The sequence below is a fragment of the Flavisolibacter nicotianae genome, from assembly GCF_003628535.1.
In the GTDB taxonomy this organism is placed as follows: domain Bacteria; phylum Bacteroidota; class Bacteroidia; order Chitinophagales; family Chitinophagaceae; genus Flavisolibacter; species Flavisolibacter nicotianae.
On record NZ_RBCI01000003.1, the window covers coordinates 460,987 to 576,329 of the forward strand.

At 50.7% G+C, this 115,343-nt stretch carries 95 protein-coding genes (2 of these 95 only partly in view); 59 read left to right on the plus strand and 36 right to left on the minus strand.

The window, feature by feature from the left end:
- Positions 1–275, plus strand: partial view of a response regulator gene (locus tag D6024_RS10395; RefSeq protein ID WP_121354523.1) — the 3' portion only. It extends 145 nt beyond the left edge of the window; 275 of the gene's 420 nt are visible here — the last part of the coding sequence; its start codon lies off the left edge, out of view; its stop codon occupies positions 273–275.
- Positions 276–320: 45 nt separating this feature from the next.
- Here D6024_RS10395 and D6024_RS10400 read toward each other — a convergent pair whose 3' ends face one another.
- Together D6024_RS10400 and D6024_RS10405 are read right to left on the minus strand one after the other, a co-directional pair.
- Entirely contained in the window at positions 321–2,198 is a 1,878-nt protein-coding gene (locus D6024_RS10400; RefSeq protein WP_121354524.1) for an Nramp family divalent metal transporter, read from the minus strand.
- Entirely contained in the window at positions 2,179–2,847 is a 669-nt protein-coding gene (locus D6024_RS10405) for a metal-dependent transcriptional regulator (protein WP_240410006.1), read from the minus strand. Before D6024_RS10405 ends, D6024_RS10400 begins: the two co-directional genes overlap by 20 nt.
- Before the next feature lie 101 nt (positions 2,848–2,948).
- Between D6024_RS10405 and D6024_RS10410 the strand changes: the two genes are divergently transcribed.
- On the plus strand, positions 2,949–3,953 hold the full coding sequence (locus tag D6024_RS10410; protein ID WP_121354526.1) for a hypothetical protein: 1,005 nt from the start codon (positions 2,949–2,951) through the stop codon (positions 3,951–3,953).
- 60 nt (positions 3,954–4,013) lie between these two features.
- On the plus strand, positions 4,014–5,723 hold the full coding sequence (gene glgP / locus D6024_RS10415; protein ID WP_121354527.1) for an alpha-glucan family phosphorylase: 1,710 nt from the start codon (positions 4,014–4,016) through the stop codon (positions 5,721–5,723).
- A 78-nt stretch (positions 5,724–5,801) separates the two neighbouring features.
- Here glgP and D6024_RS10420 read toward each other — a convergent pair whose 3' ends face one another.
- A complete protein-coding gene (locus D6024_RS10420) occupies positions 5,802–7,028 on the minus strand; it encodes a 4-hydroxy-3-methylbut-2-enyl diphosphate reductase (RefSeq protein ID WP_121354528.1) in 1,227 nt (408 codons plus the stop codon).
- A gap of 272 nt (positions 7,029–7,300) precedes the next feature.
- Here D6024_RS10420 and D6024_RS10425 point away from each other — a divergent pair, with 272 nt between their 5' ends.
- Positions 7,301–8,542, plus strand: a complete 1,242-nt coding sequence (locus D6024_RS10425; RefSeq protein WP_121354529.1) for an alpha-amylase family glycosyl hydrolase — start codon at positions 7,301–7,303, stop codon at positions 8,540–8,542.
- 40 nt (positions 8,543–8,582) lie between these two features.
- The gene (locus tag D6024_RS10430) at positions 8,583–9,017 is read left to right on the plus strand and encodes a hypothetical protein (RefSeq protein WP_121354530.1); all 435 of its coding nucleotides are present in this window, start codon (positions 8,583–8,585) and stop codon (positions 9,015–9,017) included.
- Between the two features lie 11 nt (positions 9,018–9,028).
- Here D6024_RS10430 and D6024_RS10435 read toward each other — a convergent pair whose 3' ends face one another.
- Both D6024_RS10435 and rocD read right to left on the minus strand, forming a co-directional pair.
- On the minus strand, positions 9,029–9,745 hold the full coding sequence (locus D6024_RS10435) for a VIT1/CCC1 transporter family protein (protein ID WP_121354531.1): 717 nt from the start codon (positions 9,743–9,745) through the stop codon (positions 9,029–9,031).
- Positions 9,746–9,839: 94 nt separating this feature from the next.
- Positions 9,840–11,072: an ornithine--oxo-acid transaminase gene (gene rocD, locus D6024_RS10440; protein WP_121354807.1), complete on the minus strand. Its 1,233-nt coding sequence runs from the start codon at positions 11,070–11,072 to the stop codon at positions 9,840–9,842.
- Positions 11,073–11,224: 152 nt separating this feature from the next.
- On the opposite strand from rocD, the gene D6024_RS10445 reads away from it, so the two are divergent.
- Complete coding sequence (locus tag D6024_RS10445; protein ID WP_121354532.1) at positions 11,225–11,716, plus strand: VOC family protein; 492 nt, start codon at positions 11,225–11,227, stop codon at positions 11,714–11,716.
- A gap of 120 nt (positions 11,717–11,836) precedes the next feature.
- Here D6024_RS10445 and queD read toward each other — a convergent pair whose 3' ends face one another.
- The 5 genes from queD to D6024_RS10475 all read right to left on the minus strand — a co-directional run bounded on the left by queD (position 11,837) and on the right by D6024_RS10475 (position 15,936).
- A complete protein-coding gene (queD, locus tag D6024_RS10450) occupies positions 11,837–12,223 on the minus strand; it encodes a 6-carboxytetrahydropterin synthase QueD (protein WP_240410007.1) in 387 nt (128 codons plus the stop codon).
- Positions 12,224–12,235: 12 nt separating this feature from the next.
- A complete protein-coding gene (ispE, locus tag D6024_RS10455; RefSeq protein ID WP_121354534.1) occupies positions 12,236–13,054 on the minus strand; it encodes a 4-(cytidine 5'-diphospho)-2-C-methyl-D-erythritol kinase in 819 nt (272 codons plus the stop codon).
- Positions 13,055–13,180: 126 nt separating this feature from the next.
- Positions 13,181–13,783: a bifunctional nuclease family protein gene (locus D6024_RS10460; RefSeq protein WP_121354535.1), complete on the minus strand. Its 603-nt coding sequence runs from the start codon at positions 13,781–13,783 to the stop codon at positions 13,181–13,183.
- A 237-nt stretch (positions 13,784–14,020) separates the two neighbouring features.
- Entirely contained in the window at positions 14,021–14,983 is a 963-nt protein-coding gene (locus D6024_RS10470; protein ID WP_121354537.1) for an electron transfer flavoprotein subunit alpha/FixB family protein, read from the minus strand.
- 215 nt (positions 14,984–15,198) lie between these two features.
- Positions 15,199–15,936, minus strand: coding sequence for an electron transfer flavoprotein subunit beta/FixA family protein (locus tag D6024_RS10475; RefSeq protein WP_121354538.1), 738 nt, complete (start codon positions 15,934–15,936; stop codon positions 15,199–15,201).
- 86 nt (positions 15,937–16,022) lie between these two features.
- Here D6024_RS10475 and D6024_RS10480 point away from each other — a divergent pair, with 86 nt between their 5' ends.
- Both D6024_RS10480 and tilS read left to right on the plus strand, forming a co-directional pair.
- Entirely contained in the window at positions 16,023–16,349 is a 327-nt protein-coding gene (locus tag D6024_RS10480) for a tetratricopeptide repeat protein (protein WP_240410008.1), read from the plus strand.
- 88 nt (positions 16,350–16,437) lie between these two features.
- A complete protein-coding gene (gene tilS / locus D6024_RS10485; protein WP_121354539.1) occupies positions 16,438–17,772 on the plus strand; it encodes a tRNA lysidine(34) synthetase TilS in 1,335 nt (444 codons plus the stop codon).
- Here the strand turns inward: tilS and D6024_RS10490 are convergent.
- The 4 genes from D6024_RS10490 to D6024_RS10505 all read right to left on the minus strand — a co-directional run bounded on the left by D6024_RS10490 (position 17,753) and on the right by D6024_RS10505 (position 21,205).
- Positions 17,753–18,409 (minus strand): rhomboid family intramembrane serine protease, encoded by a 657-nt coding sequence (locus D6024_RS10490; protein WP_121354540.1) that lies wholly within the window; start codon positions 18,407–18,409, stop codon positions 17,753–17,755. The genes tilS and D6024_RS10490 overlap by 20 nt on opposite strands.
- A gap of 116 nt (positions 18,410–18,525) precedes the next feature.
- Positions 18,526–18,999, minus strand: coding sequence for a 23S rRNA (pseudouridine(1915)-N(3))-methyltransferase RlmH (locus tag D6024_RS10495; protein ID WP_121354541.1), 474 nt, complete (start codon positions 18,997–18,999; stop codon positions 18,526–18,528).
- A gap of 132 nt (positions 19,000–19,131) precedes the next feature.
- Positions 19,132–19,386, minus strand: a complete 255-nt coding sequence (locus tag D6024_RS10500; protein WP_121354542.1) for a hypothetical protein — start codon at positions 19,384–19,386, stop codon at positions 19,132–19,134.
- A gap of 241 nt (positions 19,387–19,627) precedes the next feature.
- Positions 19,628–21,205 carry a hypothetical protein gene (locus D6024_RS10505; protein WP_317125269.1) on the minus strand — a complete coding sequence of 526 codons (1,578 nt, stop codon included), beginning with the start codon at positions 21,203–21,205 and terminating at the stop codon, positions 19,628–19,630.
- 175 nt (positions 21,206–21,380) lie between these two features.
- On the opposite strand from D6024_RS10505, the gene D6024_RS10510 reads away from it, so the two are divergent.
- The 8 genes from D6024_RS10510 to ilvA all read left to right on the plus strand — a co-directional run bounded on the left by D6024_RS10510 (position 21,381) and on the right by ilvA (position 31,242).
- Complete coding sequence (locus tag D6024_RS10510) at positions 21,381–22,550, plus strand: 2-isopropylmalate synthase (protein ID WP_121354544.1); 1,170 nt, start codon at positions 21,381–21,383, stop codon at positions 22,548–22,550.
- A gap of 48 nt (positions 22,551–22,598) precedes the next feature.
- Complete coding sequence (gene leuB / locus D6024_RS10515; RefSeq protein WP_121354545.1) at positions 22,599–23,792, plus strand: 3-isopropylmalate dehydrogenase; 1,194 nt, start codon at positions 22,599–22,601, stop codon at positions 23,790–23,792.
- A gap of 79 nt (positions 23,793–23,871) precedes the next feature.
- Positions 23,872–24,765, plus strand: a complete 894-nt coding sequence (locus D6024_RS10520; RefSeq protein ID WP_121354546.1) for a branched-chain amino acid transaminase — start codon at positions 23,872–23,874, stop codon at positions 24,763–24,765.
- On the plus strand, positions 24,762–26,444 hold the full coding sequence (ilvD, locus tag D6024_RS10525) for a dihydroxy-acid dehydratase (protein ID WP_121354547.1): 1,683 nt from the start codon (positions 24,762–24,764) through the stop codon (positions 26,442–26,444). Before D6024_RS10520 ends, ilvD begins: the two co-directional genes overlap by 4 nt.
- Positions 26,392–28,131, plus strand: a complete 1,740-nt coding sequence (gene ilvB, locus D6024_RS10530) for a biosynthetic-type acetolactate synthase large subunit (RefSeq protein ID WP_121354548.1) — start codon at positions 26,392–26,394, stop codon at positions 28,129–28,131. The genes ilvD and ilvB overlap by 53 nt, the downstream gene beginning before the upstream one ends.
- A gap of 6 nt (positions 28,132–28,137) precedes the next feature.
- A complete protein-coding gene (gene ilvN, locus D6024_RS10535) occupies positions 28,138–28,728 on the plus strand; it encodes an acetolactate synthase small subunit (protein ID WP_121354549.1) in 591 nt (196 codons plus the stop codon).
- 134 nt (positions 28,729–28,862) lie between these two features.
- Positions 28,863–29,993: a ketol-acid reductoisomerase gene (gene ilvC / locus D6024_RS10540; protein ID WP_240410009.1), complete on the plus strand. Its 1,131-nt coding sequence runs from the start codon at positions 28,863–28,865 to the stop codon at positions 29,991–29,993.
- 22 nt (positions 29,994–30,015) lie between these two features.
- On the plus strand, positions 30,016–31,242 hold the full coding sequence (gene ilvA, locus D6024_RS10545) for a threonine ammonia-lyase (protein WP_240410010.1): 1,227 nt from the start codon (positions 30,016–30,018) through the stop codon (positions 31,240–31,242).
- A gap of 405 nt (positions 31,243–31,647) precedes the next feature.
- Here ilvA and D6024_RS10550 read toward each other — a convergent pair whose 3' ends face one another.
- The 4 genes from D6024_RS10550 to D6024_RS26660 form a co-directional block, all read right to left on the minus strand.
- Positions 31,648–33,096 carry an ammonium transporter gene (locus D6024_RS10550; RefSeq protein ID WP_121354551.1) on the minus strand — a complete coding sequence of 483 codons (1,449 nt, stop codon included), beginning with the start codon at positions 33,094–33,096 and terminating at the stop codon, positions 31,648–31,650.
- Positions 33,097–33,127: 31 nt separating this feature from the next.
- Positions 33,128–34,189 carry an outer membrane beta-barrel protein gene (locus D6024_RS10555; protein WP_121354552.1) on the minus strand — a complete coding sequence of 354 codons (1,062 nt, stop codon included), beginning with the start codon at positions 34,187–34,189 and terminating at the stop codon, positions 33,128–33,130.
- A 367-nt stretch (positions 34,190–34,556) separates the two neighbouring features.
- Complete coding sequence (locus tag D6024_RS10560) at positions 34,557–37,121, minus strand: phosphoenolpyruvate carboxylase (RefSeq protein ID WP_121354553.1); 2,565 nt, start codon at positions 37,119–37,121, stop codon at positions 34,557–34,559.
- A 285-nt stretch (positions 37,122–37,406) separates the two neighbouring features.
- Positions 37,407–37,574: a hypothetical protein gene (locus D6024_RS26660; protein ID WP_162944685.1), complete on the minus strand. Its 168-nt coding sequence runs from the start codon at positions 37,572–37,574 to the stop codon at positions 37,407–37,409.
- A gap of 26 nt (positions 37,575–37,600) precedes the next feature.
- Between D6024_RS26660 and gltB the strand changes: the two genes are divergently transcribed.
- Entirely contained in the window at positions 37,601–42,121 is a 4,521-nt protein-coding gene (gene gltB, locus D6024_RS10565; RefSeq protein WP_121354554.1) for a glutamate synthase large subunit, read from the plus strand.
- Positions 42,122–42,242: 121 nt separating this feature from the next.
- Complete coding sequence (locus tag D6024_RS10570) at positions 42,243–43,718, plus strand: glutamate synthase subunit beta (protein ID WP_121354555.1); 1,476 nt, start codon at positions 42,243–42,245, stop codon at positions 43,716–43,718.
- 173 nt (positions 43,719–43,891) lie between these two features.
- Here D6024_RS10570 and thrC read toward each other — a convergent pair whose 3' ends face one another.
- From thrC to thrA, 3 genes are read right to left on the minus strand one after another with little or no spacing between them, the layout of a single operon-like run.
- Positions 43,892–45,208: a threonine synthase gene (gene thrC, locus D6024_RS10575; protein WP_121354556.1), complete on the minus strand. Its 1,317-nt coding sequence runs from the start codon at positions 45,206–45,208 to the stop codon at positions 43,892–43,894.
- The gene (locus tag D6024_RS10580; RefSeq protein ID WP_121354557.1) at positions 45,195–46,136 is read right to left on the minus strand and encodes a homoserine kinase; all 942 of its coding nucleotides are present in this window, start codon (positions 46,134–46,136) and stop codon (positions 45,195–45,197) included. The genes thrC and D6024_RS10580 overlap by 14 nt, the downstream gene beginning before the upstream one ends.
- A gap of 3 nt (positions 46,137–46,139) precedes the next feature.
- Positions 46,140–48,578 carry a bifunctional aspartate kinase/homoserine dehydrogenase I gene (gene thrA / locus D6024_RS10585; protein WP_121354558.1) on the minus strand — a complete coding sequence of 813 codons (2,439 nt, stop codon included), beginning with the start codon at positions 48,576–48,578 and terminating at the stop codon, positions 46,140–46,142.
- Positions 48,579–48,940: 362 nt separating this feature from the next.
- On the opposite strand from thrA, the gene D6024_RS10590 reads away from it, so the two are divergent.
- The 10 genes from D6024_RS10590 (at position 48,941) to D6024_RS10635 (ending at position 58,543) form a co-directional block, all read left to right on the plus strand.
- Positions 48,941–49,636, plus strand: coding sequence for a LytR/AlgR family response regulator transcription factor (locus D6024_RS10590; protein ID WP_121354559.1), 696 nt, complete (start codon positions 48,941–48,943; stop codon positions 49,634–49,636).
- A gap of 252 nt (positions 49,637–49,888) precedes the next feature.
- On the plus strand, positions 49,889–50,107 hold the full coding sequence (locus D6024_RS10595; protein ID WP_162944687.1) for a hypothetical protein: 219 nt from the start codon (positions 49,889–49,891) through the stop codon (positions 50,105–50,107).
- Positions 50,108–50,129: 22 nt separating this feature from the next.
- On the plus strand, positions 50,130–52,328 hold the full coding sequence (locus D6024_RS10600) for a response regulator (protein ID WP_121354561.1): 2,199 nt from the start codon (positions 50,130–50,132) through the stop codon (positions 52,326–52,328).
- Between the two features lie 154 nt (positions 52,329–52,482).
- Positions 52,483–52,815, plus strand: a complete 333-nt coding sequence (locus D6024_RS10605) for a hypothetical protein (RefSeq protein ID WP_121354562.1) — start codon at positions 52,483–52,485, stop codon at positions 52,813–52,815.
- 155 nt (positions 52,816–52,970) lie between these two features.
- Complete coding sequence (gene proB, locus D6024_RS10610; protein WP_121354563.1) at positions 52,971–54,005, plus strand: glutamate 5-kinase; 1,035 nt, start codon at positions 52,971–52,973, stop codon at positions 54,003–54,005.
- Between the two features lie 9 nt (positions 54,006–54,014).
- Positions 54,015–55,259, plus strand: coding sequence for a glutamate-5-semialdehyde dehydrogenase (locus D6024_RS10615; protein ID WP_121354564.1), 1,245 nt, complete (start codon positions 54,015–54,017; stop codon positions 55,257–55,259).
- Positions 55,260–55,391: 132 nt separating this feature from the next.
- Positions 55,392–56,234: an NIPSNAP family protein gene (locus D6024_RS10620; protein ID WP_121354565.1), complete on the plus strand. Its 843-nt coding sequence runs from the start codon at positions 55,392–55,394 to the stop codon at positions 56,232–56,234.
- A 21-nt stretch (positions 56,235–56,255) separates the two neighbouring features.
- On the plus strand, positions 56,256–57,104 hold the full coding sequence (locus tag D6024_RS10625; protein WP_121354566.1) for a glycoside hydrolase family 16 protein: 849 nt from the start codon (positions 56,256–56,258) through the stop codon (positions 57,102–57,104).
- Between the two features lie 89 nt (positions 57,105–57,193).
- On the plus strand, positions 57,194–57,937 hold the full coding sequence (locus tag D6024_RS10630) for a hypothetical protein (protein WP_121354567.1): 744 nt from the start codon (positions 57,194–57,196) through the stop codon (positions 57,935–57,937).
- Positions 57,938–58,069: 132 nt separating this feature from the next.
- Positions 58,070–58,543, plus strand: a complete 474-nt coding sequence (locus D6024_RS10635) for a hypothetical protein (RefSeq protein ID WP_121354568.1) — start codon at positions 58,070–58,072, stop codon at positions 58,541–58,543.
- Between the two features lie 148 nt (positions 58,544–58,691).
- On the opposite strand, the gene D6024_RS10640 is transcribed toward D6024_RS10635, so the two are convergent.
- Both D6024_RS10640 and D6024_RS10645 read right to left on the minus strand, forming a co-directional pair.
- Positions 58,692–59,201, minus strand: a complete 510-nt coding sequence (locus tag D6024_RS10640; RefSeq protein ID WP_121354569.1) for a metallophosphoesterase family protein — start codon at positions 59,199–59,201, stop codon at positions 58,692–58,694.
- Positions 59,202–59,319: 118 nt separating this feature from the next.
- Positions 59,320–60,351, minus strand: coding sequence for an FKBP-type peptidyl-prolyl cis-trans isomerase (locus D6024_RS10645; RefSeq protein ID WP_162944689.1), 1,032 nt, complete (start codon positions 60,349–60,351; stop codon positions 59,320–59,322).
- Between the two features lie 259 nt (positions 60,352–60,610).
- On the opposite strand from D6024_RS10645, the gene D6024_RS10650 reads away from it, so the two are divergent.
- The 13 genes from D6024_RS10650 (at position 60,611) to aroQ (ending at position 69,630) form a co-directional block, all read left to right on the plus strand.
- Positions 60,611–61,768, plus strand: a complete 1,158-nt coding sequence (locus tag D6024_RS10650; protein ID WP_121354571.1) for a homogentisate 1,2-dioxygenase — start codon at positions 60,611–60,613, stop codon at positions 61,766–61,768.
- A 233-nt stretch (positions 61,769–62,001) separates the two neighbouring features.
- Positions 62,002–62,640 (plus strand): hypothetical protein, encoded by a 639-nt coding sequence (locus D6024_RS10655; protein WP_121354572.1) that lies wholly within the window; start codon positions 62,002–62,004, stop codon positions 62,638–62,640.
- A 114-nt stretch (positions 62,641–62,754) separates the two neighbouring features.
- Complete coding sequence (locus tag D6024_RS10660; RefSeq protein ID WP_240410011.1) at positions 62,755–63,162, plus strand: hypothetical protein; 408 nt, start codon at positions 62,755–62,757, stop codon at positions 63,160–63,162.
- A 102-nt stretch (positions 63,163–63,264) separates the two neighbouring features.
- Positions 63,265–63,483 (plus strand): translation initiation factor IF-1, encoded by a 219-nt coding sequence (infA, locus tag D6024_RS10665; protein WP_121354810.1) that lies wholly within the window; start codon positions 63,265–63,267, stop codon positions 63,481–63,483.
- A 30-nt stretch (positions 63,484–63,513) separates the two neighbouring features.
- Positions 63,514–63,630, plus strand: a complete 117-nt coding sequence (gene ykgO, locus D6024_RS10670) for a type B 50S ribosomal protein L36 (RefSeq protein ID WP_121354573.1) — start codon at positions 63,514–63,516, stop codon at positions 63,628–63,630.
- 107 nt (positions 63,631–63,737) lie between these two features.
- Positions 63,738–64,118: a 30S ribosomal protein S13 gene (rpsM, locus tag D6024_RS10675; RefSeq protein ID WP_121354574.1), complete on the plus strand. Its 381-nt coding sequence runs from the start codon at positions 63,738–63,740 to the stop codon at positions 64,116–64,118.
- Between the two features lie 213 nt (positions 64,119–64,331).
- Positions 64,332–64,733, plus strand: coding sequence for a 30S ribosomal protein S11 (rpsK, locus tag D6024_RS10680; protein WP_121354575.1), 402 nt, complete (start codon positions 64,332–64,334; stop codon positions 64,731–64,733).
- Between the two features lie 182 nt (positions 64,734–64,915).
- The gene (rpsD, locus tag D6024_RS10685; RefSeq protein WP_121354576.1) at positions 64,916–65,521 is read left to right on the plus strand and encodes a 30S ribosomal protein S4; all 606 of its coding nucleotides are present in this window, start codon (positions 64,916–64,918) and stop codon (positions 65,519–65,521) included.
- A 127-nt stretch (positions 65,522–65,648) separates the two neighbouring features.
- Positions 65,649–66,650, plus strand: a complete 1,002-nt coding sequence (locus D6024_RS10690; protein WP_121354577.1) for a DNA-directed RNA polymerase subunit alpha — start codon at positions 65,649–65,651, stop codon at positions 66,648–66,650.
- A gap of 193 nt (positions 66,651–66,843) precedes the next feature.
- Entirely contained in the window at positions 66,844–67,368 is a 525-nt protein-coding gene (gene rplQ, locus D6024_RS10695; protein ID WP_121354578.1) for a 50S ribosomal protein L17, read from the plus strand.
- Positions 67,369–67,495: 127 nt separating this feature from the next.
- Positions 67,496–68,596 (plus strand): glutamine-hydrolyzing carbamoyl-phosphate synthase small subunit, encoded by a 1,101-nt coding sequence (gene carA / locus D6024_RS10700; protein WP_121354579.1) that lies wholly within the window; start codon positions 67,496–67,498, stop codon positions 68,594–68,596.
- Positions 68,597–68,629: 33 nt separating this feature from the next.
- Positions 68,630–69,154 carry a GNAT family N-acetyltransferase gene (locus D6024_RS10705; protein ID WP_121354580.1) on the plus strand — a complete coding sequence of 175 codons (525 nt, stop codon included), beginning with the start codon at positions 68,630–68,632 and terminating at the stop codon, positions 69,152–69,154.
- Between the two features lie 59 nt (positions 69,155–69,213).
- Positions 69,214–69,630 (plus strand): type II 3-dehydroquinate dehydratase, encoded by a 417-nt coding sequence (gene aroQ, locus D6024_RS10710; RefSeq protein ID WP_121354811.1) that lies wholly within the window; start codon positions 69,214–69,216, stop codon positions 69,628–69,630.
- Here aroQ and D6024_RS10715 read toward each other — a convergent pair.
- Positions 69,604–71,742, minus strand: a complete 2,139-nt coding sequence (locus D6024_RS10715; protein ID WP_121354581.1) for an FUSC family protein — start codon at positions 71,740–71,742, stop codon at positions 69,604–69,606. The two genes, aroQ and D6024_RS10715, sit on opposite strands and share 27 nt — an antisense overlap.
- Positions 71,743–72,004: 262 nt before the next feature.
- Here D6024_RS10715 and D6024_RS10720 point away from each other — a divergent pair, with 262 nt between their 5' ends.
- Positions 72,005–73,291, plus strand: a complete 1,287-nt coding sequence (locus tag D6024_RS10720; protein ID WP_121354582.1) for an acetyl-CoA hydrolase/transferase family protein — start codon at positions 72,005–72,007, stop codon at positions 73,289–73,291.
- A 112-nt stretch (positions 73,292–73,403) separates the two neighbouring features.
- Here the strand turns inward: D6024_RS10720 and D6024_RS10725 are convergent, their stop codons facing one another.
- Positions 73,404–75,998 (minus strand): WD40/YVTN/BNR-like repeat-containing protein, encoded by a 2,595-nt coding sequence (locus D6024_RS10725; RefSeq protein ID WP_121354583.1) that lies wholly within the window; start codon positions 75,996–75,998, stop codon positions 73,404–73,406.
- A gap of 49 nt (positions 75,999–76,047) precedes the next feature.
- Here D6024_RS10725 and D6024_RS10730 point away from each other — a divergent pair, with 49 nt between their 5' ends.
- Positions 76,048–76,746 carry a toxin-antitoxin system YwqK family antitoxin gene (locus D6024_RS10730; protein WP_121354584.1) on the plus strand — a complete coding sequence of 233 codons (699 nt, stop codon included), beginning with the start codon at positions 76,048–76,050 and terminating at the stop codon, positions 76,744–76,746.
- 56 nt (positions 76,747–76,802) lie between these two features.
- Here the strand turns inward: D6024_RS10730 and D6024_RS10735 are convergent, their stop codons facing one another.
- Positions 76,803–77,726, minus strand: a complete 924-nt coding sequence (locus D6024_RS10735) for an NAD-dependent epimerase/dehydratase family protein (protein WP_121354585.1) — start codon at positions 77,724–77,726, stop codon at positions 76,803–76,805.
- Between the two features lie 365 nt (positions 77,727–78,091).
- Between D6024_RS10735 and D6024_RS10740 the strand changes: the two genes are divergently transcribed.
- The 7 genes from D6024_RS10740 to hisB all read left to right on the plus strand — a co-directional run bounded on the left by D6024_RS10740 (position 78,092) and on the right by hisB (position 86,237).
- Positions 78,092–79,603 (plus strand): alpha/beta hydrolase-fold protein, encoded by a 1,512-nt coding sequence (locus tag D6024_RS10740; RefSeq protein WP_121354586.1) that lies wholly within the window; start codon positions 78,092–78,094, stop codon positions 79,601–79,603.
- A 258-nt stretch (positions 79,604–79,861) separates the two neighbouring features.
- The gene (gene hisG / locus D6024_RS10745; RefSeq protein ID WP_121354587.1) at positions 79,862–80,716 is read left to right on the plus strand and encodes an ATP phosphoribosyltransferase; all 855 of its coding nucleotides are present in this window, start codon (positions 79,862–79,864) and stop codon (positions 80,714–80,716) included.
- Between the two features lie 101 nt (positions 80,717–80,817).
- On the plus strand, positions 80,818–82,137 hold the full coding sequence (gene hisD, locus D6024_RS10750; RefSeq protein WP_121354588.1) for a histidinol dehydrogenase: 1,320 nt from the start codon (positions 80,818–80,820) through the stop codon (positions 82,135–82,137).
- Between the two features lie 103 nt (positions 82,138–82,240).
- A complete protein-coding gene (hisC, locus tag D6024_RS10755) occupies positions 82,241–83,368 on the plus strand; it encodes a histidinol-phosphate transaminase (protein ID WP_121354589.1) in 1,128 nt (375 codons plus the stop codon).
- Positions 83,369–83,406: 38 nt separating this feature from the next.
- On the plus strand, positions 83,407–84,648 hold the full coding sequence (locus D6024_RS10760) for a PQQ-dependent sugar dehydrogenase (RefSeq protein WP_121354590.1): 1,242 nt from the start codon (positions 83,407–83,409) through the stop codon (positions 84,646–84,648).
- A gap of 3 nt (positions 84,649–84,651) precedes the next feature.
- Positions 84,652–85,092: a c-type cytochrome gene (locus tag D6024_RS10765; RefSeq protein ID WP_121354591.1), complete on the plus strand. Its 441-nt coding sequence runs from the start codon at positions 84,652–84,654 to the stop codon at positions 85,090–85,092.
- A gap of 5 nt (positions 85,093–85,097) precedes the next feature.
- Complete coding sequence (gene hisB, locus D6024_RS10770) at positions 85,098–86,237, plus strand: bifunctional histidinol-phosphatase/imidazoleglycerol-phosphate dehydratase HisB (protein ID WP_121354592.1); 1,140 nt, start codon at positions 85,098–85,100, stop codon at positions 86,235–86,237.
- Between the two features lie 58 nt (positions 86,238–86,295).
- On the opposite strand, the gene D6024_RS10775 is transcribed toward hisB, so the two are convergent.
- Positions 86,296–87,561 carry a metal-dependent hydrolase family protein gene (locus D6024_RS10775; protein WP_121354593.1) on the minus strand — a complete coding sequence of 422 codons (1,266 nt, stop codon included), beginning with the start codon at positions 87,559–87,561 and terminating at the stop codon, positions 86,296–86,298.
- A gap of 250 nt (positions 87,562–87,811) precedes the next feature.
- On the opposite strand from D6024_RS10775, the gene D6024_RS10780 reads away from it, so the two are divergent.
- Positions 87,812–89,977 (plus strand): carbohydrate binding family 9 domain-containing protein, encoded by a 2,166-nt coding sequence (locus tag D6024_RS10780; protein WP_394338462.1) that lies wholly within the window; start codon positions 87,812–87,814, stop codon positions 89,975–89,977.
- Between the two features lie 441 nt (positions 89,978–90,418).
- On the opposite strand, the gene D6024_RS10785 is transcribed toward D6024_RS10780, so the two are convergent.
- The 3 genes from D6024_RS10785 to D6024_RS10795 form a co-directional block, all read right to left on the minus strand.
- The gene (locus D6024_RS10785) at positions 90,419–91,144 is read right to left on the minus strand and encodes an OB-fold protein (RefSeq protein ID WP_121354595.1); all 726 of its coding nucleotides are present in this window, start codon (positions 91,142–91,144) and stop codon (positions 90,419–90,421) included.
- A 358-nt stretch (positions 91,145–91,502) separates the two neighbouring features.
- Positions 91,503–92,762, minus strand: coding sequence for an aminotransferase class I/II-fold pyridoxal phosphate-dependent enzyme (locus tag D6024_RS10790; protein ID WP_121354596.1), 1,260 nt, complete (start codon positions 92,760–92,762; stop codon positions 91,503–91,505).
- Between the two features lie 268 nt (positions 92,763–93,030).
- Positions 93,031–93,855, minus strand: coding sequence for a nuclear transport factor 2 family protein (locus D6024_RS10795; RefSeq protein WP_121354597.1), 825 nt, complete (start codon positions 93,853–93,855; stop codon positions 93,031–93,033).
- Positions 93,856–93,943: 88 nt separating this feature from the next.
- Between D6024_RS10795 and pafA the strand changes: the two genes are divergently transcribed.
- Positions 93,944–95,557: an alkaline phosphatase PafA gene (gene pafA, locus D6024_RS10800; RefSeq protein WP_121354598.1), complete on the plus strand. Its 1,614-nt coding sequence runs from the start codon at positions 93,944–93,946 to the stop codon at positions 95,555–95,557.
- Positions 95,558–95,715: 158 nt separating this feature from the next.
- Entirely contained in the window at positions 95,716–96,606 is an 891-nt protein-coding gene (locus tag D6024_RS10805; RefSeq protein ID WP_121354599.1) for an SDR family oxidoreductase, read from the plus strand.
- Here D6024_RS10805 and D6024_RS10810 read toward each other — a convergent pair whose 3' ends face one another.
- Together D6024_RS10810 and D6024_RS10815 are read right to left on the minus strand one after the other, a co-directional pair.
- Positions 96,607–97,197, minus strand: coding sequence for a DUF1684 domain-containing protein (locus tag D6024_RS10810; RefSeq protein WP_121354600.1), 591 nt, complete (start codon positions 97,195–97,197; stop codon positions 96,607–96,609).
- A 113-nt stretch (positions 97,198–97,310) separates the two neighbouring features.
- A complete protein-coding gene (locus D6024_RS10815) occupies positions 97,311–98,258 on the minus strand; it encodes an arginase (RefSeq protein WP_121354601.1) in 948 nt (315 codons plus the stop codon).
- A 112-nt stretch (positions 98,259–98,370) separates the two neighbouring features.
- On the opposite strand from D6024_RS10815, the gene D6024_RS26665 reads away from it, so the two are divergent.
- Positions 98,371–98,703 carry a hypothetical protein gene (locus D6024_RS26665; protein ID WP_162944691.1) on the plus strand — a complete coding sequence of 111 codons (333 nt, stop codon included), beginning with the start codon at positions 98,371–98,373 and terminating at the stop codon, positions 98,701–98,703.
- A gap of 274 nt (positions 98,704–98,977) precedes the next feature.
- Here the strand turns inward: D6024_RS26665 and D6024_RS10825 are convergent, their stop codons facing one another.
- Complete coding sequence (locus D6024_RS10825; RefSeq protein WP_162944693.1) at positions 98,978–99,751, minus strand: universal stress protein; 774 nt, start codon at positions 99,749–99,751, stop codon at positions 98,978–98,980.
- Positions 99,752–99,944: 193 nt separating this feature from the next.
- Between D6024_RS10825 and smc the strand changes: the two genes are divergently transcribed.
- The gene (gene smc, locus D6024_RS10830) at positions 99,945–103,463 is read left to right on the plus strand and encodes a chromosome segregation protein SMC (RefSeq protein ID WP_121354604.1); all 3,519 of its coding nucleotides are present in this window, start codon (positions 99,945–99,947) and stop codon (positions 103,461–103,463) included.
- Positions 103,464–103,585: 122 nt separating this feature from the next.
- Here smc and D6024_RS10835 read toward each other — a convergent pair whose 3' ends face one another.
- Positions 103,586–104,596, minus strand: coding sequence for an aldose epimerase family protein (locus D6024_RS10835; protein ID WP_121354605.1), 1,011 nt, complete (start codon positions 104,594–104,596; stop codon positions 103,586–103,588).
- A 126-nt stretch (positions 104,597–104,722) separates the two neighbouring features.
- Between D6024_RS10835 and D6024_RS10840 the strand changes: the two genes are divergently transcribed.
- Positions 104,723–106,549, plus strand: coding sequence for an ABC transporter ATP-binding protein (locus tag D6024_RS10840; protein ID WP_121354606.1), 1,827 nt, complete (start codon positions 104,723–104,725; stop codon positions 106,547–106,549).
- Positions 106,550–106,642: 93 nt separating this feature from the next.
- The gene (locus D6024_RS10845) at positions 106,643–107,062 is read left to right on the plus strand and encodes a DUF3276 family protein (RefSeq protein ID WP_121354607.1); all 420 of its coding nucleotides are present in this window, start codon (positions 106,643–106,645) and stop codon (positions 107,060–107,062) included.
- Between the two features lie 65 nt (positions 107,063–107,127).
- Here D6024_RS10845 and pgi read toward each other — a convergent pair whose 3' ends face one another.
- Both pgi and ltaE read right to left on the minus strand, forming a co-directional pair.
- A complete protein-coding gene (gene pgi, locus D6024_RS10850; protein ID WP_121354608.1) occupies positions 107,128–108,780 on the minus strand; it encodes a glucose-6-phosphate isomerase in 1,653 nt (550 codons plus the stop codon).
- An 82-nt stretch (positions 108,781–108,862) separates the two neighbouring features.
- On the minus strand, positions 108,863–109,879 hold the full coding sequence (ltaE, locus tag D6024_RS10855) for a low-specificity L-threonine aldolase (protein WP_121354609.1): 1,017 nt from the start codon (positions 109,877–109,879) through the stop codon (positions 108,863–108,865).
- Positions 109,880–110,493: 614 nt separating this feature from the next.
- On the opposite strand from ltaE, the gene D6024_RS10860 reads away from it, so the two are divergent.
- Entirely contained in the window at positions 110,494–112,971 is a 2,478-nt protein-coding gene (locus tag D6024_RS10860; RefSeq protein ID WP_121354610.1) for an outer membrane beta-barrel protein, read from the plus strand.
- Between the two features lie 190 nt (positions 112,972–113,161).
- A protein-coding gene (locus D6024_RS10865; protein WP_121354611.1) for a TonB-dependent receptor domain-containing protein crosses the window boundary here: on the plus strand, positions 113,162–115,343 show its 5' portion. Its footprint extends 275 nt past the window's final position; 2,182 of the gene's 2,457 nt are visible here — the first part of the coding sequence; the start codon lies at positions 113,162–113,164; its stop codon lies beyond the right edge, outside the window.

Consider the following 115,343-nt stretch of genomic DNA (forward strand, 5'->3'; position numbering starts at 1 on the left):
TGCCCAATTCTTCACTTTATCCTTCCCTGATCGTACTGGATTACAACATGCCCGGCATGAATGGCGGCGAGGTGCTGATGCGATTAAAAATGGATGACTCCCTTCGTGATATTCCGGTTGCCATGTGTTCATCCGGTATGGCTGCACTGGAGAGCAAAATGAAAGGACTGGGTGCAGCTTTCTGCTTTGAAAAAACTGGCCAGCTCACGGATGTGTACACGCTTGCCCTGCGCCTGAAACAGATCGTCGAAGACGGCCAGGTCGTGGAGGAATAGCGAAGCCCGCGGCCATTCCTGTTTACGACGGGCTCGCCGTGATTTTCACACAATCAAAACCGGGATCTTCAGCCGGTGTCGCACCGCGTCGATGGTTTCGCCATACAGCCAGTCTTTCATCCCACGGTGGCCGTGTGCGCCGATAATGAGCATTTCGGCTCCCGACTCCTGAACAATGCGTGCAATCTCCTGTGTGCGGTTGCGAAAACCCAGGCAGGTCTTCGTGCGGAGGTGGTGGTGCTCGAGGTGCGCTGCGTACGCCTCCAGTGTTTGCTGGTCATCGCGTGTCTCGAAATCATCGCTTTGCTCACCCAGGATTTTTGCCGGTGCGCTTTCCACTACATGCACCAGGATAATCGTGGCGCCGGGGGCAGCCTGCGATACGGCATGCGTCAATACCTTTTGATCCCTTTCGCTGAAGTCAAGAGCAACTGCCACCCGCTGGTAGCGGGGAAGCGATACTGCTTCGATGGGGGCTTCTTTTTTATGCACCTGGATTGAAGTGGTAACGGGCTTGTGTTTGACCAGCGGGTAAACAATGGCAGTCAGCAAAAGCCCTACAAACAGGAGTGCGGAAAGCAAGATGACAGCTTTCCAAATCAGGCTGTCGTTTGTCGTGAAAAAGTCGCTTGCCTGTTCAAATACCATCCGCATATTCAGGTAAACCAGGACGGCTGTGATCAGCCATGCAAGAATCTGGATGGACGGCTTGATACTGAAGATGCCCATCGTTTTTTTGTCGCTGACGAAATGAATGAGCGGAATAATGGCAAAGCCCAATTGGAGGCTTAATATCACCTGGCTTAGAACCAGCAAGTCGTCAATGTTTTTCTCCCCGTTAACCAGGATAACAATCACCGCAGGCGTAATTGCAATGAGGCGGGTCAGCAGTCTTCGCATCCAGGGGTTGATGCGGATGCGCAGGTAGCCTTCCATTACGATTTGCCCGGCCAGTGTGCCGGTCACCGTGCTGCTTTGCCCGGCGGCAATCAGGGCAATGGCGAAAAGTGTGGGAGCCAGTTTTGTACCCAGGAAGCCGCTGAGTAATTCGTGCGCTGTTTTGATCTCCGCCACATCGGAACGGCCGGCTTTGAAAAAGACGGCGGCTGCCAGGATGAGAATGGCGGCATTCACAAAAAAAGCGGCATTCAGCGCGATGGTGCTGTCAATGAAATTTAGTTTGAGCGCTCTTCGGATGCCCGGTTCGTCGCGTTTGATCTTTCTTGTTTGCACCAGTGCCGAATGCAGGTAAAGATTGTGCGGCATTACCGTGGCGCCGATGATCCCGATGGCAATGAACAGGGCATCTTTGTTTGGAATGGAAGGCACAAAGCCGGTGGCCACTTCGCCAAAATCCGGCCTGGCCAGGATGATCTGCACAAGGAAAGAAATCCCGATGATCGCCACCAGCACAATGATAAAGGCTTCCATCTTGCGCATGCCAAGCCGCTGCAAAAGCAGGAGCAAAAAGGTGTCGAACACCGTGATAAGAACGCCCCAGATCAACGGCAGGCCGGTAAGCAGTTGAATCCCGATCGCCATTCCCAGCACTTCGGCAAGGTCGGTTGCCGCAATGGCCACTTCGGCCAGCACGTACAGGATGAAGTTGATTGTTTTGGGATAGGTTTCGCGGTTGGCTTGCGCCAGATCGCGGCCGCGAACGATACCCAGCCTTGCAGAAAGGCTTTGGAGCAGGAGTGCCATCAGGTTGCTCATCAGCAGGACCCAGATCAGCGCATAACCAAAGCGGCTGCCGCCCTGCAGGTCCGTGGCCCAGTTGCCGGGATCCATGTAGCCAACACTTACCAGGTAAGCGGGCCCAAAAAAGGAAAGGATCCGCCGCCATTTTGGCTTGGTTAGATTGGTCGTATCCACGCTTTGGTGCACTTCGCTCAGCGAAGCGTCAGTTTGCATTCTCATCATACGTTACAAAAATGTTTTTGGCTAATTGTTCACTGATGGTAACAATTTGCTTTTTGATTTTCAGTTCCAGCGACTGGTCGAAGGGGAAATGTTTTCTCACTTCTAGCTTTGTTCCGATGCCGATGCTTTTGTGCTTCAGCAACTCCAGCATTTCTGCCGACTGGTTGGTCACCTGGCACACGATGCCCGGCTTGTTTTTGGGCAACAGACTTAGCGGCAGGTTGTTGCGGCTCGCAATCCGGCCCTTGCTGTCGGGGATAGGGTCGCCGTGCGGGTCAAAGGGAGGAAAACCAAGAAATTCATCAAGGCGGTCGATCAGCACCTTATTGCTTACATGTTCCAACTCTTCGGCCAGTTGGTGAACTTCTTCCCAGTCAAAACCCAGTTTTTGCGAAAGGAAAAACTCCCAAAGACGGTGACGGCGGATGATGAACAGGGCAACTTTTTTTCCTTCCGTACTTAAGGTAAAACCGTAGTAGGGCTTATAGTTCAGGAGTTTTTTTGCACTGAGCTTTTTCATCATGTCGGTAACCGACGCAGCTTTGGTCGACAGTTTTTCGGCAAGGGCATTCGTGGTCACCGTGCCGCTTTCCCCCTGCAGGTGATAAATGGCCTTGATGTAGTTTTCTTCACTGATCGAATAATTCAAGTTTATCTAATTTAAAATTTAGACAAATCTAAAAAATGACAACAACTGCGCCAACCCCTCGTCTGCTTTTTTTTTCCTTTATTTACACAAAACTTAGACGTATGGACAGGATTGGCCTGGCGTTGCTGGTGTGCCTGCTTTGGGCGTGTAACGCAAAAGACCGGAAGACAGACACGAAGCCGGAACAAACAACACCGGGAAAAACAACGGATGCCGCTCCTGTTGCCTTGAACGGCCGGTTTGCGGCAAGCCAACTTCCTTATCAGCTAACCGATACGGCCTTGCTGAACAACAAAGACACCGCTTCCCTGCCCGCTGTGGAAGTGAAGCCGCTGGTACCCGACACCACGCTTCAAAAAATATTCGGGAAGACGTCCGGCATCCGGTATACACCGCTGGTGAAAATGGGAGAGAAGAATAAAGAAACATACTACCTGCTGAAGGCTGGCTCCGGAAACAAAAAAGCGGCCCTGCTGGTTGTTTTTGATAAAACCGGCAACTACGGTGCAACACTGCCTTTTTTGGTACCCGACGAAAATGCATCCACTTCACAAGTGAGCCTGATCGATAAGTCGTACGCCATCACCAAATCAATCACGCAGCGCAGCGCAAGCGAAGTGACCGGCGAAGGAAAGGAAGTGCTTTCGTACGATGCCAGGGAAAAGCGCTTCAGCCTAATCATGACCGACCTGCTGAATGACAACCCGGCTGTTTTAGTAAATCCGCTCGATACGTTTCCAAAATCAAACAGATTAGCCGGTGATTACTACCTGAATAAAAAAAACCTGGTGGCCGTACGCGACGGCCGTCATCCGAACCAAATCCTGGTTTACATTCATACAGAAAACAGCGAGGGCGACTGCAAAGGAGAACTCAAAGGCGAGTTTCTGCTGACCAGCACCACGACCGCGGTTTACCGGCAGGGCGGCGATCCTTGTATACTTAGCCTTACCTTTGCCGGCAATTCAGTATCCATTCATGAAGAAAGCGGATGTGGCAACTACCGTGGGCTCGACTGCCCGTTAGGTGGAAAGTTTACCCGCAAAAAGGAGGAAAAACCGAAAGAACCGACAAAATCCACCAAGCGGCCGAAACAGGCTCAATAGTGTAATTCCTACACATTACTTTTAAAATCCTTTATTTTGTGCACTTGAAAAAGAGAAAACATGAATTTTACATCGTATAAGGTTCCATACCCGATTGATAAACGCTTTACCAAAAAAGTCGCTTATTTCTCGATGGAATTTGCCATCCATCAACCTTTGAAAATCTATAGCGGTGGCCTCGGCTTTTTGGCCGGCTCTCACCTGCGCAGTGCGTACGAATTACGCCAGAATTTAGTCGGCATCGGTATTTTGTGGAAGTATGGTTATTACGACCAGGCCCGCAACCAGGATCAATCTCTCCAGGTGACCTGGATGGAAAAAATCTACAGCTTTTTGGAAGATACCGGGATTAAATTTTCGATCACCATTCACGACCACCCGGTTTGGGTAAAGGTGATGTACCTGCCCCCGACAACATTCTGTTCGGCTCCGCTCTTCCTGATGACGACCGATATTCCCGAGAACGATTATGTTTCGCAAACCATCACGCACCGGTTGTATGATGCGAACGTGTCTACAAAAGTGGCACAGTTCATTTTACTGGGTGTCGGCGGCGCCAAACTGCTGGAACAGATCGGTTTCAATCCCGAAGTGTACCACTTGAACGAAGCACACGGCGTTTCGGCAGCTTTTTACCTTTACCAGAAGTTCGGAAAGAACGTCGAAGAAGTGAAAAAGCGCCTGGTGTTCACAACACACACACCCGAGGAAGCCGGTAACGAAAAGCACGATATGTATCTCTGTGCTAAAATGAGTTATTTCTGCGGCCTCTCGGTGGATGAAGTACGGCAACTGACCGGCATTACTGACGACCAGTTCAACCACTCGCTGGCAGCGCTGCGGTTTGCCCGCATTGCCAACGGTGTGTCGCAACTGCACGGCGAGGTTTCCCGCCAGATGTGGGCGAAGTACGAAGGCATCTGTCCGATTCTTTCCATTACCAATGCGCAGAACTGGCGTTATTGGGCCGACAAGCAATTGTACCGGGCCAAAGAAGAAAATGACGATGTGGTGTTTGACGACCGCAAGAAATGGATGAAGAAAAGAGCGTTCGAGATCGTTGCCGATCAAACCGGAAAGATCATGGACCCGAATGTCTTCACCATCGTATGGGCACGCCGCTTTGCCGGTTACAAACGGGCAGGCCTGATCGCGTCGGACAAAGAGCGCTTTGAAGCCTTGCTGAACAACAAGAAATATCCCGTCCAGATCATCTGGGGCGGTAAGCCATACCCTGTTGATTATCCTGCCATTTCCGAATTCAATCACCTGGTTCATTTGAGCAAGGCCTACAAGAATGTGGCAGTGGTGGTGGGATACGAGCTTGCCCTCTCCAAGCGTCTGAAACAAGCTGCGGACTGCTGGTTGAACAATCCCCGCGTACCCCGCGAGGCATCGGGCACCAGTGGCATGACAGCGGCGATGAACGGTGCGGTGAATTTCAGTACCAACGATGGCTGGATCCCGGAGTTTGTGCATCATGGCAACAATGGCTTTGTGGTGCCACCGGTTGATTACAGCAACATCACCGTGCAGGAGCAGGATCAGTACGACCTCGATCAATTGTATAAAATCCTGAACGAAGAAATTCTGCCGCTTTACTACGACGACCATGCAACCTGGCGCCAGATTGTAAAGAACGGGATGCGTGACGTGCAGTTCCGCTTCGACAGCAACCGCATGGCCGAACAGTACTACGACCTTTTGTACAACAAGGAGTTTGTGCCGAAAGGAAAGCAGGTCCTCGTTAAAGACGACATGGCTCACTAAACAAAGCCATCAACCTTCTTTCAATAAAAAAAGACGTTACACCATGTAACGTCTTTTTTTTATTCAGGTGAAACCGTATCAGGCAAAGGATTCAATCAGTTGATCTACGTCGTTGCCTTCCGGGAAAAAGCCAACCACTTTGCGGATCACATTTTCCACGATGGCGTCCGGGCAGGAGGCACCGCTTGTAATGAGGATGCTGACCGGTTCTTTTTGGGGAATGTAATTTTCGCTGATCAACTCTTCATGCGTATGAAAATTATAGTGGAGAATTGTTTGCGCCGACAGGATTTTTTCTTCGCTGCTGATAAAATAGGTGGGGAGTTTTTCTTCGCACAATTCGACCAGGTGCGACGTGTTGGATGAATTGTAACCGCCGACAACGATGGCCAGGTCCGCCGGTATTTCCAGCATGCCGCTGACGGCTGTCTGGTTGTCGTTGGTGGCATAGCAAAGCGTGTCGCGGGTATCAGCAAAATGTTCCCGTACATTCTCGTCTGTGAGGCTGAATTTGCGGATCATTGTCTCCCGCAGAAAATCAGCGATCGCCTGCGTATCCGATGCAAGCATGGTAGTTTGATTCACCACGCCGATGCGCTGCAGGTCTTTTGTGACATCAAAGCCTGCGGAGTACTGGTGGCGGAATTCCGTATAAAAATCTTCCGCCGGTTTTTCGCCGAGAATGTATTTCGCCAGCTCGATGGTCTGCTGCATGTCTTTCACCACAACCGATGGCGCATTGGCCGCCGCATGCGAAAAGGTAGCCCTTGTTTCTTCATGTGTGGGCTTGCCGTGAATGATGATGGTATAGGCTTTTTTTGCAATCGCTTCGCTGCGGTTCCAAACCTTTTCCACAAAAGGACAGGTTGTGTTGTATTTCTCTACCTGGATGCCGATCTGTCGCAGCTTTTGCTCAATGACCAGCGTCGTTCCAAACGCCGGGATCAGCACAATGTCTTCTGCCGTCAGGCTTTCGAACGGGATGATCTGCTTGCCGTAATTATCCTGCAAAAATGCCACGCCGCTGCGCTTCAGGTCCGCATTGACCTGCGGGTTATGGATCATTTCACTGAGAAGGAAAATGCGTTTGCCGGGATTTTCCTCAACGGTGCGAAATGCAATGTCGATGGCGTTTTCCACGCCATAGCAAAAACCGAAGTGCCGGGCCAGGTAAATCCGTACCGGGCCGAAATCGAGGAGCGAGGGAGAGAAATCCTTTTTCATGCGGTCTTCTTCCTTGCGCTTTTTCTTGATGGCGGAGATCAGTGGGCTGCGGTAAACTACAGGAACATCGAAGCTTTTCATGTGGCTACAAAAGTAAGCCAAGAGGGAAAAGGTTAAAAAGAGGGAACGAGAAAGTATTCTTAAGAGTCGGTGGCAAACCCCTGTTGCTGCGTCATCGTTTCTTCTTCGGGTGGACAGACCTCACAGGTTTTCAAAGCCCTTGAAGTCTGTCCAGGTTTACCAGAAAAGAAAATCCTGAACGAACACGGGTATGGGAAGCCAGGGTGATAAAATTGACGACTGTCTCTTTTTCTTCCTCCAACCTTTGTCTCTTCGCTCTATCTTTAGCCCTTATGCAAAACTGGATCAGGCATACGAATATATATGAAGTGAACCTGCGGCAATACACTGCGGAGGGGACGATCAGGGCCTTTGCGGCACACCTGCCGCGGCTGCGGGATATGGGGGTGGAAACACTTTGGTTTATGCCCATCACACCCATTGCACAGAAAAATAAAAAGGGCAGCATGGGCAGCTACTACGCCTGCTCCGATTATACATCTGTCGCCGAAGAATTTGGCACCGTCGATGATTTTAAAAACCTGGTGCAACAGGCGCACGACATGGGTTTCAAGGTCATCCTCGACTGGGTGGCCAATCATACCGGTTGGGATCACTGGTGGACGGTGGAGCACCCGGACTGGTACGAGAAAGACGAGCACACCGGCGACTTTAAAAAGGCGTCGGGGATGGACGATATTATTGAACTGGATTTTAAAAATCCCGTAATGCGGAAAGCCATGATTGAGGCCATGGCCTTCTGGATCAGGGAAACCGGCATCGACGGTTTCCGCGCCGATCTTGCGTTTTGGGTGGAACTGGATTTTTGGCAGGAAGCCAGGCCCGAACTGGAAAAAATAAAACCGATGTTTTGGCTGGGGGAGCTGGACCCGCTGGATAACCCCGAATACATGCAGGTGTACGATGCGGCCTATACCTGGCGATGGATGCACAAGGCCGAACATTTTTACAAAAGCAGTGCGTCGTTTGGCGACCTACTGCATGTTTTGGACCAGTACCGGCAGGCACCGGGAGTGAAAGCCTGGTTTACGGCCAACCACGACGAGAATACCTGGAACGGCACAGAGTATGAAAAATATGGCGCGATGGCTGCTTGCCTGGCCGTTTTCAGTTGTACCTGGCCCGGCGTGCCCCTGTTGTACAGCGGGCAGGAATTGCCCAATCACAAGCGGCTGCAGTTTTTTGAAAAAGATGTAATCGAATGGCGGCCACAGTGCGACCTGCATTCATTTTATAAAACCTTGTTTGCTCTCAAAAAAGAACACCCGGCTTTGGCTACCGATTCCGAACTCGAAATCATTGCCGCTGATGAACAGCAACGGGTGCTGGCCTTCCGGCGCAAAAGCGGAGAAAGTGAAGTCGTAGTGCTGTTGAATTTTTCCGCTGAGGAACGGCTTATTCAGCCGAAGGGGCAGGGTGTTTATGTCAATGTGTTTACGCAGGAAAAAACCGGACTTGCAGACGGGAACGGCGTTATGCTGCAGCCCTGGGGCTTTTCTGTTTTTGCAAAATAACCGCAGCTTACTTTTGTGGCTTCACAATTGAACTATTTGCATGCGCTTTCTTTTACCCCTTCTTGTCGTCGCGGTTTTAATTGCCAGTTGCTTTTTACCCTGGATGACAATTGAATCGAAGGGCATTACCATTACGGGTTTGAACACGGCCGGCACCACGTACGGCAAACCCGCTTATTTCCATTTTTTGTGGGTAGGCTTCTTCCTCCTGTTTTTGTTCATTAACAAGGTTTGGTCCACTCGTGCAGCGATGGTGTTTGCAGCGTTGAATGCCGCCTGGGCCTTTCGTAATTTTTTGGTGCTTCCAATGTGCCAGATGGGCGAATGCCCGGTGCGAAGAACGGGTATTTACCTGCTGTTTTTTTCGTCACTTGCTTTGTTTTTTGCCGGCCTCGTTGGGCCTGCCAAAGAAAACGAAGAAACCGCAGCACAAATGACTGAGAACCGGGAAGAACCCCAAACGCCAAACACCTAACTCCCAACTTATTATCCTCCCAGCAGTTTCGCGAGTCCAAATGCGGCCGCGGCGGCAAAGGCGCCGATCAGCATGACCCGGAAGGCGCCATTGAGCGGTTGGATTCCCGTCATTTTGCTTTTGAACCAGCCAAAAATGAACAGGCAAACCAGCGTAACTCCTGCCGACACTTCCAGAGCCGCCAGGGGCGAATGAACAAAGAAATAGGGAGAAAGAGGAACCAGGCCGCCGGCCACATAAGAAGCGCCAATGTTGAAGGCTGATTTGCGTGCACGCTTTGGATCGGGTCTTTCCAAACCCAATTCATACTTCATCATAAAGTCAACCCATTTGTCTTTGTCCTGCGCCAGTTCTGCCGTTGCTCTTTCCTGCAGGTCCTCGCTTAACCCAATGCTGGCAAAAAACTCTTTGGTTTCTTCGATTTCGCGGTGACGCAAATTGTCGACTTCGTAATATTCCCGTTTCAGTTCGCTGTTGTAATGGTCCTGCTCCGTTTTACCGGCCAGGTAACCACCCAATCCCATGGCTATGGAACCGGCGGCAATTTCGGCCAGGCCGGCAATCACGATGATCGACGTGGTGTCAACAGCACCACTCAAGCCTGCTGCCAATGCAAACGGAACGGTAAGTCCATCGCTCATGCCAATGACAACGTCACGTAAAAAGTCCGAACTCTCCAGGTGTTCTTCATGGTGAACATGTGTATCGTGGTGCAGGTGTGTATCCATGAGACGTTTGCGGTTGGTTGATCAAACGTTGAAGTTATGGTCCGATGGAAAGAAATTCAACTGTTTTTTCGTCTTCGGTGTTCTTGAAAGATGCTCAGGCCAAAGCCGCAAGGCTTTTTTCAAGGATGGCGATGCAGTCGTCAACCTGCTCGCGGGTGATCACCAGCGGCGGTGCCAGGCGAATCTTGTCGCCGTGGGTTGGTTTTGCCAGAAGGCCATTTTCCTTGAGCGCAAGACAAAGATCCCACGCGGCTTCCTTGTTGGCATGTGCAATGACAATCGCATTGAGCAGTCCCTTGCCCCTGACCGCCTGGATGAAAGGGGAGCGGAGTGCGGTTAGCTTTTCGCGGAAATAGCTGCCCAGTTCCGCGGCGTTCCTGGCGAGGTCTTCGTCCTGGATAACCTGAAGAGAAGCAATGGCCACCTTGCAGGCAAGCGGGTTACCGCCATAGGTCGATCCGTGTTCTCCCGGTCGGATGGTTAGCATCACGGCATCATCGGCAAGTACCGCGCTGACCGGTAAAAAGCCTCCGCTCAGTGCTTTTCCGAGAATCAGCAGGTCGGGACGAACGTCCTCGTGATCGCAAGCCAGCATTTTCCCTGTACGGCCCAATCCAGTTTGAATTTCATCCGCGATGAAGAGCACATTGGCCTGCCGGCAAAGCGTAAATGCCGTGTGCAAATAGCCATCGTCCGGAACCACCACGCCGGCTTCGCCCTGGATCGGTTCTACCAAAAAACCGGCAACGGTCGGGTCTTTCAGTGCTGCTTTCAATGCATCAAGATCATTGTACGGTATGGTGATAAAGCCAGGCGTATAAGGGCCAAAATGATTCTTTGCACTGGGATCGGTGCTAAACGAAATAATGGTGGATGTGCGGCCATGAAAATTGCCTTCGCACACGATGATCTTCGCTTCATTCTCCGCGATATTCTTCACTTCGTATGCCCATTTGCGGGCCAGCTTAATGGCCGTTTCCACGGCTTCGGCACCCGCGTTCATGGGCAAGAGTTTATCGTAGCCAAACAGGCTGGTCATGTATTGGGCATATTCGCCCAAAAGGTCGCTGTGAAAGGCGCGGCTTGTCAGGGTCAGGGTGCTCGCCTGGGCGACCAGGGCTTCCGCGATTTTGGGGTGACAGTGCCCCTGGTTGACAGCGGAATAGCCGCTCAGAAAATCGTAGTAGCGGTTCCCTTCCACATCCCATAAATACACGCCTTCGCCGCGGTGGAGAACAACAGGGAGTGGATGATAATTATGGGCGCCGTATCTTTCTTCAAGGTCGAGATAGTATTTCGTGTCGCGGGCAACGTGTGTCGTTTGCATAAACGGGAAGTTTAAAAAAATGAACAGGAAAGGATGAACCGGTTTCGAAACAGGCAAGCGGGCACCGGCCTTTAGTGGTTGAGCAGGTCTAAGTTTTGCGAAAGAAATATGGTTACCACGGTATTCATTTTCGAGAAACAAATCTAAGCAATATGTCGTATACAATTCCACCCGCAACGCGGATCGGTCATGTGCATTTAAAAGTTGCAGACATTGAAAGGGCACTTGGATTTTACCGGGACCTGCTTGGTTTTGAAGTGACGCAGTGGTATGGAAAATCTGCGGTCTTTTTGTCGGCCGGTGGTTATCATCATCACATCGGGCTGAACACCTGGTACAGCAAGGGAGCCCCTCCGGCGCCGGTGCAGTCGGCTGGGTTGTTTCACACCGCCATTTTGTATCCTGCGCGGAAAGACCTTGCAGACGTGCTGGGGCGATTGCTTGATGCTTCTTACCCACTCACCGGCGCCTCCGATCATGGTGTGTCGCAGGCGCTTTACCTGAACGATCCGGATAACAACGGTGTTGAACTTTACTGGGACCGGCCAAAGGAGCAGTGGCCCTTCGACGAAGCGGGAAACCTGCAGATGGTAACAGAAGTCCTGGACCTGAACGATTTGCTGGCTGAACGGGAGCAGCCATAGGTTCGGCAGGAGGCCTGGGGCTTAATGAAAAGTCCGTAAGGACGAGGGACGTTCAACACTTTTCAATAGGCTAAGACCTTCGAGGTTTTCAAAACCCCGGAGGTCTTAGCCTCTCGCCGATTATTCTCCAGAATAAATCACACCGGTTGTTGGCGTTTCGTACAACTCCACTTTGCTAAGGTTGGTAAGTAGCGGTTTGATCTTGTTCCAGATCCAGACCGTAATGTTTTCGGCTGTCGGGTTTTGCAGGCCGTCAATCTCGTTGATCAGTTTGTGGTCCAGTTGATCGATAATGGGATTGACAATGTCTTTGAGTTCTTTAAAATCCATGACCCAGCCCAGGTGCGGGTGCGGCTGGCCTTTCACAAATACACGCAGTTTGTACGTATGACCGTGCATGTTCTTGCACTTGTGCCCGTCGGGAACATGCGGGAGAAAATGCGCTGAATCAAACGAAAAGTCTTTGTAGATCTCCATCAGGCGGCAAAAGTACAGCCTTGGCTCCAATCGGTTTTGCAGCTATATAATTTTCACAAAATAATGAGCCGGGAAGGGCAGGTGGAGAGTGACTGTTCGGGGAAAAATACCGTACACCGTGGAGCCGCTGCCTGTCATCGCTGCATAGCTGGCACCTTGTTCATAGAGCATTTTTTTGATCGCCGGTATTTCAGGGTGTTGCCTGCCGACCGGTGCTTCAAAATCGTTCACCAGCCTGTCTTTCCATTCTTCCACCGGGCGCCGGATCATGTCCCGAAGAGAGGGGCGGTTGGCGGAAGGACTGACCTGCGAGAAGGCCCAACCCGTGTTGACATGGATCCCCGGATTGACAACGGCGAACTGGTAACCGGATAAATCCAGTTCGATGGGTTTCATCACTTCGCCCCGGCCGGTTGCAAAGCAGGGTGTGTTGTTGATGAAGAAAGGGCAATCGCTTCCCAGTTGCAGGGCGTACTGAATGAGCTGCTCCTTTGCAAGCCCCAGGTTGAACTTCTTGTTGAGCAGGACGAGGGCAAAGGCACCATCGGCGCTGCCACCACCCAGGCCGGCACCCATCGGGATGGTTTTGTGCAGGTGCATGGCGATAGGTGTCAACTGCGGAAAATCGTTCTTCAGCAAGTGATAAGCTTTGATGCAAATGTTGTCGGAAATGGTTCCCTCCACCTTCAGTCCGGAGGCAGTAAATGCGAGGTCTGATACGGGGGACGGGGGGAGAATGATTTCCAGCGCATCCATCAGTGGAAGGGGATAAAAAACAGTTTCCAGGTCATGAAACCCGTCTTCCCGCTTGCGAAGAATGTGAAGGCCGAGATTGATTTTGCAGTTGGGAAAAAGAATCAAGTTGGGAGTCTGGGGTTTGGTGTTTGGGGTTGATGTGATAAGGTACTATTCGCTCCCGAAGGAATATTGCTGGTGTTTTGAGACCTGCGCCTGAAGAACTCCAAACTCCGGACTTCAACCCCAAACTCACTTTCCTTTCTTCCGGGCATTGATTTCATCCCTGATGGCAATGGCGCGGATATAATCTTCCTGTTCCAGTACTTCGTTGAGAAGCGTATTCAGTTCCTCGAGTGAAAGGCTTTTCAGGTCGTCTTTTCCACCGTGTTCTTCGGTTGTTGTGACCGAGGAGGTTTTCTTCTTTTTGCCGCTGGCGCCTGTGTCTTCCATCAGGATGCCGGCGCTTTCCAGGATGTGCTCGTAGGTATAAACTGGGCAGCCAAAGCGAACGGCCAATGCCAGGGCATCAGAGGTGCGGCTGTCGATCTCAATCGTATCGTTGTCAGAAGAGCAAATCAGCTTGGAATAAAAAATTCCTTCCTGCAGGTCGGAGATGATCACTTCGTGAAGCTCGATGTTGAAAGCGTTCATGAAATTCTTCATCAGGTCGTGCGTCAGGGGACGGCTGGGTTGCATTTTTTCGAGGGCTACGGCAATTGCTTGCGCTTCAAAACCGCCGATTACAATGGGTAATCTCCTTAATCCGTTGACTTCGCCCAGCACTACCGCATAAGAATGTGTTTGCGTGATGCTATGCGACAGCGCCACAATTTCCAGTTCGATTTTTTTCATACAAGCTTTACTACGTGTCCAATTTGGTCAAAATTAAGCAGGAAATGCTAAACAGATGCAATTTGAGTTCCAATTACTCTCAATCCTGTGGCGATTTGCAGGAAATGGAAAAGATGAAAAGCGACACTTGTGGAAAACCAGACTCTTTTGATCTGAAGGATGAGAAAAAGCTGGTTTCGTCTAAACAAAAAAAGCCGGATGAACTTGTTCATCCGGCTTTTTGAAAAAGATATGCGTTTATTTTCCTTTCAGTTTTTGCACAGCGGCTGTCAGTTTGGGCACAACGTCGAACGCATCACCCACAATGCCGTAATCGGCTGCCTTGAAAAATGGTGCTTCGGCGTCTTTGTTGATCACCACGATGGTTTTACTGCGGTTCACGCCTGCCAGGTGCTGAATGGCTCCGCTGATGCCGATAGCAATGTAAAGATTCGGCGCAACGGCAATACCGGTTTGCCCGACGTGCTCGTTGTGCGGACGCCAGTGCGCATCGGCAACCGGGCGGCTGCAGGCAAGAGCTGCGCCTAGCGTGTCGGCGAGTTCTTCCACCATGCCCCAGTTTTCCGGACCTTTCAGGCCACGGCCGGCACTGACCACAATGTCGGCTTCGGTGAGGGCAACTTTGCCGCTGGTTTTGGACGTGCCTGTCACGTTTGTTTTGGCCGTATCCACAGTGGCATTGAAAGGAACCACTTCAGCCGTGCCTTCGCCCTGCGAAATGGTAAAGGCATTTACGTTAAGGGAAATGACTTTGATCTCGCTTTTGATAGCAACGTTGGCAATGGCCTTGCCGGAGAAAACGTTTTTACGAACCACAAAGCCGTTACTGGTATCGGGCAAGGCCGTAGCACCAGCCACCAGGCCAGCCTTCAGCCGAACAGCTACACGGGGAGCCAGGGCTTTACCGCTGGAATTATTAGAAAAGATGATCACTTTGGCCCCTGTTTGCTCTGCGACCTGCACCAGCACTTTTGTGTACACCTGGCTGTCGAACTGGTTGAGACCTTCCGCCTGCACATGATGGACTTTTTTTACGCCGTGCTGACCCAGGCTGGCCAGGTCTTCGTTGGTGTTGCCAAGAACCACGGCTTCGGCAGTTTCACCAATTTGTTCGGCGATTTTGGCGCCGTATGTAAGCGCTTCATGGGAAGCTTTTTTTATGTGTCCGTCGAGCTGGTCGACAAAGATTAAAACGCTCATTTAGTTTGGGGTTTGGGGTTTGGAGTTTGGGGTTGGAGCCCGCAAGCTCAAAATCTTTCCTGTTCAATAATGTTCTGAACGTACAAGTGTGCGACGCAACGAAAGTTCAATCGGTATCCTTCTGCTGGTCTCACAAAAATCTATGTTATTGAAAAGAGCTGGTTGAAGTAAGGAAGGTCACTTTGGCCTAAGTCTCCCCTTCAGGGGGACAGGGGTTAAATGGCTCTTGCTTCTTCGTGCAGCAGGCGCACCAACTCGTCCACGTTATCGGGAGAAACGAGTTTTACGCCGGCCTTGGCGGGCGGTAACTGGAATTTCCGGTATTCGGTGAGAGGTTCTGTTGCTGCCGGTTCCACTACTTTCAGCGGTTTGGTGCGGGCCGCCATGATTCCACGCATGTTGGGAATGCGGGCTTCGGCCACACCTTTCTGGCAACTCACCACCACCGGCAGGGGGCATTCGATGGTTTCTTCGCCGCCTTCGATTTCACGTTTGATGGTAGCCGTGGTGCCGGCAAGTTGAAAGTTGGTGGCATTGGCAACAAAGGGAAGGTCGAGCAGCTCAGCCAGCATACCGCCAACGGCGCCGCCGTTGTAGTCGATGGTTTCCTTGCCCACGAGAATGAGGTCGTAGTCTTTGGCCACTGCGGCAATTTCGGCAGCTACCTGGTAACTTTCGAGGGGTTGCGTGTTGATGCGGATGGCCTCATCGCCGCCAAGGGCCAATGCCTTGCGGATGATAGGCTCTGCATCGGTGCCGCCAACCGTCACCAGGTGAATAACTGTGGAGGGGTCGGCTTCTTTCAGTTCAATGGCACGTACCAGCGCATACCATTCGTCGTAGGGATTGATGATCCATTGTACACCTGCTTCAGCGAATTTCGTGTTGTTATCGGTGAAGGCTATTTTTGCCGTGGTATCAGGTGTTTTGCTTATACACACCAAAATTTTCATACAGCTAATTTAATTTGGGAAATGATTAGTTGCATAAGCAACTACCAAAATCTTGTTTGCAAATATAACCGCAAACCAATCCCGAAATGCAGCCGTCAACAATGGAACGAATAGAAAAATTAAAAGCCTTCCTGTCGCAGAACCCGGCCGACAGTTTTGTGCAGCACGCATTGGCGCTGGAATATGTCAAGTTGAACGACGACAAATCCGCAAAAGCGCAGTGGGAGGCATTGCTGGCCCGGGAGCCGGACTACGTGGGAAGTTATTATCATTTGGCAAAGCTCCTGGAGCGGCAGGGCGACAAGGAAAGCGCTATTGCCGTTTATGAAAATGGGCTGCAGGTGGCCAAAAAACTTGGCGACAGGCATGCCTATAGTGAACTGCAGGCCGCCTATGAAGATTTGATTTACTAGCAGCCTCCTCAAATCCCCCGGTGGAGGACTTGCCATCGCGAAGCCCTTGCCATTGCATGAGGCAAAACTTACAAAAGCATTCTTTTACATGGATTGTTTACACGTGTTTCAGGACAGCCTTCGCAAATTCCATCTTCTTCCGGATAAGAAGAACGTGCTGCTGGCTGTCAGTGGTGGTATCGACAGCGTGGTTTTGTGCGAGTTGGCCATGGAAACGGGGTTGCCCTTTGCCCTTGCGCATTGCAATTTTGGTTTGCGTGGCGAGGAAAGCGAACGTGACGAAGCCTTTGTGCGGAGCCTGGCCGGCCGCTATGGTGTGGATGTTTACGTGGCAAAGTTCGAAACGGCGGCCGTTGCCGCAGCGCAGAAAGTATCGGTCCAGGAAGCGGCGAGAGCGCTGCGCTACGACTGGTTTGACGAACTGCGCAGGGAGCACGGTTTTGCAGCGACGCTCCTGGCCCATCATGCCGATGACAAGATAGAAACACTGCTGATGAATTTTTTCCGGGGCACGGGACTGGAAGGCCTGACCGGGATGCCGGAGGAAAAAAAAGAAGCCCGTTGCCTGCGACCGATGCTGCACCTGCGGCGAAGCGAAATTGAAACCTTTGCGAAAGAACACCGCCTGCAATGGGTGGAAGACAGTTCCAATGCTTCCAGCAAATACACCCGGAATTTTTTCCGCAATGAATTGCTGCCGCAGGTGAGAAAGGTGTTTCCGCAGGCGGAGGAGAACCTGTTGCGCAACATGGAACGGTTGCAGCAGGTCAATATCCTGTACAAAGAACGGGTGGCAGAATTGAAAAAAAAGGTTTGCGAACTGAAAGGAGAGGAGGTGCATATTCCTGTACTGAAGCTGATGAAGTACCGGAACACATCGCTTGTTTACGAAATCATTAAAGACTTCGGTTTTGGTGAAAAATTCGTCGGTGAGGTGATCAAACTGGCGGAGGCACCGTCGGGCAAATACATCGCCAATGAAGCGTACCGGATCATCCGCCACCGGGCCTGGTTCATCATTGCACCAAAGAAAACAACAGCGACAACATTCGTCATAGACAAAAAAGACGAAGCGGTGCGGTTTGACAGCTATGAACTGCTGCTCAAATTTGTTCGCATCGAAGCATTTTCAATGAATACGTCATCCCTTGTTGCGCAAGTGGATGTAGGGCAAATCCGCTTTCCCCTTGTTCTCCGCAAATGGAGAAAAGGCGACTATTTCTATCCCCTGGGCATGCGCAAAAAGAAAAAGCTTGCCCGCTTTTTTATCGATCTAAAACTTTCGCAAACCGAAAAAGAAAAGGTGTGGGTGCTTGAATCGCACAGGCGGATTGTTTGGGTGGTCGGCCGCCGTATTGACGATCGTTTTAAAGTAACAGACAAAACCGGCGAGGTGTTGCAGCTTAGTGTGTCCAGCCTTTAGCCTGCATGTACCAGCGAATGCGCATGTAGCCAGCTTCAATGGCATTATAATCGACCAGTTTGCCGGCAATGATGATGAACAATAGGCCGTAAATGGCACCCCAGATATGCGCCGAGTGGTTGATGTTGGTGCCGCCTTTCCGGTCCATCCAGGCCGAGATCAGCAAGTAAAGCGGTGCAAAAATGAATCCGGGGATGGGGATAGGGATAAAGAAAATATAGACTTCCGTTTCCGGGGCCAGCATCAGGCCGGCGAAGATCACCGCGCTTACCGCTCCCGAAGCGCCGAGGCTGCGGTAATGGTAATTGTTGCGGTTGCGGGAATACGTCGGCAGCAGCGAAATGAGCAATGCCGTTATGTACATCAACAGGTAAATATACCGGCCGGACGTTCCGAAAAGACTCACAAAACCAGCCTCCACTTCCTTGCCAAACAGGTAAAGTGCCAGCATGTTAAAAATCAGGTGACCATAATCGGCATGAATCAACCCGCAGGTGAAAAAGCGGTAGTACTGGTTGTTACGGGAAACCGCCGGCGGGTAAAAGATCAGGTCGTCCATGATCTTTTGGTTAGTGAAGCCGCCCAGTGAAACCAGAACAGTAATGATGACAATGATAATGGTAATGGAAAGTGTCATGCTGAAGGACCGGTTTAAAATTTTTGAATGACTATTTTTTCCTGCGTGAATCTTTCGTTACGTGCCCGACACGGAAAGTGAATTACGGCAGGCGTGAAAAACAATCCATGATTCGTTTAACGATGGTGATATTTTTCGTTGCGCAAAATAGTGCAGGCCCGGTAAACTTGTTCGGCTAATATCAGGCGCACCAATTGGTGGGGAAAAGTAAGCGGCGACAACGACCATTTCAATTTTGCCGCCTTCAGCACCGATTCGTCCAGTCCAAAGGCACCGCCAATCAAAAACACGAGGTGGCGGGAGCTTTCATTGGCCCGTTGCTGGATAAATTGTGCCAGTCCCTCTGAGGTTAGCTCTTTGCCCCTTTCATCGAGTGCAATCAGGTAGTCGTCATCTTTTAAAAAACCAAGGATCATTTCACCTTCCCGTTTTTTTAGATCCGCTTCCGACAACATGCCGGCATTTTTGGGAACAGGAATGATCGTCCACTGCACGGGAAAATAATTGCTAAGCCGCTTGGTGAATTCGTCAACACCGGTTTTCACATAGGCTTCGTGTGCTTTACCGATCGACCAGAAGGAAATCTTCATAAACTGAATTTGGGATCAGGGGCGAAAGGTAGGAAGAATGGATAATTGGATATTTGATAGTGGATATTGTGAAATTGAAGGTTTGCTCTCAAAGAGCGAATATCCACTATCTATTACCCAATATCAAAATCATTAGAGAGCCGCACTTTGAAACGTCGTGGGAAGCTGCATGGACAGATCTTCCAGCACCTGGTCGATCAGGTCGCGGTCGTAGGTACCTTCCACCCGCCAGAGGCCACCTTCGTTTTGGGCATGAATGACAGGGGGTATGACTTCGCGGTTTGGGTTTTCAGCCGGGTTTAGCGACAGACGGTTTCGCTCTTCTTCCATCACTTTGTAGCCCACCGGGTTCCCCTCCACAAACAAAACTGTTGAAAACAATACCATAAGGTCGAATTTCCCTTATTTGATCAAAGAATCGTACCGCCACAAGGGAGGTCTTGCTAAAAAACGTTAAGAATTGCCGCGACTAAGGATTTGCTCCTAGTGCAAAGGGAAGGCATATACGTAAACGGGATTGCCTTGTATTTGCCTTCTCTCCATTTTGCCAACGCCGAAAAATTTGTGGTCTGTTTATAGGTTACAGCAATGAGGAAGAAAGTTCTCTCCTTGCGGAGCGGCCCGTGGGTTACAGGATTTCCGTTGCCTTGCTTTGTTTTATTTTTCGTCTTTCCAGGTATTTGGCCCGGATCACATCCTGCACTTTTTGCCCGCTGATCTTGCTTTCGAGCCAGGAAATAATATCCAGGTAGGCAAAGGCCCGGCTTTCGAATTTGTTGTTCTCGATCTGTTTCAGCTTGGCGAGGAGTTTTTCAAACTCCGGTTTCAGTTCCCTTGGGGAGAGATTGAAGGCCTTGCGCAAAAACTGGAAAATCTCTTCTTCCACCAGGCTCAAGTTCTCCATTTTGGCCATAAAGCGGTACACTGATTTGGTGAGGTATTCCAGCAGGTCGTAATTGCCCAGTTCGTAGTGCGCAATCAGGTGCAGAAGACGGGCATAGCATTGCAGGTCGTTGCGGAGATTGAGTTTCCAGTTGATGATCTTCGTAAGAAAGGTCACGGTATTGTCGTAATCGCCGCTGCCGAAGTAGAGAGATGCAATCTTGTAATAGAACACCAGCACCCGGTGCGTGTCGAGGTAAAGCGAGTATTCTTTGAGTTTTTCGGTAATGTGCGGAACGATCTTCAGCCCTTCGTCGAAAGTGCCCTGCATGAAATGCCGGTTGATTTCCGCCGTATACAGGTACACAAAGACCTGGATCGAATTGTTCTCGCTGTTTTTGACAAAATCGTTTTGCGCAAACTTTTCAAAGGTTTGCAGTGTTTTTTCGAATTTTTCGTAATTGCGCAAATCAAAATGGGCGCTGATCAGGTTGTGCATGCCCCGGATGTAGTGCCCGGTTTCCACCTGGATCATGGATGGCTCTTCGTGAAAAACATCCACCCACTTCTGGGTGTAACGGTAGTACATCAGGTAGTCGAGACGAATAAAGGCATACCAGCAATAACTCTGGTAGAGGTAAAGCTTCTGGTAAAAGCCCTTGAGGCTGGAGGGTTCGTGCGGCACGCTGTGCTGGAAAAAAAGATTGAGAGCGTCTTCGTCGGCCGGGTTGCGCACATGGCCGTGATTGATGTACCAGCCATAGAGTTCAAGCGCCAGGTTGGAAAGATGATTGGTCAGCGCCAGTTCATCCATTAGCCCGCTTGACTCTTCGGCCAGTTGCCTGGCCCTGTCCTTGAGGCTGCGGGTGATATGGAGGGCTTCGATTTTCTTTTCCAGGAAAATTGCCTGGAGCAGGAAGCTGTCCTGGTGGCGGGCCCGTGCATTCTCCTTTGTCTTTTCCAGGGCCTTCAGGCTTTGCAGGTAAAGGCCTTTGTTGTAAAGGATCCGGGCATAATCAAGCTGTTCGTGAAGCTGGATGTCGATGTTGTTGTTGCTTTCCAGCAGGCGAAGGCTGGCGAGGATCTGTTTGTACAGGTGTGCTTTCCGGTTGGCCAGTTGCTCTTTTTTGGTGAACTGTAATTTCTTCAACAAAGCGCCTTCATCGTACTCCTGCATCTTGTCGATGGCATCGAACAACTGGATGATCTTTAGGTCTTCGTTGGAGGAGTTTCGCTTTACATAGAGCTTGAAATTGCGTTTTTCGCCTTTTTGAAGCGAGTGAATGAGCTGGAAAAGTGTATCGGCCGACCGGCTAGGCATCATATAATGTTTTAGGTCAAATGCTGGATGGGTAAGGGTTTCAGCGAACGGTTTCCTATTTCATGGATGCAAAATAGGTACTATTTTGTTTTCCCGCCCCATCTGCGCTAAGGTACTTTTAAAGACGGTTTGCCTTTGTCGCAAACAGAAATTACCACAATTTATTCCGAGATAACGTATGGCCGACAATAAGATATTCATTTTCGATACGACGCTACGGGACGGGGAGCAGGTGCCGGGTTGTAAGCTGAATACAACAGAAAAGGTTGCCCTTGCCCTTGAACTGGAGCGCCTCGGCGTCGACATCATCGAGGCGGGTTTTCCCATCTCCAGTCCCGGCGACTACGAAAGTGTGAACCAGATCTCTCAAAACGTTCGGGAAGCCACTATCTGTGCGCTCAGCCGCGCCGTGAAGAAAGACATTGAAGTGGCGGCGCAGGCACTGAAATACGCCAAGCGTCCCCGCATTCATACCGGTATCGGGACCTCCGATTTTCACATCAAAAGCAAGTTCAATTCGACCCGCGAAGAGATTTTGGAAAGAGCGGTTCAGTGCGTGGCCTGGGCCCGCAATTTTACCGACGACGTGGAGTTTTATGCCGAAGATGCCGGCCGCACCGACAATGAATACCTGGCAAAGGTGGTGGAAGCGGTGATTGCTGCGGGGGCCACCACTGTGAACATCCCGGATACGACCGGATACTGCCTGCCTGGCCAATACGGCGAAAAGATCGCTTTTTTAAAAAACAACGTTTCCAACATCGATAAAGCGGTGATCTCCTGCCATTGTCACAATGACCTGGGCCTGGCCACCGCCAACTCCATTGCCGGCGTCATCGCGGGTGCCCGCCAGATCGAGTGCACCATTAACGGCCTGGGCGAAAGAGCAGGCAACACCTCGCTTGAAGAAGTGGTGATGATCCTGAAGCAGCACAAGCACCTGGATTTGCATACGAACGTCAATGCGCAATTGCTGAACCCGATCAGCCGCCTGGTTGCCGATACCATGCGTATGCCGGTGCAGCCCAACAAAGCCATTGTCGGCGCCAATGCCTTCTCGCATTCCTCGGGCATCCACCAGGATGGTTTTTTGAAAGATGCACTGACGTACGAAATCATCAATCCCGAAGAAGTGGGGGCGGAGCAAAGCAAGATCGTGCTGACGGCAAGAAGCGGCCGCAGCGCATTGGCCTACCGCCTGCAAAAACTGGGCTTCCAGTTTAACCGCAATGACGTGGATGCGTTGTACCAGTCATTTTTACAGGTGGCTGATGTGAAAAAAGAAGTAAAGGACGAAGATCTTTTACAGATGGCAAACGAATATCAACCACAAACAGAAGTAGCGTAAGCCACTGCACCTCTAACGAAGGGAGTAGCTAACGCATAAACCCAATAAATGCAGGACGCTAATCACCATAGCACTTCATCACAAAGCGGGGCTTCGCAGCCCGGCCACTCTCCCCGTGGGGATGCGGGGGGGCTGAAGATCGCAGTGATCAATGGTGATGGGATTGGACCAGAAGTCACGGCCCAGGCTATCAAAGTGCTCGACGCCGTTGGTGAGCGGTTTGGCCACAAGTTCCACTACAGCCATGGCCTGATGGGTGCCGACGCCATTGACAAAACCGGCAACCCGTTGCCTGATGCCACCCTGGAGCTCTGCGGGCAAAGCGATGCCATTCTTTTCGGCGCCATCGGTCATCCCAAATACGACAATGATCCCACGGCGAAGGTTCGTCCCGAACAGGGCCTGTTGAAATTGCGCAAGTCACTTCAGCTCTTTGCCAATATTCGCCCGGTCAATACCTATCCCAGTCTTCACCACCTTTCGCCACTGAAGCAGGATCGCCTTGAGGACGTGGACTTCGTCATCTACCGCGAATTAACGGGTGGTATCTATTTCGGTAAAAAAGAATTGAGTGCGGATGGTTCGGAAGCTTCAGACCTGTGTGCTTACAACCGTTCCGAAATCGAACGCATTGCACACCTGGCCTTCCAGGCAGCGCAGCAAAGGAGAAAAAAATTAACACTGGTCGATAAAGCCAACGTCCTGGAAACCTCCAGGCTGTGGCGCAAAGTGGTGCAGGACGTAGCGCCATCGTATGCGGATGTTGCGGTTGATTTCCTGTTCGTGGACAACGCGGCCATGCAAATCATCGTGAACCCGAAACAGTTTGACGTGATGCTCACCGAAAATATGTTTGGTGACATTATCTCTGATGAAGCCAGTGTGATCAGCGGTTCGCTCGGCATGTTACCATCGGCCTCAGTGGGCACGCATACCGCCATGTTTGAACCCATTCACGGTTCTTACCCGCAGGCCGCCGGCAAGGATATCGCCAACCCAGTTGGCTCGATCCTGTCCGCTGCGATGCTGCTCGATTATTTCAATCTCTATGAAGAAGCAACGTCGGTGCGCAATGCTGTGAAGTGGGCACTCGACTCCAAATTCGTTACCAAAGACATTGACCCGATCAATTATTACTTCACGTCCACGGTGGGGGATTTGATCAGCGATTATGTTGCCGGACGGGTTCCGAATGATATCAATCAGTTGAACGTTGAACTGCGAAAATCAACGCTGATTTAAGGGACGCTGACATTGCTGCTTTTCTTGCTAACGGTTGCTTGCTTTGAACATATTCGTTCCACGAATTAAAAAGAAACCTATGTACTACAACGAAGACACGATTGTTTATTACAATGGCGAGTTTGTAAAAGCCACCGAAGCAAAAGGCAACGTTTACGATCAGTCGTTGCATTACGGCTACGCCGTATTTGAAGGAATCCGGTCCTATACCACCCACAACGGAACAAAAATTTTTAAGGCGAAGGAACACTTCAACCGGATGCAATTCTCCTGTGAAAGTATTGGGATCCCTTACACCTTCAACAACCAGGAACTGATCGATATTTCGTACGAAGTACTGCGGCGCAACAATCTCAGCGACGCGTATATCCGTCCGCTGGTGACCTGCACGCCCAACATGCAGCTCACAAAAGGTAGAGAAGCGCAGCTTTTGATCTGTGCGTGGGAGTGGGGTGCTTACCTGGGAGAGAAGTTGCTGCGATTGACGACCTCTTCTTACCGCCGCATTACACCGGCCTGCTTTAAGGTAGAAGCAAAAGTTTCCGGCCACTACATTAATTCCATCATGGCCACGCAGGAAGCTAAAGACAAAGGGTTTGATGAAGCGCTTTTGCTTGATGTAAATGGCTTTGTCGCCGAAGGCCCCGGTGCCAATATTTTCTTTGAGGTTGACGGCGTGTTGCACACACCGCAACTGGGCAGCATTCTTCCCGGCATTACCCGCGCCACTGTTTTGGACATCTGCAACGACCTGGGTATCGAGGTTGTTCAGCGGCAAATCAAACCCGAAGAAGTGAAGGGAGCCGACGGTTCGTTCATGTGCGGTACGGCAGCCGAAGTAATCGGTATTCAATCCCTCGATGACGTTGCCTTTACAAAACCCTGGAGCGAAACCCTGGGCGCACGGATCCAGAAAGCCTACAAAAATCTTGTACTGGAAAAAGAATACAACACTGTTTTGAAAGTCGCATGAGTGAACTGAATAAATATAGCAAGACCCTTACGCAGGATGAAACACAGCCTGCGGCCCAGGCCATGCTTTACGGCATTGGCCTGACGGATGAAGACCTGGAAAAAGCGCAGGTTGGCATCGCCAGCATGGGCTACGATGGCAACACCTGCAACATGCACCTGAACGATTTGGCAAAGCTTGTCAAACAAGGCGTGTGGGACAGCGACCTGGTAGGCCTGATCTTTAACACCATTGGTGTAAGCGATGGCATGAGCAACGGAACGGATGGCATGCGCTACTCTCTCGTGAGCCGCGACATCATTGCCGACTCGATCGAAGCCGTTTGCGGTGCCCAATACTACGATGGCCTGATTGCGCTGCCGGGTTGCGATAAAAATATGCCGGGCTCGCTCATCGCCATGGGACGTCTTAACCGGCCTTCCATTATGGTGTACGGCGGAACGATTGCACCGGGCCATTACAACGGCCAGGACCTGAATATCGTGTCTGCCTTTGAAGCACTCGGGCAAAAGATTGCCGGCAAGATCACGGAAGAAGATTTCCGTTGCGTGGTAAAAGCGTCCTGTCCCGGTGCCGGCGCCTGTGGCGGCATGTACACTGCCAACACGATGGCCGCTGCGATTGAAGCCTTGGGCATGAGCCTTCCGTATTCGTCTTCCAACCCGGCCATCAGCCCGGAGAAAAAAGAGGAATGCCTGGCCGCCGGAAAAGCGATCCGCAACCTGTTGGAAAAAGACATCAAGCCAAAAGATATCATGACCCGCAAGGCATTTGAAAATGCCATCACGGTCATCATGGTTTTGGGCGGGTCTACCAACGCGGTGCTGCACCTGATCGCCATGGCGAAAAGCGTGGATGTTGACCTGACACAGGATGACTTCCAGGCCATCAGCAACCGTGTTCCTGTGTTGGCCGATTTTAAACCGAGCGGCAAATATTTAATGCAGGACCTGCACCAGTACGGCGGTGTTCCTATAGTGATGAAATACCTGTTGGAGCAAGGCTTTTTGCACGGCGATTGTTTGACTGTAACCGGTAAAACGGTTGCCGAAAACCTGGCCGATGTGCCTTCGCTGGATTTTGAAAAACAGCCGATTGTTCAGCCGGTTTCGTCCCCGGTTAAGAAAACAGGTCATCTGCAGATCCTTTATGGCAACCTGGCTGAAGGCGGAAGCGTGGCCAAGATCAGCGGCAAAGAAGGCGAACGCTTCGAAGGCCCCGCACGGGTTTTCGATGGCGAGCATGAACTGATCGCCGGCATCAACTCCGGGAAGATCAAGCCGGGTGACGTGGTGGTGATACGATACGTCGGTCCGAAAGGCGGCCCGGGCATGCCCGAAATGCTGAAGCCAACGTCTGCCATCATTGGCGCCGGTTTAGGCAAATCCGTTGCGCTGATCACCGACGGTCGTTTCAGTGGCGGTACGCATGGTTTTGTGGTGGGACACATCACACCCGAAGCCTACGATGGCGGCACCATTGCCCTGGTGAAAGACAATGACATCATCGAGCTGGATGCCACCAATAACACCATCACCCTGAACGTTCCGGACGAAGAGATTGCACAGCGCCGGAAGGCCTGGAGACAACCCGAATTAAAAGCAACTAAAGGAATTCTATTTAAATATGCAAGACACGTTAAAACAGCCGCAGAAGGATGCGTTACTGACGAAGACTGAAAGCATTAGCGGTTCCGAAGCCGTAATGCGTGCCTTTGTTGAAGAAGGAGTGGAGACCATTTTTGGTTACCCCGGTGGCGCCATCATGCCGATTTACGATGCGTTGTACGACTACCAGCAAAACCTGGAACACATTCTCGTCCGCCACGAGCAGGGAGCGATCCATGCAGCACAAGGGTATGCGAGAACGTCGGGTCGTACGGGTGTCGTGTTTGCTACCAGTGGTCCCGGCGCCACGAACCTGGTCACCGGTCTCGCCGATGCGTTGATCGACAGTACGCCTTTGGTCTGCATCACCGGCCAGGTGTTTGCGCATTTGCTGGGGACTGATGCCTTCCAGGAAACGGATATCATCAACATCACTACTCCTTGCACTAAATGGAATTACCAGGTAACGGATGCCAACGAAATTCCGGCTGTTCTAGCAAAAGCGTTTTTCATTGCCAACAGCGGCCGTCCCGGCCCCGTGTTGATCGATATTACGAAGAATGCGCAGGTGCAAAAATTTGATTATAGCGGCTACGAGAAGTGCAACTTCATTCGCAGCTACCGGCCAAAGCCAATCGTTCGCAAAGAATATATTGAGCAGGCGGCGCAACTGATCAACGAAGCCAAAAAGCCATTTGTCATCTTTGGACAAGGCGTGATTTTGGGCAAGGCCGAAAAAGAATTCAAGGCCTTCATTGAAAAAGCCGGCATACCGACTGCGTGGACCATTATGGGTTTAAGCGCCCTGCCTTCGAATCACCCGCTGAACGTGGGGATGCTGGGCATGCACGGCAACTATGCGCCCAATGTGCTTACCAACGACTGCGATGTATTGATCGCCGTGGGCATGCGTTTCGATGACCGCGTAACCGGCCGTTTGGATAAATACGCACGGCAGGCGAAGGTGATCCACCTTGACATTGACCCGGCTGAAATTGATAAGAATGTAAAAACAACGGTTCCGGTTTGGGGCGATTGCAAGGAAACGCTTCCCCTGTTAACAGAACTGGTGCAATTCCGCAATCACGCCGCGTGGATTCAACGATTCAAAGAATTGGAGCAGGAAGAAATTGATGCTTGTATTTACAAGGAACTGAATCCGACGGGCGATGAACTGACGATGGGCGAAGTCATCAAAGTTCTGAATGAACTGACCAACGGTGAGGCGGTGCTGGTAACCGATGTGGGGCAGCACCAGATGGTGACCTGTCGCTATGCAAAGTTTATCCAATCAAAAAGCAATATTACATCGGGTGGCCTGGGAACAATGGGCTTTGCATTACCCGCCGCTATCGGTGCCAAGTTTGGTGCACCGGATAGAACTGTGGTGGCTATTATCGGTGACGGTGGTTTCCAGATGACAATCCAGGAACTGGGCACCATTATGCAAACCGGCATCAATGTAAAGCTGCTCATCCTGAACAACTCCTTCCTTGGCATGGTACGCCAGTGGCAGGAACTGTTCCATAGCAAGCGCTATTCCTTTGTTGATATTACCAGCCCCGATTTTGTGCTGGTCGCAAAAGGCTACCGCATCGAAGGACAGCGTGTTGCCGACAGAGCCGGCTTGCGGGATGCCCTGAAAGCCATGCTGGAGCACGACGGCTCTTACCTGCTCGAAGTGATGGTAGGCAAAGAAAACAACGTGTTCCCGATGGTGGAAGCGGGCACCAGTGTTAGTGAAATACGTCTTAAATAAACGGCCATGAACAAACAGGAATTTACCATTACGGTATATACGGAAAATCAGATCGGTTTGTTGAATCGTATCGCGATCATTTTTTCCCGCCGCAAGATCAACATCGAAAGCATGAACAGTTCTCCTTCCGAGATCGACGGCATTCATCGCTTCACGATCGTGATGAACGAAACCGAAGAAGTGGTGCGCAAACTGGTGCGCCAGATTGAAAAGCAGGTGGATGTTTTGAAAGCGTATTACAATACCGGCGACGAGATCGTGTGGCAGGAACTGGCACTGTACAAAGTGCCCACCGATGAAATTGCGGAGAAGGTAAAGGTGGAAAGGCTGCTGCGTGAATTTGGCGCAAGGGCCGTCGTGATCCGGAAAGATTATACGGTCTTTGAAACAACCGGGCACCGGGAGGAAACAGACAAACTGATTAAAGTTTTGGAGCCCTATGGCCTGATCGAATTTGTTCGCAGCGCCAGGGTTGCCATCATCAAGGAAAGCAATGGCTTCCACGAAAAATTGAAAGAGTTTGAAGAACTCAATCCGTCGGTGGAAGTCGTGGCAAACGAATACCTGAACAAGCAGGAGGAAGTCTTTGATATGTAGCTGTCGGAGATCAGCAATCGGCGATCAAAAAACAGATAAATAACACAAATAAACAGGATGCTCTCCTGCTGAAAGCCGACGGCAAATAGCGGAGAGCGAATAAACTCAATTCATCATCAACAAAAACAATAACAATGGCAAAATTAAATTTCGGTGGTGTGGAAGAAAACGTCGTCACTCGTGAGGAGTTTCCTCTTTCAAAAGCACAGCAGGTTTTACAAAACGAAGTCGTTGCCGTGATCGGTTACGGCGTACAGGGTCCCGGCCAGGCATTGAACCAGAAAGAAAACGGCATCAATGTGATCGTGGGTCAGCGCAAAAATTCCAAATCGTGGGATAAAGCGGTGAAAGACGGTTTTGTTCCCGGCGAAACGCTTTTTGAAATCGAGGAGGCCCTAGAAAGAGGCACCATCATTTGCTATTTGTTGAGCGATGCCGCACAAATTGCCCTGTGGCCAACCGTGAAAAAACATTTGACGCCGGGTAAAGCCCTCTATTTCTCTCACGGTTTTGGTATTACCTACAACGACCAGACGGGTATCGTTCCGCCAAAAGATGTCGATGTGTTCCTGGTAGCACCGAAAGGTTCGGGTACATCGCTGCGCAGGATGTTCCTCCAGGGTCGTGGCCTGAACAGCAGCTACGCTATCTTCCAGGACGCAACAGGCCGTGCCTGGGAAAGAGTGGTGGCACTGGGTATCGCCATCGGTAGCGGCTACCTGTTCGAAACCGATTTCAAAAAAGAAGTTTACAGTGACCTGACCGGCGAACGCGGTACGCTGATGGGCGCCATCCAGGGAATCTTCGCTGCGCAATACGAGGTGCTGCGCTCCAAAGGCCACACACCGTCTGAAGCGTTCAACGAAACCGTTGAAGAGTTGACGCAGTCCCTGATGCCACTGGTGGCAGAAAACGGTATGGACTGGATGTATGCCAACTGTTCGACAACAGCACAACGCGGCGCCCTTGACTGGTGGAAGAAGTTCCGTGATGCCACAGCGCCTGTGTTTAAAGAATTGTATGAAAGCGTTGCCGCCGGCAAAGAAGCGGCTCGTTCTATCGAAAGCAATTCAAAGGCCGATTACCGCGAAAAGCTGGAAGAGGAACTGAAAGAGCTTCGCGAAAGCGAATTGTGGCAGGCCGGTAAAACTGTTCGCAGTCTTCGCCCAGAAAATCAAAAACCCGCCGATCAGAATACATCGGCAGGTGCAGAAGAAAAGCGCCATCAAAAAGTAAAGTTCACTTCTCCTCTTTACCGGGATTAATACGATATCCACAATACCGGAATTGAACTATCAACAAGCGGTTGAACGACTGAAGCCGGTGGTGACAAGAACACCACTGGCTTACAGTCGCAACCTGTCGCGCCGCTATGGTTGCGAAGTGTACCTGAAGCGGGAAGACATGCAGGTTGTCCGTTCGTATAAATTGCGCGGCGCCTTTAACCTGATGAGCAGCTTGCCTACCGAACAGTTGCAAAAAGGTGTTGTGTGCGCCAGTGCCGGTAACCATGCACAGGGCTTTGCATTTTCATGCAAAAAACTGCGGGTGAAAGGCACCGTGTTTATGCCGGTAATCACCCCGCAGCAAAAAGTACAGCAAACAAAATTGTTTGGTGAAGATTCCGTCGACATCAAATTAACCGGCGATACGTTTGACGACTGCGCCATTACGGCCAAGGAATTCACGTTGCAAAACGGCCTTACGTTTATCCCGCCTTTCGACGACTACCGCATCATTGAAGGCCAGGCCACGGTGGGTGTCGAAATCCTGGAAGACCAGTCTGAAATTGATTTTTTGTTCATGCCATTGGGCGGCGGCGGCTTAAGTGCCGGCGTAGGCTCTTACTTTAAAACCTTTTCTCCCAAAACAAGAATTATTGGCCTGGAACCGCAGGGCGCACCCAGTATGACGGCGGCTCTGGCTGCCGGGCACCCGGTTACCATTGAAAACATTGAACGGTTTGTCGATGGTGCTGCGGTGAAAAGAATTGGTGAGATTACGTTTTCCATTTGCAAAGAAGTGCTGGATGAAATGCACCTGGTGCCGGAAGGAAAGGTGTGCACCACCATCCTGCAATTATACAATGAAGAAGCTATTGTGGTCGAACCTGCGGGTGCGTTATCGATTGCGGCCCTGGATCATTATGCCGGCAAGATCAGGGGCAAAAAAGTTGTGTGCATCATCAGCGGCGGTAACAACGACATCGACCGGATGCAGGAGATCAAGGAACGCTCTCTCCAGTACGAAGGTTTAAAACATTATTTCCTGATTCGGTTTGCGCAACGCCCCGGCGCACTGAAAGAATTTGTCAACCACGTGTTGGGCCCGAATGACGATATCACCCGTTTTGAATACATACAAAAGCACGACAAGGAAACCGGGCCTGCCCTGGTGGGAGTAGAGTTAAAGTCACGGGAAGATTACGACACGCTTCTACAGAATTTGGAAAAATACCGTTTCAATTTTACAGAACTGAATAAGGACGATAACCTGTTTGGTTACCTTGTATAGTCTGCTTCTTGCGGCGCGGCGCTGTGCATTTGCTCGCTTCCGAAGTAAAATTCCCTGCAGTATTTGTTGGCAGCCCTTGTGCGATTTTCACCTTAAATGAGGCACATTTTTGTGCAGCCTTCCGCCTTTTTTATTTCCCGCATCTTGTCGACGTCTCGTGTTTTTGCCGTAACACTTACCTGTGTTGCCCTTTCTGAAAGATGGAAGTGAACGTGTGAATGTTTTCTTGCAACACCCGCAACCGGCTATCTCCTCGTTTGCTTTTTGTAAGGTTTGCAGGGGAAGCTGCGGCGCATCTCTGTTGTGATTTTTTAGGTTACGACCGATCTTATTGACGCGTCAGCCAGCAATAAAAAAGCCCACTTAGAAAAGTGGGCTTTACGCAGCTATGGAACAATGAACAAACTAAACGCGTTGCTTTTCGACTCCGTTAGATTGGCGGAGGCGCACTTGTTCAGCTTCTTCAGCAAATGATTCTGATTCGATCAGCGTGTTGCTGCCATCCCTGTTGGTAACCAGCAGTGTACCCTGAACGTATTTTTCATCGTGCTGGCTGGCATCCAGGCCGGCTTCTTCATCCTCGTCGGATACACGCAGCGGAACAATGAAATTGATGAATTTGAAAATGATGAAGGAAACGGTAAAGCTGTAGGCGACGGCAATTACCATGGCTTTGGCCTGTGTCAAAAAGAATGCAAAATTGCCAAGCGCCCAGCCGTCTGAACCGGCTGCATTCACTGCTTTGGTGGCAAACACACCGGTGAGCAACATACCAACCATACCCCCGATACCATGGCAGGGAAATACGTCCAGCGTGTCATCCAGCGAGGAACGGGACTTGATCTGTACAGCGATGTTGGAAATGACCGATGCAATAAAGCCGATGAAGATGCTTTGCGGAATGGCTACAAAACCAGCTCCTGGTGTAATGGCAACCAGGCCAACAACGGCACCCACGCAAAAGCCAACGACCGATGGCTTTTTGCCTCTCAACACATCAAAAAACATCCAGGACAAACCGGCTGCGGCAGCGGCGGTATTGGTGGTGGAAAAAGCAGAAACAGCCAGCGCATTAGCACCCAGTGCCGATCCGGCATTGAATCCAAACCATCCAAACCACAGGAGACCGGTACCAATCAGAACATACGGGATGTTGGCGGGCTCGTGTGCATGTCCATGAATGTGTGACTTGCGACGCTTCAGCACCAGTGCTCCGGCCAGGGCAGCACAACCTGCCGAGATATGTACAACCGTGCCTCCGGCAAAGTCAAGGGCTCCCATTTTAAACAGGAAGCCATCGGGGTGCCAGCTCCAGTGTGCCAGGGGTGCATAAACGAGAAGGCTGAACAAAATGGTAAAGATGACATAAGCCTGGAAGCGCATCCGCTCTGCAATGGCACCAACCACCAGGCCCGGCGTGATGATGGCAAACATCAGCTGGAACATGGAGAACAATGGTTTGGGGATACTGGGCGCCAGCGACCAGGGTTCGCCGGATGCCACGCCTTTATAAAAGAGGTGAGTCGCCGGGTTGCCGATAATACCTTTGATAGATGTGCCGAAGCTGAGGCTATAACCGACAATGATCCACAAGACTCCAACCAGGCCGGCAGCCACCACGCTTTTCATCATCGTGGACAGCACGTTTTTGCGGTTGACCATTCCACCATAGAAAAAGGCGAGGCCTGGTGTCATCAGGAAAACGAGGGCTGTGGCCACCAGGATCCAGGCGGTATCGGCGCCATTGTATTTTCCATCATCGAAATTGGGTAAGGCCTTTACGAAAGTGGCAGCGATTGCAATGGCTGCCAGGATTAGAAAGGGCAGAGCTGCTTTTAGTTTGAGTTTGTTCATGTTCTTTGTTTTTAGTTATACGTTGATGTTTTTAAAAGGAATAGACAGCGGCCAGTAAGACGTTTGCAGCCGTTTTCGTAGCGTCACCATTGCTTTTGGTGAAAAGAAGTTTGTTGGATGCATCAATCCGGAATTCGGGGATGATGGTCAGGTTCTCGGCTTTGATCTGGGCCGAAAGGGTGGTGGCGAAAATATTTCCATCGCCGGCCAGACCGCCGTATCGCAATCCATTTTTGTCGCTGAAATATTCGCCGCGAAGTGTAAAGCCCAGGCTTGAGGTGGGATCAATGTTGGCGTATAATCCGGCGGCCCACCAGTTCTTGTTTTGATCAAACTGGTCTTTTCCCACGTATTTTTTCAGGCTGCTGACCGTGCCATCGAAAGCCAGACTGAATTTGCTGCTTACTTTGCTGGTCAGCACCAGGTCAACTTGTTTGGATTTGGACGTGTCCAGGCCCTGTCCTCCAACATAGTTCAAATAGCCTTTGAAAATGTCGCCGCCTGAAAAGCTGTACTGGGCAAGAAGGAATTTTTTATTCATGAACCCGTCGGGCACATATTTGAAATCGGTCGGGTTGGCGACACCGATCATAAATCCGCTTTTCCCCGCTGTAATTTCAGCCTTGATGCCGGTGTGGAAGAAGGGGCCGTTGGTGAACATGTAGGACATGCTGTAATTGCGGTTGGCATAGGCGTCTACCAGTTCATAGCCTACGTGGGTGGCCCAGCTTCCCGCCGTTAGTTTCAGCCAGCTATTGGCAGCATACGAAAGATAAAGTTGTTTGACCGCCGCGAGGATCCCCGCATCATTGTAAGAAAATTCCTGGGCTCTTTTGCCAAAGCCAAGGTCGGCGACCATTTCTACCTTGCTGGCTTTGTAATCGAATTTGACACTGGCCATACCCAGTTCAAAACTGTTGTGTGAATTGGTGAAGGAGGTTAGGTTATTGGTTTTTGTTTTACCAAAATCGTATTTATAATATACGTCGGCCGACCCGTTAATTGCCAAAGAAGCTGTTTTGGTGCTGTCCTGCGCATTGGCCGACGAGAGGGCGGCCATGGCTAAAGACACTGAAAAAACTTTTCGTAACATTGCGTTGGTTTTTAATTGAAAAAAGAAAGGTATTGCTCGTCCGAAAGCTTGTTCCAGAAGCTTTGGGTTTCGCAAGCAATACCTTTTGTTTTGTTCGTTGAGTGACTAACCGGTTAAGTCAAATCTTTTCAGTCAGCCCTTCACTGTTTCACTAAAAATTACACAGTATTCCGAGCTATCCTTTGTCTAAGATAGGGATTGAAGGCTTAAAATAACAAATATAAATTATTTTAATGTTAGGTAATTGTGCAGAAAGCAGGGGATTTTAAACGTATTAACCTGAAAATCACAATCGATCAATTTTTTCGAAAGCGTGATTTTTTTGGATTTCTGGCTGAATTATACGTATATAATAAAAATTAATATTTTATACCGAGTTTCTTCCGGCATTGATGATGCCAAAGGATGACCGTACAATCAATCGCTCCAGTACTTCTTTGTTTTCGATCGTTTTTCCTTCCCGGAGCCTGGCCAGCACATATTGCTGGATGGTTGTCAGGGGAAGAACGATCTTTTCCCGCATTTGAATCGAAAGCTGGTCGACCGGGTAGGGGGCCATCAACTCGTTGTTTTTCGTGAGCTTGGCCAGGTATTTCACCGTCCGTTCATATTCCTCGTAAATTTTCAGCCACAGTTCGCCAAACTCCGGATCCTGCGCCAGGTAAGCGGTAAGCGGGAAAAAGGATTTTTTCATGGCCATTTCGCAGTTGTCGATGATAGTGCGGAAGTAAAGCGATTGCTGGTAGATAGTGGCCACTTCTCCAAGTTTTCCTTCTTTTTCCAGTGCTTCGAGTGCCATACCGACGCCATAAAAGCCCGGCACATTCTGTTTAAGCTGGCTCCAGGCACCAACAAACGGAATGGCACGAAGGTCATTGAGTGAAAGGCGTGAGGCCTTGCCGCGTTTCGACGGCCGGCTGCTGATATTGGTCTCGCTGTAGTAATTCAGCGGACTGACCTGGGTGAGATAGGGCAGGAATTGAGGATGGCCTTTCAGTTCCCGGTACGACTGGTAGCTTTTATCGGCCAGTTCCTGCAGAACCCGCAGGTGGCCGGGTGTCAGGTGGAATGTCGTTTCCGGAAACAAGCTGTTGCTGATGCCAGCGTGCAGCAATTGCTCGATGTTGAACTGCGCCGCTTCCCGTGTGCCAAAATTCGAGCTCACTGTTTGCCCCTGGATCGTCAGCTGCAACTCCTTGGTTGAGATCCGGTTGCCGATCGATGCATAATACTTGTGGGTTTTGCCGCCACCACGTGCCGGCGGACCACCCCGTCCATCAAAGAAAACAACGTCGATGCCGTAGTCCTTGGAAATGGCTGTCAGTTCTGCCTTGGCTTTGTAAATGCTCCAGTTGGCCATGAAGTAGCCGCCATCCTTTGTTCCATCCGAAAAGCCCACCATGATGGTTTGCTTGTTTCCTCTTTGCTGCAGGTGGTTTTTATACGCTTCATTGGTATACAGTGTCCGCATGATGCCTGCGGCATTGGTCAGGTCATCGATCGTTTCGAACAACGGTACAATGTCTACGGAAATCTCTCCTTTCTTCCAGCCGGCGAGAAGGAGGAGGCCATACACTTCCAGTACATTCAGGGCGCTGTTGCACTGGCTGATAATGTAGCGGCTGGCCCCTTCCCGTCCGTTCAACTGCTGTATGGTGGCGATGGCTTGCATGGAACGCAATGTGTCCTGCACCAGGCCTTCGTATTTTGCTGGGTCGGCTTTCGCCGTGATCGCTGTTAGTGCGGCGATTTTTTCCTCTTCGGAAAGATCGCTGTAGTGAGAAGGAAGAACCTGCTCTTTTTCAGCGATTGTTTCCAATGCAGTGCCGTGCACCGTACTTTCCTGCCGTACGTCGAGCGATGCGAAATGCAGCCCGAAAACCTGTACTTTGTAAATGAAGTCATTGAGCAAATGCAGGAAGAGGCTGTTGTGCTGGTAAACCAGGATTTCTTTGATCTGGAAAAGGTATTGCAGGATCTCTTGTTTCGATAGCTCTGTGATGTTGTCGGGGATGAAAATGTTGTTGTAAAGCTTTTCTTCCAGTTCGGTAAGGATGGTGTCGATGCCTTTGAACGTGAGTCTTCGTTTTAACCGGCGCACATCGAGGTAATAGCATTTAATGATGCTGGAGCGCAGGGCTCCCGCCACTTTCAGCGTGGTTTCGGTTGTTACATTCGGGTTGCCATCCCTGTCGCCGCCCGGCCAGAAGCCCATTTTGATGATCGGATTTTTTTCCAGGTCGATGTTGTGAAACTGGCTTTTCAGGTTAGAAATGATCTTGCCGACAGCGTTGTAAAATATATTTTCAAGATACCACACAAGGCTGACCGCTTCGTCGTACGGCGTCGGCCGTTCTTTTTTAAACAGGGGCGTTTTGCCCAATTGCTGGAGGTAGGAGTTGATAAGCGGTGTATTGTTCTCCTTCAGGGCTTTGGACAGATCGTTGATGATGCCCAGCACGGTGCCGGGATAAAACTGTGTCGGGTGTGCCGTCAGGACTGGCATGACCACGAAGTCGTTGAGTTTTTCTGCCAGGGCTGCTTCCATGCCTTGTTGCACCACCTTGCTTTCCAGGTGTTTCATGGTACCCACGCCCATCATGTCGTGAATTTCACGGAAGGCCGCGTCCTCAAGGGCATCAAACAACACCACCTGCCGCTCGGCATATTGAATAAAGCGAAAGAGAAGATCAGTCTGCTCGGCCTCGTTTTTTACCGACGTGTACTTTTCAAAAAATTGCTCGATGATTTCTTTCGGGCTTTGCTTCTTTTTATAGCCTTCTTCACAATGGTTTAAAAACAGCGACAACATGACGCCGGTCTTCTCAATGCGGTGAAAGGGAAGAGACGTGAAAAGGCTGTTGTACAACTGGAATTTTAACGCGACAAAACTTTTGAAATGCTCCAACTGGCGACTGAAAACTGAATTCATGCATGAATGATTACAAAGTGGGCAATGAAAGGACTTGTGTGAAGGTAGGAGAAAGCATTGCACTTCCCCGCACTTTCACTCGTTCGTGAAGCAAGCAACTGTTGGCGTCCGGTGTTTTTACCGAAGATTGGCAAACTGACGGGTTGTATGCAGGCCCTGATTCTGCCTGTCAATCTTTGGTCGATGCCACGATGATTGTTCGTGGCATTGGCCGGTTTAAATTACTTGTCCCAACGCAGGAAATAACCGGGCCGGGAGCACATATTTCATCTTTTCGAACATCACTCAAGTTGGCATCAATTTGGCAAAATCCTTTTCTGTAGCGGCTTTCGTTGAAAATATTTTATGACAGCCAAGAAAATCCACACCGTCTGCACATTTGGCAAAACGCGGTTTTCCTGCGTATTTTTTGGTTATTTTCACCGGAGTTGCTTGCGGATGTGAAAGTCTCATAATCTAATCATTTAATTGAACGCGCTATGGCAAGCAATGCTGGACTCTATTCACCGCTATTTGAACACGATGCCTGTGGCATTGGCTTTGTCGCCAATATCAAGGGCAACAAGTCTCACCAGATCATTTCTGATGCGTTGACGATCCTGGAAAACATGGAGCACCGTGGTGCCTGTGGCTGCGAGAACAATTCAGGCGACGGCGCCGGCATTTTACTGCAAATGCCGCACGAATTTTTCTTCGACGAATGCTTAAAACTGGGTGTTCACCTTCCGCCATTTGGCCGCTATGGCGTTGGCGTGTTATTCCTTCCCAAAGACATTCGGCTGCGGGAAGAGTGTCGCGACATTCTCAACCGGTGTGCGGAAAAGCTGGGTCTCGAGATCCTGTTGTACCGCAAGGTGCCGGTGAATGCCGATGATGTTGGCCTGACGGCGTTGTCTGTGGAGCCGGAGATCGAACAGGTCTTTGTTGCCTGTCCTGATAATATTACCAACCCGGAAGAATTTGAGCGCAAACTTTTTTTGTTGCGCAATTATGCGTCGCACACCGTTGCGGATACAGTCAAGAAAGATGCGATCGGTTTTTACTTCGCTTCCTTTTCATACAAGACCATTGTTTACAAAGGACAATTGACCAGTAACCAGGTTCGTGGCTACTATCCCGATCTGAATAACAAGCGCCTCGTATCGGCCTTTGGCCTGGTGCACTCGCGTTTTGCCACCAATACATTTCCTTCCTGGAAACTGGCGCAGCCGTTTCGCTTTATTGCACACAACGGCGAGATCAATACCCTGCAAGGCAACCTGAACTGGTTGAAGACAAGCGAACACAATTTTACCTCAGCCTATTTTACCAAAGAAGAAATTGAGTTGCTTACACCCATTGTCACGGGCGGACAATCGGACAGTGCCTGCCTCGATAACATGGTGGAACTGCTTACACTTTGCGGTCGATCGTTGCCGCATGTAATGATGATGCTGATACCGGAAGCCTGGGATGACAACGATCTCATGGACCCGGTGAAAAAAGCGTTTTATGAGTTTCATGCTTCGTTTATGGAGCCCTGGGACGGACCGGCATCCATTTCATTTACCGATGGAAAAATTATCGGCGCCACGCTCGACCGTAATGGCCTTCGACCGTCGCGCTATTGCGTTACAACCGACGACCGTGTGATCATGGCTTCCGAGACCGGTGCGCTTCCGATTCACCCGCGGTTGATAAAAGAAACCGGTCGCCTGCAACCCGGTAAAATGTTCGTGGTCGACATCGAGCAGGGGAGAATTATTTCCGATGAGGAGCTGAAGCAGTCCATCTGCTCGCAAAAGCCGTATGCGGAATGGTTAAATAAATACAAGATCCGCCTGGAAGAACTGCCCGACCCGCGGGTGATGTTCACCGATCTGCACCACGAACAGGTACACCAGTATCAAAAAGCATTTGGTTATTCGAAAGAAGACCTTGAAACGATCATTGCCCCGATGGCGATCGACGGAAAAGAACCGATTGGTTCAATGGGTTCCGATGTGCCGCTTGCCGTGTTGAGCGATCAGCCGCAGCACATTTCTTCTTACTTCAAACAGCTTTTTGCACAGGTAACCAACCCACCGATCGATCCCATTCGCGAACGCATGGTCATGTCGCTGGCCACCTTTGTCGGTAACAACGGGAACCTGCTCACTGAAGACCCGCTTGCCTGTCACAGCGTAGCCTTGAAACAACCGGTCCTGACCAACTTCGAACTGGAAAAGATCCGGAGCATCGATACCGGTATTTTCCAGGCAAAAACCTTGCAGTGTTATTTCCGTGCGGACGGCAAAAACGGTTCGTTGAAAAAGGGGCTGGAGCGTCTTTGCCGCTACGCTGTCGACGCTGTGGAAGATGGTTTTGAAGTGTTGATCCTTTCCGACCGCGCCATCGACAGCGAGCATGCAGCCATTCCTTCGCTGCTGGCAACGGCTGCTGTGCATCACCACCTGATCCGCAAAGGACTGCGCGGGCAGGTCGGCATTGTGGTGGAAGCCGGTGACGTATGGGAAGTGCATCATTTTGCCTGTCTCATCGGGTTTGGCGCTACGGCGATCAATCCTTACCTGGCGCTTCACTCCGTAAAAGAATTAAAAAACAACAGCCTGCTGAAAGGCCTGGAGTTCGACGAAGAAAAGCTTCGCAAAAACTATATCAAGGCGGTAAACGATGGCTTGCTAAAAGTGTTTTCAAAAATGGGAATTTCCACCCTGCAGTCTTACCAGGGTGCGCAGATTTTCGAGATCATCGGAATTAACAAAGCCGTTGTTGACCAATGTTTCACCGGCGCCATTTCCCGCATTGAAGGCATGGGGCTCGATGAAATCGCCAGGGAAGCCCTGGCAAAACACCAATTTGCTTTTGCAAAAAGAAGCGTGCCGTTCGACCGGTTGCCGGTCGGTGGCATTTATCAATGGAAACGGAAAGGGGAATTCCACCTTTTCAACCCGCAAACCATTCACTTGTTGCAGTATGCCACGAGCATGAACGATTACCCGACGTTCAAAAAATATTCAAAGATTGTCAATGAGCAGGACCAGAAAGCCTGTACGCTGCGCAGTCTTTTCCAGTTCAAGCGCAACCGGCCTTCCATTTCGATCGACCAGGTAGAGCCGGTAGAAACCATCATGAAGCGCTTTGCGACGGGTGCGATGAGCTTTGGTTCCATTTCGCACGAAGCGCATTCCACGTTGGCCATTGCCATGAACCGCATCGGTGCCAAGAGCAACACGGGTGAAGGCGGTGAAGACGAAATGCGCTACCAGCCCCTGGCCAATGGCGACAGCATGCGTTCCGCCATCAAGCAGGTAGCCTCCGCACGGTTTGGTGTGACGAGCTATTATCTCACCATGGCCGATGAACTGCAGATCAAAATGGCCCAGGGTGCCAAGCCTGGCGAAGGCGGTCAGCTGCCTGGACATAAAGTGGACGAGTGGATCGGGAAAGTGCGTCACTCCACACCTGGTGTTGGCCTCATCTCGCCACCGCCACACCACGATATTTATTCCATCGAAGACCTGGCGCAACTGATCTTCGATTTAAAGAATGCCAACCGCGCAGCCCGTATCAGTGTGAAGCTGGTATCGAAAGCCGGCGTGGGCACCATTGCAGCCGGTGTTGCCAAGGCAAAGGCCGATGTGGTGCTGATCTCGGGCCACGATGGTGGCACCGGCGCATCGCCGATCAGCTCTATCAAACATGCAGGTTTGCCATGGGAACTGGGTCTTGCCGAAACGCACCAGACACTGGTGAAAAACAAGCTGCGCAACCGGGTCGTTGTTCAATCCGACGGCCAGCTACGCACAGGTCGCGACATTGCCATTGCCACCCTGCTCGGCGCGGAGGAATGGGGCATCGCCACTGCGGCACTCGTTGTGGAAGGCTGTATCATGATGCGCAAATGCCACGAGAATACCTGCCCGGTTGGGATAGCCACGCAAAATCCTGAGCTGCGCAAACGGTTCAAAGGAAATCCCGACCACGTGGTGAACTACTTCCGGATGGTGGTGCAGGAGTTCCGCGAGATCATGGCCGAACTGGGTTTCCGCACGGTGAACGAAATGGTGGGACAGGTCGACTGCCTCGAATCCAAGCCCGATATCAAACATTGGAAATACAGCAAGCTCGATCTTTCACCGATCCTTTTCAAAGAGCCCAATTCCTTGTACACCGGCTTGTACAAACAGCAGGAGCAGGATCATGGCATCGACAAAGTACTGGATTGGAAATTGCTTGAAGCCGCCAAGCCGGCCTTGGAAAACGGGGAGAAAGTCACCGGTACCTTCCATCTTTTAAACATCGACCGCACCGTCGGTACCATTCTCTCCAATGAAATATCGAAGCGGTATGGCAATGCCGGCTTACCCGATGATACCATTCACTTCAAATTCACCGGCACGGCAGGGCAGAGTTATGCAGCCTTCAATACCAAAGGCGTGACGCTCGAACTGGAAGGCGATGCCAATGACTATTTCGGCAAGGGCCTGTCCGGTGCACGATTGATTGCCTACCCGTCGGTCAGGGCCAATTATGTTCCCGAAGAAAATATCATTATCGGCAACGTGGCGTTCTATGGCGCCACATCGGGAAATGCCTATATCCGCGGCAAGGCCGGCGAACGGTTCTGCGTTCGGAACTCCGGTGCCAACGCGGTGGTTGAAGGCGTGGGTGATCATGGTTGCGAATACATGACCGGTGGTCGCGTCGTCATCCTGGGCGACACTGGCAGAAACTTCGCTGCGGGCATGAGCGGCGGTATTGCGTATGTGTACGACGTCAAAGGGGCCTTCCACTCGCTTTGTAACAAAGAGATGGTAGACCTTGACCCCGTGAGCAGCGAAGACGCCGGCGAATTACGGCAGATGATCGAAGCGCATTTCACCTACACGCACAGCACCGTTGCCCGGTTCGTGCTGAACGATTTTGAAAACCAGCTGAAAAATTTTGTGAAGGTGTTTCCGAAAGATTACAAAAAGGTTTTACAGGCAAAAAAACTGGACGCTGTACCGACACGGTAAGCTTAATTGAACCACGGAGAAACGGGATCATACAGAATCAAGGCGGACTCCGGAAGCACAGTGTCTCTGTGAAACTATGCTTCAAACCGTCAAACATCGAACCTCAAATCAAACATACGACATGGGTAAGGCTACAGGTTTTTTAGAGTTCACAAGAGAGTACCCGGCAAAGCGTCCGGTGGCTGAACGGGTGAACGATTACAATGAATTTGTGGAGCGCTTTGGCGACGAAGAGCTCAATCACCAGGCAGCCCGTTGCATGAACTGCGGCATTCCTTTTTGTCATAGCGGGTGCCCGCTGGGAAACATCATTCCCGAGTTCAACGATGCTGTTTATCGCAAGGATTGGGAAGAAGCCTACGCGATCCTTTCGTCAACGAACAACTTTCCCGAATTCACGGGACGCATCTGCCCGGCACCGTGCGAAAGTGCCTGCGTGCTGGGGATTAACCAGCCGCCGGTGACCATTGAGGAAATTGAAAAACACATCATCGAAATCGCGTTCGATAAAGGCTTTGTCAAGCCGCAGAAACCGGCCTATCGCACCGGGAAAAAAGTGGCGGTGATCGGTTCCGGTCCGGCAGGACTGGCGGCTGCGGCACAATTGAATTATGCCGGTCATTCGGTTACCGTGTTTGAACGGGCGGCAAATCCCGGCGGCTTGCTGCGGTACGGGATTCCTGATTTCAAGCTGGAAAAATGGGTGGTGGAAAGACGCGTTGCACTGTTGGAGGAAGAAGGAATTGTTTTCCGCTGCAATGCCAATGTCGGAGTTAATGTCTCGATCAACGACATCCTGCGGGAATTTAATGCGATCGTTCTTGCCGGTGGTTCCACCATTCCGCGCAACCTCGATATACCGGGCCGTGAACTGAAAGGCGTGCACTTTGCCATGGACTTCTTAACGCAGCAGAACAAGCGTGTGAATAACGAACCGTTTGGGGAAGAAGACATTTTTGCCTCCGGCAAGAACGTGGTGGTGATTGGCGGCGGCGACACCGGTAGCGACTGTGTGGGAACCTCCAACCGTCATGGTGCAAAATCCATCACGCAGTTTGAATTGCTTCCCCGTCCGCCCAAGGATAGAACGGCCCTCATGCCCTGGCCAACTTACCCGATGCTGGAAAAGTTTACATCCTCGCACGAAGAAGGCGCACAGCGGCATTGGGCAATTGCCACCAAGGAATTTATCGGCGACGGCAACGGCAACCTGAAGGCGCTGAAAGTGGTGGACCTTGAATGGAAGACCGGGCCGGACGGACGACATACGCAGTTTGTAGAACGACCAGGTTCCGAGAGGGAACTGCCCTGCGAACTGGCCTTGCTGGCGATGGGTTTTGTGCATCCGCAGCACCAGGGGTTGATCAACGAGTTGGAAGTGGAGCGTGATGAACGGGGCAACGTAAAAGCGCCGGAAAGCACGTACAAAACCAACATCCCGAAAATCTTTGCTGCCGGTGATCTGCGCCGTGGTCAGTCGCTGGTGGTGTGGGCGATCAGTGAAGGCCGTGAGTGCGCCAGGGCGGTTGACGAATATCTCACCGGTAAACCTTCCGTTCTTGAAAGCAAGGACAAATCGGCTGTACTGATCGGATAAATTTTATTCGACCCTGTTCTTTTTAGTTGTTAGTCCCGCCTTTACCGGCGGGATTTTTTTGTTGGGAGAAATGGCATCGCTGCTGTTGATCGATCCGGTGTCACCCGGCGCAGGTTTTTGATTAGCGGATTGCGCCGGGTGGATCTGGTGAAACGAAAGAGATTGCGTTTGTTTTACCGGTGCAGCTGCAGCGAACCTTCAAGCAACAGCACTTTCAGTGCTTCGTCATCGGGTTTCATCCGGATGCTTTTTTTCGGTTGATCCAGCAAAACGGCAATGCTTTCCGGTACAGGGATCGTTTGTCCCGTCACCGGTTCAATCACGTCGTAAAATTTTACCGGATGCGCCGTTTCCAGGAAGTAACCTTTTGCACCATCATGCGACGACAGGTAACGCTGCAGCGCAATAAAACCAACCGCACCATGCGGATCCAAAAGGTAGTGGTATTTTTCCTGCACGTCTTTGATCACCGTTTTCGTTTCATCGTCGGAAATGCTATAGGCCGTCAGGATATTTTTCAGGGAAGGCAACTGGTTCCCGAACAGCTCCATGATGCGAACAAAATTGCTTGGGTTGCCAACGTCCATGGCATTGGAAAGCGTCGACACCGATGCCTTCGCAGTATATGTACCGCTTTCCAGGAATTGCAGCACCGTATCGTTGGCGTTGCAGGCGGCGACAAAATGCTGTGCCGGCAACCCGGAACAATAGGCCAGCAGACCGGCGCAGATGTTGCCGAAGTTTCCGCTGGGTACGCTGATCACGGGTGGATTGCCTTTGTCCTTCCATTGCTGGTAAGCGAAAAAATAATAGAGTTGCTGCGGCAGCCACCGCGCTACGTTGATCGAGTTAGCTGAGGTGAGAAAGAGGCTTTTTTTCAGTTCTTCATCCATGAAGGCATTCTTCACCATTTGCTGGCAGTCGTCGAAGGTGCCATCTACTTCGATGGCGGTGATGTTCTTTCCCAATGTTGTCAGCTGGACTTCCTGTGTCCGGCTAACCTTGCCGGATGGGTAAAGAATGACTACGTTGACGCCTTCCACACCATAAAAACCGTTGGCCACGGCGCCACCCGTGTCGCCGGACGTTGCAACCAGTACGGTCACTTCTTTGTCCCTGTTCTTTACAAAATGCCCCAGGCAGCGACTCATGAACCGGGCTCCCACATCTTTGAAGGCGAGGGTCGGACCATGAAACAGTTCAAGCGTGGAGATAGCGGGAGTAACCGGTACGAGCGGAAATGGAAAGTTGATGGTTTCTGAAACGATCGTTTGCAGATCCGTGTCGCTGATGCTGTCGCCGACATAGGGCTTCATGACGGTAAAGGCAAGTTCCTCCTTGGACAGCGTGTCGATCGAATCGAGAAAGCCGCTGGGCAGTTGCGGAATCGTTTCGGGAAAATAAAGGCCCTTGTCCGGTGCCTGTCCCTGGATGGCAGCCTCGCTGAAACTGGCCCGCAGGGACTTATTGTTGGTGCTATAGTACTTCATGTTGATGTTGATTGATAAGAGAACAGCCTTGCTGGTTAAGGGTGGTGACGTAGGTGTAATAATCCAGTCCTAACTGGTCGTAGGTTTCCTTCATGATTCCTTCGACAGTCCGTGCCGTTTTTTCGTCTTTGCTGAGCATAAAAAGCGAGGGACCGGAACCGGAAATGCCACCGCCCAGTGCGCCGGCTTCCTTGCACTGCGTTTTGACGCGGTCGAATCCCGGTATCAGGATGCTGCGCACCGGCTCGATGATGATGTCTTCGAGGGAACGTCCAATGAGGTCGTAGTCTTCTTTTAAAAAGCCGGTAACGAGGCCTGCAATGTTGCCCCATTGCCGGATGGCATCTTTCAGCAACACTTCCTTGCGGAGGATCTGCCTGGCATCGGAGGTCTTTACTTCAATTTGCGGATGTACAACCGTTACAAACAGCGGGGGCGAAGAAATGGAAACGATGTCCAGGGGAAAGATGCAGCGGATCAGCGTAATGCCGCCATAGATGCCCGGCGCCACGTTATCGGCATGTTTAACACCGGATGCTACCTTTTCGCCAAACATGGCAAACTGCACCATTTCCTCTTTGCTGAAGCGATTGCCAAGGAGGTGATTGGCTGCCACCACAACGCCGCTGGCACTTGCCGCACTGGAGCCGAGCCCACTTCCCGGTTTGATGTTTTTTTTGATGCGCACATCAAAGCCGATTTCTTCGTCTGTCGCTTTTAGGATTTCCAATAGCGGCGCACCGGCCGTGTTCAGCGCCGGGTCTTTGGGAAGCGGGTAGCCGTCCGTGCTTTCAATAACAACTTTTCGTTCACTGAGCAGCCGGATTTCCATTTCGTCGTACGGTTCGTGCAGGCACATGCCCAGCACATCAAAACCACAGACAAGATTGGCAACGGTAGCGGGTGATTTAATTTTGACTGATTTCATGGGTTAAGCTCTTAACGTTCTGATGATATCGGCAAACACACCCGATGCCGTGACTTCCGCACCGGCGCCGGCTCCTTTTACCACCATCGGCTGATCGGTGTAGCGGTTGGTGTAAAAGGTTACGATGTTGTCTTTGCCATACAGGTGATAAAAATCGTGGGCCGGGTCGATGTGCTTCAGGCCAACGGCCGCTTTGCCGTTTTCATAGGTGGCAACAAATTTCAACTTCTTGCCGGCCGCGGCAGCTTCTGCATACAGGGCCTTGAAGTGCGCTTCCTGCCGCTCCATTTCTGCATAAAAATCTTCCACGCTTCCCTGCATGCAGCTCTCAGGCATGAAGGTTTGATTGGTGATCGCTTCCATCTCCAGCGGTTCGCCGGCTTCACGGGCCAGGATCATGATCTTGCGCATCACGTCTTTGCCACTCAGGTCCAGCCGCGGATCGGGTTCCGTATAGCCTTCGGCCTGTGCCTGGCGCACCACCTCGGCAAAGCTTCTTTCGCCGTTGTAATTGTTGAACACAAAGTTCAGCGTGCCGCTCAGCACCGCTTCGATTTTCGTGATGCGGTCGCCGCTGCGCAGCAGGTCGTTCAGCGTGCCGATGATGGGCAGGCTGGCGCCCACGTTGGTCTCGAACAGGAAGGATACGTTGTGATCCCTTGCCGATTCTTTGAGCTGTCTGTAATAGTTGTACGAAGAGGAGCAGGCAATTTTGTTGCAGGCTACGATGGCAATACTTTTTTCGAACACCTTGTCATAGGACATGGCCACCGACTCGTTTGCCGTGATGTCAACAAAAACGGAATTGCGCAGGTTTTTCTGCTGCATGATCTCGATAAAACGCTGCAGGTCGGACGGCTCGCCTTCGGCCAGCTTGTCTTTCCATTGCTGCAAATTGATTCCGTCATCGTTAAAGGCCATCGTGCGGCTGTTGGCCAGGCCAACGACGCGAACCTGCAGCAAAAGGTTTTTTTGCAGGTACGCCTGTTGCTGTGCAATCTGTGCCAGCAGGCGGCTTCCCACGTTCCCGGTGCCGGCAATGAAAAGGTTGACCTGCTTATATGTGGTTTCAAAAAATTCCTCGTGCAAAACGTTCAGCGCTTTCTTGATATCGACGGTGGCCACCACGGCAGAAATGTTCCGCTCTGAAGAACCCTGCGCAATCGCCCTGACATTGACGCCGTTCCGGCCCAGTGTGCTGAACATGCGGCCGCTGATGCCGGGATGGCTTTTCATTTTATCGCCCACAAGGGCAACGATCGACAGGTCTTTCTCCACCACCAGCGGGTTGACCTTTTCCCGTTCGATTTCAAAACTGAAGGCCTGGTCGATGACGGCTTTTGCCCGCCCGGCGAGGTGATCGTCCACACCCACGCAAATCGAATGTTCGGACGATGCCTGCGTGATCAGGATAACATTGATATTATTCGCCGCAAGGGCTTCGAACAAACGTTTTGAGAAGCCGGGTATGCCCACCATGCCGCTGCCTTCCAGCGAAAGCAGGGCCAGTTTTGCCATGCTGGAAATACCGGTGATGATCTCGCCATCGCGGTGCGTGGCGTGGATCAGCGTGCCTTCATCATCGGGGTGGAATGTGTTCTTGATCCACACGGGAATGTTTTCCTTCATCAGGGGTTGGATGGTTGGAGGGTAGACCACCTTGGCGCCAAAATGCGAAAGTTCCATCGCCTCGTGGTATGAGATGCGGTTAATAGCTTTTGCATTCGCAACCATGCGGGGATCGGCAGTCATCATGCCCGATACATCGGTCCAGATCTCCACCACGCCGGCTCCCAGTGCCGCACCGGCAATGGCTGCCGTATAGTCCGAACCGCCCCGGCCCAGGGTTGTGGTATTGCCTTTGTCGTCCGACGCAATAAAGCCGGGAAGCACAAAAAGGTTCGCCGTTGCATTGGAAAAATGGTCTCGGAACGCTTTTTCCGTGGTTTCAAAATCAACCGCCGCTTTGGTGAAATCGGAATTGGTCCGGATCAGTTTTCGCGAATCCACCCATTGACTGTTCAGACCTTCGGTATTGAAGTAGGCCGAGATGATCTGGGACGAGATCAACTCGCCGTAACTGAGAATGCGGTCTTTTGTCCGTTCGGTAAAATCCTGCAGCAGGAAGATGCCGTTGCAGATGTCTTCCACTTCGTTGAACTGCTGCATCACGAAACTCAATACGCTGCTTTGGTTATTCAGCGGGAGCAGGTCTTTGACGGCGGTGAGGTGGCGCTCGGTAATTTTTTGAAGCGTGGTTTTGTAACAGCTTTCGCCGCGGGAGGCCAGCAAGCCGCATTCCAGCATCTGGTCGGTAACCCCGCCCAGTGCCGACACAACGACGACGGTTTTGCCGGCTCTTTTGGATAGAACAATGTCTTTTATTTTTTTAATGTTGGCGGCATTGGCAACGGACGTGCCGCCAAATTTTAGAACCTGCATGGTAAGAACAAATTTTAGATGGGTGAAATGAAATAGAACTGTTGTCGTTGGTGGTAGCGTGAACGCCCAGGTGGCAATATGGTCTTATCAATCCGCTGTTAGCGGATTGTGGTAATCGTATTCGTCGTGGACTGTGTGGCCACTGCGGAAACGTTTGTATGGAGTGAAGACTGTATCACGGAATTCTATAGGAGCACAAAATAAGGGAAGAAGTCAAATAAACAAAATCAATATTCCGAATCTTCTTTGCTGGCTAAAACAGGCTTTGTGTTCTTCCTTGCCAGTGATTTTGCTAGGACCGGGACGCGGCAAATCGCATGGGCAACTCTTGGTCATGCGGACTGTTTGGCTACCTTTAGCGCATGAATTGCCTGATCGTTGACGACAACAAAATTGCCCGGGCCACCCTGCAACAACTGGCTTCGCAACTCCATGACCTGACCGTAGTAGGTGAGTGCGACAATGCAATGGATGCTTACAATTTCCTGCAGCAGGAGCCGGTAGACCTGGTCCTGCTCGATATCGAGATGCCGGGGATGTCGGGACTGGAGCTCACAAAAAACCTGGGAAAAAACCGTCCTCTGATCGTATTTACAACCTCGAAGAAAGATTATGCGGCCGAGGCCTTCGATTTGAACGTGGCCGATTTTCTTGTCAAACCGATCACACCGGCGCGGTTTATCCAGGCCATCGAAAAAGCAAAAGAAATCCAGGCCAGTCAACGCGAAGAGATCAGCGTGGCAAAGGACGAATTCATCTTTATTCGCGACTCCAACATCGTCCGCAGGCTGAAGCTCAATGACATTCTCTATGCTGAAGCCATGGGCGACTATGTAAAGCTGCACACGCCACAGCGGTTTTATGCCATTCATTCCACGCTGAAAGCGGTGGAAGACCGTTTGCCTGCATCGAGTTTTTTCCGGGTGCATCGATCCTATCTGGTTGCGATTGATAAGATCGATACGATCCAGAACGGTGTCGTTTTTATCGGGAATAAGTCCATTCCTGTTGCCGATGCCTACCGCGGTGCATTGAATAAGCGAATGAACATCCTGTAGGCCGACTCTCCTTGTTATTGCTGTTTTTCTGCTCTTGGCGCCAGCCGCATCGCGGATTCAAATGGCGTGATTCCTCATGACAGCTTGCGTTTCTGTGTTCGGCGATACCAAATGCCCTGTAGCCGATTGCCGTTCGGGCATCGCCTGCCTTTCATCCTAGTTTTGTCTACATACTTTATAGAAACACCTATTTTCTATAAGCAGTTAGTCTTGGTTTACGGCCCCTGTTTCCACAGGGGCCTCATTTAAAAAATGATGAAAACACTATTGACGATATTGTTTTTTGTAGATACGCTGGTGTTGATCACGCTGTCGTTTCTTCTCCTGCAAACGCTGGATTCCGGCGCGGGGTTGGGGCGACTCATCTTCCTCCTGACTGGCTGTGCAGGATGTATCATTCTGCTGGTCTACCTGCTTCTGCGCTACATGAATCTACCGCCCGATAAAAAAACACGTTCCTTTTTTGAGTAAGATTGTGCCGAGATTCGATTGAATGGGCAATAAACGCATCCTGTATTTTCTCCTTGGCGCTTACCTGGTGGGTAACCTGCTGCTTATTTTTATTCAATACAACTGGGCCAAAAATATCAACACCCTGATCGGCGGAAACGAAAAGCTGGTCAGCGAATTCACCGTTTCCGGCGAACTGACCGAACTTGAACGTGATATCCTGGCCGTGGAAAGCCGCATCCGGGGCACCGTCAATACACGTGATACAGCGTTTATTAATGGACTGGAGGCGCAGATCGTGGCCGTAGAAGCCGGGATCGACCGGCTGAAAAACACCTCTGATAATGACAGTTCCATTCAATACATTGCCATCCTCGACCGCCTGGTGCACGACAAACTGGTCCATAGCCGGAATATTTTGAACACCTATTACGGCTCGGGGAAAACAGCTGCGGAAAGCGTGATCGCTACCCGGAAAGGCAAAGAACTGACCGATTCGATCATGATCATGGCCCGTACCATTGAGCTGGCGAGGCAGCGGCACTTGTCCGCAGTAACGTCTACGATTGATACAAGTGGTGCCAATGCCCTGCATTTGGGAATTATCCTGATCACCACCGTGCTCACCTGCGGTGCCTTTGTCTTTTGGTATATCATCAATACCATCCGGCGGCAAAACGGCCTGATTTACCAACTCAATGTTTCGGAAAAGAAAGTGCGGGAAGTGGCCAGGGTTAAAGAAAACTTTCTCGCCAACATGAGCCACGAGATCAGAACTCCAATGAATGCCATTCTTGGCTATACCAACCTGCTGCGGCGGAAACCGGAGCTCGACACAGAGTCGCAGCAATATGTACAAACGATTCAGCGCTCGGGTGAAAACCTTCTTACCATCATCAACGAAATTCTCGATCTCTCCAAGATCGAAGCGGGTATGATGCGAATCGAATCCGCACCGTTTTCGCTTCGCGGCCTGCTGCATTCGGTGGAGGCCATGTTTCGGCCAAAAGCCGTCGCAAAAGGGCTCGACTTGCAGACAGAAGTGGCAATTGATGTACCGGACAGCCTCGAAGGCGATGCCGTTCGGCTGACGCAGGTGCTGGTGAACCTGGTGGGTAATGCGGTAAAATTTACCGGCGAAGGACAAATCCGCATGGCTGTACGAAAAGAAAGCGAAAGTGGTGATACGGTGATGGTCGACATCGCGGTGGCCGACACCGGTATCGGCATTGAAAAGGAAAAGCTGGCGACCGTCTTTGAACGATTCCAGCAGGCGGAGGATTCCGTCACCCGTAAATATGGCGGCACCGGCCTGGGGCTCGCTATCGCCAAAGACCTGGTGGAATTGCAGGGCGGCACGATCAGCGTGGAGAGCGAAGCGGGAAAAGGCACGACGTTCCGCGTGCGCCTTCCCTACAAACGATCGTTGCACTTGCAACCGATGCCCGCAACGGTGGAAAGAATGTCGCTCGCCGCGCCCCGGTTCCCGCACACAGCCGTATTGGTGGTCGAAGACAACGAGATCAACCGGGGCCTGTTGCGAACGCTTTTACGGCAATGGCAGGTGCAATGCGACTTCGCCGGCAATGGAAAAGAAGCCATTCAAAAATTGGAAAGACAGAAGTTCGACCTCGTGCTGATGGATATTCAAATGCCCGAGATGGACGGCTACACAGCCACGCAAGCGATTCGGACAGAACTGGGCCTGCAAATACCCATCATTGCCATGACCGCGCATGCAATGGCCGGTGAAAGGGAAAAATGCCTTGGTTACGGCATGAACGACTATCTCTCCAAGCCGGTTCGCGAAGAACAGTTGCAAAAGATTTTGCTGCGCTTTGCAGCGCAAAACAATCCTGTGCATCAGACTTCACCGGATGTGAAAAACAGCGCTGTGGACTTCCGGTATATAGACCTGTCCTACATGAAAGAAGTGAGCGGCGGAAATGCAGCCTACGAAAAGCTGGTGACGGAGCAGTTTCTCGAACTGCTGCCAGCCGACCTGGCAACGATCGAAAAGGCCTGGCACGAAAAAGAGATTTCCCTTCTCCGTCGCACAGCCCACAACATGAAGACAACCATTTCCGTCATGGGATTGAACGACCGGCTGCAAACAGATCTCGACGGCCTTGAGTTGGAAGACCTTACCGAAGAAAGCTTTTGGCGCCACTTCACGGCGGTGAAAACCGTTTGTGAGGCCTCGCTGCAGGAAGCGGAAGCTTTTCATTCGCTGCTTGCCTAAACGTGTTGCAGCAGCGCCGGTAAGCAAGGTTGTTGTCAACGACCACCCATGCCTTTCCGGCGATCCGGCCGGTGTGATTTGTCGGGGAACGAGTAGTTTAGGTAAGCAGTCGCATGGTGCGATTGCCGCTTGCAAAAACAAAAAAGCATTCGCTATGAAAAAGTTTTTAATTGCCGTTGTTGCTCTGGTAGGATGGAGCATTGCCGGCCATGCACAAACGACCGCCAGTCCAAAAACGACGGCCCCTGTCACCAAAGTAAAAGTAAAGACAACGCAAACCCATGCAGAAAAGGCCGTGACGCTGCCCGCCAAGGCAACGGCAGCGACAGTGCCGGCAAAACCGCAAACGGCCGCAGGTGCACCGAAGAAGGCCGACGGAACTCCCGACATGCGTTACAAGTCGAACAAAGAAGCCGCCAAGGCAACGCCGAAGCTGAAAAAAGATGGCACGCCGGACAAGCGGTACAAGGAAAACAAAAAGCAATAAGGTCACTTTTCTCCTTTATGGTGAACGAGAGCTTCGCACTGCGGGGCTCTTTTTTTGCGACATGATTTTCGACGCAGGCGTGCCATGAGGTGACAATGGTGTTGGCTGAAAGGCAGCGGGTGCAAAAAAGCCTTTATCTTTCAGCCTCTATTGTCATGGAAAAACCGGTCATCGTCATTAAAATAGGATCGTCTACCATTGCGGGCCCCGACGGCAACCTGGACACCGCTGTTATTGAAAAAATCGCTGCCGAAGTTGCGCAGCTCTCCCGCCAGTACCGGCCCATCCTGGTTTCGAGTGGTGCCGTGAGCAGCGGGAAGTCTTCGCTCAAAAACTACCGCGGTAAACTGGTGGAGCGCAAAGCCGCCGCTGCGATCGGCAACCCGATCCTGATAGCCGCCTACAGTCGTTATTTTGCGGCCTACCAGATCCGCGTGGCGCAGGCCCTTTTCGAGCGGCATCATTTTTCCAACAGAAGCCAGTTCCTGCAACTAAAGGAAACCATCACCGAATTGTGGAAAAACGATATTCTTACGATCGTCAATGAAAATGATTTCGTCAGCAATCACGAATTGAAATTTTCCGACAACGACGAGCTGGCAACGCTGATCGCCGTGGCCTTTAATGCCGACACGCTGCTCCTGTGCACCAGTTCGGGCGGCTTCCTGAACGACCGGGGAGAGATCATTCCGAAGGTGCAGTCGATCGACAGCGATCTCCTGCGTTTTTTGACAGATGAAAAATCAAAACACGGTACGGGAGGCATGGCCTCGAAACTGTCATTTACCAAACTGGCAACAACGCTGGGGATCCGGGTGGTGATGTGTGGCATAGCGGGTGAGTCTTCGTTTTTACAGGCGTTGGAAGGAGGGCAGGGAACAACGTTTCAGCCCAAATCCTCCACGCTCAAAGACCGGCAGAAATGGCTGGCCAGTGGGTCCGTCACAATCGGGTCCGTACAGATCGACGACGGTGCCTACCAGGCTTTATGCGACCGCAAAAGTTTGCTCGCCATCGGAATTACAAAAGTGCAGCGGCCGTTTTCGGAAGGAGAGGTGGTGGAACTGGTCAGTGCCAGCGGCGATATTGCCGGTGTGGCCAGGATGAAGCTTTCGTCTGCCCTGCTGGAAGAAAGCGGCAAGCAGCGTAACCTGATGGCCGCCCATGCCGACGATATTGTGATGTTTTAAAAAAGATTTATGCAAAATGTTGAGCGCATCCTAAAGGCAACCTACGAATCGTCGTTTGCGTTGCAGGCAGCCGGTAACAGCACCATCAAAAAAGTTTTGCTGCGGATGGCTGCTTTGCTTGAAGAAAATACTGCAGCGATCATCCGGGCCAACCAAAAAGACCTGTCCCGCCAGGCACCCGGTGATCCAAAGAATGACCGGTTACTCCTGAACGAGACACGGATCCGAAACATTGCCAAAGCCATCCGCGTGATTGCATCCCTGCCATGTCCGGCCGGCAGGTTGGTGGAGGAAAAGGTGCTGGCAAACGGCCTGAAACTTCAAAAGATAACTGCACCACTTGGCGTGGTCGGCGCGATTTACGAATCGCGGCCAAATGTGACGTTTGACATCGCAGCCCTTTGCCTGCGCAGCAAGAATGCCTGCCTGCTGAAAGGGTCGCGGGATGCCGAAGAAACGAATAAGGCTTCCGTTGCCCTGATTAAAAAAGCGCTGAAAGAAGCCGGCCTGCCGGCAGCGTGTGTGAGTTTGCTGCCATCCGAACGCGACGTGCTCGACCAGGTGTTTACGGCTACCCGTTATGTTGATGTCATCATCCCGCGGGGGTCTGCAGGACTGATCGCCCATGTGCGCAAAAACAGCCTGGTGCCTGTTATCGAAACCGGTGCCGGCGTTGTTCATATCTACGTGGAGAAACAGGCCGACTTGCAAAAAGCAACAAACATCGTGGTGAATGCGAAAGTCTCCCGTCCTTCGGTTTGCAACGCGGTTGATACGATCCTGGTGGATAAAGAAATCGCCCAGCCCTTCCTCGAACGGTTGTTGCCGCAATTCATGCAACATGGCGTGGAGATTTATGCAGAACCCAAGGCGTATGCCTTGCTGAAGGAATATCCGCATCTGAAAAAAGCAACCAAAGAAATTTTCGCACAGGAGCACCTAAGCCTGAAATGTTCCGTTAAACTGGTGAGCAGTATGGACGAAGCGCTGGAGCACATCCGCGAATATTCGACCCGCCATTCGGAAGCCATCGTTTCGGAAAACAAAAAGCGCTGCGCGGCGTTCATCAACCAGGTGGATGCGGCGGTCGTGTACACGAATGCCTCCACCCGCTTTACCGATGGAGAGGAGTTTGGGCTGGGAGCGGAGATCGGTATCTCCACCCAGAAACTGCATGCAAGAGGACCCTTTGCACTGGAAAAACTGGTTACGGAAAAATGGGTGGCGCAGGGCAGCGGGCAGGTAAGAACCTGAATGGTGTTGGTTGGCTGGTAGACTAAAAACTGCTCATCGACTATCGTAGGGTTAGGAAATTTTCCCGGTACGTTTTTCCTAAGCGGCGTAAAAAAGAAAACCATTACATTTATTCCCTTTTAAATTCTCGATATGAATCACCCTTTCAAAACATTTGCAGGTTCGTTCCTGCCCCTGACCAGTTTCCGTTCCGTATCTGTCCTTCTTTTCGCCTGTTTCCTGTTTTCGGGCTTCGCTGCGATTGGCCAAAAATCCAAATCAGCAAAGACGCAAAGAGATTACTTGGAAATCAGGGTTTACCACGCAACCGATGCCAGCCAGTTGGCCGCTATCGACGGCTATCTTCAGTCGTCTTTGTTACCGGCGCTCGAAAAAGGTGGGTTTAAACGGAACGGCGTCTTCACGGCCATCGATAACGACACGGCGGCGGACAAGCGCCTGTACGTGTTCATTCCTTTTTCTTCGCTTTCGCAACTGGAGCAGGTCGCTGCCATTGCCGACCGCACCGTTGGCGACTCGGTGAAAGCGGCCTCCTACACAAATGCGGCCTACAACAAAGCACCCTATACGCGTTTTGAAAACATCGTTGTGCATGCGTTCGAAGGGATGCCGCAGGTAAAAGCGTCCGGCGTGAAAGGCGATTTGTCGCAACGGGTGTACGAACTGCGCAGCTACGAATCGGCTACGGAGGCCCTGCACCAGAACAAAGTGAAAATGTTCAACAGCGGCGAAGTGGAACTATTTCAGCGATTGGGTTTCAACGCTGTTTTTTACGGACAGGTGGTTGCCGGCTGCCACATGCCCAACCTGATGTACATGACCTCTTTTGAAACAAAAGCATCAAGGGAGGAACACTGGAAAGCCTTTGGCAGTGATCCCGTATGGAAAGCGATGTCAGGTGATCCCATTTATCAACACAATGTCTCTCACATCGACATTACCTTTCTTCGCCCGGTTGCCTATTCTAAATTGTAAACCAACACGAACTATTCCGCCATGCGCCGATTGATTTTTTCACTTGTTGTCCTAAGCACTGTTGTTTCCTGCTCCCGTAAAGCAATCAGCAGTGGGGCCGCCGTGCAGCCACAACCCACGCCAACAGCGGCAGTTTCCTATAGTTTTGAAAGCACACCTGTATGGCAGGATGAATTTGATTACACTGGCCGTCCCGATCCTGCCAAATGGGGCTATGATCTTGGCGGCAGTGGCTGGGGCAACAATGAGCTGGAATATTATACCAATGCCGAAAGCAATGCCGGCGTGGCAAATGGCAAGTTGTCTATCACGGCCCGCAAAGAGCAAAAGGAAGGACGCGACTATACGTCGGCACGGCTGGTTACGAAAAATAAATTTGACTTCCTGTATGGCAGGGTAGAGGTAAGGGCCAAGCTTCCTTCCGGCAGGGGTACCTGGCCAGCCATCTGGATGCTGGCGACCGACAATGAATACGGCGGCTGGCCCCGTTCCGGCGAGATCGATATCATGGAGCATGTGGGATACGATCCCAACCGGGTTCTTTTCAGCGTGCATACGGAAGCGTATAACCATGTGAAAGGCACGCAGAAAAGCGGTGCCAAAATCATCCCGACTGCAATGACTGATTTTCACACCTACCGCCTGGATTGGACACCCGGTTTTGTCAAAGGTTTCTACGACGGCGAGGAGGTTTTCTCCTTCGAAAATGACAAGACTGCCAATCCCGATACATGGCCGTTTAACAAGCGGTTTCACCTGCTGCTCAATCTTGCCATCGGGGGTAACTGGGGCGGGGCGAAAGGTGTCGACGATTCTATTTTTCCTGCTACAATGGAAGTGGATTATGTGCGGGTGTACAAGATGAAATAAGGCCTTCGGCAAAACAAGTCAGCTTTCCCTGCAATATTTTTTAAAGGCAGGTATAATCTTTGCCTTGCCTTTTCCCACAACGTGGAACTATGAAAACAAGATTTCTTTTTCTCCTCCTGCCGGTATTTTTTTTCAGTTGCAAGAAAACCCGGGAAATTGCCGATGCCATCGATCCCAACTCGCTACACAACCGGGCGGTGGGTTCCTCGGCACATGAACTGTTAAGCACCGAAAAATATACGGCCCTGAAAGTGGAAGTGCAATACATGCCCGGTTTTGCACCGGACGCCGCGGCACTAAATCACCTGCAGGATTTTTTGTCGGCTCACCTGGACAAACCGGGTGGAATTTCCATCACCACAAAAGAGATCGCGGCCGCTGCCAACACCACCTTGAGCACCGATGATGTGCACACGATTGAAAAAGCTAACCGCTCGGTCTTTACCGATGGGAGCGGAATTGCCGTTTACGTTCTGTACACCAACGGCAACTTTACCGACAGCAAAGTGCTGGGCGAGGCCTATCGAAATACGTCGGTGGTTCTGTTTGGGAAAAAGATCAGGGATAACTCCGGCGGGCTTGGACAGGCCAGCCGCACCAAGCTCGAAGCCACGGTGCTGGAACACGAACTGGGGCACCTGCTTGGCCTGGTGGATATCGGCTCTCCCATGCAGTCGGCCCACAAAGCCAATGGCAACCATTGCAACAACCAGAATTGTCTCCTTTACTATGCGGCGGAAACAACGGATATTTTGGGCTTCCTGCTAACCGGGACTATTCCATCGCTGGATGCGGCCTGTGTTGCAGACCTCAGGGCAAACGGTGGAAAATAAACAGTCAGCGACGACCTGCAAAAAAACGGGACATCGTTCCATCGGTGGAAATGCGAATACGCATCGCTTGTTTTTTCACGATTGACGATTGCTGTTTCGCGACTATCTTTGACAAAATCAAAATCAACCGGAATGGAGTTAAGTCTTTACGAAGTCATGCGGCATATACACAGTGTGGGACGTTGGATTGTGTTGCTGCTTTTGTTGTTTGCCATCTTCAACAGCCTTATTGCTGGGCGCAGGCCTTTCATTAAATCCGACAACAGGCTGGGGCTATTGCTGACCATCTTTGCAGACATCATGCTGCTGATCGGGATCTACCTTTATTTCGTGGGGCCTTTTGGTTACAAAACCTTTCAGAAATACAGCAACGTGGGTGACCTGATGCGCAACAGTTCCGACCGGTTTTATGCCATCGAGCACATGGTGGGTATGCTGATCGCCATCGTCCTGATGCATATCGGCAAGGCGCAGGCACGCAAGCCCATGAGCGACAAAGCCAAGCACCGCCGTACAATGATCTTTTACCTGCTTGCCTTACTGATCATCCTCGTTTCCATTCCCTGGCCGTTCCGTGAAATCGGCGCAGGTAGGGGATGGTATTAAGGAATAGGCGAATGTCGAACTGATTGACAAGGAATGATGAAGCGCTTCATCATTCCTTGTTGCTTTTAGAGGCCACCATTTCAATAGAAGAATCGGCCAAAGGACTTCCTTCGCCATTCAACCTTTCTTATTCATCTGTTCTTCTGTTCTACCCCCCCCCCCGCATTCCCAGTTCAATCACTTCGCAATCTTTGATGTTGGCACCGTCGATGCTGAACCGGAGCATGGTTTTCACCTTGTGCCAGCCCTGGTTTCCGGCAGCGCCGGGGTTCATGTGCAGGCAGCCGATCTTGTCGTCGTAGATGACTTTTAAAATATGCGAATGGCCGCAGATAAAGAGTTTGGCGTTGTTGGCGATCAGGTCCTGTTTAATACCCGGCGCATATCTGTTGGGATAGCCGCCAATGTGCGTCATGTAAACCTTGACTTCCTCGCAGGTCCAGACCAGTGTTTGGGGATAAACGCTTCGCACATCGTATCCATCGATATTGCCATAAACGCCTCGTAATGGCAAGCCAGTTTTTTCTTTCAGCCGGTTGGCAATTTCAATGGTGCCAAAGTCGCCGGCATGCCAGATCTCCTGGCAGTTTTCAAAATGTTTGAACACGGCTTCATCAAGAAAATTATGCGTGTCGGAGAGGAGGCCTATGCGGGTCATATTGTCGGATGCGTTTAATCAACGCTAACGTGTTTTTCCGGAACACTTGCGTGGAGATTATAGAATGCTGTTATCGTTGCTCCCTGTCGTGCAGACAATCGAAAATATTCTGCTCTCATTAAAGGGCGGTTGCGGGTTTCGCATCCAGTACTTCCACTTCAAAAACAAGAATGCTGTTCGGCGGAATTTTTGCCGCCCTGGTGCGGATAGAGTAAGCCAGGGCAGATGGAATGACGCTTTTTATTTTACCCCCGACTTTCAGTAACGGAACAGCAATTTGCCAGCCTTTGATCAGGCGGTTGAGCGGGAACGTGGCCGGTTTGTCCTTTGTCTGGTCGAATACCTGCCCGTTACTGAAAAGAGATCCTTTGTAATAAACCGTAACGGTATCGGTGAGAGCGACCTGCCGTCCCGTTCCTTGCCGGAGGATTGTGTAATAAACGCCTTCGATATTGTTTTTGACATCCGTTTGACCGCCGGCAATGCCTTTTTCGATTTGCGCCTTCTCCAGTTGGAATTGTTGCAGGCTGTCCACATGCGACGCCAGGTTCACAACCGGGCTGGCTTGCCGGCTCTCGTCCAGCGCTTTCCACGTACCGTTGCTGCGCTGGCACCAGGCATTGGTAATGGAGGCCTGTGGGGGCACTTTCCCGGCCGAATGGACAAAAGACGATGCACTCTTCAGCGTGTTCCACTGCCCGCTGATCTTGCAGGTGCCGATCAGTTTCCATTTCTTTTCTGCCGGCAACCAGAGATAAGCGGAGTACAGGGAAAAGTTCTCCGCAGAGTCAGTGGCTGAAGCCAGCATGAATTTGTAGGGCAGGTTAGTGGCTTCATTGTATGTCCATGTTAATTCGCCTCTCTTCATGCGGGTACCGAGTCCAAAAGAAACGACAACGGCTGATTGCGGAAATGCAAAAACCACCTGCCTTTTGTTCTTTTTTGCTTTCAGTAAAAGTCGCACCGGTTCTGTTTCAATTCCGGCAACGACTTCTTTCCCAGATGTAAAAGGTTGCAGTGCGACATCCGCCAAAAACGATACGGCTTTTACCGAATCCGGTATTTCATAACGAACCGTAGAATCTCTGCCCGCGGCATACGTGCAAATGTGCGCAAGGAGGAAAAGAAGGAAAGACAGGTATTTCTTCATGGCAAATGATTGCCGGTCAAACATACTGAAATTGAACCTTCTCTTTTGCAATCCAATTAAGTCTAAATTTGGAAGAGAATATCTCTATGCTGTTTCACAGGAACTTTATGTACTGGATTGACAAACGAAAGTGGAAGTATGTCTTCCTGCTGAACAAGCTGGCGCTTTCGTATCCGCTTCTGGCTTTTGACAGTCCGGCTGATATTTCCCAACAATCAATTATCACATTATCAAATTATCCCATTAGCACATTCCCCACATGCCTTACTACTATAAATTAGGTGAGATACCGCACAAACGCCACACACAGTTTCGCAAGCCCGATGGCGGCCTGTACTCCGAGCAGTTATTTTCCACGGAGGGTTTTTCCAACGATTATTCCCTGCTGTACCATGTCAATCCGCCCACGCAGATCATCAAAACCGAAAAGCCGGTTGACGTGGCACCGAAGATCGCCGAAGAAAAAATGTTAAGTCACCGAAGCTTTGAGGGATTTAAGGTCAAGCCGGCGAAGGATTTTCTCGACAGCCGCGTACCTGTTCTGGTCAACAACGACGTGCACATTGTGCTGGCGGCGCCGCAGCAAAGCATGACAGCTTATTTCTACAAAAATGCCGATTCCGACGAGATGCTGTTTGTACACGAAGGCAGCGGCGTGTTGAAAACTATGTATGGTGAGCTGCCATTTGCCTATGGCGATTACCTTGTCATCCCGCGGGGAACAATTTACCAGATCCATTTCAACGACGAAGCCAACCGTTTGTTTATTGTCGAATCCCATAGTCCCATCCGGTTTCCAAAACGCTACCTGAGCAAATACGGTCAACTGCTCGAACATTCGCCCTATTGCGAACGCGATATCCGTCCGCCGCAAAGCCTGGAAACCCACACCGAACGCGGGGATTTTATGGTGAAAACCAAGAAGCGGGGCGTTCTATACAATATTCATTACGCCGGCCACCCGTTTGATGTGATCGGCTGGGATGGCAGTTGTTATCCCTTTGCTTTTTCGATCCACGATTTTGAGCCGATTACCGGCAGGGTTCACCAACCGCCGCCGGTGCATCAAACCTTTGAGGCCAATAATTTCGTGGTTTGTTCTTTTGTGCCCCGCCTGTTTGATTATCACCCGCAGTCGATCCCGGCCCCGTACAATCACAGCAACATCGACAGTGATGAAGTGTTGTATTATGTGGACGGCGACTTCATGAGCCGGAAAAACGTGACCCGCGGCATGATCACACTGCACCCTGCCGGCATTCCGCACGGACCGCATCCGGGTGCCGTGGAGAAAAGTATCGGCGCCAGGGAAACAAAAGAACTGGCCGTCATGGTCGATACTTTTCACCCGCTGATGCTGACGAAGCAGGCACTGGAAATCGAGAACGAAGACTATGTCATGAGCTGGGCGGAATGATCAGCGAGCTGGTTTGATAAACTCCTTACGCCTGCAGTCAAAAAATCGAAAAAATTTTTGCAGCCAGGAGGCGCCGGTTTTGCCTTTTGATTTTTGACTGGTTGCAGAAACGATGGCCACTCAATTCAACCCAGCTTTTGCCAGTTGAATTCATGCTTTTGCGGGTTCAGTCGCAATCCCGTTTTTAGCAAGAGTGGGGGCCGGTAGTTTTGGGCAAATCAAACTTATTGCTCATGAAAAAAATGCTAGATGCCGCTCTTGCCCTTGTTCTCTTGGCCAGTTGCGGTCCCCAGATTTACAAATCCACCGATTTTTCCAGTGCGTTAACCCGGCACAAGACCGTAGCCATTCTCCCGGCAGAAGTGACGATGCAATTGCGGCCCAATCAAACCAAAAGCATGACGGCCGAGCAGTTGGAAGACATGCGCATCAAAACCGCATACGATGTACAGGAGAAAATGCAGGGATGGTTTTTGCGGCGGGGCGAAAAGTTTCATTACACGGTGACCTTCCAGGATGTGATTAAAACGAATGGCCTGCTGAAAGACGCCGGGATTTCCTATGCGGATTTAAAAACAACCGATCGTGCCAGGCTGGCCAAAATACTGGGTGTGGACGCCGTGATGCAGGACCGCCTGAACATGGAAAAGCCCATGTCGGAAGGTGCCGCGGTTGCGGTGGGCCTGCTGGTCGGCGCCTGGGGCAATACCAATAAAGTGGCGACCACCATCAACATCCACGATGGTGGCTCGGGCAACCTCCTTTGGAAATACGATTACGAAGCTTCGGGCTCAGTGGGTTCTTCCACCACCAAACTGGTAGACGCCCTGATGCGCAATGCAACAAAAAAGTTTCCGTACGCGGTCGACTGACCGGGCACGTTACGAAAATTTCCGGCCGGGGCATCACCCCGGCTTTTTATTTGCAGGAAGGCTGTTTGGCCAAGTTTGTTTTTTGGCTATTTTAGAACGAAATAAATCACGGTTATGATTAAAATCTCAGACTTAAAAGAAGGCGATGTTATACGCGTAATCGATGAAGGAGTGGAGCGTGACGGTGTTGTAACCGATGTGGACCGGGAGGAAAATATGGCAGAGGTTGACAATGGCATCCAGGAATTCTGGTACAACCCCGAACAGCTAATCCCGGTTTCCATGACCGAAGAGAGACTGGTAAACATTCTTGGCTTCGAAAAAGAAGCGACGGACGAGGGGATCAAGTTCAAAAAAGGCGCCTTCCGCATTTTGGTGCATGACCCCGGCAACTACACCAATCTTGAGCTTTGGTACCGGGAAGATCACCGCGTTTTTCACCATCCGCTCTATTTGCACGAGCTGCAAAATCACCACCTCCAGATGACCAAAGTGCCGCTGGAGCGGGTAGAGACGGCCTGACTTCTTAAAAATTTGGCAAAATATAGGGGAAAAGAGCAGGAAAAATTCTGCTCTTTTTATTTTCTGTCTGAAATCCTATATCTTCGCGCCTCCAAATTCTGTATGTCAAAACAGCCATTAATTAAACAGGACGGAACGATTATCGAGGCTTTGTCCAACGCAATGTTCAGGGTAAAGCTTGAAAACGGCCATGAAATTCTGGCGACGATCTCGGGAAAGATGAGAATGAACTACATACGGATTTTGCCGGGCGACAAAGTAGGGGTGGAAATGAGCCCTTACGACCTGTCGAGGGGTCGAATCATATTCAGATATAAATAAGCTTTACGGCGCAAGCCAAAAAACATAACTATGAGAGTTAGAGCATCTATCAAAAAAAGAAGCGCAGATTGCAAGATCGTGCGCCGCAAAGGGAAGCTTTACGTGATTAACAAAAAGAACCCTCGCTACAAGCAAAGACAAGGATAATGTGTAGCTGCAAGCGACAAGCTATTAGCCGCAAGCAACCAGTGCTTGATGCTTGTAGCCGACAGCTTGAGGCTTTTAAATTTTTAAAGTAAAACAGTTAATAATTTATGGCTCGTATTGCCGGCGTTGACTTACCAAAAAACAAAAGAGGCGAAATCGGTCTTACCTACATCTTTGGTATTGGCCCTTCCACTGCCCGTTACATTCTGGACAAACACAGCATTGACAGAAACAAGAAAGTGAATGAATGGAATGATGATGAACTGGCAGCTATCCGTGGTACCATCACAGACGAACTGAAAGTAGAGGGTGCCCTGCGTTCGGAAGTGCAAATGAACATCAAGCGTTTGCTGGATATCGCTTGCTACCGTGGACTTCGCCACCGTAAAGGTTTACCGGTAAGAGGTCAGCGTACCAAGACCAATAGCCGCACTCGTAAGGGTAAGCGCAAAACGGTTGCTGGTAAGAAGAAGGCGCCGAAGAAATAAGAATGAAGCCGCAAGCTTCGAGCTGCAAGCTGCAAGATCGACAGGCCATTTTGAGCTGTATATCCTGAAGCTGATCGCTTGAAGCTTGTAGCTTTTCTATATGCACCGGATAATACCAGGTCAATTACGGATGCGGGGTGCACGTGGAGGGTTGATTTGGGTTCTGCGAAAGCAGGATAAGTAACTAACAACAAACGATTACCTGAAAGTATCATGGCAAAAGCACAGCAAAGCGCAAAAGCCGCTGCGAAAAAAAGGATTGTAAAGGTTGATGCCTACGGCGATGCCCACATCAACGCAACGTTCAACAACTTAATCATCTCTATCACCAACAAGCAAGGCCAGGTGATCTCCTGGAGCAGTGCCGGTAAAATGGGTTTCAAGGGTTCGAAGAAGAACACTCCCTATGCCGCCCAAATGGCTTCCAGCGACGCTTCGAAAGTAGCGATCGACGCCGGTGTGAAAAGAGTGGATGTATTTGTAAAAGGCCCCGGCGCCGGTAGAGAAAGTGCCATCCGTGCACTCGCTCAATCAGGTATCGAAGTAACATCGATCAAAGACGTTACCCCGCTGCCACACAACGGTTGCCGTCCTCCCAAGAAGAGAAGAGTTTAATGCTAAATTTTAAATGATGAATGTTGAATGGTTTTTCAATTCAACATTCATCATTTAGCATTCAACATCAGACATATTTTGAGCCAATAAGGTTTCATTTAATCAAAGGGTGCTTCATTAATTTTTACCGCTTTCAACGATGAACGCACCGGTTTCTAAAAAGCGGAAATGAAATAAACAATATGGCACGTTACAATGGTCCCAAGACCAAAATTTCCCGCATTTTCGGTGAGCCCATCCTGGGCAATGGCAAATGGTTAGGCAAGAATTCTAACCCTCCCGGTCAGCACGGCGCACAGCGCAAGCGCAAGACCCTGGGAGAATACGCACTTCAGCTGCGTGAAAAGCAAAAAGCCAAGTACACCTACGGTGTTCTGGAAAAGCAATTCCGCAAAACCTTTGAAGAAGCCTCACGTCGGAAAGGTGTTACCGGTGAAAACCTGATCAAATTACTGGAAGCTCGTTTGGACAATACCGTGTTCCGCATGGGTATCGCTCCAAGCCGTCCTGCTGCCCGCCAGTTAGTAAGCCACAAACACGTTACTGTTAACGGTGAAGTGGTGAACATTCCTTCGTTTCAACTGAAACCCGGTGATGTCGTTGCGTTGCGTGACAAGGCAAAAGACAACACGGCAATCACAAGCCACGTACGTGGCCGCAACCCGAAATTTACCTGGGTTGACTGGAATGAGACCGAACTGCAGGGTACTTTCATTGCGTATCCTGAAAGAGAAGCCGTTCCAGAAAACATCAAGGAGCAGCTGATCGTGGAATTGTATTCTAAGTAATAAGACGTGAAACGGTAAACGGCAGACGTGTAACTGAAAAGGCATTTAACCCGATCAATCACTCCTGTTTCTCGTTTCACTTCTCACGTTTCACCTGAATTAAAAACACTTTAAATCTGAAAGAATAATGGCAATTTTAAATTTTCAGAAGCCCGACAAAATCGTTCTTCAAAAAGTAACTGACTTTGAAGCGCAGTTCGAATTCCGCCCGCTGGAGCCTGGCTATGGCGTGACCATCGGAAATGCCTTGCGTCGTGTATTGCTGTCTTCTTTGGAAGGGTATGCAATCGTAGGTGTGCGGATTGAAGGTGTCGACCACGAGTTCGCAACGATCAAAGGTGTTTCTGAAGACGTGGTTGAAATCATCCTGAACCTGAAACAGGTCCGGTTGAAAAAGGTTGTCGACCACGACGTCCAAACAGAAAAGATTTCTCTTTCGATAAAGAACCGCGGTGAACTCACTGCCGGCATGTTTGCCGAAGGCACACAGTCGTTCCAGATCATGAACCCCGAGTTGCTGATCTGCACGCTGGACCCTTCCACAACACTGGACATTGAAATATCTATCGGCAAAGGCCGTGGTTATGTTCCGGCAGAAGAGAACAAGCCGAAAGATGCACCCCTGGGTTACATCCCGGTTGATGCCATCTACACGCCGATCAAGAATGTGAAATACAGCATCGAGAACACCCGTGTGGAGCAGCGCACCGACTACGAGAAACTTGTGATGGAAGTGACCACCGACGGTACCATTCACCCGGAAGAAGCGGTGAAGCAAGCGTCCCGCATCCTCATCCAGCACCTGATGATCATCACCGACGAGAACATCACTTTCGACACCAAAGAGGAGAAGAAAGAAGACATCGTTGATGAGCAGACCCTGCAACTGCGCAAGGTGTTGAAGACGCCACTGGAAGACCTCGATCTTTCCGTACGTGCCTTCAACTGTCTGAAAGCAGCCAAGATCAACTCCCTGAGCGAACTGGTTCAGTACGAGCAGGAAGACCTGATGAAGTTCCGCAACTTCGGTCAGAAGTCGCTGAGCGAGATCGAACAGGTATTGCACGAAAGAGGCCTGCACTTCGGTATGGACCTCAGCAAACTGGGTGTGGATAAAGATGATTTCTAATTAGCAATTGTGCAAGTGTGAAAATCTGGAAATGAATTTCGCATTTGCACTTTTCATAAACGTAGGCTGCAAGTCCTTGACACGGTGCAGCCGAATATTTACTCACTTGTTTGAAGGCGGCAAGTAAAGGGAAGATGAGCGATAGAACATCAACTCCAAACTCCAAACCCCAAACTCCAAACTTTAAAACGTCATGCGTCACGGAGACAAAATCAACAACCTCGGACGGAAGAAAGCACACCGCGAGTCGTTGTTAAGCAACCTGACTTGTGCCCTCATTCAGCACAAGCGTATCGTTACCACTTTGGCCAAAGCAAAAGCACTGCGTGTGTATGCCGAGCCGCTGATTACCAAAGCAAAGAAGAACGAAACACACCAGCGTCGTGTGGTGTTCTCTTACCTGCAGGACAAAGCTGCCGTTACGGAATTGTTCAGCACAATCGCTGAAAAAATTGCCGGCCGCCCCGGTGGTTACACCCGCGTTATCAAACTGGGCACCCGTCCTGGTGATAACGCCGAAATGGCGATGATCGAACTGGTTGACTTCAACGAAGTTTACGGTAAAGCGAAGACCGAGAAAAAAGAAGGTGCAAAACGTACCCGTCGTGCCGGTGGCAGCCGCAAGAAAGCCGCTGACACAACTGCGCCGGAAGCAACCGCTACGCCGGAAGCGCCAGCAACAGAAGCACCGGAAGCAACCGAGCAACAACCCAGCTAATGATTGCACAGTCGCAATACAAGGGCATTCATCGTTTGATGAATGCCTTTTTTTATTGACACCCGGTGAAGAAGTTTAACGTTGGTGTATTTCTTGAATGTTTTTCTTTGCATAATTTTTTACGGACATGGAGCAACGACAAGCAGTTTTAGTTTTAGAAGATGGCACCACTTGTTACGGACAAGCATTTGGCGCCATTGGTACAACCGGCGGTGAAATCTGTTTCAATACAGGCATGACCGGCTACCAGGAAGTTTTTACCGATCCCAGCTATTATGGCCAGGTGCTGATCATGAACAATGTGCACATCGGCAACTACGGTGTGAAAGACGAAGACGTGGAGAGTGACAGCATCAAGATTAAAGGGTTGATTGGCCGGAACCTGGAAGAACTGTTTTCCCGGCGGCAGGCAAAAGGTTCGCTGGACGAATACCTGAAAAAGCAAAACATTGTCGCCATTGAAGGCGTGGATACCCGGGCACTAGTTGCCCACATCCGCAGCAAAGGCGCCATGAACTGCATTATTTCATCTGAAATCCTCGATGCGGAGGTATTGAAGAATAAGCTTAAAGAAGTGCCTGACATGGACGGCCTGGAGCTGGCTTCGGTTGTCAGTACAAATGTGGCGTATGAGCTGGGCGATACCAATTCTCCCATCAAGGTGGCCGTGCTGGATTACGGCACCAAGCGCAACATCCTGAACTGTTTCGTCGAAAGAGGCGTACACATCAAAGTATTCCCGGCAAAAACATCACTGGAAGAATTAAAAACATTTAACCCGGCCGGATATTTCATTTCCAGTGGCCCGGGAGATCCCGCATCCATGGATTATGCCGTACAAACGGTAAAAGATATTTTACAGGAAGACAAGCCGACTTTTGGCATTTGCCTCGGTCACCAGTTGCTGGCCCTTGCCAATGACATTCCGACTTTCAAAATGCACCACGGGCACCGCGGGCTAAATCACCCGGTAAAGAATATCCTGACCGGTCGTTGCGAAATCACGACACAAAACCACGGGTTTGGCGTAGATCCTGAAGCCGTGAAGAATGCCGACCATATCGAGATTACGCATGTCAACCTGAATGACAGTTCTATTGAAGGAATTCGTGTGAAGGGCAAGCCTGCTTTCTCGGTGCAGTATCACCCCGAAAGTACACCCGGCCCGCACGACAGCCGTTACCTGTTTGATGATTTCATCCAACTGATCAAAGAGCACAATGCCTAAATTTATATCCCGCAGAACCTGCGGGATTTTTTTATGTTTCCCTTTTTGTCAACCGAACGATTGTTGCTTCAGTCCATCGAGCCGGACGACCAGCCGTTTATTTTCGAGGGCTTAAGTCACCCTGAAGTGATCCCTTTTTACGGTGTTCGCTATTCGACTTTCGAAGAATCCAAAAGACAAATGGACTGGTATGCGACAATTTACAAAGAGCAGACAGGTGTTGCATGGAAAATCGTCGATAAGCAATCGGGCTGTAAAATGGGCGTGATCGCCTATTATTTTTTCAAGCCCGAACACCGGAAGGCAGAAATCGGATTTTGGCTTCTCCCGCAGTATTGGAACAAAGGTTTGATTTCCGAAGCATTGATTCCCGTTGTGGCCTACTGCAAAGACGAGATAGGCATCCATCGCCTGGAAGCATTTGTGGAAGAGGGGAACAGTGCAAGCAGTCGCGTCCTGGAAAAAGCCGGGTTTGCATTTGAAGGCAAAATGAAGGATTGCGAAATAAAAGGCGACAGGTATATCAGCTTGCTCATTTATGCCCTGCTGCCTGCGTGAATTTTTCCGGAAACGACTTCATGCAATTCCGGTTCTTCCTGTCTTACATTCGTGGTAATATGAAAATTTCCATCATCAACGGTCCCAATTTGAATCTCCTTGGCAAGCGTGAGCCCGAGGTTTATGGCAGCGAGTCCTTTGAAGGCTACCTGCTGGAATTAAAGGCCAAATATCCCCAGATCGAGTTCACCTATTTTCAGAGCAACATCGAAGGGGAACTGATTAACGAACTGCAACGGGTCGGGTTTGAATACGACGGCATCATCATGAACCCCGGCGGCTACACGCATACCTCCGTTGCCATTGGCGACGCCATCGCTGCCATCAAGGCGCCGGTGGTGGAAGTGCACATCTCCAATGTTCATGCACGGGAAGATTTTCGCAAACTCTCGCATGTGTCGGGTAAGTCGGTCGGCAGCATCATTGGCCTGGGTCTGAAAGGATATGAGCTAGCCCTGATTTGGCTCCTTCAATAAAGCCGTTGTGATTTTGTCGATGTCTTTGCTGATGGTGTAAATAAAATTGAGCTGTTCCCGGATCAGCGCATCGTCTGCACTGGCGGAAGACATGGCATTAACCGGCTCTTCCGGCAGTTTTACAAGATCTGCTTCGCCAAATTTCCTGAGGCTTTCCTGCAGTTTGCAAAAGGATTTTTTGGCAAGCTGAAATAGTTCAACCGGGTAGGGTTTGGTTTCGTGGGAGAGCAGCGAGGTGGCAATGTTTGCAATGTTGGAAAACAAAATATGATTGAGCACCACGAACTGCTGCACCTGCGACTGTGAGCTTTGCTTGCTTTTTGGCTCCGACAGCATGCGGTCGAAGGCGGCCGAGAGATTTGCCGAATGGAGGTAAACTTCTTTTCTTGCCAGCTTGTACTCAAGCGTGCTTATTTGCTGGCCCGAAAGAGCTTGAACAATCTTGTGCAGGTACATGGCGTTCGCTTTTACAATTTCCTGCATATAGGGTTTCAAATGCTCTGCTTCCCACCTGGGGAAGAGCAGATAGCTGGTTGTAAACGCAATGGCACATCCAATCACCGTATCCAGCAGGCGCTCCCCCGCAACGAACCTGTATTCCGCGCCAAGGAAGGAAAAAAGAATGAGGATATACGGTGTGGTAAAAAGGACCATTGCCAGGTAATTGATTCGCATGAATGAGTAGGTGCCGATCATCAACACCACCATCATCACGAACAAAACATGTTTGTCATGGATCAGTAACAGCACACCAATGCCAAACAATCCACCGATCAATGTCCCGACGATGCGTTCAATGTTGCGTTGTTTGGTTAAGCTGAACGCCGGTTTCAACATAAAGGCAATGGTCATCAGCACCCAGTAGCTGTGATTGCCATAATGCAAAATTTTGATCAGCAAATAGCCAAGGATACAGGCAATGCATACGCGGATGGAATGCCGGAAGGCGGATGACTGCAGGTTCAGGTTGTTGACAAAAATCTTTGGATCGAGCGGTTGATGGGTGACGAAATGCGAATGGTCCACACCCGTTTTTTTTCGCTTGATTCCCGGCGTAAAATACTGCTCTATTTTGTCCAGGTCGGAAAGCAGGTTCCGGATGTTGACAATGATTTTTTTCAGCACCAGCCGGTGCGAAGCCTCAAACGTTCCGATAGCATCGATCTTTCGCTTCAGTTCCTTGATCTCTTCGTCGTAGTCGAAGCTTTTTTCAAACGAAGTATTGCCTAAAATCGCTAGGCCCACGGCCTGCAATTCAGCGACAACCTTTTTCAGCGAATTATGAATGTGGTCCAAGGCCCCGGTGCCGCTGTACACGGATCGTAACGATCGGTAGTCGTAGTAAGCCGCTGTAATGTCTTCGAAAAGATCGACTGTTTCTATGAACGCAAACACCAGTTTGCGGCTGTCGTCGGTCGACTCTTCCACGATTTGCCTTGTCTTGAAAAAAACTTCGCGAACGAGATCCTGTTTTTCATTCACAATCACCTGCTGGGTCACAAGACGTTTATAATCTGTTTCATGGTCTGTTTTCGTGTTGTAAAAGTCGGCCCGGATAGAAAGGTAGTTGGCAATTTCCAGGATGCATTCACCCAGCACCCGTTGTGCATGCCGGTAGGGCCGAAGCTGGTGCAGAAGCAAACTCAAAACGAGGTAAAAAAGGCCGCCGGCCAAAATAGCGATGGCATGCGACAGCACGTTCGCGGCCGGAAGCGGTTTGTCCATCATCAGGATCATGACCAGGATAGCAGCACTACCTACACCTGTCGCCCGTGCGCCATAGACCACGAACATGGAAAAGAAAAAACAAACCACTGCTACCTCGATTCCCATCAGCCAGGGGCTTGCGTTGGCAAAGCCTGTGAGTACAGCGACAACAAAAACAAATAGGGTACAAAAGAGCATCCCGTTTCGCTTGTTCAAAAAAGGTCCGGGGGCATCGGTAAGGCTTACGCAAAGGGCACCCAGCGATACGGCTAGGCCGGTTTCGAAGTTTCCTGTCTGCGCCCCTATTATGGCAGGCAGAAGGATGGCTACCACAGCCCGCAAACCGTCGGCGAAAGACTGGCTGTAAAAAAAATATTGTACATCCCGAAATGTCCTGTTCTTCATACGTCACCTTGTTGGAAAAATACCGGTCTTGAATCGCTTAAAATTAACGACAACTGCCGAAGCGCTCCCCGTGTAGTTGAAAAAGGCGAATTGGTGCATTTTATATGCCATTATTTTACTCGTGGCGACTCCTTTTGTTAACACCGCATTTGCTGTAACTTTCTCTCTGATTTTGTTGCCGGCAGTAACTGATCTATCTCATTTTTTCAAACGATGACAGTCACGCACCGGGCGGTTTCATTTGCTTCTCTTTGCAAGACATATGAAAATTCCTGTTGTTTATAAATCTGCTGAAGAAGCCCTGGCCGTGATCCAATCCGGCAACCGCGTGTTTGTGCAGGGAAGTGCACAAACCCCTACCTGTTTATTGCGTGAACTGGCCAAACAGGCACCCCGGCTGAACGGTGTTGAACTGGTCTTTATCACGGTGTACGGCGACATTCATGTTGATAAGCCGGAACTGGCAAAGAGTTTTAAGATCAATTCGCTGTTTGTATCGGCCTCCGTCCGCGATGATGTAAGAGAAGGCCGCGCCGACTACGTGCCCGTTTTCCTGAGCGAGATCCCCAACCTGTTTATGCAGGGCATCCTGCCCATCGATGTGGCCCTCGTGCAGGTGTCGCCTCCCGACCAGCACGGCTACTGCTCACTGGGCGTTTCGGTTGACGTTGCCCGGTCGGCCGTCAACACCGCCAAATACGTCATCGCACAGGTCAATCCCAATGTGCCACGCACCCATGGCGACGGCTTGATTCATTCCAGCCGGTTTTATGCCATGGTAGAATGCAACGAGCCGTTGTACGAAGCCCGCTTTGCGGAAAAGGTAGGACCGGAGGAAATGCGGATCGGCGAATTTGTGGCCAACCTGATCGAAGACCGCAGTACCCTGCAAATGGGAATCGGGTCAATCCCCGATGCGGTGCTGAAATTATTGGCCAACCACAAAGACCTGGGCATGCATACCGAAATGTGCAGCGATGGAATTGTGGATCTTGTTGAACGAGATATCATCAATAACAAGTACAAGAAAATACATCCCAACAAAGGTGTGGTCGGCTTTGCACTCGGCACCAGGCGCCTCTACGATTATGTGAACGACAACCCGGCCTTCCAGTTTTTGGACATTGACTATGTCAACGATCCGCACATCATCCGCCGTAATAACAGGATGGTTGCCATCAACAGTGCCATCGAGATCGACATCACCGGCCAGGTTTGTTCCGATTCGATCGGGACCTACCAGTATTCCGGCGTAGGCGGACAAATGGATTTTATGCGGGGGGCAGCACTGAGCGAAGGCGGAAAGCCAATCATTGCTATGCCCTCCCGCACAGCCAAAGGTGTTCCCCGTATTGTGCCGTTTCTAAAGCAAGGAGCCGGCGTCGTCACGACACGGGCACACGTGCATTATGTTGTGACGGAATATGGCATTGCCTACCTCTACGGAAAGAATTTGCGCCAGCGGGCCAAGGCGCTGATCGGCATCTCGCACCCCGACGACCGTGAAGGTCTGGAGAAGGCTTGCTTCGAACGGTTCAAGGTCTTTTAAAAGAAAAAGTCAAAATTCAAAAGTCAAAGGCGTAGAACAAATCACCAACTTTGACTTTTGAATTTTGACTTCTTACTAAAAGCGTATAGCCGAAAACGTAAATCGTTTTCCTTTAATCCACCTCACCCGCCAGGTCAACATCGTCGTCTTCCACTTTGGGCTTCGGCTTGCCTTTTTCTTTTTCGGCTTTTTTCTTCAGCCAGTCACGGTCCTTTTGCAGACCCTGCACATCGTCCAGCTTGGCAATGTAAAGACTGCGGCCGTGCGTCCCCAAAACAATTTCGTTCTCTCTTTCCTGTATGGCAATATCGTGCACCGGCACGGCTTTCGGCAGGCCGCCGTTCCAGAGCATAAAGGTTTGACCGCGGTTGAAGCTCACATACAAGCCGCCATCGGTTCCTACATACAAAATGTTTTCATTTTTCGGATCTTCCCGCACAACGTTGATGGATTCCAGCGGGAGATCTTTTCCCAGCTGCGTCCAGGTTGATCCAAAGTCTTCGCTTACGTATAAGTAGGGCGCAAAGTCATCAAAGCGGTAGCCGTTCAGCGTGGCGTACACCCGCGGCTCTTTGTACCTGGACGCTACGAGACGGCTGATCCAAAGACCAGCGGACAAGGGCGCATCGGCCACTTTCGACGTTTTGTTGTTGACGAGCGTCCAGGAATAACCACCATCTTTTGACACCTGGATATTGCCGTCATCCGTGCCGGCGTAAAGCAGCCCAAAACGAAGGGGTGATTCTGAAATTGTGGTAATAGTGCCGTAAGGAACATTGCCGCCCCTGTCGCCTCTGGTCAGATCGGCCATGGCAAACATGGTATCGGCTTTGTTCATCGAGCGGAAAAATTTGTTGCCGCCGAAATAAACGATGTCCTGGTTGTGCGGGCTAAGCAAAACAGGTGTTTGCCAGTTGAAGCGATAGGGTTTTTCGCCCATGCTGTGTAGCGGCGTGATCCGCCTGGCCGAGCCCCTTGGCTGCATCCTGTTGAGACGGGCATAATTGCCAAACTGCGAGCCGGTGTAGGTGGTTGCGTTGTCTCTTGTGTCGACCTGCACCTGCATGCCATCGCCACCCATGATGTGCTTGAACGAATAATCACCGCTTGATTGCCAACCCGGACTTTCCCTGTTGGTCGAGGGGCCGTACCAAACGCCGTTGTCCTGCAAGCCGCCATACACATTGTAGGGCTTTGCATTGTCGGCAACAACGGAATAGAACTGGCCGACCGCAGGCGAGTTGGCAATGAACCAATGCTCCCCGTTGTCGTAGGTGATGTTAACGCCGCCGTCATTCCCGTTGATCAGGTGGGAGTCGCGGGCCGGGTCGATCCATAGCGCATGGTGATCGGAGTGCACGTTGGATTTGTCCATGTTCTTCCATGTCTTGCCGCCATCCGAGGACACGGCGGCTGCGATGCCCAGCGTAAAAATCTTGTCGGCGTTCGTTGGCGAAACATAGACCTTCGAAAAATAATAACCGTAAGAGACGTTGTTGGGCAGCTCTTTTTCGTGCGTTTTTTTCCATGTCTGGCCGCCGTTGTCGCTGCGGTAGACTTCCATGCCCACCGGCGTTCCTTCAAAGCCCGTGTTGATGTAGAGATAATCGTACAGGGCTGTTGCTTTGAGCTGACCCGTACCAATCTGCTCTTTCAATTGCTTGGCGGAATATTTTCCGAGCAGGCGATACCGCTTTAAAAGCGTGTCGATCTTTCGCTCATCCAGGCGGGCAAATTGCTCTTTGGTCAGGTTTTTCAGGTCGGCCAGGGCATACACCAGCGTGTCTTTCCTGGCCGTGTCGGGCCGGTCTTTCTGGTTGTCGACGATGGCATAAACGGTTTGTGGTTGCGACGGGGCAACGGCAATGCCAATTCTTCCCAGCAAGTTGTTTTGCGGAAACCCGGAACCTGTTTTTGTGACGGAGGCCCAGGTATTGCCACCATCGGTGCTTTTGTAGATGCCGGTTGTGCTGCCGGCCGCTACAAAGTCCCAGGCACGGCGGGTGCGGTACCACATTGCAGCATAGACTTCGTTAGGATTTTGCGGGTTGATATCGAGGTCGACGGCACCGGTATTGTCGTCCACGTACAGGGTTTTCTTCCATGTTTGCCCGCCGTCGGTGGTTTTGTAAACACCGCGTTCCGTGTTGGGAGAATAGAGATGTCCCAACACAGCAACCCAGGCTACGTTGTTGTCCGTTGGATGCAACTGGATTTTTCCGATGTGGTGCGAATCGGGGAGTCCGGCCCATGTCCAGGTTTTGCCCTTATCGGTGCTTTTATAAACACCCATGCCGGCATAGGAAGAACGGCTGCTGTTCACTTCGCCGGTTCCCACCCAGATGGTGCCCGTTTTCCAGTTCACGGCAATGTCGCCGATGACCTGGGTTTCTGTGCTGTCAAAAACGGGAGTAAAGGATTGCCCGTTGTTGTGTGTATACCAAACACCGCCGGAAGCGTAGCCGACATAAAATTCAGTTGGGTCGGTAGGGTTGGCGTCAATATCCACCACACGGCCGCTCATCACGGTCGGGCCAATGCTGCGAAAGGCAATGCTGTTCAGCAGCGAGCCCTTTTCGAGGACAGCCCGCTGCTGTGCCAGTTTCTGGCGTTCTGTTGCCGGTGTGGCTTTGCCCTGCGCATTTGACAAAATACTAACGGATAGAAAAAGGGAGAGTAGGGTGCAAATTTTTACTTTTGATTGCATAAAAGCAGTCTTTTTTCGTTTAAAGGGGAAGGGTCAAACTTACTAAACTATGCGTTACCTGTTTTCAATTCTGTTGTTCTGCTCATTGGGTGCCAGTGCGCAATGGAAAAACTTTCTGATCGGTGTCAAAGGTGATACCCTGAACCGCGTGGACTTACAAGGCCGGAAACAAGGTCCCTGGGTGGTGCAGGTGCCCGAGGTGCGTGGCGAAAGCGGTTATGAGGAAGACGGTTATTTTGTCAACGACAAAAAAGAAGGCCGATGGGTTCGTTATTCGTTGCAGGGCGACAAACTGGCCGTGGAAAACTACCGGTGGGGGCAGAAAGATGGTCGCTGCCAGTACTACAACAACATGGAAGACCTGATACGAGAAGAAAGCTGGCGAGCCATTGACCCGAAAAATCCCTATGACACCATACCTGTGACCGACCCGACCAACCCGAATAAAATCATTCGCTTCGAAGTGGTGAAAGTGGAAAGTCCTTCTGTAAAACACGGCTTCTGGCGCTACTACGATCCCAATACCGGCCGTGTGGAAAAGACGGAACAGTGGGTGCTGGATAAGCTGAAAATAAAAGACGACGAAGAAACAACCGCTGTTGCAGCGGCCGAGGGCAGCGACCCGGCAACAGCAAAAAAAGCTGCCGAGAAAAAGCAGGTTGCCAAACCCAAAGAGGTTGTTGAGTTCGAAAAAAAGAATTCCGGCAAGAAAAAGGTCAAATTCCGGGATGGCAGCACCGGTGGGTAATGCAATTATTCGATCATACGATAAAGAAAGCCGCTGTTCGAACAGCGGCTTTCCTTTTACCCGGCCGCAATGATTTCTTTGACACCCTCTTTGTAGGGCGTGACGGTGAAATCAGGAAAACGGGTTTGAAATTTCGAACTGTCGAAATAGTAGTCCTGGTTGTTCTGGTACATCATTTCCACCATTTCTTTCATCAACGGGTTAAACAGTCCCAGTACGCGAAGCATCGGTGTTGAAACGGTCATTGCCTTGTTCTTTACGTGCATGTTTTCGGCAAACAGGTTGATCCAGTCTGTCCCGGTCAGTTTCTCCCCGCTCGTCGGCAGGTGCCAAACCTGGTTGTACGCATCGGGTGTATTGCCCAGGAGTGCTGTTGCCTTTGCGGCATCGGGTGTGTACGTGAACGAGTGGATGCGGGAACGGTTGCCCATCCACATGGCCGCCTTGCCTTTTTTCAACGGTTTGTACACGGTTTCCTGCAGCATGCTGGTGTTGATGCCGGGACCGTAAAAATCGGCTGCGCGGACGATCATTGCGGTGAGACCACCTTGTTTTACTTCGTCCAGGAGCAGTTGCGCAATGGCCGCCCTGACTTTTCCTTTTTTACTTGGCGGATTTACGGGTGAGGTTTCGGTTAAGCGCCCAACGCTTTTTTCATCGTAGAGGTAAATATTGTCGAAGAAGACCAGTTTTGCGCTGTGCTGCTTGCAGGCTTCAATGACGTTTCGCATGATCTGCGGCCATTGCTCCTGCCATACACGGAGCTTATAGGGCAGACCGGCAACGAGGTAAACCACGCTGGCACCAGCCACAGCCCTGTTGACCGCCGTTGCATCCGTCAGGTCGGCGGCAACGGTTTCGTCGTCTTCAAAAACTTTTTGCGGCGTACGGCTTACAATGCGGATGTCGGGTGTGTAAGCTTTCAGGGCTTTGGCCAATTCGTTTCCGATGGCGCCGCCACCGCCCAGGATGACTTGCATAAAAAAAGGTTTTGGTGATTTCGTTCAGCACAAAGGTGCGGTTGAAATCAATAGGGGAGAACTGGAACTGGTCGTATACGGAATTTGCAAACACGAATAGCCGTTTATACGGGGCACTAGTTGTAACCGTAAAGGATTTCAGCACCGGCATTTTTGGCGGGCCGCATGGCATGTTTCAGTGATAGATTCTTTGATGCATGGTCCACGATAGCCGCCGGTCTGTCTTTACGATCCTGCTCACTTCATAAGGGAAGTTGGCCAAAGGGGCCAACAGAAAGTGGCAGCCAGTTCATACGGGTTGTTTTTAGTGGCAGAATGATTGCGCATTTTTCTTTAAATTAAACAACGATTCGAAAATCATTGCTATGAGAAAATTCGTCCTGCTTGTTCTTGTCGCCCTGCTAACCTTTTCTTCCAAGGCGCAACTCGACAACAAAATCGTCATTGGAAAAATTGATAGTGTCTACTCGAACATTTTACATGAGCCGCGCAAAATCTGGATCTACACGCCTGATATGACTTCCGGGGATCGTGATCCCGGCAAGCGATACCCGGTGCTTTACCTGCTTGACGGCGATGCACATTTTCCTTCGGTGACCGGTTTGGTGCAACAGTTAAGCCAGTCAAACGGCAACACCGTGTTGCCGGAGATGATCATCGTTGGCATTCCAAATACCGACAGGACAAGGGATCTGACACCAACGCATGTAACCAGTGATCCGCCAATGTTGGACAGCGTTTTCTCCAAATCATCCGGCGGTGGCGAAAACTTTCTGGCCTTTATTGAAAAAGAACTGATGCCGCATGTTGAAACGCTTTACCCGGCTGCACCATACAAGGTGTTGGTGGGGCATTCTTTTGGCGGATTAACGGTGATGAATGCGTTGGCCAACCATGCGAATTTGTTCAATGCCTATGTGGCCATTGACCCAAGTATGTGGTATGATCGCGAACGCTTCCTTTCTGCGGTTGAAAAGAAATTGACAGAAAAAAATTACCAAGGCATCCGGCTGTATGTTGGCATCGCCAATACCATGCCCGAGGGCATGACCCTGGCGCAACTGAAAAAAGATACGACCTCGGATACAAGGCATATCCGTTCCATCTTTGCGCTTGATAAATTCATCAGGACAAATGTGCAGAATGGGTTGACGTATACGAGCCGTTACTACAAAGAGGATAGCCACGGTTCCGTGCCTCTCGCAAGTGAATATGATGGCTTGCGGTTTATTTTTGATTACTACCGGATGAACCTGACAGCCAAAGATTTTTCCGATTCGACGGATGCCTTCGTAAAGAAGTTAAAAAATCACTACGAATGGGTCTCGAAAAAAATGGGGTATAAAGTTTCGCCGCCCGAGCTGCTGATTAATGCAATGGGTTATGATGCGATGAGTAAACAACAATACAAAAAAGCTGCTGCGGTCTTCCAGATGAACATTGAAAACTATCCCAACAGCAACAATGTTTATGACTCCTACGGCGACCTGCTTGCCGCGCAAAAAGATACGCTTCGTGCCATTGCCAGTTACCAAAAAGCGTTGACGATAAAGGACTATGCCTACACCCGGCAAAAATTAAATGTTCTTGAAGGCAAAGAAGGGTTTAAACTGAGCGCAAGGGAGTTGCAGAAATATGCAGGCGTGTTCAATATGGATAGCGTCGCGGTTACCATTACGCTGCGGGTAAAAGAGGATGCTTTGTGGGCAGAGGTGCCGGGGGAAGGGCTCTTTCAATTAGTGCCCTTTTCGCGTGATACATTCACTGTTAAAAATATGAGTGGGTATGAGGTTCATTTTCATACGGACGGGGACAGTGTTCTTGGTTTTACGTCTGTTCAGCCAAATGGAACGTTTAAAGCACATGTAAAGAAATAAAGCAGCTTTGTTCTGTCGTAAGCGGTGCCGTTTGAAATTGGCGATCCCTGTTCAAACCTTTTCCAACGCCACTACTTTCGGTTGGCATAACCGGGCAAAAAACATTTGTTTCCTTTTTCATCCCCCCTTATTTTTGCGGCTCAATGAATAAAACTGTACATACTCATCATCATGCGTTGCCGGCCCGGTAAGCTGTGATGTTTTATGTCATAAATAAACCAAAGGCTTACCACGCGGTAGGCCTTTTAATTTTTACGTATGAACCTGAAATTAGCGATTCAAAAATCCGGCAGGCTGCACGAGGACAGTATCAAGCTGCTGAACGACTGTGGCATTGCCGTAAAAAGCGGCAACAACCAGCTACGGGCCGTGGCCGAAAACTTTCCCCTGGAAGTGTATTTTTTACGCGATGACGATATCCCGCAGTACGTAGAAGACGGCGTGGCGCATATCGGGATTGTCGGCGAAAACGTGCTGTTTGAAAAGGACAAGGAAGCCGAGATCGTGGAGATGCTGGGATTTGGCAAATGCAGGCTTTCTATCGCAGTGAAGAAAACGGATGCGTACAGTTCACCCTCTTTCCTGGAAGGGAAAAAAATCGCAACGAGCTATCCCGTTTTAACCCAGCGCTTCCTCGATGACAACCATATCAAGGCCGAAATTCACGAGATCAGTGGTTCGGTGGAACTGGCACCGGGGATCGGCCTTGCCGATGCCGTGTGCGACCTGGTGAGCAGTGGGTCAACTTTGTTTATGAACGGGCTGCAGGAAGTACAATCCATCCTGAAAAGCCAAGCCGTTTTGGTACGCAACAAAAGCCTGAACGACGAACAGCAGAAGATTCTGGACCAGCTGGTTTTTCGCATCCGAGCTGTTCGTAAAGCGAAAAACAACAAGTATGTTTTGCTAAATGCCCCCAATAGTTCGCTGCAACAAATCATTGACCTTTTACCGGGAATGAAAAGTCCGACGGTGCTGCCGCTGGCAAACGGCGAGTGGAGTTCGGTGCACAGCGTGTTGCCGGAAGACGAGTTCTGGGAAAAGATTGAAGCGTTGCGAAAGGCCGGGGCACAAGGCATCCTGGTCGTGCCGATCGAAAAAATGATTATATAAGGTTGCAAACCCGGAGGATTTGAAAACCTCCGGGGCTGCAAAACCGGTGAACTAAAACAGAATAAGTGACAGCCCGATGGCTGTTCGTCAAAATAACAGACATGCAGGTAATCAAATATCCTGAACGCAAAGACTGGCAAACGCTGCTACAGCGGCCTTACGCAGACAATACAGCGGTGCTGCAGTCGGTGCAGGGAATCCTGGCAGAGGTGAAAGAAGGGGGAGACCCTGCCGTGCGGCAATTGACCGAAAAATTCACGGGTGTTTCGCCTGATCATTTTGCCGTTTCCGAAGACGAAATCAATGCGGCAGCGAGCAGGCTGTCAGAAGACCTGAAAGCGGCCATCGGGCAGGCAATGCAGAATATTGAATCTTTTCATCAGCAACAGGCAGGCGGCATAAGCGTCAGCGAAACCATGCCCGGCATTGCGTGCTGGCGCAAAAGTGTTGGGATTGAAAAGGTCGGATTGTATATCCCGGGCGGTACCGCACCGCTGTTTTCGACAGTGCTGATGCTGGCCATTCCCGCGAAACTGGCCGGCTGCAGGGAGGTCGTTCTCTGCTCGCCTTGCGATAAGGAAGGAAACCTTCACCCGGCTATTCTTTACGCTGCGCAGGTAACCGGCATTACCAAAGTGTTCAAAATCGGTGGTGCGCAAGCCATCGCTGCGATGGCCTTCGGAACAGAAACCGTTCCGGCGGTGTACAAAATTTTCGGCCCGGGCAATCAATATGTCACGGCCGCCAAACAACTGGTGCAGATGCAGGGCATCGCCATCGACATGCCGGCGGGACCAAGCGAAGTTTGCGTGATGGCCGATCAAACCGCCTGTGCGGCGTTTGTGGCAGCGGATTTGTTGTCGCAGGCCGAACATGGCGTGGATAGCCAGGTGCTGTTGGTGACCACCGACGAAACGGTGATTGAGGCCGTGCAAAAAGAACTTGCTAAACAGTTGGCCATGTTGAGTCGAAAGGATATGGCGGAAAAAGCCCTGGCAAACAGCAAGGCGATCGTGGTGAAAAGCAAGGCCGAAGCCATCGCGATGGTTAACGAATATGCCGCCGAGCACCTGATCATCAGTTGTGCCGATGCAGATGAAATTGCCGAAGAAATTACCAACGCCGGTTCGGTTTTCATTGGGAATTATTCGCCGGAAAGTGTGGGTGATTATGCCAGCGGAACCAACCATACCCTGCCGACCAACGGTTTTGCCAGGGCCTATAGCGGCGTGAGTGTGGATAGCTTTGTCAAGAAGATCACCTATCAAAAACTTTCGGCGAAAGGACTGCAAAACATTGCATCCACCGTCATACACATGGCGGAAGCGGAAGGGCTGGATGCGCATGCCAACGCGGTGAAGGTTAGACTGGCCCCACCGACTCCAAAGGAGGGAGAGGCTGGGGCACAGCGCCCTGCTTAAGCAAAGGCGTCTCTTGCTCAATTTTGTTCTGAACGCCGAAGTGTGCGACGCAACAGACGATGATCGTAGCGCTGCCGCTAAGTACAAAAAATTAAGATCAATTATGCAAACTGATAATCCAAATAAAGAAACGTCGAAAGGCGAGGCTTCGCAGCCCGGCCAATCCCCCCTTGGGGGGTGGGGGGGCTTGGATCGCCTTGTCAGGGAAAATATTAAAAAACTGAAGCCGTATTCATCGGCCCGTAGCGAATTCAGTGGAAGCGCCAGTGTTTTTTTGGACGCCAATGAAAACAGCTTCGGTTCACCGCTCACGAAGTGGTATAACCGTTATCCCGATCCGCTGCAATGGGATGTCAAGCGCAAGATGGCTGCCATCAAAAAAGTGGAGGCGGAAAACATGCTTCTCGGCAACGGCAGCGACGAATGCATCGACCTGCTGATCCGTGCGTTTTGCGATCCCCAACGGGACAACATTATCATTTGTCCGCCCACCTACGGCATGTACGAAGTCTATGCCCACATCAACGATGTGCCGGTCAAAGAGGTGCCGTTAACGACGGCGTACCAGCTTGACCTGGAGGCGCTGGAAGGTGCGGTGGATGCGCACACCAAGATCATTTTTTTCTGTTCGCCCAACAACCCCACCGGCAATAGCCTGGACCGCGAAGACATTGAAATGGTGCTGAACAATTTTGACGGGATCGTTGTGGTGGATGAAGCCTACATCAACTACAGCAAGCTTCGTTCGTTTGCCACGGAACTGAAAGATTACCCGAACCTGGTGGTGATGCAAACTTTTTCGAAGGCCTGGGGACTCGCTGCATTGCGCCTGGGGATGATCTTCGCGTCGAAGGAGATCGTGGACATTCTCAACAAGATCAAGCCGCCGTACAACATCAACCAGGCAACCCAGGAACTGGCACTGAAAGCGTTGGACAACCTGGAGGATGTGAACACGATGATCCGGGAAACGATCAAACTGCGGGAAGAACTGGTGAAGGAATTGAACAACACGGCCTGCGTGCAAAACGTGTTTCCTTCCGATGCGAATTTCCTGCTGGTGAAAGTGTCGGATGCCAATGCGATCTATTCTTACCTGCGGGACAAGGGCATCATCGTACGCAACCGGAACAATGTGTTGTTATGCGAAGGTTGCCTGCGCATCACGGTGGGCACCGAGCGGGAAAACCTGGATCTCATTACTGCGATGCGCAGTTTTCAATCGGCGTAACGTACATTTATTCCTCCATACAAATCAGACAAAGACATATGAAAAAGGTTTTGTTTTTAATGGTTGCTTTTGCGCTTGCCGCTGCAGGCAGTGCGCAAAAACCAACAACGGATGTGAGTATTTCGCTTCCCGCAGGTTTTTCTTCGACAGTGATGGCAAAAAGCCTGGGCAGGGCCCGTCACCTGGCCGTGAACAGCAACGGCGACATTTACGTCAGGCTGGAACGGCTGAAAAACGGCAATGGCATTCTTCGCCTGCGTGATAAGAACGGTGATGGCAAAATAGACGACACAACCGGTTTTGGCAATTACGTTGGCACCGGTATCGCGTTGAAAGGCGGCTATCTTTATGCGTCTTCCAACACCGGTGTCTTTCGTTACAAAATGAATGGAACGGAGCCGGATGTTGCCCACCCGGAAACAATCGTAAAAGATTTGGTTGACCGCGGCCAACACAATTCGAAATCCATTACACTCGATAATGCAGGCAATCTTTATGTCAATATCGGTGCGCCGTCCAATGCCTGCCAGGGCCAGGACCGTGTGACAGGGGCGCCGGGCCAGGACCCCTGCCCGCTGCTGGAAATTGCAGGCGGCATCTGGCAGTTCAAGGCCGACAAGCAAAACCAGTCGTACGCCGAAGGTGTTCGCTATGCAACCGGTATCCGCAACGTTGTGGGTCTCGATTGGAACACGGCTACCAATACACTGTTTGCCATGCAGCATGGCCGCGACGGCTTGCAGGATTACAAAATTTTCCCCGACTCGATCGCGGTGGAACTGCCGGCAGAAGAAATGCTGGAGGTGTCAAAAGCCGGCGACAATTTTGGCTGGCCTTATTGCTTTTACAACCAGTTCGAGGCCAAGAAAGTACTGAATCCCGAATACGGTGGTGATGGAAAAAAAGTAGGACGTTGTGCAGATGTGAAGCCGCCGGTGATCGGCTTTCCCGGCCACATGGCGCCGAACGGCTTGTTGTTTTACACCGGCAGCCAGTTCCCCGACCGTTACAAAAATGGTGCATTCGTTGCCTTCCATGGTTCCTGGAATCGCACCCCGCTCAATCAAAAAGGATTTTTCGTGGTCTTTGTTCCCTTCAAGGATGGCAAGCCCTCCGGCGACTGGGAAGTATTTGCCAACGGCTTTGCCGGAAAGGAAAACATCACATCGCCGGGACAGGCCGTCTATCGTCCGTGCGGACTGGCACAGGGACCCGATGGCTCGCTCTATGTTTCGGATGACGTGAAAGGAACGATCTGGAAAATCAGCTACAAAAAATAAGGAATGACCAAAGTAATTTTCGTTGCCTGCCTGTTTTTCCCCGTACTGCTTTTTGCACAGGCAAAAAAGCCCCAGCCAAAAGCCCGTGCAAAAACCGGCAGCTTGACAACCGTTTCAATCGACAGGGGCAAGACTGTTTACAGCCAGTTTTGTTTGTCCTGTCACCAGGCCGACGGTTCGGGTGTGCCCAACATGAACCCGCCGCTGATCAAAACAAAATGGGTGCTGGGCCCCAAAACTGTGCTGATCCAGCAGGTATTGAAAGGGTCGCAGGGCAAGGTGGAAATCGACGGTGATACGTTTCACAACACCATGCCGGCACAGGCGCAACTGACCGACCAGCAAATTGCCGACGTGCTCAGTTTTGTGCGCAACAGTTTTGGCAACAAGGCGAGCATGGTCACACCGGCCGAAGTAAAAGTGGTAAGAGCAAAAACTAAATAAGAGACGTGAAAAGATGTTTGTTTGTCGACAGGGACGGAACCATGATCAAAGAGTATCCGCCGTTGTACCAGATCGATAGTTTGGAAAAAGTGACGTTTTACCCCTTTGCCCTGAAATACCTGGGGAAGATTGCCGAAGAGATGGACTATGAGCTGGTGCTGGTTTCGAACCAGGATGGTCTCGGCACGGACAAGTTTCCTGAACGGGATTTCTGGCCTGCGCACAACTTGGTGATCACCACCTTCAATAACGAAGGCGTTTTCTTCAGGGAAGAACTGATCGACAGGAGTTTTCCGGAAGACCATCTTCCTACCCGCAAGCCGGGCATCGGCATGTTTACCGCTTACCTGAATAACCCCGATTACGACATACCCAATTCATATGTGATCGGCGACCGCATTACCGACGTGCAACTGGCAAAGAACCTTGGCTGCAAGGCTATCTGGTTGAACAATCACCCGGACCTTGGCGCCGGCGAAGTGAAGGACAGCCTGGACGCACTACGTCCTACCGTGGCGCTGGAAACAACGCACTGGAAAGACATTTATACCTTTTTGAAAAAGGAAAACCGCGTGGTAAAGCATGTGCGGAAAACGTCCGAAACGGAGATTGCCATCGAAGTCAATCTTGATGGAAGCGGCAAGGCCAGCATTCACACGGGGCTTGGCTTTTTCGACCACATGCTCGACCAGATTGCCCGCCATGGATTGATTGATCTTCGCATTGAAGCAAAGGGCGACCTGCACATCGACGAGCACCACACCATTGAAGATACCGGGATCGCCTTAGGGGAAGCCATTGCCAAAGCGCTGGGCGACAAGCGTGGCATCGAACGGTATGGTTTTGCCTTACCCATGGATGAAGCGGAAGCAAAGGTGCTGATTGATTTTGGTGGCCGTAACTGGATTGTTTGGAATACATCCTTCAGCCGCGAAAAGGTCGGCGACATGCCAACGGAAATGTTCTTTCATTTTTTCAAATCGTTTTCCGATGCTGCAAAATGCAACCTGAATGTGGAGTGCAGGGGAGAGAACGAGCATCACAAGATCGAAGCGATCTTTAAGGCCTTTGCCAAGGCCATTAAGATGGCAGTAAAGAAGGATCCGCTGAAGAATTATTTGCCAAGCACGAAAGGCGTTTTATAGAAATGTTGAATGTTGAATGATAAATGTTTTATTGAAAACATTTATCATTCAACATTTGTCATTCAATAACTCTAAAGATTTTCCCGTCCTTCATCACAAGCCTGGTTTTCCGGATGGTTTTGATATCCACAGAAGGGTCTCCTTGCACTGCAATGATATCTGCCAGCAGACCTTTCTTAACTCTGCCGAATTGATCGCCATATCCAAAAACATCGGCATTCACTGAGGTCGCGGATTTCAGCACTTCCAGGGGTTTCATGCCGTATTCCACCATCAGTTCCATTTCCCGTGCATTGTCACCATGCGTGTACACGCCAACGTCACCGCCCATACAGATGGTCACCCCGGTTTTGACCGCCGCCTGGAAACTTTTTTTCTTTGCCGCGATCCGTGCCGGTTCGGGATCAACACCTTTTTTCCAGCCGCCGTATTGCAGCACTGCATCACCGGCCGCCAGCGTAGGGCAAAACGCAACACCTTTTTCTTTCATCAGGCGAAAAATTTCTTCGTCGCCTTCGTCGCCATGTTCGATCGTGGATACACCGGCCAAAGCGCTTCGGCGCATGCCTTCTTTGGTAGACGCATGCGTTACCACCTGTCGACCGCCGCTTTTGGCTATGCCCACCGCCCACGCAATAGCTTCGCTACTGAAGGTGGGAGCGGCTTTTCCGTTTAGCCCCCAGCGGTAGTCTGCATAGATCTTTACCACGTCCGCACCTTTGCCAATTTGTGTACGAACGGCATTAGACAATTCTTCTATGCCCGCCACTTCCTCGGCCCCCTGCGGCAGATCCAGGTCGGGGTTGCCGTAGTTGGGGCCATAGGTCCCTTTTGCCACAATCGCTCTTGTGGCCACGATCATCCGTGGCCCGGGTACCACACCTTTTTCAATGGCTTTTTTCAAACCCGCATCATCGTATAGGGCGCCTTCGGTTCCCAAATCACGCACCGTGGTAAAGCCGGCAAGCAGTGTTGCCCTGGCATGGTTGACCGCTCTTGCCGTGCGTTCGGCACGGCTTTCCCGCAGCACCTGGTCGTTCCACGAAACTTCGTTATAGGGATGCAGAAAGAGGTGAGAATGGCCTTCGATCAAACCGGGAAGAAGCGTGGCGCCTTTCAGGTCGATCACTCTTGTTTCAGCCGGCAGTTTGAACACCATTGGACCGGCGGCTTCGATCTTGTTGCCATGCACCAGTACCACCCACTCGTTGTGCATCGCTTCGCCATCGAACACACGGTCGGGCTTTAGCAAATAGAAGCTGTCGCTTTGGGCGAATGCAGTGCCTGCGAAAAACAGGAGCAGGGAAAAGAAGACAGGTTTCATAAATTGAAGATAGGCGAAATGCGGTTTTGCCTGCGGTGAGGAGCTTGAAAGAACTTGCGCTGTGCCGGGTCGCAAACAGCGTTCTGTAGTCGTTTGCCCCGGTTGCGGCTAGCGAATGTGGCATTGCAGGTTTGGCCCGTTTGAGAACCTTGCAGGTTTCCCGGCTGTTTTTTATAGGGTGCTTCAAAAAAAATGCAGATATTTCATTGCTTTACATCCTTGTCTTTTTTTTGAACGTATAATGAAAGCTGTGAAAAAACGATCGCTTGTTTTCCTGTTCTCCGTTCTGGTTTGTTTCTGTTTTGGCCAGAAAAAAAATGCCTCCTACGCGTATTTTGTTCACCCGGCTCCTTCGGCTATCGTAGTCGACGGCCTGGTGGAAGAAGGCTGGCAAACGGCGCAAACGGCCGACCGGTTTTTTATGGTGCTGCCAATGGATACGAGCCGTGCGCAGGTGCTCACGGAAGTGAAGCTTCGCTATGACAACCACAATCTTTACCTGCTGGCTATTTGCTACACCCAGGGTGTGAACATGGTGGAATCGATGCGCCGGGATTTTGCATTTGGAAAGAACGACAATTTCCTGGTGTTTATCGATCCGTTTGAAGACGGCACCAACGGGTTTGCGTTTGGTACCAACGCGGCCGGTGCGCAATGGGATGGCCTGATGTACGAAGGCGGCTCCGTGGACCTGAGTTGGGATAATAAGTGGACATCCGCCGTGAAGCAATACAGCGATCGCTGGGTGCTGGAAATGGCAATCCCCTTCAAAACACTTCGCTTTAAAAAAGGCATGACGCATTGGGGAATCAATTTTAGCCGCAACGATTTAAAGACAACCGAAAAATCAAGCTGGGCACCGGTGCCGCGGCAGTTTCCTACGGCCTCTCTTGCCTATACGGGAACTCTGGTCTGGGATGTGCCGCCAACGGTTCCGCCAACAAACATTTCCCTGATACCGTACGGGCTGACAGGCATTACCCGCGACTACGAAAAAGCCAGGCCCAATGTGTATCGCAACAACATTGGCGGCGACGCCAAAGTGGCCATTACCTCTTCGCTGAACCTTGACCTGACCGTAAACCCCGATTTTTCGCAGGTTGAAATCGACAAGCAGGTTACCAACCTCGATCGCTATGAATTGTTCTTTCCCGAAAAGCGGCAGTTTTTTTTAGAGAACGGCGACCAGTTCAACAATTTCGGCTATGCAACGATCCGGCCTTTTTTCTCCCGCCGGATCGGCCTGGGCGTGCCCATTGTTGCCGGTGCAAGGCTGAGCGGCAAGCTGGATAAAAACTGGCGACTGGGCGCCATGGACATGCAGACCAAAGCGGTGGACGCCACCGGGTTGCCGGAACAAAATTTTTCCGTTGTGGCCTTGCAGCGCAAAATTTTTTCGCGGTCGAACATCGGGTTTCTTTTTGTGAACAAACAATCGCTGCACTACCAGTGGGATCCAAATGCGGCCCTGCCGCGCTATTCGGAATACAACCGGAATGCAGGCCTGGAATACAACCTGGCCTCTGCCAACAATTTGTGGACGGGCAAGCTGCTCTTCCTGAAATCATTTACACCGGAGAAATCAGGCCGGGACATCGCCCAGGCCGGGAACCTCAAATTCGCCAACCGCTGGTGGACCCTTGGCTTTCAGTATGAATACACGGGGAGGAATTACAAAGCCGAAGTGGGCTATGTTCCCCGGCAGGGTTATGTGCGGTTCAACCCGCAGGCCGCCTATAGCTTTTTTCCGAAAGGCGGGACTGTCTTATCGCACGGGCCGCAGTTTACTGGACTTTACTATTACGACGAACACGTTAAAAAGACGGATAACGAAAGCGTGTTATCTTACTCGCTTGTCTTCCGTTCGAAAAGTGTGCTGACGGCAGTTTGGCTAAACGACTATGTGCAGTTGCTGCTTCCATTCGATCCGACGAACACGGGCAAGGACTCCCTGCAAAAAGGATCGGTGCATCGCTGGAATACCTTCGGTGCCGATTACATATCCAAGCCGCAAAGTGTCTTTACCTATGATTTTTCGGTACGCAGCGGCGGCTATTATGCGGAGGGTAACAAGCTCACCTTTGCCGGGAATATCGGGTATCGCTTTCAGCCTTACGTCAATATTGCCTTCAGTACCAGTTACAACCAGTTGAACCTGCCAAAGCCCTGGGGAAACATCGGTTTCTGGCTCGTCGGACCGAAGATTGATGTAACGTTTACCAACAAGCTGTTTTTGACGACCTATGTTCAATACAACCAGCAGCAGAAAAACACCAACATCAATGCCCGTTTCCAGTGGCGGTACAAGCCGGCCTCCGATCTGTTTATTGTGTATACGGATAACTACCTGATCTCGCCATTCTTGGTACGCAACCGTGCCCTGGTGATGAAACTGAATTACTGGCTGAATTTGTAACGAAGGTTGTTTACTACCCGCATCGCGTTTCGCAAATTCCGTCCGGCCCTGCAGCCACCCGGCATTTGCAGAGTCGAAAGGAAGTACGCCTGTCATCGAATCTTCCGCTATATTTACCGAAACAACCTTGTCACTTATGTCGATACTCAATAACAACAACAAGAAGGGAACTAATAAGCAACAGGGAAGCAATAAGAATGCGAGCAATAGCGGTTCCAAATTCCTGAAGCCTTCTTCCAAGTCACCAAACGTTACAAAGAAAGTCCGGTCAACCGGTGCCAACAGGGGCAGTTAAGCCGCTGTGCAATTGGGTGCTCAATCTCCGCCTCGGGCTGGAGGCCATCGGACTTGGTGGCCTGGTGAGCGCCTGTAACCAATTCCATTTTTTACTTCTTTACCTGACTTGCCAGGCGAAACAACCGCTGCTGAAATAGCAAGTGTTTATTGCTGGTAAAAAGCCAGCAAGTAGGTTTTTCCGTACGGTTTGGTTACGTCGGGAACACCTTTTACGTCCATGACGATAGTAGGAGGATCTTTTTCATTATCCGGATTGACAGGTTGGTAAATGCCTGTAAACCCTTTTAGCTTTCCCGTAGTAAAACGAATGATTTTGTTCCTGCTGTCATAAACAGTATTCCCCGTCTGGCCACCGATTGAATACGACGTATAGCTGGACAGGACAAATTTGTACTGGAAGTCGAACGTGCTGCCATTGGCCTGGTAAATGTGGTAGAGGCCCAAGGGAATGTTGGCCGGGATATCTTTTTTGGGTGCCGGTTTCGCGGCAGTTGTTGCAAATGTGCAGTTGGCCAGCACCATCGCATCGCGGACAACTTGCTTGCAAGTACCCGTAACCGTAACAACCTGGTCGGCGTGCAGCCTGCTAAGGGTAATCGTATCTTCAATAGGGAACTGGCAGGAAACGAAGTTTTCGTAGCCCGTGGCCGTAAGAAATGCGGCGCTGGCTGCATTCAGTCCCTTGATGCCCTGTTTTACGCTCCTGATCTTTCCCTGAATGGTTAGCTGTTTGCCGGTGTACTGTTTTTCAAAATTGTAGCTGTTGCTGTGGTATTCGTCGTACAGCTGTTTTACGGTTATCGTTTGTGCCGATGAAAATAAAAATGAACAGACAAAAAGCACAAAGAGCACGAATGGCAGTTGTTTCATTAGGCGTGATCGTTTCCAACAAATATAATCGAATGGCGGCAACGCAGATTGCTGGGAAGCAGGATTTCGTGCCAGGGTTATAGGGAGATGGACAAGTCGTTGTTGCCAGTTTTCAAATAAGCTGAATAGACATGCCCGGCGTACAAGCGTGCGACGCAAGAAAAGGACAATCGATATTCTTTCGCCGGTAACAAAAGAAAAAATCGCTTCTGCTAAGCTTTGTTTTTTTCTGTGAATACGATGCCCCGCCGGGCAAACAAAAAGCCTCCATCAGGATGACTGATGAAGGCTTTGAAGTATCGTGCAAAAGCAGGGGTCTGTGCCGATGCCACTCCCTCCTCCGGAGGGCGGGGAGGCTTTATCTCGCTTCGGCCATATCCGGAACAGCTTCTACTTTGTAGGCGCCGGCATCCAGCTTGGCTTTTGTTTCACTGAACGCTTTCAGTGTATCCTCGATGTCCTGGTCGGTATGGGAAGCGGTCGGGATCAGGCGATAGATGATATGGCCCTTCGGAATAACCGGGTACACCACCACCGATGCAAACACACCGTAGTTTTCCCGCAGGTCCATTACCATTGCGGTTGCTTCTTCGACACCGCCTTTCATGTAAACCGGCGTTACCATCGTGTCGGTATTGCCAATGTCGAAGCCGCGTTCTTTCAGGCCGGCCTGGAGCTTCAGTGCATTGTCCCAAAGTTTCTTCCGCATTTCGGGCAGGTTGCGCAGCATTTCCAGTCGCTTCAGGTTGCCGATCGTGATGGGCATCGGAAGGCTCTTGGCAAAGATTTGGCTGCGGATGTTCCAGCGGATATAGTCAATGATTTTGCGATCGCCGGCTACAAAGGCACCGATCGATGCCATGGATTTGGCAAAGGTGGAGAAGTAAAGGTCGATGCCGTCCTGCACGCCCTGTGCTTCACCGGCACCAGCACCGGTGGCGCCCAGGGTACCAAAACCGTGCGCATCGTCTACCAGGATACGGAAATCATATTTGTCTTTCAGTGCAATAATTTCTTTGAGCTTGCCCTGGTCGCCGGCCATGCCAAACACGCCTTCGGTAATCACGAGGATACCGCCCTGGCCCTGCTTTTCAATGATGGACGAAGCCCGCTGCATTTGCTTTTCGAAATCTTCGAGGTCGTTGTGCTTGAAAACGTAGCGCTGACCGGGGTGGAGACGTACACCATCGATGATGCAGGCATGGCTTTCTGCGTCGTACACGATCACATCGTGGCGGCTGCACAGCACGTCGATAATGCTTACCATGCCCTGGTAGCCATAGTTCAGCAGGCAGGCATCTTCTTTTCCTTCAAACTCGGCCAGCTCTCTTTCCAACTGCTCGTGATAGGTACTGTTGCCACTCATCATGCGGGCACCCATGGGGTAGGCCAGGCCAAATTGTGCAGCGGCATCAGCATCCGCCTTGCGGATATCGGGGTGATTGGCTAAACCGAGGTAGTTGTTCAGGCTCCATACAATCACATCCTTTCCACGGAATTTCATGCGGTTGCCGATTTCGCCTTCCAGTTTGGGAAAAGCAAAATAGCCATAAGCTCTTTCACGGTGCTGACCCAGTGGGCCATAGTTTTTCACGAGTCGTTCAAAAATGTCTGCCATAGTTCAGTTTGGGGTTTGGGGTTCGGCGTTTGGTGTCAAAGGGCCAGTCGCCAAACCGTTTACAAATCATTTTTCAGTTGTTGGTTGTTGTCCGAACCGGGACAGGTGGGATGAATGGGATAATTGGACGTTAATTGGGTTCTGCTTGTACAACTGCTTTGTGATAAAGGAAGAGGGTTTCTTCTCCGTATCCCAGCGATCCGTAAACATCTCGGTTCAGAAAATTGCCGCAAAAATAGGGAAAAGCGGTTAGATCGGTCCCGGGCACTTAATACGGAAGCACTTCCAGCGCCAGTTTCCATGCCTTGCCTTCACGGCGCCAGATGCGTAAATAACTGTCTTCTTTGCCGTCGATTACCGAGGTTCCGTATACATAACCCAGGTCGCCGCTTTTTGAAATGCCGGTGCCGGCCTGCTGGTATACAATTGATGCCGGCATTGCATCGACCAGTTTGTCAACGTCCTTGCGTTCGGTGATGGGCAGGTGGCCATTGCGTGTCAGCAGAAACGCCTGTTTGCTGACAACGGCGGCATAGCCTTTCGCCCTGTTGCCTGTTTCTTTGGTTTGTTGGATAAAATCGTTTTCCGCTTTTTGCAAATCCTCCGCCGTGCCGGCTGTGAAGGGAACTGGTTCCTCCTTAAAATGGAAAGTGGCTTTCGCAAAATCGGGTGTGTTGCTGATACCCATGTCCAGCAAAAATTTCCATTCGCCCTGCGAATTCTTGTGCCACACGGAATTGAACTGGCCTCTTGCCACCACGCTGTCGCTGCTGGTTCTGGGTTGAAAGGTCCAGGGGCCGGTGGTGAAGCCAAGATCTCCGGCTGCTGCCATGAAACCGTAAACAGGATGCCAGTTGAGGATTCCCGGGCGGTCCTGCTTTTTGTTCCAGGCGGCGATGGCATTCACTGCCTTGCCGCGTTCAAACACCAACCCGGCGCTGTCGGCATAATGTAGAAAAGCAGCTTTTGTTCCCTGCTGCACGGAAAAGGCGGCAAAATTTCTTTCTGCCTGGAGCAGGTCGGCAGTCGATTGCTGCGCACGGGAAAGAGAGGAAAATGCAGTCAGGAAGAAGATCGAAAAAAAATAGTTCATGCGACCATCGTTTGTTCTGGTAAAAATAACCGGGCCGTATAACGAGCATCGTTAACTCCCATTACATTTGTTCTTTCAAACATAAAGAATGAGAAAGAGTATCATTGCTTTTCTGTTGTTAATTGTGACAAGCGGTTTTGCCCAGTCTCCTGCCAGGCCCAAGCTGGTAGTAGGAATTGTGGTCGACCAAATGCGCTGGGATTATCTCCTGCGGTTTGCCGATCGCTATGGAGCCGGGGGCTTTAAGCGGCTCATGGGTGAAGGCTTTAGTTGCGACAACACCTTTATTCCGTACACACCAACGTACACGGCGCCGGGTCATACCTGCGTGTACACCGGCAGCGTGCCCGCCCTGCACGGCATCGTGGGCAACAACTGGTACGATAAGTTCAGCCGCCAGGTTGTTTACTGTACCGACGATACAACGGTTCGCAGCGTTGGCAGTAACTCGGTCGCCGGCGAGATGTCGCCGCGAAATATGTTTGCAACGACGGTGACAGACGAATTGCGGCTGAGCAACAATTTTAAAAGCAAGACCATTGGCATTGCACTGAAAGACCGCGGTGCCATTCTGCCGGCCGGGCATGCGGCCAGTGCCGCCTATTGGTTTGACGATGCAACAGGCGGATGGATCACCAGCACCTATTACATGAAAGCCCTGCCCAAATGGATGCAGCAGCTCAATGCAAAAAAGCTTCCGGATGCGTACATGGCCAAAAGCTGGAAAACGCTTTATCCGATCGATACCTATGTGCAAAGCACGTCCGATACCAAGCCCTACGAAGGCACATTGCCGGGTGGTGGAAATTATTTCGAGCACCGCACCGATACATTCAAAACTTACCGTTATTCGGCGTTTCGTGTGACGCCATATGGCAATTCGTTCACGGCCGACGCAGCTAAGGCCGCGATTGAAGGAGAGGACCTCGGTGCAAGAGGCGTAACGGATTTTCTTGCTGTCAGTTTTTCCTCGCCTGATTATATCGGCCACACCTTCGGTCCCAACTCCATCGAAGTGGAAGATACCTACCTCCGTCTCGATAAGGACCTGGCAGATTTCTTCACGTATCTCGATACCAAAATCGGCAAGGGGCAGTACCTGCTTTTCCTGACGGCCGATCACGGCGTGGCACAAAGCGTCGGCTTTGCCGAGGAGAACAAGATCCCCGCCGGCCTTTCCAATACCGTTGCCATGCAAAAGCTGTTGAACGATGGCCTGCAAAAGGAATTCGGTCCCGGCAATTACATCGCCAGCCTGATCAACTACCAGGTTTTTTTGAACAATGAATTTATTCAATCACGAAAACTGAACAGGGATGCCATCAAGAAATCGGTGATGGAAAACCTGCTGAACGACCCCGGCGTGGAAAGAGTGGTGGACCTTGAAAACCTGGCGGGCGCCAACCTGCCGCAAAAACTGGCGATGATGCTGGTCAACGGGTATAACCAGAAACTGAGCGGTGATTTGCAAATTATTTATCGTCCGCAATGGTTTGAAGGATTTTCCCGGGGTACTACCCATGGTTCGTGGAACCCGTACGACTCACACATTCCGCTGCTTTGGTACGGTTGGGGAATCAAACAGGGCCGTTCGAGCCGGGAAGTTTACATGACAGATATTGCTCCCACCGTTGCCTCGCTGCTGGATATCCAAATGCCTAATGCGAGCATTGGAACGGTCATCGGCGAAGTAAAAAAATAACTGCCTGCACCGGTTTCAACCGGGCCTCTAACCAGGCACAAATTCCTGCTTTTGTACGACACGAAAATCCTCCGCCAGTCATTTGACGGGGGATTTTTCTTTTGCCTGGACAGCAATTGGGTCGCCTTGTTCGGGGGAGCAGCGTGTATATTCGTTCCATGCAATCTGTTCTCGTCACCGGTGCCAATGGCTTTGTTGGTTACTACCTCGTTCAGCAACTGCTTCAGAAAGGCTTCACCGTTTTTGCCACCGGCAAAGGCGACAACCGGCTTCCGTTCACCGACCCGAATTTCCGGTATCTCCCGATGGATTATACAGAGGAAGAAAGGATTGCCGCCGTTTTTTCGGCCGTCGAACCACAGGTCGTGGTGCATTGCGGCGCCATTTCCAAACCGGACGAATGCGAACAGGATAAAGAAACAGCATTTCGGTGCAACGTCACTGCTACCCGGCAACTGCTTTCTGCTGCGGCCCGCTACGGCAGCCATTTTATTTTTCTGTCGACCGATTTTGTATTCAGTGGTGAAAAAGGTTTTTACAATGAAGGCGATGAACGCGGTCCGGTGAACTATTACGGCGAAACAAAACGGCTTGCCGAAGACGAGGTGATGAATTACCCGGCTCGCTGGGCGATTGCACGCACGGTCCTCGTATACGGCAAAACATTTTCGGGCAGGGAAAACATTGTGACCAACGCTGCCCGTTCGCTGCAGCAGGGAAAAGCGATGAAGATTTTCAACGACCAGGTACGAACGCCAACCTATGTCGAAGACCTGGCCTGGGGACTTGTAGCAATCATTGAAAAAGGCGCTACCGGCATTTTTCACCTTTCCGGCGAAGACGTACGAACGCCCTACGATATTGTGATAGAAACCGCCCGGTTGCTTGGATACGACAGTTCTTTGGTGATTCCTGTCCGGGCCGAAGAGTTTGCACAACCGGCGCGGCGACCCGCAAAGACAGGTTTTGCGATTGCCAAGGCAAAAAAGGAACTTGGCTTCCGGCCCATTTCCTTCAGCGAAGGTTTGAAACGGACCTTCGGTCGTTAATTAATGCCGCTTGTTGTAGGCTTTTTCTCCCGCCCGGATGGGCACAGCCAGCCTGTTTTCCCTGGGTGGAATCGGACAGTTGTACTTGCCGCTGACATAGGCACAATACGGGTTGTAGGCCTTGTTGAAATCCAGAACAACCGTGCCGTTTTGAATGTCGGTGGTTGAAAGGTCAATGTAACGGCCGCCTTCGTAGGTTTCTGTTCCGGTGGTGGCATCGGTGAAGGGAAGGAAAAGATAATTTTTGTATTGCTCATTCGGCAGCAGGTCCTGCGACTGGTACACATTCAGGCGGAGCGGTCTGCCCGCCAGTTGGAACGATAGCGTGCCGTAAAGCCGAAAGACCTTGGTGATTTTTCCCGACGTGGGAAAGGTGATCCATTGACTGCTGCCGGATTTTTGAAACTGCGCATTCGTGCGAAAATCTTTGCTCACAGGATAAAACTGCAGATCCTTGCGATCTTCACCTCTCACCACTTCATGTGTGCCTACATAATTCTTTAAAAATGCGGTCATGGAATCTTTATAGGTTGCCTGGGCAAAAGCACTGAAGGACACATAAAGAATGGGGAGAAAAACAAAGTGTTTCATGGTCGTTTGAACGTTGTTCGGTTAATGCTCCAAAACTGTACAAGTGCCCGTGAAGATGGACAAAAGCCTTTCAGTTCCAGGTTTGCCATCTGGTGTTTCTCGTCTCACGATCATCAACTCATCATCAGCACGTTCACGCTGCGTTGCAGGATGTTGAAGGCGATTTCCGCCATCAGGTTCTCTTTGTCGAGGGTAGGATTGACTTCGGTGATCTCAACACAACAGACCTTGCGGTTTTGCATTAGTTTGCTTACCAGGTCTTCGGCTTCGCGTTCCCGGAGGCCATTGCTTACCGGCGTGCCGGTCCCTCTTGTCAGCGAAGAGTCGAGACTGTCCACGTCAAAAGAAACATAGATGTCGGTGCAGTCGCTGAAATAACGGGTAATGGACCGCACGATATTTTCCACCCCCTTGCTACGCACCTCTTTGGTGGTGATCACCTTCATGCCGTATTTGTCGATCAGGTGCTTTTCTTCCTTCTCGTAATCCCGAAGGGAAATGTACAGCACGTCTTCGGGTAGTACTTTGGGAGCGATCTTGCCAATCTGCTTCAGGTAGTTCCACTGTTTGGCAGTTTCGGGATCCAGGTCGTGCACCGCGCATTCCCTGTTGTCTTCGTTGATGGCGGCGGCCAGCGGCATGCCGTGCATATTGCCCGACGGCGTGGTATAGGGCGTGTGCAGGTCGGCATGCGCATCGATCCAGATCACACCCAGTTTGCTTTTGGGTTTGGCCATTTTGATCCCGGCAATGGTGCCGCCGGAAATGCTGTGGTCTCCGCTGAGCACCACGGGAAAAAAGTTGGATTTGATGGTTTCCTGCACGGCCTTGCTCACTTTATCGTACATGGCCACGATGCCTTTGATGCGTTTGGCATACGGTGATTCGATGGGTTCGTAAAGAAGCTTGTTTTCGGACGGGATTTTTTCGGAAGGAAAATGGATAAAAAAACTGCTCATGAAATCCAGCGCCGCAATTTTGATCGCTTCAATTCCAAGTGAAGCACCACGGGTTCCGGCGCCGATTTCCGAAGGGACTTCAATAATCTTTATGTTCTTCATACAGCGAGTTTACGTCAGCCGATCCACCGTTCTGGTCTCTGTATGCCGAAGATAGGCGAAGACCAGCGAGGGGCAAAATAGCAAAAGCCGTAACTGTACGAACGGCGGCAGAATGCTGTTGACCACCGGAATGAATTACCGCAGCAACCGCAGCGTGATAAATAAAATGATCAGCAGAATCCCAATAAGTGATGCTATGAAAAGGAAATCCGCGGTGGTTTCGAGTGTTTGTGATTTTTTTGGATGGGACGAGCGGATCGAGAAAAAAGACAAAATGCTGGAAAGGGATAAGCAAATTGCAACCAGGGCCGTAAATTCATCGATGCTGCTGGTTTCTGATATGTTGGTAATATGGAACGACGTGATCACGAAAAGACAGAACCCCAAGAGGTTTACGGAGGTGTTCAGGATGTGCTCTGATGTATTTTTTGCCATGGGACAATGATTGAGTACCGTACAAAACGTTTAACGCAGCGACCAATGGAATGAAGGTAAAGGTTTTGCAAAATGTATTTTTCCGGTCAAATGGCACACGCCATAACAGCCGGAAAGCTCAATATCTACAATAGAATATCCTTCTCCTGTCTCGGCACAGGATCATCATTCCCGCATAAAAGCCGCTGGTAAAAGTCAACGGCTGGATGCTTGTTTCAACAAAAGATCTTTCGGGATAGGATACGTCTCTTCCGCCTGGTTCTCCCAGCGGGATAGGGCTGGGTTTATTCATGCGTTGCCAGAACCGGCACATCTGCTTCGTACACCAGTTTGCGGGTATTGGTCCCTCTCACCAGGTAATTAAAGAAACTGTGTTTGCGGGGGAAGGTCAGCACCATGTCGATGTTTTTGTCGGCTATAAAGCGGCGCAGGGATTCGTGAAAACCGTAGGTTTTGATAAAGTGGAAGTCCGGTTTGTAGTCGGCAAACATTTCTTCAAGGGCAGCTTTCTGGGCACAGTATTCTTCGTCGAGGGTAATGTATAGATTGCTGTTCACATTGACGATGTGCAAAGAGGGCTTGAACATCTCCAGGATTTTTTTTACGTGCGACACCGGGATCGAGTCCCGCACTTTGCGAAAGTCGCAGGCAAGCGCCACGTTTTTTACTTCATGGAAGGTGAAACCCGGCGGGATAACCAGTACCGGGCAAATGTTTTGCGCAATCATTTGCAGCGAAAAGCTTTCGGCCACGATCTTGGTGCGGGCCGTAACGGCCATCACCAGAAGGTCGGCATCTTCGAAGCGGGAAAGGCGGCAAAGGTTGTTGATAAAATTGTCGCCCTGCTCGGCTTTGCACACCACATTGACCTCGTATTTGTACGCATAGCTTTCTTTTAACCACTCCAGGTTTTTGTACGCCAGCGAGGCCTCACCCTCATCGCGGTACATGTGGTACAAAAGAATGGTGACGTTGGTCCGGCCGCGGAATAGTTGGGCCGTGAATTCGGCTGCATTCAGCGACACATCGGAGAAATCAACAGGTACAATCGCTTTCATTTTCGTTGGTTTTTGTTGAAACGAAGATGCCCCGGATGCCATTTTTCACCAATGAAGTTCAGCGTGCAAAAAACTGATTTTGATCATTTATCGGCGCGAAAGCCGGCCCAAAACAGGCTCCGGCCGCGGTTGTTAAAGGCCCGCATTTATTGCCCGCAAAGGTTATATTTGCTGCCTTCTAAAAACTGAAAGAGTGCGATTAAAATCTTTAGAGATCAAGGGGTTTAAAAGTTTTGCCGATAAAACCCAGGTGAATTTCGACGAAAATATCACCGGGATCGTGGGCCCGAACGGTTGCGGGAAAAGCAACATCGTGGACAGCATCCGCTGGGTGATCGGCGAACAGAAAATCTCCCATCTCCGGTCCGAAAACCTGGAAAGCCTGGTGTTTAACGGCTCCAAAACCCGCAGTGCCAGTGGACTGGCCGAGGTGAGCCTCACCTTTGAAAACACCAAAAACCTCCTGCCCACAGAATTCAGCACCATCACCATCACCCGGAAGTTTTACAAAAACGGGGAAAGCGAATACCGCCTGAACGATGTACAGTGCCGCCTGAAAGACATTCAAAATCTGTTCATGGATACGGGGGTTTCTACCGACAGCTACGCCATCATCGAGCTGGGAATGGTGGATGACCTGATCAAGGATAAGGACAACAGCCGCCGCCGCATGCTCGAACAGGCTGCCGGTATTTCTATTTATAAGACCCGGAAAAAAGAAGCCAGGCAAAAGCTGGATGCCACCGAGCAGGACCTGGCGCGGATCGAGGACCTGCTGTTCGAGATCAACAACCAGTTGAAGACCCTGGAGAACCAGGCGAAAAAAGCGCAGAAGTATTACGAGATCAAAAAAGAATACCGCGAGATCAGCATCGAGCTGGCCAAAGCGGCGCTGGAAGGATTTAACCTGACCTACAAAGACCTGAACGAAAAGCACGAAACCGAAACCGACAAGCGCATTGCCCTCGAGGCGGAAATTGCAACCTCGGAAGCCGGGATTGAACAGGAGAGAGTAGGCTTTATCGAAAAAGAGCGGGAGTTGCATTCGCTGCAACAGTCGTTCAACGAACTGGTGCAAACCCTGCGTACGAAAGAAAACGAAAAGAACCTTGCCACGCAGCGCCTTCAATACCTGCGGGAGCGGGAAGAAAACCTGTCGCAGTTCCTAAGCCGTGCCGAAGGCCAGATGACAGGGATCGAAGAAAGCATCGCCTTTACCCAAAAGCAAATTGGGGAGGAAGAAGAGGTGCTGAAAGGGCTGAACAAGCAGTTGGAAGAACTGCGCACCCAGGTCGATGCCCGCCGCGCCGTGGTAGACGAAAAGCGGTCAGTGGTCAACCAGCTACGCTCTTCGTACCAGCAGGTGCAGCGCAGCCAGTTTGACGCCGAGAAAAAAGTGGCCGTTGCGGACACGTCGATCCAAAACCTGCAACGCACCATCTGGCACATGGAAGAAGACAAGGCGAACCGGGAAGACCAGATTGCGCAATTGCAAAAAGACAAGGGAGCGAAAGAAGAGCAGCTGTCGGCGAAGCAAACCGATTTGGAACAACTTCAAACGCATCATAACAATACCAAAGAGCAGATCCTGAAAACCCAGGGTGTGCTGGAAACGCTGCGGGCCAATCTTGCACAGGAGAACCGCAAGCTCGATGCAAAAAAGAACGAGCATGACCTACTGAAAAGCCTCGTTGATAAAATGGAAGGCTACCCGGAAAGCGTCAAGTTCCTGCACAACAACAAGGGCTGGAACCACACGGCTCCGATTCTTTCCGATATCATCTATGTAAAAGAAGAATACCGTGCAGCAGTGGAAAATGTGCTGGAGCCCTACCTGAACTACTACGTGGTCAATAACCTACAGGAAGGATTGCAGGCCGTGCACCTGCTGGACAATGCAAAAAAAGGCAAGGCAAACTTTTTTTTGCTGGATAAAGTAGCCGGTGCCGCCTCCGATGCACACCAGCCGGAAGGCACCACAGCCGCCATGGATGTGATCGAAGTGGATGAGCAATACCGTCCGCTGGCCGAGCAGTTGCTGCACAACGTGTTTATTGCCGACGATGAATCGGTGCTGGAAAACAGCAACGGCGCCGTTATACTTGAAAAGCACGGCAAATATGTAAAAGGATCCTACACGCTGAGTGGCGGTAGCGTAGGACTGTTTGAAGGGAAAAAGATCGGCCGTGCAAAGAACCTGGAAAAGCTTCGCGACCAGATTGCAGCGCAGCAGGCTGTTGTAGCGGAACTGAACGCCGAGATCCAGGCAAGGCACAACGAAGTGATTGCCTACAATGCCGATTTGAAAGAAGGCGTTATCCGGCAAACGGAACGAGAAATCCAGCAACTCAACAACGAGTTGTATGGTTTGCAAAACAAGCTGGAGAACCTGCAACATTCGCAGGCGACGTCGCAGAACCGCATCGAAGAACTGAACGAGCAGTTGGAAAATACCAACCTGTCCATTCAAAATGTACGCAACGAACTGACCGAGTTGAATGCTTCGCTGTCGGAATATGCCGAAGGCCTGCAAAAAGCAGAAGAAGATTACCGGTCTATCGAAGTGGAATACAGTACGCTGAATACGCAGTACAACAACCTGAACCTGCAGGTTACCCGTGAGCAAAGCAAGATTGCCAGCCTGAAACAGGAGTTGCAGTTCAAGAGCAACCAGTTGAACGACCTGCGTACGCAGGTGGAAACCAATACCTCGCAGTTAAAGCTCACGGCGGAAGACATTGTTCAGTCGGACGAAGCATTAAAAGAACTGGAAGAAGGTTTGTATGGACTGATGCGCAGAAGGGAAGCCGAGGAAAGTGCGCTGAACGAGGCCGACCAGTTCTATTACAACCTGCGCAACCAGTTGAGCACAAAAGAAAGTGCCCTGCGCCAGAAGGTAAAAGAAAAAGAAAGCATCGAGCACCTGCTCACGGAGATCAAGGATAAGCTGACAGACGTGAAACTGCAACTGGCCGGGATGAAGGAGCGACTGAATGTTGAATTCAGGATCGTGCTGGAAGATATTCTCGATGAGCCCCGCACCACCAACACGCCGGTGGAAGAACTGCAGGAGAAGTCGGATAAAATGAAAAAGCGGCTGGAGAACCTGGGCGAAGTCAATCCCACGGCCATCGAAGCATTTGAAGAGATGCGCAAGCGCTACGAATTTATCGTGGAGCAAAAGAATGACCTGGTGAATGCCAAGCAAAGCCTGATGCAAACCATTGCCGAAGTGGAGACAACCGCCAACCAGAAGTTTCTCGACACCTTTAACCAGGTGCGGGAAAACTTCATCAAAGTGTTCAAGGCGCTGTTCACCGAAGACGACCAGTGCGACCTGATTTTGGAAAATCCCGACAACCTTGCGGAAACCGGCATCGACATCATGGCGAAGCCCAAGGGGAAACGTCCAAGCAGCATCGGGCAATTGAGCGGGGGAGAACGTACACTGACGGCAACGGCACTATTATTTGCCATTTACCTGATCAAGCCGGCGCCATTTTGTATCCTCGACGAGGTAGATGCGCCACTGGACGATGCCAACGTGGGCAAGTTTACCAAAATGATCCGGGAGTTCAGCAACAACTCGCAGTTCATTATCGTCACGCACAACAAGACAACGATGAGCGCCGTGGACGTGATCTATGGTGTAACGATGCAGGAGCCTGGCGTGAGCCGGCTGGTGCCGGTGGATTTTAGAAGCCTGAACTAGCGAGTGGCGAGTCTCCATTAAAGTCATAGAATTCTTACAATACAAAAAACCTCCTGAGCTACAGGAGGTTTTTTATTGAAGGAAAAGATTTTACCGAGAGGCTACTTGCCACTCGCCATGCACTACTCGCTTTTTGAGAATTTATAAATCGTTTTTGAGCTAAACGTTTGCCCTGCCACCAAAATGGTATTGGGAAAAGAAGGTTCGTTTGGCGAGTTGGGAAAATGCTGTGTTTCGAGGCAAAAGCTGGTGCGGTAACTGTTGGGTAACGTAGCATTATCAAAGTTTGCGGAAAAAAGCTGCACACCCGGTTCTTCGGTAAAGGTTTCCATCACGATGCCGCTTTTGTCGCCGATGGCCGTGGCGGCCAGGCTGAGGCGGTTTGGCTCTTCTTTGTTCAATACAAAATTGTGATCGTAGCCGCCGCCAATTTTTATCTGTTTTTCATCATTGTCAATGTCTCTTCCGATCGGCTTTGACGACCTGAAATCAAAGGCCGTTCCTGCCACCGGTTCAATGCCGGTCGGGATCAGCGTTTCATCAACGGGGGTGTAATGATCGGCATTGATCTGCAGTTGGTGGTTCTTCGCTGTGCCGCCGCCATTGAGGTTAAAGTAGGCATGATTGGTCAAATTAACCGGGGTCGCTGCATCGGTTGTTGCCCGGTACACAATTTCCAATGCATCATCCTCGGTCGTAGTGAAGGTGACCGTTGCATCCAGGTTGCCGGGATAGCCTTCTTCGCCGTCTTTGGAATGGTAGCGCAGGGAGATGCTGTTTTCTTTTTGCTCCGTAATTTCCCATACCTGGTTGTGAAAGCCATTGGGACCGCCATGCAGGTGATTGGGACCGTTGTTGACGGGCAGCGTGTAAATCTCTTCATGCAGTTTGAATTCGCCGTTTTTGATCCGGTTTCCATAGCGGCCGATAGTAGCCCCGTGATAACAGACCGGCGGCACAAAATAGTCTTCGATCTTGCCGAAGCTTACGATCACATGCACGTCGTTGTATACCAGGTTGACCAGCCGTGCACCGAAATTACTGATGGCTGCACGCAGGTTTTTTCTGTTCTGGATGGATACGAGTTTGATTTCTTTCCCTGCAATTGTCGTTTCAAAGTTTTTGGCATCCATAATGCTTCCAGTTGGGTTTAACGTTTCCAAAGGCAAATCAGGAAAAGATAGGAGAGAATTGCAAAACTTCCTTTTCACATCCCACGTTTTACCTGCCTTACCTTTGTCGTTCAAATATACTCAGGCTTGAAGCATCTAAAGGCACTCAACAAATATTTCTGGAAGTATCGCGTTCGCCTGTCCATTGGCGTTCTCTTCATTATCATCTCCAACTATTTCGGTGTGCTGGCGCCGCAGATCACGGGTTTTATCCTCGACTTTGTGCAACGCCACCTGCCTGGCTACAAGCCGAGAGCAAAGCAGCCTTCCTACGATATCGTCGTGCAAAAATTCATTCATTGGATCGAGGGCCTGCAGTACACACCCATCCAGATCGTTCTGATCTGCGGGATTGTGATCCTGGCGACAGCCCTGGTCCGCGGCTTTTTTATGTTCCTCATGCGCCAGACCATCATTGTGATGAGCCGCCATATAGAGTACGACCAGAAGAACGAAGTCTACGAACACTACCAAAAGCTTGATGCAACATTTTATAAAACGCATAGCACGGGAGACCTGATGAGCCGCATGGCGGAAGACGTAAGCCGGGTACGCATGTTTACGGGGCCGGCCATTATGTATTTTATCAACCTGGCAACACTCATTTCCATGAGTGTTTACTTTATGCTGAAGCGGGATGTGGAACTGACCTTGTATGTGCTGTCGCCGCTGCCCATCCTTGCCGCCACCATCTATTTTGTCAACACCATTATTCATCGCAAAAGCGAAGCGGTGCAGGCTGCTCTCGGGCAGTTGACCACCACCGCCCAGCAGGCCTATTCGGGTATCCGGGTGATCAAGTCCTTTGTGCAGGAAGATGCCATGCAACGGGCTTTTGAAGACAGCAGCGAAAAGTATCGCAGCGGGGCTGTGGGACTGGCCAAGGTTGAAGCTCTTTACTTTCCTTCCATGACTCTGCTGATCGGCCTGAGTACGCTGCTCACGATCATGATTGGCGGTATTTACTATCTCAATGGCAACAAAGACATCGGCCTTGATACGATCGTTGAATTTGTTATTTACATCAACATGCTTACGTTCCCGGTGAGTGCCATCGGCTGGACGGCGAGCATGATGCAACGCGGGGCGGCGTCGCAAAAACGGCTGAATGAATTCCTGGAAACCAGGCCCCAGATCCAGGATGCAGCCGGCTCCGAAGCACGCAGTCTTAACGGTGACATCAAGCTGCAAAACGTTTCGTTTACCTATTCTCATACCGGCATCGAGGCCATCAAAAATTTATCGCTTCATATCCGGCCGGGTGAACGTGTGGCCGTCGTTGGTAGAACCGGCAGCGGCAAGACAACGCTTGCCCAACTCATTCTTCGTCTTTACGAAGCCACCGAGGGCGCCGTGTTACTGGATGATGTGGCAATTGAGCGGATACAGTTGGATAGCCTGCGCAACCAAATGAGCTATGTGCCCCAGGATGGTTTTCTTTTCAGCGACAGCATTGCCAACAATATTTCTTTCGGTACCCGCTGGCATGACCCGGAAAAAGTTCGGCAGGCAGCGCAACTGGCGGCCGTGGCCAAAGACATTGAAGGGTTTGCCAAAGGCTACGAAACAGAGATCGGCGAAAGAGGTGTGACGCTGAGCGGTGGGCAAAAGCAACGCATTTCGATTGCCCGTGCTTTGCTTAAAGAAGCGCCTGTGATGATCTTCGACGACTGCCTCAGTGCCGTGGATGCCCGGACCGAAAAAGAGATCATCACCAACCTGACCGGCTACCTCCGGGGCAAGACAGCGGTGTTCATTACCCACAGGGTGTTTAACCTGTTTGGCTTCGATAAAATTGTTGTGCTGGATGAAGGCGAATTAAAGGAAATCGGAACCCACCAGGACCTGATGGAACTGCGTGGATTGTATTACCAAATGTACCAGCGACAACTGCAGGAAGAAGAGGCGGAATAAAAATTTTCACAAATTTGGCTGTTCGGAAAATGCAATTATATTTGTAAGCAAGTAAACCAAAACTTTTTCAATTCATTGTAAAAATCTACAACTGTGGCGTACGATAACAACGACAAGAAAATGGAAAGCATTTACAGCAAGCGGATTCGGGCTGGTAAGCGCAGAACGTACTTTTTTGATGTGAGAGCAACCCGTGGCAATGATTACTATCTGACCATTACCGAAAGCCGTAAACGTTTTAATGACAATGGTTACGACCGCCACAAAATTTTCCTTTACAAAGAAGACTTCAACAAATTCATCAAGGCCCTGAATGAGGCGGTTGATTATGTCAAAACACAGTTGATGCCGGATTTCGATTTCGATGCGTTCAACCACGAAGATGCGGAAGTGGATGGCGAAGACATCGGTGTTGAAGTGAATGGGGTGCAGGCTGAAGTTCCTGAAACAGTTGCGGTGGCTCCAACGCCAACAACAGCTACGGCATCTACCGAAGATGTAGACAAATGGTAATTGTGCACTAAAAGAATAGGAAAGCCCCGGTCACCCGGGGCTTTTTCATTTGGGGGAAACGCAGGTTAGCTGCGCATTTCCTTAAAGGCATTGATCAAGCCGTTGGTGGATGAATCATGCGTTGCCACAGGATCCGCTTTTTCCAGTTCGGGCAAAATTTTGTTGGCCAGTTGTTTTCCCAGCTCCACGCCCCATTGATCGAAGGAGAAGATGTTCCAGATCACCCCCTGCACAAAGATCTTGTGTTCGTAAAAGGCAATCAATTCGCCGAGCGAAAACGGAGTGATCTTTTTCACGAGGATCGAGTTGGTGGGCCTGTTACCGGTGAAGATTTTGAAGGGTGCGATGCGGGCAACTTCTTCGGGACTTTTACCCGCTTTAAGCAGTTCCTGTTCCACTTCTTCTTCCGACTTTCCGTTCATCAGGGCTTCGGTTTGGGCAAAAAAGTTGGAGAGCAGCTTGACGTGGTGATCGCCGACGGGATTGTGCGACTGTGCCGGCGCAATAAAGTCGCAGGGGATCAGTTGCGTTCCCTGGTGGATCAACTGGTAAAAGGCATGCTGTCCATTGGTACCCGGTTCGCCCCAGATGATCGGTCCTGTTTTGTAATCCACTTCTTCGCCGTTGCGATCTACACTTTTGCCGTTGCTTTCCATGTTGCCTTGCTGGAAGTAAGCGGGGAAACGGTGCATGTATTGATCGTAGGGGAGAATGGCTTCGGTTTGCGCACCGAAAAAATTAATGTACCACAACGAGATTAGGGCCATCAGCACGGGAATGTTCTCGTTCAGTTCCGCGGTGCGGAAATGCTCGTCCACGGCATGAGCGCCTTTGAGCAATTCTTCAAAATCGCCAAAGCCAATTACCAGTGCTATGGAAAGACCGATGGCACTCCACAGCGAGTAGCGTCCGCCAACCCAATCCCAAAACTGGAACATGTTGGCTTTGTCGATGCCAAATTTTACCACTTCTTTTTCGTTGGTGGAAAGGGCTACAAAATGTTTGGCTACATGGACTTTGTCACCTGCTGAAGCGAGAAACCAGTCTCTTGCCGTGTGGGCATTGGTCATGGTCTCCTGCGTGGTAAAGGTTTTTGAAGCCACCAGGAAAAGCGTTTCTTCCGGGTCCAGGTTTTTGAGGGTTTCGGTAATGTGCGTGCCGTCGATGTTGGAAACAAAAAAGGCCTGCATGCCCTGCACCCAGTACGGCTTCAGGGCCTCGGTCACCATAAACGGTCCAAGGTCGCTGCCCCCGATCCCGATGTTGACGATGTTACGGATTTTTTTACCGGTGTAGCCTTTCCATTCACCATCGTGCACTTTCGTACAGAAGGCTTTCATTTGTTCCCGTACCGCATTGACCTCCGGCATTACGTCTTTGCCTTCCGAATAAATGGGGCGGCCGGAAAAATTCCGCAGTGCCACGTGCAATACGGAGCGGTGTTCTGTCTGGTTGATGAGCTCTCCTTCAAACATCGCCGTGATGGCGTCTTTCAGACGGCATTCGTTGGCCAGGTTGACCAGGGAATTGATCGTTTCTTCGGTAATGATGTTTTTGGAAAAATCAACCAGGATGTCGTTGAAGTGATGTGCATATTTTCGAAAACGGTCCGCGTCCTGCGCAAACAGCTCCGACATTTTTGCTTTCTTCATTTTTGCTGCGTGGGCCGTCAGGGTTTTCCATGCGGAAGTAGTGGTTGGATTGACGTTCGGGAACATGGCTGATAATTCTGTATTTGAGGTTTGAAATTACTTCTTTGAAAAGCGAAAAAGGGTAGAAGTTTTTGCGCTTTCGGGTTGATCAAATCGCATCGATCGTCTGGATGGTTTTTTCGATCATCTCGGGGGTAACATCCAGGTGGGTGACAATTCTCACCTGGGTAGGAGAGATGGCATACCAAAGAATATTTTCTTCTTTCATCCTGGCCACCAGCGACGGTGAAGTGAAACGGCCTTTGACGGAAAAAATAATGATGTTGGTTTCAACCGGCAGTACGGTTTCGACAAAATCTTTTTTGGCCAGCGCTTCCGCCAATTGTTTTGCTTGCAGGTGATCCTGCTTCAGGCGGTCAACGTTGTTTTGCAAAGCATAGATCCCGGCCGCTGCCAGGTAACCGGCCTGCCGCATGCCGCCGCCAAACACTTTGCGTACACGTCTTGCTTTGCGAATAAAATCGGCGGAGCCGAGTACAAGGCTTCCCACGGGACAGCCAAGGCTTTTGCTCAGGCAAACGGAAATCGTGTGAAAAACCTCTCCATAGGCTTTGGGATCTTCCTTCCGGGCGACGATCGCGTTGAAAAGCCGTGCGCCGTCAAGGTGAAGCGCCAGGCCGTGTTCATCGCAAACCTTCCGGATGCGGCGGATCTCGTCGAATTCGTAACAGCTGCCACCACCACGATTAGAGGTATTTTCCAGGGAAACAAGACTTGTACGGGCTTTGTGCACATCATCGGCGTTGATGGACTCGGCCACCTGTTCTGCCGTAATGCGACCGCGGTTGCCGGAAACCAGTTTGACCTGTGCGCCGGAATTTAGCGCAATCCCACCGCCTTCGTATTGATAGATATGAGAACTGCCGTCACAAATAACCTCGTCGCCGGATTGTGTGTGGCACTTGATGGCAATCTGGTTGGTCATTGTGCCGGAGGGGCAAAAAAGAGCCGCCTCCATGCCAAACAGGCTGGCCGCCATTTTTTCGAGCTGATTGATAGAAGGGTCTTCACCAAAGACATCATCGCCGACGGGTGCCGCAAACATGGCGTCCTTCATTCCGGCTGTTGGTTTTGTCACTGTATCTGAGCGGTAGTCAATAATCATCGGCCAAATTTAAACAGTTCGCGTCGTTCCTTTCCTTCCGTTTCATTCAGATAACCGATTCCCTTAGTTTTTCGCACCATCGACCTCTATACCGCTGGAAAAAAATTGCGGTTAGGCCAGCCTGTGCGACGAACAGATATGCCGAAATCGTGTCCGGATGTCCAGCGTAAGTTGAAAATGCCCGTCAAAAAAACGGCTTGTCCCATTTTCCGGCCTTTCCATCCCATTTCAGAACAGCCGCACAGGCGGTTCCGGTAGTTTCGAAATCACAAGAAAGGAATCGATGTCCTCAGCTACCTATCCCAATGCCTCATTCGTCTTCGAATTCGAAACCTGGAATGCCCGGACTTTGTTTTTGAAACAATTGCCAGCAGAAACGCCGGCTGCCCTTTGCGGGGGAAAGGCCGTTTGCCGTTCGGCCGGCGGATTTTTCCGTTTGTCAATCCTTTTGCCGGAACTGTAACGCACCATGCAACCCTGCGTCCTATACCTGTCGAACGTTTACCGGTCATCATGAAAATGCAACGTTCATAAGAAAACAATGTACTTTACATTGCATAGTACCTAAGTTTGACATGAAACTAACCTAAACAAGTACTTAAAAAGACAATAGAATGAAACAGTTTTTTACACTCCTTACAACGCTGCTTCTTTTTGGCTTTACCAGCCAGGCACAACAAACCGGTAAAGTGACCGGTTCAGTGATTGATGGAAATCAAAAGACGATCGAGTCGGCCACCATCAGCCTGCTGCGAGCGAAAGACTCCACCGCCATCAAGTTTGCCGTTGCTTCCAAAGAGGGCACATACGCATTCGACGGCATTGCCGATGGCCGCTACGTTGTATCGGTTTCGGCCGTTGGTCACCAGAAGGGTTTTTCGCCGCAGTTCGAGGTCAGCCCGGAAAAGCCGGACGTAAAATTAGGTGTGATTGAACTGGTGCCTTCGCCCAAAGCCATGAACGCCGTCACCGTTGTGGCCCATAAACCGTTTATCGAGCAGAAGATCGACCGGACCGTGATCAACGTGGAAGCGTCCGTGACCAACGCCGGTACCACGGCCCTGGAAGTGCTGGAAAAATCCCCGGGTGTGACCGTGGATAAAGACGGCAACATCAGCCTGAAAGGCAAGCAGGGTGTGATGGTGCTGATGGACGGCCGCCCCGCCTACCTGTCGGGTGCCGAACTGGCCAACTACCTGAAAAACCTCCCGTCCAGCGCACTGGATCAAATTGAGATCATGACCAACCCGCCGGCGAAATACGATGCTGCCGGTAATGCCGGGATCATCAACATTAAAACCAAGAAAAACAAGATCCAGGGTTTCAACGGCAGCGTGTCGCTGAACTACGGCCAGGGCGTTTACTGGAAAACCAACAACAGTGTAAACGTCAATTTCCGCACAGAGAAGATCAACGTGTTTGCCAATGCGAGTCAAAGCCAGTGGAACGGCTTCCAGGAACTGAACATCAAACGGACATTCCGAAATGCGTCTACCAAAGAAGTCAATGCCATCTTCGAACAGGTGTCGCGAATGCACAATGAAAATGGCAATTACAATTTGAAACTGGGCGCCGATTATTTTATCAATAAAAAGTCAACCGTCGGTTTCGTGGCGAGCGGTTTTTTAAACCCCGAACATTTTCGCAGTGCCAACACCAGCTATCTGATGAATCCGTCGCGCCGCGTTGACTCGATTGTTTACGCCACCAGCACCAACAACAATAAATGGAAGAACGGCAGCCTGAACCTGAATTTCCGCACTCAGTTCGACAGCCTCGGAACAGAGCTGACGGCTGACGTGGATTACGTGAAATACACCTCCGACGGCGACCAGACATTTGTGAACAATACCTATGATCCGTCGTGGGCAAAAACCGGTGCGAAACTCATTCGCAGCAACCTGCCGATCGACATCAACATCCAGTCGGCAAAAATGGATTTTGCACGGCCTTTCAAGAACGGCGTTAAGCTGGAAGCCGGGTGGAAAACCAGTTTTGTCAAAACAACCAACGGTGCCTTTTACTACAACGTTTTCCCCGACTATGAAGCGCCGGATTTTACAAAAACCAACGAATTCCTGTACAAGGAAAACATCAATGCCGCTTACGTGAATATCAACAAGCAGTTCAAGAAATTTGGCCTGCAAACCGGGCTGCGTTACGAAAACACCAATTACAACGGCAAGCAATTTGGCAACCTGCAGCAAAAAGACTCGGCGTTCAAAAAAAGCTATGGCAACCTGTTTCCCACGGTTTTTCTCAGCTACAACGCAGGCAAAAATCACCAGTTTGGGCTTTCGCTCGGCCGCCGTATCCAGCGCCCTTCTTACCAGGACCTGAACCCCTTCCTGTTCTTCCTGGATGAATACACCTACCAGTCAGGAAATCCCTTTATTCGTCCGCAGTTCACCAACAACATCGAGCTGACGCATACGTTCAAAGGCATCCTGACAACCACGCTGAACTACAACCATACGAAAGATTACCACATGGAAACATTCACCCAGGAGCAAAGCAGCGCCACGTCGAATGGGTATGCAACCATAGTTCGCCGGGGTAATATCGGGAAAGTGGATGCAGCAGGCATTTCGGTCAGTGCAAACATCCCGGTGGCCAAATGGTGGAATGCCATGCTGTACTCCAACCTGAATTACAACCGTTTTTATGGCGAACTATATGGCGAAAACCTGAACCTTTCGGCGACCAATGTTTTGTTCAATGTCAACAACCAATTCCGGTTCAGCAAAGGCTGGAGTGCAGAGCTGAGCGGCTTTTACAGAACCAAAGGTGTAGAAGGACAAATCATCATCCAGCCACTTGGCCAGACTTCTGCCGGTGTGAGCAAACAGATTTTCAAAGGAAAGGGCACCGTGAAGCTGAATGTACGCGACCTGTTTTATACCAACCGTGTGACGGGTAACATCAATTTCAAAACGACCGAAGCACATTTCGAAAACTTCCGTGACAGTCGCGTAGCCAATCTTTCCTTCACGTACCGCTTTGGCAAGCCCTTGAAAGGCGGACAGCCCAAGCGCAAGATCGGTGGTGCTTCCGATGAGCAAAACCGCGTGAAAGTCGGCGGCAACAATTAAACTTTTCACCCTCCGTGATAACCGAAGGGGCTGCAAGGCCCCTTTGTTCATTTCACGGAAAAACAAAGGCGGAACGGCTGCTTTAACAGGTGGTTTCTTTCATCACTGAATAAGCGCAATTCATCACATTTCGCATGCAGGCCCCGCATCTTTTAAAAACATTTGCAGTGTACACTTCAAACCAACCAATATGAGAAAGCGACTACCATTCTTCTTTTTTTGTTTTCTTGCCTGGACTGGTGCCTTTGCGCAGGCCACCGGAAAACTGTCCGGAACCGTAAATGATGAAAGCGGAAAAGCGCTGGCGTCTGCAACCGTGTCACTTCTCCGTTTGAAAGATTCCGGCCTGGTAAAACTGGCCATCACCGACAAGAGTGGCCGCTTTGATTTTATCAACCTCAAAGACGGCAAATACCTCCTTTCGTTTACGTCGGTTGGTTTTGAAAAAAAATATTCTTCGCCGCTAACGGTTGCCGGTGGCGAGGCCGAACTGCCGCCGGTTGTCCTGTTGCCATCTTCCAAGGATTTGAACAACGTAACGGTATCGGCAAAAAGGCCGTTCATTGAATCCAGGATTGATCGAACGGTGGTTAACGTGGAAGCGTCGCCGAGCAGCGCCGGTGCAACCGCCCTGGAAGTGCTGGAAAAGTCCCCCGGTGTCACGGTCAATTCCGACGGCGTGGTGAGCCTTCGCGGCAAGGCGGGAGTCGTGATGATGGTCGATGGCAAACCAACCTATCTCTCTGCAACCGACCTGGCCAACCTGTTGAAGAACATGCCAGCATCGGCACTCGACCAGATCGAGATCATGACCAATCCTTCCTCGAAGTACGACGCATCGGGTAACGCCGGTGTCATCAATATCAAAACAAAAAAAGGCCGTGCCCCGGGTTGGAACGGAAGCATTACTCTGGGCGCCGGTACGTCGGTCTACCGCCTTGGCAATACGACCTACCTGATGCCCAAATCGCAAAACAGCTTCAACTTCAATTATAAAAAAGGCAAGTACAATTTTTTTGGCAACTACAACCCCAATTATTTCCGCGGTCGAAACACCATGACATTCGACCGGAACTTTACCGAGAATGGCGTCATCAGCGGGTCGTCGGTGCAGGAAACAAAGTTCAAGTTTGGCAATAACAACCACACGTTGAAACTCGGCGTGGATTATACGGCCGACAAGAAAAATACGTTCGGCGTCGTGGTCAGCGGATTTGTTTTTGACGGTCATCCCACACCCATCTCAACACAGACCCTCAAAGATGCGGCTGGCAAAACCACTTCCGTTATCGTTTCCAAAACCGACAACGATATCAGCTTCAATAATTTTACCGGTAACCTTAACTGGCGCCACACGTTCGACAGTACAGCGAAAGAGCTGACCGCGGATTTCGACTATGTGAAATATGCCAACACATCGGACATGCTGCTGGCCAGTGAGTTCTTCAACGGCAGCAACCAGCGCACCGGCGATTTGTTGCTGAAGGGGCACCTGCCGTCGAACATCGACATCTATTCGTTCAAATCCGACCTGACCATTCCGTTCAAAGGCGGCAGGATGGAAGCCGGCGTCAAGTCGAGTTATGTTAGCAACGACAATGAAGTGGACTACCGCCGCCAGTTGATCGATAAATCCTGGATTGCCGATAACCGCTCGAATCATTTTATCTACGACGAAAACATCAACGCGGCTTATCTCAATGCCAATAAGCAATTGGGCAAATGGTCGGTGCAGGGCGGTTTGCGGTTGGAAAACACCATTGCCAAAGGAAAACAGGTCACGAACGATTCTACCTTCAGGCGGAATTTCACCAACCTGTTTCCAAGTGCTTTTGTGAGTTACGGGATCAACAAAAACAACCAGCTTACCCTGTCATACAGCCGTCGCATCACCCGCCCCAATTACCAGGACCTGAACCCGTTTACCTTCTTCCTCGATTCGCTGACATACAGGGTGGGAAATCCCTACCTGCTGCCACAGTTTACCAACAACGTGGAATTGAGCTATGCATATAAAAGCCGGTTCATCGTGACGGCCAACTATAACGGCACAAACGACGTGATCTCGCAGATCCTGCGGCAGAACAACGAGAAGAAAATCACCTATCTCACTGCCGAAAACGTGGCGAAGTTTCGCAACATGGGCTTGTCCATTACGGCACCCATTACGGTTGCAAAATGGTGGAATGCCAACCTGTTTACCAATGTGTACAGCAACCGTTACCAGGGAATCTACAACGACAAGCCGTTTGATATTTCGTTTACATCCTTTTCTGCCAACCTTTCCAATACGTTCCAGTTGGGCAAGGGGCTGACCGGAGAGATCAGCGGTTTTTATCGCTACAAGACGGTTGACCAGCTGGCTGTCATAG

Bases quoted from the DNA above. Each gene is read 5' to 3' on its own strand.
- D6024_RS10400 (WP_121354524.1), bottom strand. From the start codon at position 2,198: ATGATGAGAATGCAAACTGACGCTTCGCTGAGCGAAGTGCACCAAAGC.
- D6024_RS10410 (WP_121354526.1), top strand. From the start codon at position 2,949: ATGGACAGGATTGGCCTGGCGTTGCTGGTGTGCCTGCTTTGGGCGTGT.
- glgP (WP_121354527.1), top strand. From the start codon at position 4,014: ATGAATTTTACATCGTATAAGGTTCCATACCCGATTGATAAACGCTTT.
- D6024_RS10420 (WP_121354528.1), bottom strand. From the start codon at position 7,028: ATGAAAAGCTTCGATGTTCCTGTAGTTTACCGCAGCCCACTGATCTCC.
- D6024_RS10425 (WP_121354529.1), top strand. From the start codon at position 7,301: ATGCAAAACTGGATCAGGCATACGAATATATATGAAGTGAACCTGCGG.
- D6024_RS10430 (WP_121354530.1), top strand. From the start codon at position 8,583: ATGCGCTTTCTTTTACCCCTTCTTGTCGTCGCGGTTTTAATTGCCAGT.
- D6024_RS10435 (WP_121354531.1), bottom strand. From the start codon at position 9,745: ATGGATACACACCTGCACCACGATACACATGTTCACCATGAAGAACAC.
- rocD (WP_121354807.1), bottom strand. From the start codon at position 11,072: ATGCAAACGACACACGTTGCCCGCGACACGAAATACTATCTCGACCTT.
- D6024_RS10445 (WP_121354532.1), top strand. From the start codon at position 11,225: ATGTCGTATACAATTCCACCCGCAACGCGGATCGGTCATGTGCATTTA.
- D6024_RS10460 (WP_121354535.1), bottom strand. From the start codon at position 13,783: ATGAAAAAAATCGAACTGGAAATTGTGGCGCTGTCGCATAGCATCACG.
- D6024_RS10470 (WP_121354537.1), bottom strand. From the start codon at position 14,983: ATGAGCGTTTTAATCTTTGTCGACCAGCTCGACGGACACATAAAAAAA.
- D6024_RS10475 (WP_121354538.1), bottom strand. From the start codon at position 15,936: ATGAAAATTTTGGTGTGTATAAGCAAAACACCTGATACCACGGCAAAA.
- D6024_RS10480 (WP_240410008.1), top strand. From the start codon at position 16,023: ATGCAGCCGTCAACAATGGAACGAATAGAAAAATTAAAAGCCTTCCTG.
- tilS (WP_121354539.1), top strand. From the start codon at position 16,438: ATGGATTGTTTACACGTGTTTCAGGACAGCCTTCGCAAATTCCATCTT.
- D6024_RS10490 (WP_121354540.1), bottom strand. From the start codon at position 18,409: ATGACACTTTCCATTACCATTATCATTGTCATCATTACTGTTCTGGTT.
- D6024_RS10495 (WP_121354541.1), bottom strand. From the start codon at position 18,999: ATGAAGATTTCCTTCTGGTCGATCGGTAAAGCACACGAAGCCTATGTG.
- D6024_RS10500 (WP_121354542.1), bottom strand. From the start codon at position 19,386: ATGGTATTGTTTTCAACAGTTTTGTTTGTGGAGGGGAACCCGGTGGGC.
- D6024_RS10505 (WP_317125269.1), bottom strand. From the start codon at position 21,205: ATGATGCCTAGCCGGTCGGCCGATACACTTTTCCAGCTCATTCACTCG.
- D6024_RS10510 (WP_121354544.1), top strand. From the start codon at position 21,381: ATGGCCGACAATAAGATATTCATTTTCGATACGACGCTACGGGACGGG.
- leuB (WP_121354545.1), top strand. From the start codon at position 22,599: ATGCAGGACGCTAATCACCATAGCACTTCATCACAAAGCGGGGCTTCG.
- D6024_RS10520 (WP_121354546.1), top strand. From the start codon at position 23,872: ATGTACTACAACGAAGACACGATTGTTTATTACAATGGCGAGTTTGTA.
- ilvD (WP_121354547.1), top strand. From the start codon at position 24,762: ATGAGTGAACTGAATAAATATAGCAAGACCCTTACGCAGGATGAAACA.
- ilvB (WP_121354548.1), top strand. From the start codon at position 26,392: ATGCAAGACACGTTAAAACAGCCGCAGAAGGATGCGTTACTGACGAAG.
- ilvN (WP_121354549.1), top strand. From the start codon at position 28,138: ATGAACAAACAGGAATTTACCATTACGGTATATACGGAAAATCAGATC.
- ilvC (WP_240410009.1), top strand. From the start codon at position 28,863: ATGGCAAAATTAAATTTCGGTGGTGTGGAAGAAAACGTCGTCACTCGT.
- D6024_RS10550 (WP_121354551.1), bottom strand. From the start codon at position 33,096: ATGAACAAACTCAAACTAAAAGCAGCTCTGCCCTTTCTAATCCTGGCA.
- D6024_RS10555 (WP_121354552.1), bottom strand. From the start codon at position 34,189: ATGTTACGAAAAGTTTTTTCAGTGTCTTTAGCCATGGCCGCCCTCTCG.
- D6024_RS10560 (WP_121354553.1), bottom strand. From the start codon at position 37,121: ATGAATTCAGTTTTCAGTCGCCAGTTGGAGCATTTCAAAAGTTTTGTC.
- D6024_RS26660 (WP_162944685.1), bottom strand. From the start codon at position 37,574: ATGAGACTTTCACATCCGCAAGCAACTCCGGTGAAAATAACCAAAAAA.
- gltB (WP_121354554.1), top strand. From the start codon at position 37,601: ATGGCAAGCAATGCTGGACTCTATTCACCGCTATTTGAACACGATGCC.
- D6024_RS10570 (WP_121354555.1), top strand. From the start codon at position 42,243: ATGGGTAAGGCTACAGGTTTTTTAGAGTTCACAAGAGAGTACCCGGCA.
- thrC (WP_121354556.1), bottom strand. From the start codon at position 45,208: ATGAAGTACTATAGCACCAACAATAAGTCCCTGCGGGCCAGTTTCAGC.
- D6024_RS10580 (WP_121354557.1), bottom strand. From the start codon at position 46,136: ATGAAATCAGTCAAAATTAAATCACCCGCTACCGTTGCCAATCTTGTC.
- thrA (WP_121354558.1), bottom strand. From the start codon at position 48,578: ATGCAGGTTCTAAAATTTGGCGGCACGTCCGTTGCCAATGCCGCCAAC.
- D6024_RS10590 (WP_121354559.1), top strand. From the start codon at position 48,941: ATGAATTGCCTGATCGTTGACGACAACAAAATTGCCCGGGCCACCCTG.
- D6024_RS10595 (WP_162944687.1), top strand. From the start codon at position 49,889: ATGATGAAAACACTATTGACGATATTGTTTTTTGTAGATACGCTGGTG.
- D6024_RS10600 (WP_121354561.1), top strand. From the start codon at position 50,130: ATGGGCAATAAACGCATCCTGTATTTTCTCCTTGGCGCTTACCTGGTG.
- D6024_RS10605 (WP_121354562.1), top strand. From the start codon at position 52,483: ATGAAAAAGTTTTTAATTGCCGTTGTTGCTCTGGTAGGATGGAGCATT.
- proB (WP_121354563.1), top strand. From the start codon at position 52,971: ATGGAAAAACCGGTCATCGTCATTAAAATAGGATCGTCTACCATTGCG.
- D6024_RS10615 (WP_121354564.1), top strand. From the start codon at position 54,015: ATGCAAAATGTTGAGCGCATCCTAAAGGCAACCTACGAATCGTCGTTT.
- D6024_RS10620 (WP_121354565.1), top strand. From the start codon at position 55,392: ATGAATCACCCTTTCAAAACATTTGCAGGTTCGTTCCTGCCCCTGACC.
- D6024_RS10625 (WP_121354566.1), top strand. From the start codon at position 56,256: ATGCGCCGATTGATTTTTTCACTTGTTGTCCTAAGCACTGTTGTTTCC.
- D6024_RS10630 (WP_121354567.1), top strand. From the start codon at position 57,194: ATGAAAACAAGATTTCTTTTTCTCCTCCTGCCGGTATTTTTTTTCAGT.
- D6024_RS10635 (WP_121354568.1), top strand. From the start codon at position 58,070: ATGGAGTTAAGTCTTTACGAAGTCATGCGGCATATACACAGTGTGGGA.
- D6024_RS10640 (WP_121354569.1), bottom strand. From the start codon at position 59,201: ATGACCCGCATAGGCCTCCTCTCCGACACGCATAATTTTCTTGATGAA.
- D6024_RS10645 (WP_162944689.1), bottom strand. From the start codon at position 60,351: ATGAAGAAATACCTGTCTTTCCTTCTTTTCCTCCTTGCGCACATTTGC.
- D6024_RS10650 (WP_121354571.1), top strand. From the start codon at position 60,611: ATGCCTTACTACTATAAATTAGGTGAGATACCGCACAAACGCCACACA.
- D6024_RS10655 (WP_121354572.1), top strand. From the start codon at position 62,002: ATGAAAAAAATGCTAGATGCCGCTCTTGCCCTTGTTCTCTTGGCCAGT.
- D6024_RS10660 (WP_240410011.1), top strand. From the start codon at position 62,755: ATGATTAAAATCTCAGACTTAAAAGAAGGCGATGTTATACGCGTAATC.
- infA (WP_121354810.1), top strand. From the start codon at position 63,265: ATGTCAAAACAGCCATTAATTAAACAGGACGGAACGATTATCGAGGCT.
- ykgO (WP_121354573.1), top strand. From the start codon at position 63,514: ATGAGAGTTAGAGCATCTATCAAAAAAAGAAGCGCAGATTGCAAGATC.
- rpsM (WP_121354574.1), top strand. From the start codon at position 63,738: ATGGCTCGTATTGCCGGCGTTGACTTACCAAAAAACAAAAGAGGCGAA.
- rpsK (WP_121354575.1), top strand. From the start codon at position 64,332: ATGGCAAAAGCACAGCAAAGCGCAAAAGCCGCTGCGAAAAAAAGGATT.
- rpsD (WP_121354576.1), top strand. From the start codon at position 64,916: ATGGCACGTTACAATGGTCCCAAGACCAAAATTTCCCGCATTTTCGGT.
- D6024_RS10690 (WP_121354577.1), top strand. From the start codon at position 65,649: ATGGCAATTTTAAATTTTCAGAAGCCCGACAAAATCGTTCTTCAAAAA.
- rplQ (WP_121354578.1), top strand. From the start codon at position 66,844: ATGCGTCACGGAGACAAAATCAACAACCTCGGACGGAAGAAAGCACAC.
- carA (WP_121354579.1), top strand. From the start codon at position 67,496: ATGGAGCAACGACAAGCAGTTTTAGTTTTAGAAGATGGCACCACTTGT.
- D6024_RS10705 (WP_121354580.1), top strand. From the start codon at position 68,630: ATGTTTCCCTTTTTGTCAACCGAACGATTGTTGCTTCAGTCCATCGAG.
- aroQ (WP_121354811.1), top strand. From the start codon at position 69,214: ATGAAAATTTCCATCATCAACGGTCCCAATTTGAATCTCCTTGGCAAG.
- D6024_RS10715 (WP_121354581.1), bottom strand. From the start codon at position 71,742: ATGAAGAACAGGACATTTCGGGATGTACAATATTTTTTTTACAGCCAG.
- D6024_RS10720 (WP_121354582.1), top strand. From the start codon at position 72,005: ATGAAAATTCCTGTTGTTTATAAATCTGCTGAAGAAGCCCTGGCCGTG.
- D6024_RS10725 (WP_121354583.1), bottom strand. From the start codon at position 75,998: ATGCAATCAAAAGTAAAAATTTGCACCCTACTCTCCCTTTTTCTATCC.
- D6024_RS10730 (WP_121354584.1), top strand. From the start codon at position 76,048: ATGCGTTACCTGTTTTCAATTCTGTTGTTCTGCTCATTGGGTGCCAGT.
- D6024_RS10735 (WP_121354585.1), bottom strand. From the start codon at position 77,726: ATGCAAGTCATCCTGGGCGGTGGCGGCGCCATCGGAAACGAATTGGCC.
- D6024_RS10740 (WP_121354586.1), top strand. From the start codon at position 78,092: ATGAGAAAATTCGTCCTGCTTGTTCTTGTCGCCCTGCTAACCTTTTCT.
- hisG (WP_121354587.1), top strand. From the start codon at position 79,862: ATGAACCTGAAATTAGCGATTCAAAAATCCGGCAGGCTGCACGAGGAC.
- hisD (WP_121354588.1), top strand. From the start codon at position 80,818: ATGCAGGTAATCAAATATCCTGAACGCAAAGACTGGCAAACGCTGCTA.
- hisC (WP_121354589.1), top strand. From the start codon at position 82,241: ATGCAAACTGATAATCCAAATAAAGAAACGTCGAAAGGCGAGGCTTCG.
- D6024_RS10760 (WP_121354590.1), top strand. From the start codon at position 83,407: ATGAAAAAGGTTTTGTTTTTAATGGTTGCTTTTGCGCTTGCCGCTGCA.
- D6024_RS10765 (WP_121354591.1), top strand. From the start codon at position 84,652: ATGACCAAAGTAATTTTCGTTGCCTGCCTGTTTTTCCCCGTACTGCTT.
- D6024_RS10775 (WP_121354593.1), bottom strand. From the start codon at position 87,561: ATGAAACCTGTCTTCTTTTCCCTGCTCCTGTTTTTCGCAGGCACTGCA.
- D6024_RS10785 (WP_121354595.1), bottom strand. From the start codon at position 91,144: ATGAAACAACTGCCATTCGTGCTCTTTGTGCTTTTTGTCTGTTCATTT.
- D6024_RS10790 (WP_121354596.1), bottom strand. From the start codon at position 92,762: ATGGCAGACATTTTTGAACGACTCGTGAAAAACTATGGCCCACTGGGT.
- D6024_RS10795 (WP_121354597.1), bottom strand. From the start codon at position 93,855: ATGAACTATTTTTTTTCGATCTTCTTCCTGACTGCATTTTCCTCTCTT.
- pafA (WP_121354598.1), top strand. From the start codon at position 93,944: ATGAGAAAGAGTATCATTGCTTTTCTGTTGTTAATTGTGACAAGCGGT.
- D6024_RS10805 (WP_121354599.1), top strand. From the start codon at position 95,716: ATGCAATCTGTTCTCGTCACCGGTGCCAATGGCTTTGTTGGTTACTAC.
- D6024_RS10810 (WP_121354600.1), bottom strand. From the start codon at position 97,197: ATGAAACACTTTGTTTTTCTCCCCATTCTTTATGTGTCCTTCAGTGCT.
- D6024_RS10815 (WP_121354601.1), bottom strand. From the start codon at position 98,258: ATGAAGAACATAAAGATTATTGAAGTCCCTTCGGAAATCGGCGCCGGA.
- D6024_RS26665 (WP_162944691.1), top strand. From the start codon at position 98,371: ATGCTGTTGACCACCGGAATGAATTACCGCAGCAACCGCAGCGTGATA.
- D6024_RS10825 (WP_162944693.1), bottom strand. From the start codon at position 99,751: ATGAAAGCGATTGTACCTGTTGATTTCTCCGATGTGTCGCTGAATGCA.
- D6024_RS10835 (WP_121354605.1), bottom strand. From the start codon at position 104,596: ATGGATGCCAAAAACTTTGAAACGACAATTGCAGGGAAAGAAATCAAA.
- pgi (WP_121354608.1), bottom strand. From the start codon at position 108,780: ATGTTCCCGAACGTCAATCCAACCACTACTTCCGCATGGAAAACCCTG.
- ltaE (WP_121354609.1), bottom strand. From the start codon at position 109,879: ATGATTATTGACTACCGCTCAGATACAGTGACAAAACCAACAGCCGGA.
- D6024_RS10860 (WP_121354610.1), top strand. From the start codon at position 110,494: ATGAAACAGTTTTTTACACTCCTTACAACGCTGCTTCTTTTTGGCTTT.